The following is a 115,343-nucleotide window of genomic DNA, read 5'->3' as shown; positions in this document are numbered from 1 at the left end:
GAATCCGACGAACACCACGAACCCGCAGAGCAGAATGCTCACCAGCACCGCGGCGAGCAGCCGCGGAGCGACCAGCCTGCGCACCGGATCCACTCCCATCACCCGCATCGCGTCGATCTCCTCGCGGATGGTCCGCGACCCCAGATCGGCGCAGACCGACGAGCCGACCGCGCCGGCGATCATCAGGCAGGTGACCAGTGGAGCTCCCTGGCGGATGATGCCGAGGCCGTTGACCGCGCCGATGAAGGTGGTTGCGCCGACCTGGCTGACCAGTGATCCGATCTGGATCGAGACAATGGCGGCGATCGGGATGGCGACAAGCAGCGTTGGAGTGACTGAGACACCGGCCATAAATGAGGCTTGGCGAAGAAATTCCGTCAGTGGAAAGCGGCGTCGGACTACGGAACGCACTAACTCGGCCATGGCTTGCCACGCCATGGTGACCTGTCGACCCGCCGTCTCCACCGACTGTCGCGGATGATCGCGCCACCAGTCGAGGCAGAAGCTGACTAGGAGTTCGAAATCGGTTTGTGCAGTTATCTTGTTGGCTATCAACGTCATGACGATCACCCCGTGTTCAATGCCGGTCGCCGAGTTGCTCGACCGAACCTGACCTCTGATCTACACGGATGGATACCTCATATCTACGCACCCGTAGTCAGCTGTCTGGGACTGTAGCAAGGAGTTGCGTCGCACGTCGTCGATTGGTGCATGATCGGTCGATAGGTGCGCCAGATGGTCGCAGGTTGGTATTTTGTCGCCTGGTCGGTCCCACCATCTGTCTGGGTCAGTGCTGGGGTCGACCAACATGCTGTACTGCAACGCTCCTGATCGCCACACGTCCGAACCCGGAAGACGTCTTGGTTGCACGTCGCGGCGAAGTGGGCGAACGTCGTCGGCGGCCGATCGGGCACCGGACGACGAGCGGTTCCTGCAATTCCTGCCGACGAGCGAACTGACCGCGAGCCCGTTGAGCCCGGGCACGGCTCCCACCTCTGCCCATCGCCGCCTACGCCACGCTGGCCTCGGGATCACCCCGCTGTTGCTCGCGGGTCCCGGTCCCGTGGCTGCGAGTACTACCGCGACGAAGCAGCCGCCGACACCTCAGATCACGCGCAGCCCGAAGAATTGGCGATAGCCTCGGAGTATGACTGATAACGATCGGCCTGCCGAGAGGCATCGGCGGCCCGCCGGCGTCAACTCTTCGACAGTGGCAGCGGTCGGCAAGCTGTCGGAGGCGTTGGAGACGACCGAACGTGCTCGCGGGCACCTGTACAGCTTCCACCAGCTCACCGGTGGTGCCGATCTCGCTCTCGGTGAGGCGGTCGACATGTTGCGCGCCGCGGGTCATCATCAGCTTGCCGAGAAGCTGGCCGCCGAGCTGGTCGGCCGCAACGTGCTGCCCGACCGGTGGACGTTCCAGATCGTGGAGGAATACGACGAGGGCTACTACGCGCAGTTCCGACAGATCGAGCGCGAGATCCGCGACGAACTCGTCGACGGCCGCACGCATGTGTATGAGGCGGAGATGAAAGAAGCCCGCCGCTCCCATGGTCGTCCTGGGCACGAGGCCGGACCAGGCAGCTAGTCCGGAGTTTCTCCGTGCCAGCGGTACGCGGCCTGGTCGTAACTTTTCCGGTTTGGTATTTGCGCGGGTTTGCGAACCCCGTCGAGTACCACCGCCGTCCTAGAAGAAGGCACCGCACTCGCCCGGTCGCCGAGGCTGCCGCGCCGAGACGTCAATCGTCGAGAACTGTGCGCGCTGTGGTCGCGCCGGTGACCAGTTGATGAGCGATATCGGATAGGCGTGTGCTTCGTCGACGCCCGTAGTTGCGTAGGGCTTGGAATGCCTGGTCCATATCAAGGTTTCCCGCATGTGCGAGTACACCTTTGGCCTGTTCGATGGTGATGCGATTGGTCAGCGCGACTTGTAGTTGCTCGGTCAGTACCTCGCCGCGATGGATCGCTCGTTCTTGCAGGATCCCGATCGTCGCAGTATCGGCAAGTGCTTGAGCTGTCCGAAGGTCTTGTGCGGGCATGGGCCCCGGTTCGCGGCCGAAGAGATTCAGCGCGCCGATGGTCTCGCGGCGCAGTCGCATCGGTAGCGCGTGTACGGCGACGAAACCTTCGTCGAGAGCTCGGGGGACGAACAGCGGCCAGCGGTCTGCTGCGGTGCGGAGATCGGTGACCGAGACCGGTTCGCCGCCGTGTACGCAATCCCAACACGGACCTTCGCTGGTCTGGAGTTGGTACAGCTCGAGCATGCGGGTCTGTTCGGTCGAGGAGGCGAGCACTTGCAGATTTCCCCGTTGGTCGGACAACACGATTCCGGCGGCGGCGGCATCGAGCAGACGAACACAGTGGGAAACGAGCTCGTAGAGCACATCCACGATGTCGTAGTCGTCCACCAGTGTGTCCGCCATTTGGACAAACGCGTCCAGAAGGCTGGCTTCTCGTTCCCTGGTCGACAGCGGCGCCTCGGGCATAGCGTTGTCTCCTTCCTCCAGTGTCAAAGGTAATCCCCGACTCGCGGTTGCGCGGCTGCGGTCATCGACGTGCTTCGGGCTCACGGCTGCTCCAGGTCGGCGGGGGTCAATCGGCGGGCGACCAGATCATCGGCGACTTCGTCGACCAAACGTCCGGTCGTGAAGGAGTAACCACGTAATCGCGCGAGTGCGTGTGCCGCGGAGATACCGAATTCCGCGATGAGCATCCCCGTTGCTTGATGCACCTGGCCGCGACTGGAAGGCAGGTCGGTCCACCACGGTTGATCCATTACGTTCGTCTGCATCTCCAGCACAGCCAACATCACGATATCCACCGTCTGCAGCGCGATCGCGACCTGGGCTGCGGACAGCCAGCCAGGTCGCTCGCGGTAGAGATCCATCGCGCCGAGGCTGATCGCACCACTGATCAAAGGAAACGCGAAGATGGCGCCGACCGGTTCGTTGATCATTTCCGTGGCGAAGATCGGCCAGGCCGTGCCGGCAGCGTGCAGGTCCGCCACCAGTACCGGGCGATGGGTCTGGAAGGCTTCGAAGCACGGACCTTCCCCGAGACTGAACTGCACCGCATCGATCCGGGTAACCACTTCGTCACTGGCGTACAGGGTTTCACGAATATCGGCATCGGCCATCAGCGATATCGAAGCACCGTCGACCGGCAGCAAGTCCACACACATCCTGCCCAGTCGTGCTACCGCGTCCAAGCCGTCGCGGCTGCTGTCCAGCGTGGACAGGAGGGCCGCGCGAGCTTCGAGAACCGAGTCCTGTTCAGTCAACGACCGTCGCCGCCCCAGGCGGCATATCAACGGCACCCACTGCCACGTCCACGATGTGCATCGGTTGCCGCGATTCTCTGAGTAACGCATGGAACTGGTGGCGTACAAGGTACACGTCTCGGACGGAAGCAACGACAGACGGGTTTCACTCGGGTGACGGTTACGGACTACGAGAGCGGTCAGCACAGCACCCGGTTTCGGGGTACCCCCAGGCGTCGCCTTGAACCTACCGTCGCGCCGTCGAAGGCTGTAGAGTTCGAGGTAGATGCACGATGTCGCTCAAAATCGTGCTCAGCAAAGATTTGCTGTCCTTGACCCTGGCAGTCGAACGCAAACACGCGACGACCGAAGGTGTCAGCATGGGCAACAGATGGCTTGCTATCGAGCAACTGGACAGCCACACTTCCGCGGCCGAACCGGTATCGGTAACCGGACAGCAGCTGCCGCCGCAGCGTCACGCCGCCGGCTCGATCGACGAACATCGGCCTCACCCGAGAGCATCGAAACCCGCTGTCGCACCGGCTTCGCGACAACATCGTGGTAGCGACAGCTACGACAACATCGAACCGATACTCGAACAGCTGGCCCATCTCGGAACCCAGGATCCCCGCCGACCGATGTTGCGCGAGAACATCATCGGAAGATGCCTGCCACTGGCCGACCACATCGCCAGGAAGTTCGCCGGTCGTGGGGAAACCTTTGACGACCTCCAACAGATCGCTCGCCTGGGGCTGCTTCGGGCGATCGACCGCTTCGACCCCACTTACGGCGCGGGCTTCGTGGCGTTCGCGGTGCCGACGATCATGGGTGAGGTTCGCCGCCACTTCCGCGACCGCAGCTGGGCGGTACGGGTACCGAGGCGGATGAAGGAGATTCAGCAGCTTCTCGGCCCCGCGACCGACGCCTTGACTCATGAGTTGGGCCGCACACCCAAAGCGCGTGAAATCGCCGAGGAACTCGGTATCGATCTGCTCGAGGTAACGCAGGCGTTGATCGCGCGCAATGCCTACCATACGGCGCCGATCGATGCGCCTACCAAGAACGAAAACGACGGCACATCACATTCATTGCTCGACTTCCTCGGCGCCGAGGACCCCGAATACCGCCACGTCGAGGACTTCTTGGCCGTCCGGCCGTTGATCGCCGCACTGCCCGCGCAAGAACGCCAGGTGTTGCATTTGCGGTTCTTTCGATTCCGATCCCAAGAGCAGATAGCCCAACATCTCGGTGTCTCTCAGATGCAGGTCTCACGCATTCTGTCCAGAACTCTGAACACTTTGCGAGAGAGCGCATTACGCGACTGAAGCTGCCCGATATCGCCTGGGTGCAGGCGTGAGCGCCTGTTCGGAGTAGCCCGCGTCGATCACCCATGCGGTCGTTCCGACTAGCTTTGGGCCCCTTCCCCGACCGCATAGGTGAGGAACGGGTGGATGGTCTTGCCCGCGAGTGCGCCGGTGGCGTCGAGAAACGTCTGGATGCTCATCGGCGCGCGCGTGTTCCACACCGGGCTGTCCTGTCGTAGCCGGAGAGGTCGGGCAGGTCACCGGAGATCTTCGGGTGTGCGCCTTCCTGCTGTTCCAGCTGATTGCCCGCCGACGCGTGATCCGCTGCGTAGGTAGCTGTGTCGGCTCGGGCGCGTTCGCGGTGGGCGATCGGCGGGGGACGCCGTTGCCGCGGTGACCCCCCGGCGGTGACCCGCGGGGATCCCGGATCATCGGGTGATGACGTACCCGTCGTCTGGTCGGTGGTCACGGGAGCGGCGCAAGTCGGCGACGGCGAATGTGCGTTGTACCCAGCGGTCCGTGCCGTCGTAGCGAGGTCGGAAGGCGGTGCGGCCGTGGACAGTGACCCGATTGTCGATAATGGCCAGGTCGCCCGGAGTGAGCACCGTGGTGCGGGCGACAGCATCGCAAGCTCGGCCGAATTCGATCAGCGCCGCCTCGGCGCGCGGCGTCAGCGCGGTGGTCGCGATCGTGGCCATCCTGATGTCGGGATCGTCGACCGCACCCGACAACAATGGTTGCGGTGGGCGCACGGCGTTGTCGGTCGGGAACGACGGCGGCGGCGCGGTGACGAATTCTGGTGCGAACAGCGTTTCCCGGGCCGCTCGGCTGAGCAAGGGCAGCGCTTGACGCAGACAAGCGGTCCGCAGACCTGCGATCCGGTCGTGGTCGCCGCGGAGGCACAGCAGCAGCACGTAGTCGGGTTCGTGCAGGTGGAAGGCGTTCTCGTTGTGGAAGGTCAGCAACACCGAACCGGCGTTTCCAGAGAAGGATTCCCTGCCCCGCACGGGTACGACGTCCTGGACGAGGGCGCCGGCCTTCTCAGCCAGATACGCGGTCGGGTCGCCGAGCCCGCAGGCGATCATGGTGAGGACGGCAGCGGAGACGACTGCCGCACGCTGCACGGAATCCGCTGTCGACGGAGTATCGGGCAGTCTCATCTGGTCGACCGGCAGGCCGTGGATGACCAACGATCCGCGCAGTCCGGAGTGCCGCCGGAACTGCCGAACGCCGCGCCGCAGCGACAGCGGTAGCGCATCCCAGGAGTCCCGGGCGCGCGCGACCCAGGTCGGGTCGTCCACCCGGTCCTGCTCGCCTCCGCACAGTGCCTGAGCGAGGTGGTCGATCTCCGTGGTCTCCGTCGGGGGCAACTCCAGGTCTGCGATATCGACGGTCTCCGCGATTTCATGCATCGACGCTCTCCGTTCAGTACGTCAGTAGCAGGGCAATTGTTCGTCTGCTCAGCCATTCCGCAGGGCTGACACGGCGTTGGCGATGTAGTGATCGCCGAACCGGATCAGCGGTGCGTACTGGGCGGCCCGCCGATGGCGCATCAACCGGAGCTCGCCGACGGCGTTGTCCGGGCCGGTGGGCAACTGCGCGATGGAACGGCGAAGGCGCACCATCGAATAGGCGAGCGTGACGTGACGTTCGCTGTCGACGAGGTCGGCTTCGAGCAGGGCGTCACGGGCGGCGGCGAGCTCGGGATCGCGGGCAGCGAGCGCATCGTAGGAATCCGGAACCACGGTGAGTAGATCCTTCATCGCGCTGCGGAAAGTCTTGTAGCCGCGATGCTGTCGGCCACTCAACGGGGTCGACACCTCCGGGGGCTGCATGCTGGGGCGAACCGCGGCCATGTAGTAGTCCACCGGGATCGTGCTGGCGTGGATCATCGCCGCTGGGAAGCCACGCACATACGTGGTCGCGTGTTCGAGCCGCTCCAGTGCGGCGTCGGCCGCGCCGTGGCGGAGGTGGTGGGCGGCATCGGTCACCGCGACCGCCGCGCAGATATTGAACAGGACGTGGACCTGGTGCCCGACGAGCCACCGCGCCGTCCACTCGCTCTCCGACGAAATATTCTCAGCCACAACGGGAACGGGGGACTGCTCGGTCACCTCGTCGGTCTCCGCGGCGCCGGTCAGGTCTAGCACAGCCTGTCGCATCCCCGCGACTTCCACCGCCAAGTCCGCACCCGACAGCGGGGCCCTGCACAGGTCCGCCACACCGCGATGGATGACCAGAACACCGTGCAGCGCCGCCTGTTGATCGGACAACTCCACCTCACGGACCCGGAAGAACGACTGGCTCACCGACTCCGCGGGCAGGTCCTCACCAACGATCGGCGGGGCCTGCGAGGTCAGAGCCTCGACCAGTTCGCCGACAGCGGCTGCCCCTTGCCGCAACGCTGCGGTGCGCTCGACCGGACCGGAATGGGTCGGTACCTGTGCCAGCACGGCCGCGGCCCGCGTCGCCGCGGACCGGACCACAGCGCTCAGGCACGCGATGGTTCCCCCCTCGGGCACCCTCCGGAACACAGCTACTGGCGGGCGCTGGATGACAACCGGGGTATCCATCTGTCGAGAATATCCGCGGTCTTACCCGTTCGGTCAGCATTCGAAGAACTGAATCATGTTGACTCTAAGTATGTTTCGACTCGCACAGTCGCGACTGGCGGCGATCACCCCGGCTTGATCGCCGCCGACGCCGCGCACCCATTACGCCACGACCCCCGACACCACGACCCCCGACACCACGACCCGCACCTACTCCGAAGCATGGGAGGCTTTCATACCTTTTGCGGCACAGTGAATCTGGCGTCGCTCCCGGCGGACCCGGTCGCCGTCGAGCGGTATATCGCTCTCGGCGCCGTGCGCAAGGACCTCTCGGCGTCGACGTCGGCGGTGCGGATCGCCGCGATCGCTGGTTCACACCTTGTCGGCGCTACCCACCGGCCTCACACCGAATTCCGCAATATCTCACCCGGGACATGATCGACAACTGTTGCGGCGCAATGTTTGAATCATGAGTGCGGGGTAGTCGACATAGTGGTGCAGCGTTGCGCCTCCCTGACGTCGACATCGAAGGAAGACTTCATGAGCACACGCAACACCGCTACGACCCTGCTCGCGCAACTGCGCGTTATCCGCGAGTTGACGGAGACCGAAATCCGAATCGCCGAGACTCGAATCGCACAGGCTCGCACTGAGGCTGTACGCCGCGAACTGGCTGAGAACGCCCACAACGCCCGCGCCCGCGCGGAAGCCATCGAGGCCGCGATCCGTGAGCTGGGTGGCGCGCCGGAGCGGATCGGCCCGTTCATCGGAAGGGCTGCCGCCGCGGTCAAGGCGATCGGCGAACAGGCCCAACCGTTCGACGAAGCTTTGCTCGGAGACCTCGTCCTCGAACATCAGCTGCTCGACCGTGCCCGTTACGTCAAAGCACTCGCGACCACCGTTCAGAACGCCGATGTAGTAGCAGTGGCGCAGCGGTTGATCACCGCCCATACGGCCACCGTCACATGGTTGACGACCGTACTCGCCGAGGACGCGCTCGGCGGACCTGCGGCTTTGCGCCGAACACCGATTCAGGCGGTTACGGGGACCGCGGTGAAGCTGATCAATGTCCCTGTTACGTGGTCTGCTCGCAGCATCGACCGCGCGTTGGACACATTCCGTGCTGCTCCGCCCGCGCTGGGCGAGTTGCTCGCCAGGGGTGCGCACGCGGGCGATGTCGCCGTGAAGACGCTCGCGGCCTCGCGCGATGCTGTTCTCGAAACCACTGAGCAGGTCTCGCGGCGTGAAGGCGCGGATTCCACCGCCGAGGCAATGCATTCACTGCGCACCACCACCGGCCTTCTCGATCCCAGAGAGCTGCCCGTCAGTGGCTATGACGACTTGAATGTCGCCCAGGCGGTGGCAGCGATCAAGGAACTCGCCGATCCCGCCGCAGTCCGGACGATCCTCGCCTACGAGGAGGCGCACAAGGCGCGGCAGGGTGTCGTTTCGGCCGCGCAGAGCCGTATCTCGACGATCGCCCGAGAAGTGAGTGGTCTGAACTGAGAAGTCCCCTGACAGCCACCGTCGGTGCCGACGACAGCTGTGGCGCCGACGGGCGGTTGAGCCGTCGGACTGCCACGGCGGGAGGCATTGGTCCGCAGCGGCCACGTCCTCGGCGGCCCCGACGGCGCGGCGCAGTCCGGCTTTCCGCACCCGGCCGCCGTAGCGGCCGGTGAACCCCTGAGGTGCGGCCCCGGCCCACCGACATCGAGCACCGGCGTGAGCCGAGCATCGGTCGTCCGCCCCGACGCCGATCAGAGGCGGCCTGGTGATTCGCCGGGGCGGCACTCGATGATGTAGCGATCGCTCGAAGACCAGGTCAGCCGGTATTCGCAGCCCGCGCCACGGCAGATTGCTCTATCGGGTTACATCATCATGGGCATCCCCGGGAACATACGGTTCCACCAGTCGCGCACCATGGTCATGATCTGGTCGCAGGTCATCATCGCGCTCATCTCCTTCGACAGCGGTATCCCCGACCTGTAGAGGCAAATACCCCAACAACGGGAAGCGAATCCGGGTTTCCCGCTGAAAACGCCCGGATTCTCGCAGTAAGTACGCAATGCTGAGCTGGTATGGAAACCGGCAGGTGGTTCGAGCCGGGAGGTGTCTCACTTCGACTCTCGACGATATCGGCGAGGTCGAACACCACATCACCAGCTGATAGGAATCCGCCGCCTGCTGCCGGCGCTGGGCTGGGTGGTGCGCGTCGATGGCAGGTGCCGCTACTGTGCGGTCCCATGGCGAATCAAGGCCACCGACACCGGCACCAAGGTTGCACGGCGGCAGGTGATCGCCGCCGCGGTGATCGACGTTCTCGCTGAACAGGGTCTGGCTGACTCAATGCGCGGTGGACGCCGCCGCCGGATTCGGCAGCGGCGCGGTGAACTATCACGCCCCCACCCGGGCGCACCTGGTCCGTTTGGCGCTGGACGAGCTGTTCGCCCGCGACGGGGTCGTCGCCGCCACTCATTTCGCCGACCTGATCAGCACCCCGCAGATTCCCATGGCGACCCAGTGAAGTTCTTCCGGATTCAGTGATCTAGGAATTCGGCATCGCGTAAGGCTGATACGGAACCCTGTCGACAACGGTCACGATGTTGACGATCTTGTTCCTGTCGACCACGAGACGGTCCGCACCTCGACAGCGTAGACGAGCAGGTGATGTGAGGTCGTAAATGAGCACTGCTGTGGTGTCATTCCCGCAGGATGCGACCAGCGTCGCCCCTCGTATCGCGGGCAGGCACTGCGAGATGAACTGCCGGTACGCCCTCGAGCCGCTTACACGCCTGCCTTGTGTGTCGCAGACGATGTCATCAGCGACATAGCTCATGGCTTTGCTGAGGTTGCCGGCGGTCAACGCGGTGAAGTAGTGCAGGGCTGTCTGCACCGCGGCGGTGGACTCGGGCATGACTACTCCTTCAGGCAACGAACGCATCAGGGATCGCGCGGCAATGGCAGCGTGGGGCACCAAAGGCGCGCCCCTCGGCACGTCCCGCCGAGGCTCTTGGGTGCTCCGCACCGGGGGACGGGGCACAGCGGATAGTGGCCGAGTTGCAGACCGTGTTGCATCGTCTCGCTGTATCGGATCGACCATCGGAATCACGTGGTCCTTTCGTTCATCGCTATCTCGGTCGACGAAACGGTTCCACTATCGAACGCGAAGCGCGGAAAGTCCTGTGGCAGAGCGACATCAGTGACAGTGCATCGAACGTGTAGGTGAATGGATCAGGTTGTCGACGAATCGTCGGCCGTGGCCGACAAGCGTCATCGCCTCGCGTGTCGAACGCCTGAGACCTCTCAACATCTGTTGAGGATAGTCGGAGTATTGCTCGCGCAACCTGCCCAAACCGTGTTCGGTGAGATGGCACAAAATTCGGAGGCCGAGTTGGTGTACCCCCAAGTGGCACGCCATCGACAGTTCCAACTCGAGAACGGTTACGCGGTAGCGGCCAAATCCCATGCACAACAGCCGATTACGAATCGGGGACCTGCGATCGGGCATACGCGTGGGGATCTGGGCCGAAAAATCGACACCGAACACGTCGCCGCTCGAACGCCTTTGAGGTGGACGGTCCGATCGGCCGAGTAGATCGACTTGTCTCGCCCGAAGCCGGGGCTGAATCTCCCGAACCGCTTTACAGGACCCTCACTGCGACCTGATGCCGAGCCTGTGTGGCCGATTCCAGCCTCCACGGGAGCGCCGCGCATGCGCAACGCGAGGCCTGTTTCCAGGGGCACTCGTCGAGGTGCTCAACGGACTTAGTTGGCTTGTTCTGGGTCACGCCGATCAACCGTGGATTGACGCGGCTCGGGCGTGCGTCATCGCGGTGTCCTGCTTCTCTGGTAGGCAGTCTCCCGGCGTCGGCAACGGCTAGCAGTGGCGGATCTGGGCCGCGATCTTCGTCGTGGTCAGCTTGAGGCGTAGTGGGCTGACGACAATTCTGTGGCAACGGTGGTCAGGTCCGGGTCTTAGGCCGGACCCGACCTGTTTTGTCGGGTCGATCCCCGCGGCCACCCCCGCCTTTTCGGGGGTGGTCCTACGGGGTTCGTCAACCTGAGCGGGGACCTGGTTGATCGGGTCCTAGGCCCTCGGTGAGGATGGTCCGATGTCGGGTGTGAGGTTCGTGCGGCGCGTCGATGGGTTGTCCTACGAGTTCGTCCGCAACGGGGATGCGCATGGCTTCCCCTCGTATAGGCGGGTCGACCTCGATATTTGGTGTCGCCGACTGCCTGATTTCGGATGGGTAGTGTGCGATGCGGCCGGTCTGGTGTCGAGCCGTCCATTCGACGAGCCAGGGCAAGGCGAGCTCCCTCCCGAGGGCGCGTGGGTGAGCCGCAAGGGCGAACGGTCCTATGTTTATGACCTCGTGCGCGCCGATCCTCGAGCAGCAACCGGTTCAGGGATTCGGTAGGGCTGCTCGGTTTTCAGCATTGCGTAGCGGACGTCGACCGAAACGATCGCGGTGTCATATCTCGCCATCGCTTGAACGCCCGGATGAAGTTCGCCGAATCCGTGTACCCGAGACGATTCGCGATCTGGGCTGTGGTCAGCGGTGAGTTCCGCAGCATTTCCTCGGCCAGCGCTTGGCGCAGCTCATCGACCAGTGCGCGATAGGACGCACCTTCGTCGGAGAGGCGCCGTGCCAGCGTGCGTGGACTCACGTTCAGTACATCGGCCACCTCGGCGAGTGGTGGGATCCGGCCGGGTTCGCGCGTCAGGGCATCGCGCACCGCACCGGCGAAACCGGTTCGGGCACGGCGCTTGCCGAGCAGGTCGCGACACGCGGCCTCATAACCACGCCGGACCAGGTCATTGGCCTGTGGCAGGGGAGTGTCGAGCCAGGACGAGTCGCCGACCATCTCGTTGCGATCGGCATTGAAAGACGGTTCTGTTCCGAACGTGTCGACATAGCGGCTGGTGTCCGATGGCCCAGAGTGCCGGAAGCGCACCGAGGACGCCGGCACGCCGGTATTGGTCAGGTCGCGCAGGATCGACGTGGCCGCCGCCGAAATGCGTTCCACCAGAATCGAAGCGACATCTGGTGGTAGGTCGCTGCTGTCGATGGCAATGCCGACCTCGTCGGTGTCCACATATTCGGTGACGGTGATCGTGGTGAACACCCAGGCGAGTTCGACGAACTCGGCGGTCAGCTCGATGGCGTCTCGCAACGTCCGGCTGGTGAGCAGTGCCATTCCCCACGAGCCGTGCATCCCGGCGTGATAGTTCGTCCCCACCTCGACCCAGAATCCGGGTTCGCCGCACCGCAACTTGTCGAGATTACGCATCACTTCGAATTCTTGACATGCGGTGATCTCAGCGAACGGATCATCGAGCACACCAGGGTCGATGCCCGAACCGGCGAGGCACTCGTCCGCGGACCATCCACGACGAGCGGCGAGTTGGACCATGAGCTGGACACTGACCGCACTGATCGGCAGGTGCTGATGGGACTCGAAACTCGCCACGCGGCGAACATACCCATGGGTGGCAGAAAATGACAACCACGTGGCGGCGATAGCGCTGTCGTCGACGCCCCCGCCTTCGTAACGTGGTGGGCTCGCGCATATCACGGCAGGAGCCTTCCATCACATGAGTTCCGACTACGACGTCGTTGTCATCGGCAGTGGTTTCGGTGGCAGCGTCTCGGCACTGAGGCTGACCGAGAAGGGATACCGGGTCGCGGTAATCGAGGCAGGACGCCGATTTGCCGATGAGGATTTCCCTCGGACATCGTGGGATATCCGCAAATTTCTGTGGGCGCCCAAGTTCGGGTGTAAGGGAATCCAACGTGTTCATGTGCTGCCCGATGTCGTCGTCCTGGCGGGATCCGGTGTCGGTGGTGGTTCGCTCGTCTATGCGAACACCCTCTACGAGCCCAAGTCGAGCAACTTTTACGATGACCTCCAGTGGGCGCACATCACCGACTGGCGCGCGGAGCTCGCCCCCTATTACGACCAGGCCAAGCGCATGCTCGGCGTCCGGCCGAATCCCACGCTCACACCCGCCGACGAGCTGATGCGAGAGGTCGCCGACGACATGGGGGTCGGCGAGACTTTCTCCATGGCGCCGCTCGGCGTGTTCTTCGGTCGCGGTGATGCGAAAGAACCATCGGTGACGGTCGCGGATCCGTATTTCGGCGGCGCCGGACCCGCTCGAACCGGCTGTATCGAATGCGGAGGCTGCCTCACCGGGTGCCGCTACGGCGCCAAGAACACCCTCGTCAAGAACTATCTCTACCTCGCCGAGCAGGCCGGGACCGCCGTGCACGCCGAGCGGACGGTGACCCGGGTAAAGCCCTTGGCCCAGGGCGGCTACGAAGTGACCGCCGTACAAACCGGTGCGTGGTTCCCCAGTCGCACTGCCGTCACCTTCACCGCGGATCAGGTGATCTTCGCCGCGGGCACCTGGGGCACACAACAACTGCTGCACAGACTCAAGGCCGATGGAACGCTGCCGGGCATCTCGGATCGTCTGGGCACTCTGACCCGTACCAATTCCGAAGCGCTCGTCGGTGTGACGACCAAAATGCGCAATCGCAAGAAGTACGACTTCACCCAAGGCGTGACGATCACCTCGTCCATCCACCCGGACGAGCACACCCACATCGAGCCCAATCGCTACGCCAAAGGCTCCAACGCCATGGGATTGATGGCGACGGTGATGACCGACGGAGGGGGCCGATTCCCTCGCTGGGTGACCTGGATCGGACAGGTACTGCGTCACCCCGGCCACCTCGCTTCGCTCTACCTCGGGATCCGCCACATGTCGGAACGTTCGATCATCGCGCTGGTCATGCAGACCCACGACAACTCCCTGACGCTCTACACCAAAAGGCGTTTTGGGCGGACCCGGGTGACGTCGCGACAGGGCCACGGCGAACCGAACCCGACCTGGATTCCGGTCGCCAACGAAGTGATGCGACGCGCGGCCGAAAAGATCGACGGGTTTCCGATGGGCACGGTCGGTGAGATCTTCGACGTTCCGCTCACGGCCCACTTTCTCGGCGGCTGTGTCATCGGCGAGTCTCCCGAAGCCGGCGTTATCGACCCCTACCACCGCGTGTACGGCCATCCCGGTCTGCATGTGGTGGACGGCGCGGCGGTCTCGGCGAACATCGGCGTCAATCCGTCATTGACCATCACCGCACAGGCCGAACGCGCGATGTCGTTGTGGCCCAACAAAGGCGAGACCGACAGCCGCCCGCACCTCGGCTCGCCCTACCAGCGGCTCGCCGCGGTGACCCCCACCGCCGCGACCGTGCCGACGCATTCGTCCGCCGCGCTGCGCCTGCCCATCACCGCGGTCGGCGGCAAATCCCCTTGTCACCAGGAGCAGAACTGATGTCCACGTCCCCCGATGTGAACGCCCGCGCCAAACTGCACACTGTCTACGCCGCGTTCCGCGCCGCCCCAGCACCAAGGCTGTCCGACCTTGTCGGCGATCACGAAGGACAATTCGCCGGACCGTTCTGGTTGCGCGCATGCGGACCGTTGACCGTAGCGGCGACAGGAATGCGAGGCTGGTGCGGCAAGTCGTTCACCGAACCGGACGATTCCGACGCCTACCTGCGCGGCGTAAACCTGCTACGCCGTCGCGGCACCATCGAGCCATCGATCCCGATCACCGCGCAGATCGGGCCCTCACGTGTCGACGGCGAGCCGGCGTTGATCGTCAGCTACCCCGCGACCGCACGGTTTCCCTGGAACCGCGTCACCGACGAACTCCGTCCTATCAGCTCCCGCAGTTTGCTGGGTCTGACATTCGGAATCCCGGGCGGCCCGTCCAGCGGCGCGCCGTTTGTCCTCCACCGTCGCGAATCCGCTGATTCATGACGGTTTCCGTGCAACAGTGCCAGGTGCTCTCGTGATGCTCGTCGAACCTGCCGGGAATCGGCGTCGGGCATCCACTCGGCACGCCCGGCGTCACCTCAATGTGTATCGCGGATCCGGGCAGCGTCGCAGTTCGACTGGAGCGAAAGACATGTTGGACAGGGTTATTCATTTTGAGACCGCGCCGCGATGAGCCAGCACCTGACAGACGACGAAGTCGACGCCTGGAATTCCTTGGCCAGCGTAGTGGAGTTGTTGGCACCTGAGCTCGGAACGCGGCTGCGACGAAAGTGCGGGCTCAACCACATCCAATACCGCGTTCTGGAACTGCTGTACGCCCGACCTGGACGACGCCAGCGCATGATCCTGTTAGCAGAAGCAACCGAGGCGTCGATCTCGCGAATGTCGCACGTCGTCTCCAAACTCGAGCGTGCTGGACTGGTCACCCGCGGCAACGATACCGGCAGGTACGTCGAGCTTACCGACGCCGGTCTCGACGCATTTACCGACGCGGTACCGCATTACATCAGCGTCGTGCGTCAGCTGCTCCTCGATGCCTGGTCGACACCTGAACTCACGCGCCAGTTCGCGGCTATGACCGCTGACCTCGCACGCCACCTCAAATCGCGCAACCCGAGTTGAGGACACCGAGCGGGCGCGGATCGGGCACCTTTTGTGCTTCGAGGGCTCCGATTTCCGGTGATGGCCGAGCCGTGGCGTCGGCGTTGACGGCATCGAAGTCCTGCCACTGGCCGAGACCGGCCAGCTGGTCAGACCTGGATATTTTTGAAATGAGTCGTCCTACATGGTGAACACCGAAGAAGTACGCAATGGTCCGCTGGCAGACCTCGAACGGGTCGGACCGACGCTGACGGTATCTGTTGGAGCGAAGTCGGACCCGACGGAAAATGTGCTCAGCATTGCTGAGCAACGCCTCAAACGATCGGTTCGGAACACTGCTCCATTCGGATCTCTTCCCACTCGTCCACCTAGCGACCCGGTTGAGATTGCCAACATCTGCCGCGAGCTGGTCACGGGCGTGATCGAAGGCGGGGATGCTGCGGAAGTGACGCAGCGAATTCGCAGGTCAGCTTTGGACTGGGCGCGAAAAGGCGTACCGATCGACAATGTCCTGGCCGCTGTGCACGAAGGATTCGAATCCGGCGCGAGCGTAATCATCGGCGGTTGGACGAACGGCGACAGCTCGAACCTGACGAGCGGGGTCGAGTGGATGCTCGAGGTGCTTGCGATGACCACTTCGGCTATCGCCGTAGCATATCTCGATCAAGAGGCTACAGAAGGTATCGAAAATCATTCTGCTGAAAATGCTCTGGCGTCGGCGATGCTGAGCGGGCGCGCGGACTTCAGATCGGCTCGCGAATTCGGGATCGATATCGCCGACGTATATGTAGTGCTCGCTATCGCGCTACCCATCCACCGCGAGGAAATTGGGCAAGGGGTCGAGGTGGCACGTCGGCTGAGTCTGGTTCAAGCTGAACTCGCCCGTCAATGTTGCGACACCGCAATGTCGGTACTGAATGTTGGCGGTGGAACTGTTCTTCTCCCGCAATCGGTGTACGATGATGACCGGCTCGCGAAGGTTGTCGCCGCGCTCTCCGCCGCAGCGAACGTTCCGTTGATCGCGGCCGTAGTGCGATCTGCGAGAGATGAGATTCCTCTCGCGGCTACTCAGGCCCACGAGCTGTTGGAGATGATCGAGAGGCTCGGGCTCGAGTCCGGTTTACACTTTTTCGATTCCCTGGCGCTGGAGTTTCAGATCACCCGTCCTGGTCCAGGCCGTGTGGCGTTAGCGTCATTGCTCGAGCCGCTGGCCGCGCACCCTGAGTTATGGGAAACCCTGTGTTGCTATCTCGGAAACGACCGCAATCGTAAGAAGACAGCTAGCGCACTGGGAGTTCATACGAACACGATCGATTATCGGATAAGGCGCGTTGGGCAGCTGACCGGACTCGATCTAACCCTCCACGCAGGACTATGGTATGTGCGGTCTGCGCTCATTGCCTATGCCTTTGTTTCAGAGAACGTGCAGGTTCCGCCAGGGACCGTCATTCGGTCTAAGATCCCACCCGCCGTATAGGGACTCACACGAACACCTATGCGAGATTACTGAGGGCTTGCGGATCTCGGTTCGTGTCGCGCTGTCGTGCCATGAGTTCGGGGTTGGACGACGGTGGCCACCGACGAGACGGCAGCCCAGGGGTTCGTGCGCTACACCTGCCGTGCCGAAGACATGCAGATCGAGGCTCGCCGCGTCGGGCACCTGCGCAGCGGTATCCGGGTGTTTCAGCACCTGTCCGACTATTTCGCGACCCGGCTCTCGCCCACCGAGTGGCCGCACTGCCTGATGGCCACCGTCAGCGACACGGTCTCGACCGATAGGCCCAGCTTCCTGCTCGTGTTCGGTGCCGATCACTCAGTGATGGACGCGTACTCGATGATGTTGGCCATCAGCGAGATTCAGCGCATCTATCGCAGCGTGCTCACCGGCGCAGGCGCCGAATTGCCCGATGTCGGCAGCTATATCGAGTTCGGCGCCGACGACCGCGCGATGGGCGTGACGATGACGGTGGACCATCCTGCGGTCCAGCACTGGGGTCGATATCTGCGCAGCGGGGGCGGGCGGTTTCCTGCCTTCCCGCTGCCGATCGCACCGCGAGTCACCGAGGTTGCCGGCACATTCCAGGAAAGCGCGCTGCATCAGAGCAGCCTGTCATCCTGGGTACTCACCGCCCCGCAGGCTGAACGGCTGCAGTCACGCAGCCGCGCGGCGGGCCACTCCACACAGTCGGCGGTCTTCGCCGCACTCGCGGCGACCCATCAGGTCCTGGTCGGCGCGCAACCGTTGCGCTGCGCAATGCCGGTCCACACCCGCTACGCGCCCGAACACACGCACGCCATGGGCTGGTATGTCGGGCTGCTACCCCTCGAGATCGACCACACCGAGGCAGACACCTTCAACGAGTTGCTCGCGCGCACCACTGCGGCCATCGATTCGACCAAATCCCTGGCCCGCTACCCGTTTCCACGCATCGCATCGTTGCTCGGCAGCACCGAGATGCCGCGGTTCGTCGTGTCCTACGTCGATGTCCGGTTCGTACCCGATGCCGAGCAATGGCAGCAGTGGGGTGTGCGGCCGTTGCGCAGTAGCGAACTGTCCGACGACGAGGTCTACCTGTGGATCGCGCGCTCGACCGGCGGGATCGCCGTGTCGGCCCGGTTCCCTAGCAACTAGGTCGCCACCGCGAATGTGCACCGCTTCATCAACACGTTCACGATGATGCTGTCTACGGTGACCGCCGACGGCACGCTATTCGATCGTCGCCCCGATGTCGCCCCTGCGGCCGGGTGAGGTATCGATGATCATCAACGCTCTTCGCAATTGGCGGCCCGCGGCAGGCGAGCTGGTGGAATGGCACCCGACCGAGGATGCGATAGCTGCCACTCGCGCCACCGAGCGGGTACCGCGCCGTACGAGCGTGAAATGCTGTTCACCGGCGAGGGTGAAACGGCCAACGCGTCGATGTGGTTCAACCGCGACTCCCACCATCTGTATTTGGGCTGCCAGAGCCCGGCTACACCCTTCGCTCAGCGGCAACTCGCGCGCTACCACTCCCACTTGCGCACCGTGTTCGCCGCCGTCGTCGCGGACGGGGACTATTCGATATCCACCGACCGGGAGGTGGCGCTTGCACGTCACCACAGTTGATCGCTACACACGTAGACTCGCTAGTCGAGGTCGCCTCGGCCAACCCGCGCGGCCCGCGTGACACGCCGGACTCGGTGAGTTCTACCATCAACACCGATGACTGACGGCCAAGTGGACGGGCGCACACTGCGGTATCGGCATCGCCGACCCGAATTGCTGGCCGCGGCCACGGAGTACGTGCTCGATCACGGCATCGACGACGTGTCCTTGCGGCCCGTCGCCGCCGCGCTCGGGGTATCGCACGCGACACTGCTGCGTCACTTCAACTCGAAAAACGAGCTTCTGCTGCACGTGGGGGAGAAGATCCGCAGCGATTTCGTGCGGTCATGGGCGCATGACGAGCACTTCAGCACCGCGACGTCTGCCGCCGAACTGGTGCGCATGGTGTGGACGAGGTTGTGCGAGCCCAGGGAACAACGCCAGTTCATTCTGTTGTTCCAATTGGTCGGTCGCGTGGCGCGCGTTCCTGCGGATGCGGAAGCGCTGGCGCCGTCGATCGTCGACGATTGGCTCACTCCGATCGAGGAACGCCTGTGTGCCGATGGTTGGCCCGAGGGTGAGGCGCGCAGCCTCGCCACTCTCGTCTTGGGGCAGATACGTGGATTGCAGTTGGACTTACTTCTGACCGGAGACCGCGCTCGGGTCGATACGGCGTTCGACGCGGCGATCGCGATGATGCACCGACCTCGAAGGCCCTGACGCACTGGACTCGATCTCACGTCGACGATGGCACGAATGCCGTACCAATCGGTTTGCCAAACCGATTGGTACGGCTATGATCGCGCGGTATGCGGACCGACGAATACCGGAGCTTCGACGCGCTCGGACTAGCTGAACTTGTCAAAGCCGGCGAGGTGACGTCCAGCGAACTACTCGACGTCGCCCGGCGGCAGGCCGAGACGGCGAACGGTCGCCTCAACGCGATCATCCGGTTCATGGACGCCGAGGCGGATCGTCGCGTCACCCAGGAATTGGTCGGCCCCTTCGCCGGTGTTCCGTTTCTGATCAAGGACATCGCGCAGGACTACGCCGGCTTGCCCAGCAGCAGCGGGTCTCGCTCGTTGGCGCGGATCCCAGCCCTCGAGCACTCGACGGTGGTGCAGAGATGGATCGATGCGGGCCTGGTCATCTTCGGAAAAACCAACACTCCCGAATTCGGCGCCAAAGGCGTCAGCGAGCCCGAACTGTTCGGTCCCACCCGCAACCCGTGGAATCTCCATCGAACGCCTGGCGGCTCGTCCGGGGGTTCGGCCGCGGCGGTGGCCGCCGGAATCGTTCCAGTGGCCGGAGCCAACGATGGTGGCGGTTCCATTCGGATCCCGGCGGCCTGTTGCGGACTCGTCGGCCTCAAGCCGGGGCGAGGGCTGCTTCCGTCAGGGCCCGATGTCGGCGAGGCCATGCACGGGGCCGCGGTCCAGGGAGTCGTGTCCCGGTCGGTGCGTGACACGGCCGCGATGCTCGACGTTCTCAAAGGCGGAGAACTCAGCGGCCCGTATCTTCCCGCCGTCCCGGCCGAGACGTTCCTCTCGCAGGTCGGTGCCGACCCGGGGCGACTGCGAATCGGAGTCTGTGTCTCCTCGGCCATCAATTCCTCGCCACATTCCGAGGCTCTAGCGGCGGTCGACGTTACGATCCAGGTGCTCACCGACTTACATCACAGAGTCGAGATCCTGGACAATCCACCGGTCGACGATCGAGGGCTGGCCCAGGATTTTTTGTTGACCTGGTTCACCTACCTGGCGTGGGAAGTCGCCGATGCCAAGCGCCGATCTGGTTGCGGCGAAGAAGGTTTCGAATTCGACACCCGCCTGATGGCTGCGCTGGGGCGGGCCTACAGCAGTGTCGAATACGTCGATGCCGTCATGCGTCGCCATGATCACGCGCGGCAGCTGTCGAGCTACTTCGACAGCTATGACCTGCTGCTGACACCGACACTGGCAGACCTTCCACCCCGAATCGGCTCACTCGACACACAGCGGTCGCTGCGTCTGGCCGGGGAGCTGCTTTTGAAGACGGGGACTGCGGGCTTCCTGCGACACTCCGCGCTGACCGATCGGCTCATTCATAACAACCTGAGTTGGACTCCATACACACAGTTGGCCAACGTGACGGGACGACCAGCCCTGTCGCTGCCACTGCACTGGACCCCCGACAACATTCCGATGGGTGTGCAATTCACCGCGCAACTGGGAGGTGAAGCGATGCTGCTGCGATTGGCAGCGCAACTCGAAGAGGCTATGCCGTGGATCAACCGACGCCCGATAATGTAGCCGGTGACCACATTCGACATCCTGCACGCGCGGGTAAGCGCGCTGGGCCATGTCTCCTGATCGAGTTTCCGTTTCTCCTTCGACTCACAGAGGCAAGTACGGGTGTTGGAGACGGGGGAGCCCGTGCCCCGGCCGCCGAACCCGGTGCGGGTATCTGGCCGTAGCAGGAACGCCGGCGAGACACCTACGCCGACACTGGCGACGCCAGGCTCAGTCGCCCCGCGTCGAACCAGCGGCCCGCCGAAATTGTTGTACAGACCGGGCATGCAGATGCTGTGGGTCCCTAGGCCAGTATCAAGGCAGTGCGTACTCGGTCGGCTGGAGCCGCTTCGCTACTTCGTCAGTCCGAGCAGTGCGGCGGTGAGCCCGTAGTCGGGGCCGAAGTCCTGGACGTTGCCGGTGGTGCGGCAACCATCGGGACGCATCTGGATCCGCTCACAGAACACGCTGACGATCTCGCCCGACAGAGCCGTACCGACCAGCGCCTGATTGCGCATGAAACCCTTTTCCTTGTCCATCGCACCGTCGATGTTCTGCATGAGCAGCGGCACGACGTCGACGATCTCGACCATCGCGCCCGAGTTGGCGCGCAACTGGTTGGTGACGGTGGTCAGACCGGTCAGCGAGGCGGCCAGTTCGTCCTGATGCCCGGCGAAGGTCGTCGAGGTGTTGGACAGGAACGCGTTGAGCTGATCGAGGGTGGCCTGCAGGCCAGGAGCTTGTTCGGCGAGCAGCCCCGACATGGCGGTCACCCGGTCGCTGAAGTCGCGCACCGACTGATCGTTGTCGGCCAGCATCGTCGTGAGCTCGTTGAGCTTGATGATGATGTTGGCGATGGCGTCCTTGTTGTCGACACCGACCTTCAACGCACCCGAGAGCGCGTCGAGGGTTTCCCTGATCTTCTGGCCGTTGCCGTTGAGCACCGGGTAGAGCACCCGGCCCGACAGCGGGCCGAGACCCTCCTGGCCGGGTTCGGGCTTCAGCGCGGCGGCGAACTGGTCGATGGTCTTGATCATCGTGTCCAGCTCGACCGGCGTCCTGGTGCGCGCCTTGGGCAGGTGATCGCCGGACTTCAGCGCCTCACCGCCGGTGAACGGCGGGCTCACCTCGATGTGGCGGTCGGTGACGATCGAGGGCGAGATGATCGCCGCGATCGCGTCTTTCGGGATCTTGACGCCGGCGTCGACGGTCATGTGGACCTCGACGTAGGTGCCCTTGGGCACGATCTTGTCGACCTTGCCCACCGCGAGGCCGAGGACCATGACCTCGTTGCCCTCGTACATGCCCGCGATGTTCTCGAAGTCGGCGGTGATCTCGGTCGAGCGGCCGAGCCCGTCATGGGCGGTAAGCGGGGAACAGCTCAGCGTCATTGTCGCGGCGGCGGCCGCCGCGACAATGCGGAATGGTCTGTTCACGGTGTTGCGCACAAGCCCCACGGTGTGTTCCTTCCGGGCGTTGAAGACACGCACACCTCGACAGCCGCGTCCTCGAATACCAAACTGATGAAATAGTCACAGATGACTATTTCATCAGTCAAGAAGCCGGGGGAATCCTCACAACCGCGAGGGCTTTGGCTTGTGATGTCGGCGAATCCCCACAGGACTGGGACGATTTCGCTGCGGGGAACGCGAGCTAGCGCTGACGCGCCGCTGCCTCGACCACGGCAGTGAAGGCATCGGCCGCCAAGGTGACCGTGCTGTTCAGATCCAGGTCGGAGTCATCGAAATACTCGTCGGCGAGGCGGTCGAGGAAACCTACCCATCCGATGACGGCCGCTCGGGTCAGGGTGGTCATCGGTGTAGGCAGTCCGGCGAGTTGGGCGACCTGTAGCACGCCGTGAGCGCGTGCTTCCCGGACCGCGCGCTCGATCTCGGGGTCTGCGAGCGCGCCCTCGCGCATGACTTTCACATAGGCCGTGCGATAGCGGTCCAGAAACTCGATGTGTCGTCGCACGAAGCCTTCTATTCGCGCCCGGGCTGTCGTTTCCTCTGGTCGCGGACTTTGGAACGTAGCGAGCTTGCCGAGGATGTCCGCGAGCGCGGCGGCGACTAGGCCCTGCTTGTCGGTGAAGTAGTAGAACAACAGCCCGTGGGCCACGCCTGCGCGTTTGGAGATCGACGCGGCGCTGATGTCGGCGTCATCACCCGCTTCGCCGAAGACTTCGATCGCCGCGTCGATGAGCGCCTGCCGACGATCGCGCCGCGGACGAGCACTCGCCCGGCGCGAAGGCTTCGCTCCGGATTCCTCGTTCGTCGGCATGGGAGATGAGAATAGCCGACTCGTGGAATCGCCTCGGTCGACCTTTTGACTACAAGTCAAAATATTGACTGAGAGTCAAACTGCGTTTAGCCTCGACGCACAGCCGCCCGACGAGACGAGGTACGAGCGTGACCGACGAGGCGAATGACGGTGCGTCACATAAGATCTCCCGGGTCGCGCCGGACCGCATCGCGCACTGGGTGGTGAAATCCGCGCGGCGGGACGAGCTGGTTGCCTGGTACGGCCTCGTGTTCGGCGCCGAGATCATGTATCAGGACGAGCAGATCTCATTTCTGACATGGGACGAGGAATCGCACCGCTTGGCGATCGTCGCCGTGCCCGCGCCGGTGAAGTTCCTGTTCCCGCTCGCGAGGTTCCGGCGCAAGGTCTACGGCGTCGACCACATCGCGTTCACGTTCGTCTCGCTCGAACGGCTGCTCGAGAACTACATCCGATTGAAGAGGGTCGGCGTCACACCGGTGTGGAGCATCAACCACGGGCCGACCATCTCCCTGTACTACGAGGATCCGGACGGGACGCGGCTCGAGTTCCAAGTCGAGAACTTCAGCCCCGAGGAAACGTCGGCGTACTTCCGCACCGCCGACTTCGCGGACAACCCCATCGGAGTCGACGTCGATCCCGAGTACCTGCTGAGTCAGCTGCGCAGGGGTGTGTCACATGCGCAGCTGCGCCCTCGGGAAGCCGGTGTGCGGCCCGGGCGGCCGATCGTCGCCAACCGCAAGACCATCAACCTCCGCACCCTCTGATCCGATTCAGGAAGAGAAACAGATGAGCACTACTGTCATCCGCACCACTGAGGGCTGGTGGCGTCTCGACGGCGACCGCGCCGCCCGTATCGACACCCCCGCGGTCACGACAGCGCAGCTTCTCGCCGATCGTTCGGCGATCACCGCGGCCGCCGCGGATACGGACGCGGCGACGCTCACCCCACTGTCACCGGTCACCGCGCCGTGTCGCCTCGTAGCCCAGCTGTTGAACTACCGTTCTCATGCCCGGGACGTCGGAGAAGATCCGAAAACGTTGCAGCCCACGTTCTTTCGCAAGTCATCGGCCTCGATCAGCGGTCCGCACGATCCGATCACCCCGCCCGCCGATGTCGCATTCGTGGACTACGAGATCGAACTCGGTGCCGTGATCGGCGCCGACATACCCCTCGGGACGGTGGTGACCGACGAGAACCTGGGGGAGTTCGTCGCCGGCCTCGTGGTGGTCAACGATATCTCGGCGCGGGAAGTGCAGCTCACGAGAACGCAGGTGTACGAGAGCAAGTCGTATCCGACGTTCACTCCGGTCGGACCGCGGCTGGTCCTGCTCGACCGCGAGGAGCTCACCCGTATACCGCAGCTGCGCATGACGTTGCGTGTCAACAACGAAGTCCGTCAGGACCAGATCATCGGCGACGACCTCATCACCCCGCCGGCGCAGGCGCTGACGCGCCTGGCCAGGTTTCAGAACATGGCCCCTGGCGACCTGTTGCTGACCGGCACACCCATCGGCACCGCGATCTCGGCGCCGCCGAAGATCGTGCAGAAGATCGGGGAACTGCTGCCCCCTGCGTGGAAGTGGAAGATCTTCTTCGCACGGCAGGCCCGCAACAGCAGGTACCTCTCGGTCGACGATGTGGTGACCGCGATGATCGCTACCCCTGACGGGTCGATCGACCTCGGAACGCAGCGCATGGCGGTTCGGTGACGGGGACGCGCGTTGTCATTGTCGGAGCAGGCCCGTCGGGAGCCACCGCCGCATTGTTGCTCGCGGCACGAGGGATTCGGTCAGTGGTGTTGGAGCGCCGCACCGCGCCCCTGATGCATCCGGCGGCGCACGTCATCAGTGCCCGCACGTTGGAGATTTGGCGTGAGTACTCCCCGGATCTGGCTGATCGCATCGCGGCCATGTCGCCGCCGCGCGAAACCGTCAAACTCATCAGTTGGTACGGCAGCCTGACGGACCCGCCGATCGGGTCGCTGGACCTGCTATCCGTTCCGGAATTGCTCGCCGAGGTGGAAAGCTACAGCCCCTACATGGTCTCCCACATCGGCCAGCATCTGCTGATGCCCGTGCTGTGGGAAGCATTGGACGACCAGCCGCTGATCGAGTTCCGGCGAGGCGTCGAGGTCACCGCGCTCACCTCGAATGCGCGCGGCGCCAGGGTCACTGTCGCGTCGGCCGACGCGCCGAACTCGCGCTCGACGGAACGCGGCGAGTACGTTTTGGCCTGCGACGGCGCCAACAGCACGCTGCGCGATAACGCAGGCATCGACCTGCGCGGTCCGGTGCTTGCCAATATGGGCAGCGCGTTCTTCCGTTCCCGTACCCTGTTTCGCGATGCTGCCCGACCCCTGCTGAGCTGGGTCTACACACCCGAACTGTGTGGCGTGCTCATCGCCCATGCGGCCCACCACTACATCTTCATCACCGCCTACCTGCATCCCGCGCAGAAGATCGCGCGCACCAGTCGCGACTACTGGAAGCAAACATTGCCCGGAGTCTTGGGCACCGACGATTTCGAAATCGAATCGACGGGCACCTGGGTGATGACCTCGCAGACCGCCCAGACCTTTCGGGCCGGTCGTCTTCTGCTGCTTGGCGATGCGGCCCATCGGTTCCCACATACCGGTGGGTTCGGACTCAATTCCGGTGTACAGGACGCGCACAACTTGGCATGGAAGCTCGAAGCGATCCTGAGTGACGGGGCTCGCGATGAGCTGCTCGACACCTACGAGGTCGAACGACGGCCCGTGGTGGAACGATTCGCCGACCAGAGCGTCACAAATCACTTCCGCCTCGACAAGGTGACGCGACACGTCGGTGTCACCAACGCGATGCTGCACTCGGCAACTGAAGCGATGCGTCGACGGCCGCTGTCGTTGCTGCCAGGTCGGGTGCTGGCTCCGCTTCTCGATAGCGCGACCCGGCTCCAGACCCGGCGTACCGGTCGGCTGACACCGAATCATCGCAAAGCGAGTGTGCTTCGCGAACGCGTCGCCGCGGAAATACCCGGTCAAATCGAACATTTCGTGTCCATGGGTCTGCAGTTCGGCTATGTGTACAACGGCCCACTCGTCATCAGCGAGGCGAGCGGTCAGACGCCTGTCGACACGGGTGAGCCGACTGCGGAGGTTGTGCTGTACAAACCGACAACGCGTCCCGGCGCGAGGCTGCCACACGCCGATCTGCTCGCCGACGGGCGGGTGAGGCCTGCCCACGACGCGCTGGATCGCACCGGCCTGACGGTGTTCACCTTCGCCGAGGACCAGTGGCGCGCCGCCGTCCCGTCCGGCATCAGCGTGGTCGCGCTCGTTCCGGGCGACGGCGCGCAGCGGGAACGGCTGATAGATCTCTACGAAGTCGGTACCGACGGTGCCGTTGTCGTCCGGCCCGATGGTCACGTGTTCTGGCGGACGACGCGATCCGCGGCCGACGCCGCACCCCATCTCGCTTCGCTGATCGACGCGCGGTGGGGAGCGTACTACGACAGCCGACCGACCGGGCGGTCGGCGGGCTCCGCGGTTCGCTGAGCGCTCGACCCGAGCAGGGCGGGAGTCCCGCTCAGGTCGTGGCTGGATGGGATCTGCCTCGGCAGGGAACGCCTATGGCGCACGTCGGGTTCGCACGGACCCGACGCCGTATGTCTTGGCCATGACGGCCTCGATTGCTCTGCGCGGCAACAATCTGCGGGCCAGGAACACTGCCGATGCCTTGCTGCCGACGGCATAGAGAGGCAACGTCTGCTCGGCTTCGACAGCTTCGAGCACAGTGCGGGCGACCTCGTCCGCCGTAATTCCCTGAGCTTCCTTCGCGTCGAGGACGGCGATCGCCGAGGTGAACTGTTCGACGTAGGGGGAGTCGCTACTGATGTATTTGGTGCGGCGTCCGGACAGTCCGGTCGCGATGGAACCTGGTTCGACGGTGGTGATGTCGATTCCGTACGGCTTCAGTTCATACCGTGCGGCGGTCGCGAAGCCTTTGAGGGCCGCCTTGGTTGCGACATAGGACGATCGGTAGGCGAGGGGGAAGCTCGCGAGCATCGAACCGATGTTGATGATCCTGCCACGACGCTGCTGTCGCATCCCGGGCAATAGCGACTGAGTCAGTTCGATGGCACCGAAAACGTTGAGCTGGAACAACCTCCGCACCGCATCCATCGGTAGCTCTTCGAGTGGTCCGCATTGGCTCTCACCGGCGTTGTTCACCAGGACATCGACAGCTAGGTCGTCAAGCGCGTCGATGAACCGGGCGATCGAGCCACGATCGGTGAGATCCAGGTCGCGGTAGTCGACGCCCGGCACGGGATCGGCCACGGTCGAACTGTCGCGGCTTGTCCCGAGCACGCGGTAGCCGCGAGCGACCAAGGCGGTGGCGACAGCCCGTCCTATTCCGGAGGACGCCCCGGTGACGATCGCTGTCTTCATGCCGACTTCCTGTCTGCTGGGACGAGCTCGAGAGGAAGCTGTTCCAGTCTGCGAATGATGTTGTTGACGGCCCACTTCGGTGTGCCGACCAGCTCGATACGTTCGACACGATCGGCCAGTGCCCGCAGAATCGAAACGGTTTCGAGCCGTGCCAACGTCCGGCCCGCGCAACCGTGCACACCCCAGCCGAAGCCGAGCTGGCGGCTCGCGTCGCGGGTGATGTCGAAGGACTCGGGGTGATCCCATTCGGCCGGGTCCCGGTTGGCGGAAGCGAAGAGCACCAGTACGCGGCTTCCACCCGGGATCTTCACCCCACCGATGTCGGCATCGCGTGCGGCCGTGCGGGAGAACGCGCGCAACGGCGATTCGATCCGCACGACCTCGTTGACGGCATGGTGTATCAGTTCCGGATTCGACCGCAAGGCCTGCCACTGCCTGGGGTGCTGTGAAAACAGGTAGAGCGCACTCGAGATCGCGCCGATGGTGGTGTCCAGCGACGGGGCCAGGTAGTCGATCATGAGCGCCGGGCACGACTTCTTGTCGATCCTGCCCTCGTCGGCGGCGTGGAAGACGTCACTACCCATGCTGTCGTCGAGAACCGATCGATCGCGCGCGACACGGCGGGCGAAGGCCAGCATTTCGGCGGCAGCCTTCGCCGCACGGACGGAGTGCCGGTTGATCGGCCCCATCGAGTCGAACGTCGCACTGGCCCAGCGCAGCAGGTCCGCGCGCCCGTCGTGTGGCCAGCCGATGAGGTCCGGGACCACCGAAAGTGGCAGTGCGGTCGCGAGATCGTCGACCCCGTCGATGCGGGTGTTCGTCAACGCCGTGTCCACGACGCTGTCGGCGAAGCGCTCGACGGTATCTGTCATTTCCCGAAGCGCTCTCGGCGTCAGTCGGTGCGCGAGAACGGACCGTTTGGTGGCGTGCTCTTCTGCGTCGCTGTTGAGCGTGGTACCCCGGCCGAGGCGGTTGGCAACGCGGTTCAGCGACACCCCGTTACCCGAGACAAAAGTCGCGTCGTCGCGGAGCACCGCCTTGCACTCGGCGTATCGGGAGATCGCGAAGACGCGTTGGCACGGTAGCCACACCACTGGGCCGGCCGCGCGTAATGCCGCATAGTGTGGGTAAGGATCGAGGATCGCCTCGGTATCGAAGAGATTCTCGCGATATCGCGGGATGGAAATGTCAACCGCCATGGGATCTCCTGTGCGTGGAATCGGTGGTCAGAGCGGGGCAGCTCGGTACACGGGTGTGTAGGGAGGGGACTGATCGGGAGGTCGCCAGCACGGTTTTGTCGGGTCGCACGATCGCAGCCGTCGCGCGTCCGCGGCGCAGCCATTCGCCGAGTTCGGAAGATGCCGGTACCGCCAGGATCGCGGCGCCGCGCCGGTCGAGTTCGGTCCGCTGTTCGCGGGTGAGCGGGGTGGCCGCGAGGAAGAGAAAGCGTCCGCTGGCGATCTCGTCGACTCGCGTGCCGTCTTCGACAACGCAGTTCGGACACAGCGAGCCGGCCAGGTCGAACGGCCGAAAAGCCTGTCGCGCAACGAACATCGACCGGGAAAGGCGCGGTGTGGCGCTGTCGGTCACCTTGGATCTGACGACCGGAACGTGGCCGAGGAGCGGCCACACCCGCTTGCGGATCACCTCACCCGCCGCCGCGGCACTTGTCATCGCCCATCCGACAGCGACGGCCAGACAGATCATCGATGTGACGTGCGGTGTACGTTCGGATTGATAGGTGTCGAGTGCGTCGTCCGGCAGTTCCGCGCTCATGAGGGCGACCAGTTTCCAGATCAGGTTCTGGGCGTCACGAAGACCGGCGCCCATGCCCTGCCCGATGAACGGCGGGGTGAGGTGGGCGGCGTCACCGAGTAAAAAGATCCTGCGGTCCCGCCATCGGTCGACCACCTGGGCACGAAAGGTGTACGCGGTGGACCGGATCAGCGTCAGTTCGGGACTTCTTACCTCGCGCAGCCAGGGGGACAGGAGCGGCTCGATGGTGTCGAGCGTGGCGAACTGGTCCGCGGCTTCGTCGTCGCGGAGGCGGAACTCCCAGCGGTAGCGTGATGCGCCGATGCGCATGTACGTCGCGGCGCGTTCGGCATCGCACACCTGGTGCACGCCCTCCCACTGCCCGAGATCGGCGTCGGTGGCGATGTCGACCACCAGCCACCGCTGTTCGAAACCCAGGTCGCGCATTCGCGAACCGATCGACGCGCGCACGACACTGTTGGCGCCATCGCAGCCGAGGACGAAATCCGCTGTGACAGCGCGTCGTTCACCTGTCACGGCATCTCGGTAGGTCACGCGAGCGCGATCACGCAGGTTCGCCACATCGAGCACTTCGCACCCACCGCGTATCCGCACGCCCTGCGCCGACGCCAGCCTGGACCGCAGCACGCGCTCGAGATCCGGCTGGTCGAACATGTTGGCCAGCGGGAACCCGTGCGGCATCCGGTCGGGGTCGCGGTCGAACTCCGCGAGCGTGGCGATCGCGGAGTCGACCAGCCGAAGGCCGCGGCCTGGCCGGGAGATTCCCGCGAACTCGTCGCTGAGTCCGAGATCGGCCAGAATGCGGTACACCTCGTCGTCGAGATGCACCGCTCGCGGCTGCGGGTACACCTCGTCCCAGCGATCGACGATCAGGCACTCGATGCCGTACCGTGCCAACAGCAACGCCGCGGTCATACCGGTCGGGCCCGCCCCGACGATCACGACCGGGTAGTGCTCGACCCGGCCTCTCTCAGCGCCCATACCGCACCGTCGTGCGCTGAATGCCGAGGTCGAGTGCGCCGTCGGGTGTCGAGGCGGTCAGCTCCACCACATCGCCGTCTTGTAGATAGCGCGGGTTCGACGCCTGCTTGTTGAAGAAGATCTTCCACTTGAGCGCGGGCGGTATCAGCGACCCGAGGATCTCGATGGGTTTGGCGGGAGCCTTCAAGGCCGTTCCGCCAGGAGTGCCCGTCAGTAGTAGGTCGCCCGCGTCCATGCGCTGGAATCCGGTGAGAGCGCGCAGGGTTTCGAGTGGGCCGTAGATCATGTCCGCCACCGTGCTGTTCTGGCGCACTTCGCCGTTGACACGCAGTGTCAGGCAGAGGTCGTGGAATCTGTCGAGCTCGCCCGTCTCCAGCAGCAGCAACAACGGGCCGACCGGTGTAAATGTCGGATACGACTTGCCCTCGTAGAACTGGGTTTTGGGCAGTTGGATGTCGCGGGCGGACACATCGTCGGTGATGGTCAGTCCGGCGATGAAGTCGCCGATGTTCGACTCGTCGAGTTCGGTGCCAACGGGCAGCGTCGCACCGAAGACGAGCCCGATCTCGATCTCGTAGTCCAGCAATCGCACGTGCGCCGGTTTGACGATGTCGTCCTCGGGACCGCTGATGGACCCGGAAGACTTGCGAAAAAACGTCAGCGGCACAGTCGCCGGGTTCATCCCCGAATCCTGCACGTGCGACACATAATTGGTCATCTGCGCGACAACCCGACACGGCGCTGTCACCGGGGAGACGAGCGCCAAGGTCTCCACGGGCGTGGTGTCGCTGCCGCCGCGCGCCGCGTCGATCGCGGCTCGGTCGGCCAGGAGTTCGCCCGTGGTCGTGGCGGCGGTGTCGATTCGGACAGCGCCGTCCGGGGTCAGGACCCACCACGCGTCGGCGGTTCGCAGCACGGAAATGCTCATGAGTTGGCTACTTTCAGCAGGCCCCGCAAGCGCTGGGCGTCGAATTCGTTGTCTCGGTGCAGTGAAGAGAAGATGGACCCGAGTTCCCGCAGCGATCGGCGGCCCGGTGCTGTGCCGAGGAAGTCCTTGGTCGCCGGTGGGCCCCACTGCGCCAGGCCCGAGGCCGTCATCGGCGCCCAGCCCGGTTCCAGGGAGCTGTCGAACAGGTCGCCGTCGCTGAAGTGCTCGACGAGGAAACCGTCGGGATCGCGCCAGTAGTCGAAGATCTGACTGCCCTGGATGTGTCGTCCGATGCCCCAGGACCGGCGATAGCCGCGTTCGGCCAGGAACTCGCCGCCGGCTGCGAGCGCGTCCAGGTCGCACACCTGATACGCCGAGTGCACGTACCGGTCCGAGGGGCCGAGTGTCATGGCGAGGGTGTGATGGTCGGTGGGTGTGTTTCCGCGATCGCAGCGGATGAAGGCCATCACCGGCCCGCGTTCGCGCTGCCCGTCGTAATACAGGAAGTCGCTGACGATGAGTCCGAGATGCTCGAGATACCAGTTCAGGTTCTCCAGGTAGCGGGTACGAGAGAGCACCACATGGCCGAGCCGCTCGACCCCGGCAGGCACACGCGGTGGCCGCTGCGTCGCATTGATCCGGGCGGCGGACTCGCCGATGTTGAACGTATGCGCGCGCTGGCCCGGCAGCTGCGGCAGCGGGCGCGCGCCGGCCACCACGCGCACGGTCTTGCTGCCCGGATCGTTCAAGGTGACGCCGATGCCGCCGATACTTTCGGGCAGGCGCTCCACGCGATGACCCGTCACCTCGGCGAGCCTGAATACGTCGGACTCGTCGGCGGCCAGGAAGGCGGCGCCGACGAACCGGGTGCGATCTCCCTTGCGGATGATCACGCACGCCGTGCCCGTCTGTGTGCCACGCAGGTGGATCTCCTCCGAGGTGCGGTAGGCGACAGAGAACCCGAAGGCCAGCGCGAAAGCCTCGGCCTTCAACAGATCGGGCTTGCGGAACTCGAGCCAGGCGAGGTCGGCGACCTTGATGATCGGGTTGCTGAAACGGCCGGGGTGCTCGCCCGGCAGGGCACCCTGATCGACGTGCAGGTCGCGATGTGCGTCGCTGCGGACCTCCGACATCTCTCGACTCCTCTTTCGTGCGCGGCAACTGTCTGACGATATCGTCACCTATGACTGTATAGTCAGTCAAGGGTTCTGAGGGAGTCGTCAGATTTGAAGGCGATTAAGATCGCGGCAGCTGAAACCACTGTCAGAAGGTGACTAACGAAAATGTCCGCTACAGCGAACAGGCTCGAACGCCGCAAAGCTCGCACCCGCTCGGCTCTGATCGCCGCTGGGCAACGCTTCATCGCCGAGGGCAGGCTCAACGCGCCCATCCTCGAGATAACGCAGGCCGCGGACGTGGGAATGGGCTCGTTCTACAACCACTTCGACAGCAAGGAAGAACTGTTCGTCGCGGCGGTCGACAGCGCGTTGGAGTCGCTGGGCGACTACCTCGACTCGCTCACGACCGACCTCGCCGATCCGGCGGAGATCTTCGCCACGTCCTTCCGGATCGTCGGCCGACTGTTTCGGCTACAGCCTGATCTCAGCCGGGTCCTGGTCAACTCCGGCGCCTCGCTGATCGAATCCGAGCACGGCCTCGCGCCTCGCGCCGCACGAGACATCGCCGCCGCGACACGCGCGGGACGCTTCACCGTCGAAGACACCGATCTGGCGATGGCGCTGGTGGCCGGATCGCTGCTCGGCCTCGGACGCCTGCTGCTGCAGCAACCCGACCGCGATTGTGCTGTGACCGTGGACGAGATGACCGTCGGAATACTTGTCGCACTTGGTCTCTCGCGCGACGATGCCCAAGAATTATGCAGTAGACCAGTGTCATTGGATGGCGAGACCGCGGCCGACGTTCCGAGCTGATACTGCGACACGGCAATGACATCGAAGGCCGGGCGCGGCCGACGGTGACCTCTGACAGGGCCTCGGCGGGGTCAGGCTAGAACGCGGTGGCCTCGCGCAGATTCCTGCTTCAGGACCGGGACAGGCGGGGGTGACCCGAGGTCAACAGCAGCGGCGCGGGCACCCTCGTTGTGAACATGATATTGGGTTGCGGGCGAAATACCGTCGACCGCGCAGGCCGAATGACGGTCAGACTCCGCAGGTGGGCTGGCGTGGAGTCGACCGGTATCGGTGGCTTTGATGCGACCGGTCCGGCGGATGCGCTGCTGCGATCTGGACGTGGTCGGGGCACTGCGCTTGCTGTGTCGCCGCTGCCCGGTGGCGGGCTTGTGCGACTAAGAGTTCGTTGAGGATGGACGACAGTTCCACGGACGGCTCTACGCCCTCGCTGATCAGTTCCGCGATGGCTTCGACCCGCAGCAGCCGCGCTCGCGTACAAGCGGAAAGCAGTGGTTTCGGTTGTCCACACCCAGTAGGTCGTTGGCGAGCCGGCCGGTCCGGTCGCCGAGCAACCTGCTCGATCCAGCACGTCTCGAGGTTTCGTGAGCGACTAGGTCACCGATCGACGGCCGGACAGGTCAGTAGCGCCGCCGGCCTGAGTTCCGCCGCGTGACGATCACGTTCTGCTCAGCACGACCACGATGCTCCCGGTGGTAGCGGGACAAGCCGACTATGCGAGCAGGCGTATTTGGGGCCGCTCGTCCGTTCACCAGATGAGGAAGTCTGTGGTGGCGCCTTGGGCGGGTCATCTACGTCGATCTGTTCGATGACGATCTGGACCTTTCGCCACAAGGCGAGTGCGCTACCTCTGAGCTAAGGGGGTGTCAGCCCGACATTTTGTCGAGGACCGTGCGGGAACTAGATCAAGGCCAGGTGCAGGCGTGGTCGCGATTGAACGAGCCGGCGCTTCCGGTGCCGGTGGGGAGGTTGCGGGTGGCGTCTGCGTATGCCTCCCCTGGGGTCGCCCCTTTACCGAAGCCTACGATCGGGAACCCTGCGACGATCGCGAGCGGACTCGTCACGACTGCACCGCAGCCGTTCGCGAATGTCACTATCATCCGGCAGTCGATGATGCCTTGACCCTTGCATGCTCGGTCGGCGGCTTGAATGGCGTCGGCTTCTGTCGGGTGGTTGACCGAAAACGCGTAGACATTGCCCCACACGCTGAGGGAAGCGGCGCCCCAGGTGACCGGGTCGGCGGCTGCGGGCGGTGCCGCGAGGACGGCAGCGGCGCTCACCGAGAGCGCGGCGACCGCAATGGACTTGTTGAACATGTGGTGTGTGCTTCCTCTGCGCGCCGACCAGGTGCGGCGATCGCATGGAAGATACCGCAGCGCATGGACGCGAGGTCGCCCCAAAAGTCTTGGGGTCACGGCAAAGACCGTCACGAATCACGGCGTTCGTGACGGATCTGCCGAAACCGATCGATCAGTCCTTGTTCCTCGGGGAGCATGGCCTTTCTGCCCGGTCGACCTGCCAATGGCAGGAAGTGGAGAGGATGGGTTGTTGCCTGCCGCCGCGCAGCGATCTGTCCCGGGAGAGAGTGCGATGCTCGGGGTCGGCGAGCTCAGGTGATGGTGACGCCGCCGTCGACAGCGATGGTCTGCCCCGTGACGTAGCCGCCGGCGGCAGAGGCGAGCCATACCGCGGTTGCCGCGATTTCCTCGCCGTGGCCGTACCGCCCGAGAACGACCCGGGGCATCAGGGACGCGGCATAGCCCTCGTCGTAGGTGTCGGTCATCTCGCTACGGAAGAACCCGGGGGCCAGCGCGTTGACGCGAATTCCCTTGCGGGATCCCCATTGCTGGGCCAGATCCCGTGTCAGTCCGATGATGGCGGCCTTGCTGGCGCTGTAGGCGGCCTGTGGCAAGCCCGCGGTGGTGAGTCCGAGAATGCTCGAGATATTGATGATCGAGCCGCCGGCCGGCATGACGCGGCCGCAGGCTTGCGCCATCCAGTAGGAGCCGTGGAGGTTGACATCGATGACCGCGCGGAACTGGTCGGGGGTCTCCCGGGTCGCCGGGTGGGCGGAGGCGACGCCGGCGTTGTTGATCAGGACATCGACGCGACCGAACTCCGAGATGGCCGCGTCGACGACAGCCTGGCACTGTTCGGGTGCCGAGACGTCGGCGGGAACGACGACAGCTCGTCGACCGGCTGCACGCACGGATTCCGCTGTCTCGGTGAGCTTGTCGGCACGGCGGGCCGCGAGAACGAGGTCGGCGCCTGCCTCGGCGAACCCCTGAGCGAACGACACTCCGAGTCCGGACGATGCGCCCGTGACGATGACGACCTTGCCGGTCATGTCGAACATTTCGAGTAGGGACATCGAGTTCTCCTGCGATGTAGTCGAGGTGGTGCGGTGAACGAGGCTCACAGCCAGGTCGGGTCGGTATCGAGGGTGGTTCGGTCGAGCTGCGCCAGCAGTGTCAGCTGCGCGGCGACCTTGGGCAGTTCATACCGGAAGAAGTACTGCGTCGCGACGCGTTTGCCGTCGTAGAAGGCCCCGTCCAGGTCGCCGACAGCGAGCAGCTGGTCGAGCCATATCCAGGCGATCACGATGTGCCCGGCGGCTTCGAGGTAGATGCTCGCGTTGGCCAGCGAGGCGGCACGGTCGTCGACAGACCAGATCCGTGCGGTGACCGCGACCAATTGATTCAGCGCCTTGCCCAGATCATCGGCATAGGTGGACAGCGCCGGCGCGGTGGAGGCGCGGTCGATGGTGTCGCTGATGGTGTCGGCGAGCAGGGCCAGGCCCGCACCGTTGTGCATCGTGACCTTGCGGCCCAGCAGATCCAAGCCCTGGATACCGTGCGTCCCTTCGTGAATGGGATTCAGCCGGTTGTCGCGGTAGTACTGCTCGACATCGAACTCTGTGGTGTAGCCATAACCGCCGTGGACCTGGATCGCGAGACTGTTCGCTTCCAGACACCACTGTGACGGCCAGCTCTTCGCGATGGGAGTGAGGACATCGAGGAGAAGGTTCGCTCGATCGCGCTCGGGCCCGGTCGTTGTAGCGGCTTCGTCGACGAGTTTGCTGCAGTAGAGCCCGAGCGCCAGGGCGCCTTCGACGTAGGACTTCTGGGCCAAGAGCATCCGTTTGACGTCGGCGTGTTCGATGATGGCGACGGGCTTGCTGTCCGCGGCCGAGGCAGCGTCATCGATCACTCGGCCCTGGATGCGAGTGCGCGCGTACTCCAGGGAGGCGAGGTAGCCGGCGTACCCCAGCGCGGTGGCCAGTAGGCCCACACCGATGCGGGCTTCGTTCATCATGTGGAACATGTAGGACAGCCCGCGGTGCTCGGTGCCGACGAGGTAGCCGACCGCGCCGGATTCCGGAGTGGGGTTGAAGGTTCCGTCTCCGAAGTTGAGCAGTGCGTTCGTGGTGGCGCGGTTGCCCATCTTGTGGTTGAGGCCGACCAGTGCGACGTCGTTGCGCGTCCCATCGGCGAGATACTTGGGCACGATGAACAGCGAAATGCCCTTCACCCCTGTTCCGCCACCGGGGACTTTGGCCAGCACCAGGTGAACGATGTTGTCGGTCAGCTCGTGATCACCCCCGGAGATCCACATCTTGGTGCCGGTGATCCGGTAGGTGCCGTCCGGCACCGCGACGGCTTTGGTGGTGATGTCGGCCAGTGACGATCCGGCCTGGGGCTCGGACAGGCACATCGTGCCGGTGAAACGACCGTCGAGCATCGGCCGGACCCAGGAATCGATTTGCTCGGCGGTGCCGTACTCCGCCAACAGACTTGCATTGGCGGCAGTGAGGAAATAGTAGGAGGACATCGCCGCGTTGGCGGCTTGGAACCAGGTCATCGACGCGCGGTTGACGACAGTCGGCAACTGCATGCCACCCAAAGCTTCGTCGAACGACCCGGCAATGAGCCCTGCGCTGCGGAACTGGTCGAGGCCGTCGCTGATCTCGCTCGGCAGTACCACCTGGCCCGCTGCACCGATGTACGGCGCGTTCCTGTCGCCCTTTTTGTTGACCGGCGCGAAGCACTTCTGGGCGATGTTCGCGCTCAAATCCAGTACCGCGTCGAACGTCTCGCGTGAGTGGTCTGCGAAGCGTTCGCGAGTAGTCAGTGAGTCGACCTCGAGCCACTCGTAGAGCAGGAACTCCAGATCGCGGCGGGACATCGGTGTGGACATGACATTTCCTCAGGGTGTGTGCCGGACGGGACAGGGTGAGGTCACTTGGTCGCGGTGCTGTGCGATGAAGCAAACGAATGGCTATGCGATTGCATAGTTTCTATACGATCGCATATCCTGCGTGGAGGAGGGCGACATGTCAACCCCATGGACCGAGAGGCGGAGTCCTGTGGACGTATCACGATCAGCGGTGCGCGATGAACTAGGTACCTCCAAGGCGGCCGCGCGGATACGCGCCGCGGCCATCGAGGTCTTCGCTGCCAAGGGATACGGTGCGGCCGGTACGCGCGAGATCGCCGCCAGTATCGGCTTGAGTCCCGGAGCCGTGTACCCGCACTACAAGACCAAAGAAGCGCTTCTCTACGCCATCAGTCTGGAAGGGCACAGTTCTGTTCTGGACGTGGTCACCGCCGCCGCACACGCCGGGGCTTCGGCAACTGAGCGGCTGATATCGACGGTGAACGCTTACGTCATGTGGCACGCCGACAACCACACCGGCGCGCGCGTTGCACAATACGAACTACGCTCGCTGTCGCCCGAGCACTTCGCCGTCATCGCTGAAATCCGCCGGTCGACGTCTCGCATATTCTCCGAGATCATCGAAACCGGCGCTGCGGCAGGTGAGTTCGATCCCGTCGATGTTGGGGTTGCAACTCTGGCAATCACCTCACTCGGAGTCGATGTCAGCCGATGGTTTCCTTCCAAGACCTACTCCGACGCGGATGTCATCGCTGCGGGATATGTCGAACTCGCCCTCCGCATGGTCGGAGCGCGGAGGTCTTGACTCCGCTCCAGGAGTTTGCCCGAGCGGGTCCATCCCGGTAGCGGTCCGGGAGATGCCGGATGCCAGGGCGCTCGTTGAAGTAGGTTTGGATCGTCTCGCGCCGCGGGTCAGCACCTCGCGCGCGTAGCAGGCGAATCGCCCCTAATGGGTCGCCGCTGGTGGCCGTAGCTGCCCAGTAGATCGCTGGCATCCCTTTCTCGGTCACCGCGTCGATGTCGGCTCCGACGTCGAGCAGACGCTCGATCGTCGCGGACCTCGCTACGACCCCTTCTATCCCTCGCGCGGCCGTACTCGCTTGGCGCGAAATCCGCAGGTCCGCTGGTGAACCGGGACCAGTAAATTCGCTGGTGGGGGGCGTTAGCCTTGTCGGTATGGCACGGGATGAGCGCGGAGTTACCGCCCAGAGCGAAGATTTCTCCAACTGGTACAACGACGTTGTCTTGAAGGCTGCCCTTGTCGACCGCGGACCGGCCAAAGGCACCATGGTCATTCGACCGTACGGGTACAGGATCTGGGAACTGCTACAGGCCGAGCTCGATCGGCGTATCAAACAGACCGGTCACGAGAACGCCTACTTTCCGCTCTTGATTCCCCAGTCCTACCTCGAACGTGAAGCCGACCACGTCGAGGGATTCTCACCTGAACTCGCGGTGGTCACGCACGCGGGCGGTAAGGAGCTCGAAGAACCACTTGTCGTACGACCTACTAGCGAGACGATCATCGGCGAGATGATGGCGAAGTGGATCAGTTCCCATCGCGATCTGCCGTTGTTGCTCAATCAGTGGGCCAATGTTGTTCGATGGGAGATGCGCCCGCGAATGTTTCTGCGCACGACGGAATTCCTGTGGCAGGAAGGCCATACCGCGCACGCTGACGAGGCGCAGGCTCGTGTCGAGATGGAGTTGGCGCTCGGGATCTACGAGACCGTTGCCCGGGAGCTGGCGGCGATGCCGGTCGTGCCGGGTGAGAAGACCCCCGGTGAACGCTTCGCGGGCGCTGTCGAGACGATCACGATCGAGTCGATGATGCGGGACGGCAAGGCGTTGCAGGCCGGGACCTCGCACTACATGGGCACCAACTTCGCGCAAGCATTCGGAATCCGGTACGCCGCCTCCGATGGGCGAGACACATTCTGCCACACGACATCCTGGGGAATGAGCACCCGGATGCTCGGCGGCGTCGTGATGACCCACGGCGATGACCGCGGCCTGGTGCTGCCGCCGCGCCTGGCGCCGCACCAGGTCGTCATCGTGCCGATCATGCGCGGTGATACCGCGGCCGCTGTCGTCGCGGCCGCCGATGAACTGGCAGGCAAGCTTCGGTCCGCTGGGGTCCGCGTGTACGTCGATGATCGGGACCAGACGCCGGGCTGGAAGTTCAACGAGTGGGAGATGCGCGGTGTCCCTGTACGCGTCGAGCTCGGCCCGCGCGATCTCGCTGCCGGGACAGCGGTGATGGTTCGGCGCTTGGGGGAGGAGGGAAAGCAGTCGGTCGACTTGGCGACCCTGCCCGACCTCATGCCTGGGATCCTCGACGATTTCCAGGCGTATCTACTCGCTCGCGCGACCGCGTTCCGCGAGGAAAACACCATCGCTGTCGACGATTGGGCGGCGTTCGAGGCGGCCGTCGCGACGGGTTGGGCGTTGGCCCTGCACTGCGGTAAACCACAGTGTGAGATTGACATCAAGGCCCTCACGGCGGCGACGCCGCGGTGTGTGCCGCTGGCCGGAGACGCCGAAAGCGGCCAGTGCGTTCGTTGTGACGCACCGGCGTCCTACGGCAAACGGGTGATCTTCTCCCGGGCCTACTGAACCCACTAGGGCGGCCACCCCCGCCTTACGCGGCCAGCGCGTGTGACGAGAGCGGTTCGGTATTCGGCTGCTCAGCGATCGTGGGTTCGAGGTGTTTCGGCTGCCCGCTCGGGGATGACGCCGGCCGGTTCCGCTGTCGAGGCGCACCGGGCGACCCCGCGCACCGGCGGTGGGGTCTGTGTAGGTGAGGTTGTCACCGGCAGGAGCGTCCGGTGCAGGTGGTCAGTTCACCGAGGCGGTGGTCGAGGTCGGTGATGATGTCGGCGTGGGCCGCGCCGCCTTGGGGGGTTTTGATGAGGTTGGTGAGTTGGGGGGGTCGGCCTGCAGGTTCACGCGCAGAGGCTCGCAGGTCAAGAGTTGCTCGGCAACTGAGCGAAGCTGAGGCTATTTGGCGCCCTCGAGGTGTGAGCGGCGCGGGATCGGGTCCACTTAGGACAGCCTCCTCGACCAGAGTCCCAGGGTGCCGTCGTGACCTCGCTCCGGGTCGTCTTAGTCCCGACTCTCGCGGGTCTTGACTTTCCTTATAGGAAAGTGGGACTCTTGCTTTCCAGGTAGGAAAGAGGGTTGACCATGGAAAACGTTGCTCCGGACCAGGCGCGAGCCGCGTTGGAAGCGGTTGAACGGGCGCGCAGCCGAGTGGCCGAGGAGGTCGGGCTGCCACGCGCGTACTGGTGGGGGATGGCTGTCGGCTGGGTCGTGTTGGGCCTGATCGGTGACCTCGGTCCGCAATGGCTGATCATCGCTGCGACGGTGACCTTCGGTGCCGGGCACGCGTTCGTCGCCTCACGGTTGCTCAGCGGGCGTCGCCGCACCGATCAGGTGCACGTCAGCGCAGCCGTGGCCGGGCGCCGTATCCCGATCGTGGTGGTGGGCATGCTGTTCGCGCTCGTCGCCCTCACCATCGCTGTGGCGATGGTCCTGCACTCCGGCGGTGCCGGAAATCCCGGAATCTGGGCGGCTGTGCTGGTCGCGGCGATCATCGGGTTCGGCGGCCCGGACATCCTTCGTGTCCTGCGGCGTTGGTTCGGCGCGTGACGCAAGCCCGCTTCGACGAACTCATCCACCCCAGCACCCGGCTCTCGCTGGTCGCGACGCTCGCAGCTGCTGACTGGGCGGAGTTCGCCTTCCTCAAAGACCGGCTGGGGCTGTCGGATTCGGCCCTGTCCAAGCAGCTCGCGACCCTGGAGACGGCTGGCTATGTCACCACCGAACGTCGTTTGGAGGGCAGTCGGCGCAAGGTCCGCGCTCACCTGACCGAGCGTGGACGGCAGGCCTTCACCGGCCATGTCGCCGCCCTGCAGGAAATCGTCGCTGCCGCGACATCGGTGAGCCCGGCAGCACCGTCCTGATTCGAAAACCTTCGGCGAGTCCGAGTTTCGCCGATCGCCTCGTATCGCCCTACTGAACAGGAGTCCGACATGGGAATCTTCGGTAAGACCAAGCGTGACCCCGAGCCGCAGCCAGCCGCTGGGCAGCCTGGGCCAGATCCGGAGGTCAAGCGCCGTCGGCGCCGTCGTCTCCTGGGTGGCGCGTATACCAGTGGCGGCAGCGGAAGCTGACTACCACGCTGCCCTCGATGTGCTGACCAGCCTTTTGCTCTATGCAGAAGCGGTCTCATTGGCTGCGATAACATCGGCCGAGATCCGTCCGCGAGTCGACACGGTGTGGCCGTTCTTGCTGGCCCATGCACGAATATCAGTGAGATCTTTGCGTCGAATCGGTTCGGGCGCAGGAGATTTCGAGGCGAGCCGACACGTCGATGCCGACCAAGCGGGCGCGCCCGCGTAGCAGTCCCACTGCGCGGGACTTCGAAGCTGCGTGGCTCGGTCCGCTGTTAGCGTGCGAGCGATGAAACGTGTTACTGCATCGCTCGTGGTCGGGGTCGCGGCCGCGCTCCTAGCGCCAATGCCCGCCGCGGACGCCGACACCGGTTCGTCGTCTTTGTCCGGCGGCGGTTCGTCCTCGTTGTCAGGCAATCAGTCCGAATTGCCGCCGTACGCGCAGTGGATCGGCGAGATCACCCCCGTCGTGGCCGAGGCAAAGACCTACCTTGCCGGTCGGCTGCCCGGCGCGACACGGCCCGCGATTGTCTTCGACATCGACAACACGACGCTGGAAACCTCCTACAACACCGGCCTGATCATCCCGGCGATCCAGCCGGTGCTCGGTCTGGCGACCTGGGCGAAACAGAACGGCGCCGCGATCATCTTCGTCACCGGCAGGCCTGCCCTGGTCAACGCTTACTCGCAGGCGAACCTGTCGTCGGTCGGCTACCCGGTCGACGCGCTGTACGGCAGCGCGCCGACCACACTGTCTGCGGGCAATTCCGGCTTGGCCGAGTACAAGACCGCGAGCCGGGCCGACATCGAGAGCAAGGGCTACACGATCGTCGCCAATTTCGGCAACAGCCCCTCGGACCTGTCCGGCGGGTATGCCGAGCGCACCTTCAAGTTCCCGGACTACAACGGCGCACTGAACTGATCCGCCTGGGTAGTCGCAAAAACCAGAAGTGGTGCGCTCGAGGGGCCGTCAGGTGCGATCCCAAATGTCGATGACCGGCACGCCGACCGCGGACCAAGTCCAGAACGGACACGCCGCCACGCAGATGTTCACACATCAACGTCGGCACGGCGCGCTGTCGTCCACGACCAGCGCCGCTACGTGGGCTGCGTCAGCACACGCTGAATCGAGCGGTGCAGCATCGATCCCGGAAATCGTGGACGTGTCCCTACCTGCGGTGGGAAGCTCGAAGGAGCCGGATCCCGACCCGAGGGAGCATGCGACATGGTGGACCGGACAAACGCGGCGCAGCGACCGGAGAGCATCCGGAACGTGGCGTTGGTCGGCAGCGGTGGTGCGGGCAAGACGACGCTGGTGGAGGCGCTGGCGTTGGCGACCGGGACGGTGAACCGCGCAGGCCGCGTGGAGGACGGAACATCACTGTCGGACTACGACGAGGTCGAACGGCGACAGCACAGATCTGTGCAGGTGTCGGTGGTCCCGGTGACGTGGGGCGAGGTGAAGATCAATCTGATCGATACTCCGGGATGCCCGGATTTTGTCGGCGAACTGCGGGCCGGGTTGCGGGCGGCGGACGCGGCCCTCTTCCTGGTGTCGGCGGCCGACGGAGTGGAGGGTGTGGCGGGGCCTACGCGGGAACTGTGGGCCGAATGCGCGCGGGTGGGGATGCCGCGGGCGATCGTGATGACACATCTGGACACGGCGCGGGCGGAGTACGCGGAACTGGTGCAGACCTGTCAGGCACTGCTGACCGGAGGAGCGAGCGACGCAGTCCTTCCCCTGCACCTGCCGGTCTACGGGCAGAAGACTCCCGATGGGCACCGGCCCGCGATCGGACTGCTGGAACTGCTCGAGCGACGTGTTGCCGACTATCGCAGCGGGAAACGGGTGCGCACCGAACCTTCCGCGGAACAGCTCGCGGTGATCGACCCGGCCCGCGATCGGTTGATCGAGGCGATCATCGCCGAGAGCGAAGACGAAACGCTGATGGACCGCTACCTCGACGGCGATCCCGTCGAAGTCGACACCCTGGTTGACGACCTGGAGCGCGCCGTGGCGCGCGGAAGCTTCCATCCGGTGCTGTTCGCGGCACCGGCAGCTGAGGAAGCGGAGCAGGGCTTGGGCGCGCTCGAACTGCTGGAACTGATCACGGCAGGGTTCCCGACACCGATCGAACACCCGCTGTCGGCTACGCCGCGCGGTGACGGCACCGCGCCCATCGCACTGGGCTGCGATCCGGCGGCCGAACTCGCCGCGGAGGTCATCCGGACCTCGTCTGACCCGTACGTGGGACGGGTATCGCTGGTGCGGGTGTTTTCCGGCACGCTGCACAGCGAGGACACCGTCCGCGTCTGCGGACCCGAGCACGAAGCCGACGACCGGGTCGGCGGGGTCACCGCGCCGTTAGGGAAACAACAGCAGACACTGACCGAGGCCGTCGCCGGCGATATCGCGTTCGTGAGCAAACTCGGCCACGCCGAAACCGGCGACACCCTCTCCGGCACCGGGAAACCCCTGCTGATCGAGCCGTGGCAGCTGCCGGAACCGTTACTGCCTGTGGCTGTTCGGGCGCAGGGCAGGGCCGATGAGGACAAGCTCTCGCAGGGTCTGACCCGGCTCGTTGCCGAGGATCCGACCCTGCGGCTGGAAAACAACGAACACACCCATCAGCTGGTGCTGTGGTGTCTGGGGGAATCCCACCGGGACGTCGCTCTGGAACGGTTGCGCGGGCGGTTCGGGGTGCGAGTGGAAGTGGAACCGTATCGGGTGGCGTTACGGGAGACGCTCGCCGCGGAAGCCGAGGGGCACGGCAAATTGGTCAAGCAGTCCGGCGGGCACGGGCAGTATGCGGTGTGCCGCATCCAGGTGGAACCGCTGCCTGCGGGGGCGGGATTCGAGTTCGTCGACCGGGTGGTCGGTGGGGTAGTGCCGCGGCAGTTCATCGCGTCGGTGGAGAAAGGGGCACGGGCGCAGGCCGCGCGCGGGGTCACTCCCGGATATCCGCTGGTGGATGTGCGAGTGACACTGGTGGACGGGAAAGCGCACTCGGTGGACTCCTCCGACGCCGCCTTCCAGACCTCGGGTGCGCTCGCCCTTCGTGACGCGGCGGACGCGTCCGGGACCCTGCTGCTCGAACCGGTTGCCGCGGTGCGGGTCACGGTCCCCGACGACCAGCTGGGCGCCGTCCTCGGCGACCTGTCCACCCGGCGCGGACGCATTCTCGGCACCGAGCAGGCCGATACCGGCTTCACCCATATCCGGGCCGAGGTACCCGAACTCGAACTGAGCCGGTATGTCATCGACCTGCGATCGCTCACCCACGGGGCGGGGTCGTTCGCCCGCGGGTATTTGCGGCACGAGCCGATGCCGGCCGGGGTCGCCGAAAGGGCACGCAAGGAAATCGCCGAGGCGTCGGCCTGAATCGCCGGGGCGATCGTGCAGAGCAGGTCTCCTCGACGGGCGCCGCCGATCGAGGCCGACTGAGTGGTGCTCGCCCTTGCCGACGTCGATGCCGCAGAACACGGCGTATACCTGCGTCACTTGATGTTTCCTCATCAGGTTCGAAAACGCTGGTGGAAACGGTCGGCCGATCTAAGCGTCGACGCCCCGCACCCACGTGACGAACAGACCTCGATTGCGGCCCTGTCCCCATTAGCGGTCCGTCGACGCCACCAGTGCCCGGCGACACCACTCCCAAAATCCGCATTCATCCGTCGCAACCCCCCGAAATCAGGGGGCTTCGATCCATGTCTAAATACCCGTGTTTCACACTAGGCTCGCTCGCATGCTCGTGAAACGCTTTGCTGCCCTTGCCATCGCGGTCGCCGCGTTCGGCGCCCCCTCCACCGGACTCGCTATCGCCGTGCCCGAAACGCCGACGCAGCCCACCATCAGCCACACCGCCGCAGCCGAACCGGTCGTCCTACAGACCGGCTCGGCCGTCATCGATCTACTCGCGTACATCGCTGCGGGCTGCATCGGCAGCTGGAGCCCGGCCCCGCCCGCACACTGCGTCTGACATCGACCAAGCGGGCCCGTCGGACGATCCGCGGGCCCGCTCCACTGAACGCGCGCTCATGCCGATTATGTAATGTCGGGTAGGGCCTGCTCGAGCTGAGTCCTATGGTCTGGGGATGGCCCTCGATGCTCGGTACCAGGCAGTTCCTTACGAACCGCTGCTCGAACGCGCGATGCGTGATCGTGAGGCCGCCGAGAACGCGATCCAGTTTTTCAGCAGCTTGGCTACCAGCGATGGTGCCGATTCGCAGTACCGGAATGACCCGATCTGGGCGGAGCTGGCCCCGGTCGCTCGTCAGATCGTGAGGCAGCGGCCCGACATTCTTAACCGGACTTTCTCCACGCGAGCGTGGGACGCGGCGTACTGGTTGCTTGCGCCCAACCGCCGGAAGCAGGAAGAACGCAATCCAGTCGGGTTTGCCGAGATCGCAGTATTCGGGGCGGAGCCCCTCGCTTCGGGTGCGACTGCGGGGCAAGGGAATCCGCTTCGGTTTGTGCGCCCGATTACTGCGCGAACGATAGCTGACTTTGTGGAGAACAATCTGGAGACTGCTTCACATCTGTTCGACGCTGTAGCGATGGAAGTATCCGGTGTCTATAAAGGACCGTGGGATCGCGACTACCTTCTCGATCAGCTGGCCCAGTATGCCGAGTTGTACCGACTTGCCGCCGACCTGGACGAATGCGTACTGGTAACACTCGACTGAACCAGCAGCTCGGTCAAGCGATGAGTGTGCCGCGATCGACTCACGACCGGATGCCTCCTGATGCCTAGACCCGCGCGGCCTGAGGTCGTGACGAAAGGTGGCGCTGGGCGGGCTGCGGCAAGATCGACGAATGAAGAAGACCCACGGGGCTGCACATGACCCATCAGTGAAGGACCTAGCCGACCAGACCGATCGTGAGTTCTTCACCTTGTTCGCCAAGAGAACTGGGATGTACATCGGCTATACCGACCTGCGTGGAGTCCTCGCCTACATCGAGGGCTACGACATGGCGTCCCGCCGCTGTGGTCGGCCATGTCTCGAGGGGTGGCGCGAATGGCTGATGAAGCACCACCAAGTTGGGTCGAACCTGGTCTGGCGGGCACAGGTAGAGCAGATCGCCCTGCCTGATTGGGACTTCACAACACCGTTGACCACCGAGCAGGAGACACACGTCCTCGCAGTGCTTTTCGAACTGCTCGACACCTTCCTCGCCGAACGTGAGTCCGCACAGCCACCAGGCTGACCAACACACACAGTCGGGTGGCATCGTTGTGCACCAACCCGCAGAACAAGACGAAACTGCCCGCGATGATCAACAGGTCCACCAGCATGTGCCGAACACCGAAGTAGGAGAGCGATTTTCCTACCGCGATCGCGACAATTCCGGGCAGCATCAGGTGCGCCGCTGAGTTGAGGAAGCGGCCGATCCTGGACTCGTCGTTGTTGAATGCGTTGTCGACAAACGCCATTTCAAGTTGCCCTTCTCGGATTCAGTCCAGTGGCGGGTGTCTGCGAGCAGTGCTGCTGCGACGGACTGTGCTGTGTCTGGATCGTAGAAGGGGGCACCGACACCGTTGACCTTCATGGCGCTCTCCTCTCCCTCATGCGGGCCTTCCGTTGTTCGTCGGTCGGCACCGCCCATCGATGCCACCCCGGGGTTACCGCCCGCCGCTGGCAATGGCCCTGTTGGTCAACACCACGCCAACGGCACGCGTTCGGTACGGCCGGACTCCTCATGCACCACTGTCGTCGGCGTCCTCGAGGCCGAGCAGTACGTGCTGGCGCGCACGGAAGCTATGCCACAGATCCCGCAGGGGCCGATGAGGGTTCGGGTTCACACACCTATGGGAGTCGTCGAGGTGCTCTGGCGTGGTGACCCGCAAGAACGCGACGGCGATCACCACATCGAGTGGACTGTCGATGAAGAGATCTGCTGGGGCCACAACACTGAGTTGTCTACGGTTCCCGAGCCCGGACTCCGACAGGAGGGTAACCGAGTGATCATGCGCGGGCAGCTTCATGTGGACGAGGTTGGCGGTGTGGACCTTCGGGTGGGTGACTCGTCGATTCTGTTCGACCTTGCCTCACCGATCCCTGCGGGCGCGGATGGCGGCTGGGTAGAGATCAACGTCGAAGCGGAGACCGTCTTTCTGTACCCGTATCAGCTCTGAGGGTGGTCGCACTCGCGCGGATACTCACTTGCTCTACCCAACCGAGCACTGCCGCTGCCGCCGAAATGCTTCGAAGAGTCGCCCACGCTAACCGCTGGTCCGGCTACGGACTAGGGGCAGAACATCCGTAAATGCCGCGACCTGCGCGATCCAGATGGCTGCGGCACCACCCGACGAACGCACTCAACTGCCGATTTCAGTTCGGACTGCGGCGTGCGTGCCAGACGGATCGTGACGCTTCGAACAATGATCTTTCAGGGAAGTTGTTCACCAGAACTGCCAAGTGATCGGAGAGGGCACCCTCGATTCTGCCGTGATCCGCGCATCATCAACCGAACGGTGCGGCCCGGAATCAGGCCAGAATGACCCATCGTCGCGGAGGGCTTTGAACGACACGTAATAGGAATGCCCGGCCGAATCGAGGATCGTCTCCTCGCCCTCCGCGAGTGTGCCCTCTTCTCGGGCTACCTCGTACCAGAAATCGTAGTCGAGACGGACGACGAACACCGGCATGAGAACGACGTCGGCATACAGCCACGAACCCGTAGCTACGATCTCCTGGCCGTTCATGATGACCAGATGCTACGCAGAGTTGAGAGATACTCGCTTCGGTGCCTGGTCAACGCCCTATATTGCCGCGACCCGCGCAATCCCGAGGGCCGCGGCACCAGCCGTCCAACGCACTCTTCTGCCGATGCACGGCCTTTCGAATCTGTATCGGTGATCCCGGCCGGGGCGTCCGCTGCGGCCGAAGCAGGGGTTCAGCCGTATAGCTCAATGGCCATGCGGCGCGCGAGAATGATGCCGCCGTGCGGGCTTTCGGCCGAGGACAGTGTCCTGTCCGCCTCAATCGCGCTCGTCAATCCCTCACCGTCTTCTCGGACATCCCGGCATTTCCTGAGGTCGCCAGCAGGACACTGACCGCAGCCAGACAATCATGACGACAGGATCCGACGTCAAAATTTGCCGACACGAACACCTTTGGGCCGACGACAATGCCAGAATCCACCGATTGGTGGCGTCACCGACGGTCAGTAGAACCAGCAGGTTCTGCCGGTAGGTTGTCTGGTATGGGTAGCGACAAGCTTCCGGCAGAGGTCGGTCGGAGTGTGAAACTCTTCCTGAATGCCATCGACGAGCTGGCACCGGGTCTGGTGACCGGCTTCTACCTCGTCGGATCGGTTGCCTTGGGCGATTTCCGTCCCCGCGGCGCCGGGCGGGGCCGGCTCACGACGGCCAGCGATATCGATTTCGTCGTGGTGACCAAGCAGCGTCTCGCGGGGGAATCCCCAGAGATGAAGGCGTTGTCCGAGGCGCACGCGCGGACTGTGGCCGCCTTCCCGCGGCCGAATTTCGATGGCGTGGTGCTTACTTGGGCCGACCTCGCGGCCGGACCCAGCCGGTGCCCCGACGTCCCCTGCGCCCAGGAGAACCGGTTCACACCTGCTGGACGCTCCGGTGTCAATCCAGTCACGTTCTGTGAGTTGGCCTGGCACGGGATTACGATACGCGGCCCTCAGCCAACCGAATTTGACCTGTGGGCAGACCGAAATACGCTGCACGAGTTCACTATCGAGAATCTGCGCGCCTACTGGCGGCCGTGGTGGCATCAGAATCAGCAGCGGCGGCCGCTGCCTCTCATCATCGGCCTCAGTGCATGGTTTCCAGTCTGGGCTGTTCTGGGTGTGAGTCGGCTGCACCATCTGCTTGCCACCGGAACGATGACCTCCAAATCCGGTGCCGGTCGATACGCCCAGGAGGTGTTCGATCCGCGCTGGCAACCCATCATCGCCGAAAGCCTGTACCTGCGCACCAACGGCACCGAGGGGCATCGCAGCTACCGCAGCCCGCTGGCTCGGCGCCACGACACCCTCGCCTTCGTGGATAGCACCATCGATTCTGCGTTGGCAAGGCCGACCTAGCTGGTGATGTATTCACAGCCGTCGCCTTCGTAGTGAATCTTGTCGTCGAAGACCATGGCCTGCCCCTCCGGCCGCGAGCGTCAACCCATCGTTCCACGAAGAACTGGCATCGATCACGCAGCGTGGTCGAATCCACGTCGCTTCTCCAAGAAGGTGCTCGCGGAACTTGGCAGATGGGGACGTTCGTGACCGCGCGCTCAGCGGCAGAAGAGTGCGTTGGGAAGTCACGAATAAATAAGCCCAGCTACGCCGCGTCCGGGCGACTTCGCCGCTGTCGAAGCTAGCCGGATGCCGACCTCTACCCAATCCAGCACCTCAGGGTCGAGCGCCAGCCGTTGTTCGGCGGTCGTGGCCTCCCATTGCTCGACTGCTGTGACGCACTGCGCGTGTGTCCACTCCCCATAGATGCGCGCGTACTCGATTCCGCCAGGGAAGGTGAGTACCTTGCCGCCCTCGAACTCGGTGAACCCGATGGCGTTGATGTTCAGTTCACTCAATCCGCTGTCGATCGCTAGCAGGCGATCGTAGGGTCGCAACCTAGATGCTGCTCACCGGTCCCAGTCGGCAACCGTGGAATCTTGACACTGCTATCGGCAGATGCGGACGTTCGTGACTGCGCGCCCAGCGGCAAAATAGTGCGCCTCTCGAGCTGCTTTGCGGCCTCTCGATTGGGCGTATCACCAGAAGCAGACTATGTCCTTCTTGGCCTCCCGGGATGCGAGCATGCACTCCACCAACAAGTAGGGGACTTCATCGTCTTCGTAGTCGTATTCATCGAAATCCTCAGCGCTGAAGTGGAAGTCGACATCGAGGACGAGCTCGCCTCTCGCCGCTGCGCGATCTGCCGGCGACGACTCAGCAGTCGAACCTGATAGGAGCTCTGAGCACGCATCTTCTCCAGAAGTGAACTCGCCGAGTATTGCACGGCCCTTCGGCACAGTTCCGGATCGATCCCCCGCCGACGGCGAGGCGATCGACGGGTCCTAGAACCCTCGATAGACACCGTTCGGGTCGGATGCGGAAGCGAAGTCCTCGAAATCCATGTTTGAGATGGACAGGTTGTTCTCGACGGACCACATCTGTGCCGGCATCACCCTGAACGTTCGGCCTCGTTCGTGGCCGGTGTTTTCCGGGCCGGTGTCCACCGCCAGGATGGGATGTTCTGGGTTGGTGATGGTTTCGGTGTCGGCGATGAAGACATAGTACGGGGGTGCGTCACCGATTCTGTCGAGCAGTGCGGTGATCGACAGGCCATCGTTGTCTGGATTGTCGATGCAGGTCAGGCAGGCCACGAAATCGGAATCCTTGCCCTCGCCTGGGGCCATCGCCGCCGCTGCGGTCGCGCGCCATGCAGCATCGTCGCTGAAGTCGGTTCGGATGAGCAGGGAGACGTCGCCGTTTCCGCCGAGGAATTCGTCGAGCTGGCGCCCGATTCCGAGGGCCGCGTGAAGCTCGGCATCGGCTTGTTCGGCAGCGTCGCGGTCGAGGATCGCACAGATTTGCGCAGGTGTGGCATCGGGTGGCTCGGGTGCGACGATCGAGGCGATGATCCGGGTGCAGTCTTCGGCATCGAGTGGCGGGTAGGCGCGAATCTCGTATGTCCATGGACCGACCGACTCGCGGTGCAACGCCTGCAGGTACTGGTTCTCATCGAGTTCGGGTTCGCCGAGTTCGGTGAGCCACTGCCGCAGCGTCACGGTGGGGTACTGGGCGATGACGTGCAGGGCCAGGGTTCCGGTTCGGGGGTCGCCGTCGACGGGACGGGCATCGATCGAGCCAGGTAGCCAGGTGACTTGTGGTCGCGGGATCTGGGCGATGGCCTGCATTTTCGCGTCGTACTCGCGTCGCGCCGACGTCTCCAACCGGTCTTCCTCGCGGGCCGGGCCGTGCCATTCGAACGCTGCCGGATCGAAGTGCTCGTCGAAGACTGGGTTCGACAGTTCGATCGAGTGTCCGTCCACGGTGCGCGACAACGCGATTCCGAGCTCGGCGTCGATCACGTAGGTCACCTCGCCGCCACTGTTGCTGTCGGTGAACCGCACCTGCCAGCCGGTGCGGCCGTGCACCTCTACCGGGCTCACCTCACCGTGCTGGCGCAATTGTGACCATGGGTCGTTGTCGAGCTGCCACAGCGAGTAGGCCCGGACCAGCAGGACGGGAGTATCGCCGGCCCACGCGACGCCCGTGTTCGGAGACTTGACGGTATGGATCATCACCTCGTCGGACCTGCGGTATTCGTGGGCGTCGTTCTCGATGTAGGTGGGGGCGCCGGAAGCGTCCTCGATCCGCCAGGACGTGGGTGGCTGATGCTGGACTCGTCCGGCATACCGGCCGCCGGACCAGAATTCGGCCTGCACGGATCGTCCCATCGTGCTGAAATTCAAGCCCCGAACTTGCGGCCACGTCATCGACATCTCACCAACCTAAAGGGTGACCCAAAGTTGAATCAGCTTCTTGGCGATGATGCCAGGCGACTGCAGGACGGCCTGACCACGGATCTTCGCTTTTCCCGATGTGCGGTTGGATCTCGACGATGAGCGACCGTCGGGCCTGCGGGGGCGATCTGGCCATATCGAGGCATGTACTCAAACCTCGGTCGGTGAGTTGGATTGCGACCAAGTCGGTTGCCCGTGGTCTGGTGCTGGACTCGGTCCGCGGCGAGGACGTCTACCAACTCGGGGCCGGCTGAATTGATAGGCGTGCGGTTGCACCGCTTCCGACAGTCGCGAGTGCTCCACCAGGACCGACGTACCGCTACTAGGCCGCATGTCCGGCACGGCGTTCCCTTGAAGCCCACGGGTAGTGCGGACGGGACACGCGAGGCCGCCGTGCGGATGAACCTGCGTCGTGATACAACGTATTCGCTGAACATGTTGTGAGCTAACACAATTGATGTCGCGCGGCCCACAAGTTGAGTGAGAGCTGCTTAGGCTTCGTAGTGGGCAAGGTCGCCTTCGGCCGTTTGTGAGATGAGGTCTGTGGACCTGGGTTCCGATATCGCACAGCTCGTTTATCGAACCCAGGAAGACCAGTGAAATCGTGTCAGAAGCTGATCATTCGCAAGGGCCGAGTACTACAGGACCGCACCGGGGTGTCCCACAGCTCCTCTCTGTCGACCCCTTCATGCGGTGCCCCGCCGATATCGCCGCCTACGCACCGGGCTCGCTGATCCGGAGCAGGCGAGTCGAGCTGTCACTGTTCGGTTCGGTCCGGCAGCAGGTCCAAGCCTGGCAATTGGCCTACCGCAGCAATGACCTGTTCGGCCGGGCGGAGATCGCGATAACAACCGTCGTGCTCCCCGCGGGGGCTGTCCCGGACCAGGACCGCCCGCTGTTGTTGTTCCAGTCCGCGATCGACTCGGTGACCGAGCGTTGCGCGCCGTCCTACGTGTTGCGCCACCATACGCGGGCGCCGGGGTCGATCACCCGGCTCGAATGGCCCCTGATCGCGAATGCGCTCCGTCGTGGTTGGGCGGTCAGTATCGCCGATCACGGTGGTCTGAAGGGAAGTTTCGGCGCGCCGCGGGAGCCTGGTTATCGCAGCTTGGATGGAGCACGGGCCGCACTGTCGTTCACGCCGCTCGGCCTGCATCCGCGAACGTCGATCGCGTTGTGGGGGTACTCGGGTGGTGGCATGGCCAGCGCGTGGGCCGCCGAGATGGCTCCGAGTTACGCACCCGAGTTGAACCTGGTCGGTGCGGTGCTCGGAGCACCGGTAGGTGATCCGGGTGAGGTGTTCCTTCGTCTGCACGGCAGCCGATTCTCCGGTTTTCCGCTGATGGTCGTGGCGGCATTGCGTCGGCTCTATCCGGACCTCGACGCGGCCCTCGACGCTGATATTTTGCCCGCGGGGCAGGCGTTGCTGGCAGCCGTCGAGAAGCTACCGCCGATTGTCGCGCTGCTGCGGATGTCGGGGCAGAGTTTTGACGACCATCTACGACGCCCGCTGGATGAGATTCTCGCCGAGCCGAAGGTTCGTGCGGTGCTCGATGATCTGCGGTTGGGGTTGTCTGCCCCGGCGTGCCCGTTGCTGGTGCTGCAGCCGGTCAATGATCAGGTGATTCATTGCGGCAGTGTGGACGAGCAGGTCGAACGGTACCGGGGCGCGGGCACACACGTCACTTACGTGCGCGACCGCTTGAGCGACCACTTCACGTTGCTTCCGCTGTCGACCCCGATGAGTCTGGGCTGGTTGTCCGACCGCATCGCTGCCGAGCCCTTGGCGCCACCGAGCACGCGAACCGTGCTGTCATCGAGCATTTCGGCGCCGAGTCGGCGCGGACTGATCGGGGTTGTCGGTACCGCGCTGGCGGTGGCAACCGGGCGGCCGCTGATCGGTGCGCCGATCGCTTCGCTCGGACGTCACCTGGCGGAGAAGGCGGCCTAGGCGCTGCCGACACTTCGCAGCACTGTCGCCAGCGTGCGCGACCTCGTGCAGGCAGGACGAAGCCGTCTTGCGTGGACGTCGTGGTCGCGCTGGCTCAGTGGGCAACCGATCATGACGACAAGATCGAAACCGTACGCCGCGAACTCGACGCTGCCACGTCACCGCGTAGATGACCGTGAGCTCCTGTCCGCGTGTTTCGGACAGAACTTCGGGCCGTTTCGGACATCGTGCGGTGAAGACGTGCGCGCCGCCCGAAAAATGACAGACGGTCAGTCGGGTGGTTCTTGTGCGTCGTCTGGCTCGCTCAACTCTGGGGCTACTTCACGTGTTGCCATTCCACCCTGGCGACCCTGGTCGGTAGGGCCGGGTCTTCCACCTTTCGGCTCGTCGGCTTCGTCATCGGTGTCGCTAGTTCTCGGCATGAGAATCCTCCTTTGTCGTAGTTTCGCCATATCCGTTTCGGTCTGCCTCGACCACACCGTTTCGGCGGGCCCGGATCGCGTTCACGAGGGCGAGCACGGCTCCGAAAGCGACGAGCACGAGTCCGCGCACCCACACCTCACTGTCGATCCGGGTGAACAAGAACAGGCACGAGGCCAAGCCCAGCCACGGAAAGACGGCCGGAATTCGGAAGTGATCGGGCTCGCCGTTGTCTCGGCGCAAGACCAGCACTGCCGCATTGACGCTTGCGAAGACGAACAGCAGCAACAGCACCAATGTGGCTGCCAGGGAGTCGACTTCGCCGGTCAACGCCAGGATCAGTGACACGGCCGACGTCGCGAGAATCGCCACCCACGGTGTGTGCCTGCTCGCCAGGATCCGGCCAAGAACCGACGGAAGCAGCCCGTCGTTGGCCATCCCGTAGGCCAACCGTGACGACATGATGCCGGTGAGCAGCGCGCCGTTGGCGACGGCGACCAGCGCGATCACGCTGAACAGCCAGTCGGGGATGTCACCGGCGGCGCGAACGACCTCGAGCAGCGGCCCGCTGGACTGTGCCAACTGATCGGTGGGTACGCAAGCACTGGCGACCACACCGACCAGCAGGTACACCACCCCCGCGGTGAGCAATGCCCCGAACAGTGCCGTGGGATAGGACCGCCGCGGATCTTTGACCTCCTCGGCCAGATTCACGGAGGTCTCGAACCCGACGAACGAGTAGAACGCCAGCACCGAACCCGCCAACACCGCCCCGATGGCGTTGTGATCGGCGGTGCCCACCTGGGTGAGCCGATCCAGATCCGCGTCGCCGCGCAGCATCAGCCACGCGCCCAGGGCGATGATCAGCAGCAGCCCGCCGACTTCCACCGAAGTAGCCACCACATTCGCACTGAGGGACTGCTTGATCCCACGGATATTGAGTGCGGCGAGCAGTGCCAGGAAGACGACTACGACCACGAGAGTCGGCAACGAGATCAACGATTGCAAGTAGTCTCCGGCGAACGCCCTGGCCAGCGCGCCCACCGAGACGATGCCGGCAGCGAGCATGCAGAAACCGACGAACGAACCAGCCGCGGGACCGAACGCGATGGTGACGTAGTGGGCAGATCCACCTGCTCGCGGATACTTGGTGGCCAGTTCGGCGTAGGAGCCTGCGGTGAGCGCGGCCAGCACGAGTGCTGTCAGCAGCGGCAGCCAGACCGCGCCACCGGACTCACGGGCGACGGATCCGACCAACACGTATACGCCTGCGCCGAGAACGTCACCGAGGATGAAGAAGTACAGCAGCGGGGTGGTGACTGCCCGCTTCAGCGATTCAGGCATGGGAGGGCCATACCCAGTTGTTCCCGACCCAAGCACGCGGGTGCGGCCGTTGCGCGCCGACCGTCGGTCGAAGCCGAAATACAGCCGTGCTCGAACAGCCCGCTCGCGAGATCAGAAACCGACGAGCCCCGACGCCAGATCCACGGTGTTGATGATCTGGGTGACTTGCTCGCGTGCAGTGGGGCACTGGTCGCGTGTGACCGCGTCGATCGCGTCGCGATGACGAGCGACGGCGATATCAACGAACTCGCCGCCGCGATGAACCGACGCTGAAGGCGGGGCCTCATGGGCGGCGCGGCTTTCTTCTCGGTCACTGATCCACGCTCGGCCTGAGATCCGACTCATCCACCAGGCACGAGCGTGAGTCGGGCATGTATTCCGGCCGCGACCCGGTACCGGTTGGGAATGGGCTAGCTTCTCCCGTCGACCGCCTCGAGATACGCGCAGTTGAAGCACAGCGCGCGGTCGCTACTGCCAGGGCAGTAGATGAATCCCTCGGCCTTGCGAACACCGTCGTAGCAGTCGATACAAAGCGCCGAAGTGGTTCAGTTGCATTCGGTACGGCGAGCTGGCGTCGTAGGTCTCCGACCGCAGTGATCTGCGATCATCGCCTCGGACAATCGCGCCGCGGCTCTCTACAGCGGCAATGTTCGAACGCGATGACAATATTTGTTCGCGTTGTCTATCTCGGTAGGATCCCGATGAGTACCCAGTGAAAGGTCTTGCAGTGGCTGAGGATCGTCGGACCCGTCGTACGCGTGGCCTGCTGAGGGGAGCTTTCGTCTCTCTGGTGCTCCAACGAGGCTTCTCCGGGGTGACCGTGGAGGACATCACCGAGGCCGCCGACCTGGGTCGGGCGACGTTCTACACCCACTACGCCGACAAAGACGCGCTCCTCGATCACCTCGTCACCGAGTTGATCGAGGAGATGCAGCGCAGGCTGCAGCCGCTGGTCGCCGATTCGGTGAGGGGATTCACCGGTAAGCCGGTTTTGGAGTTGTTCCGGTATGCGGCCGAGGAGCGCGATGCTTTCCGGGTGGTGCTGCGCGGGGCGGGCGATGGGCGGGCCTTGCGTCGTTTCTTCGACGATCGCAGTGGCGCCGCGGTGGAGATCTTTTCCGCCCGTGCGGCCGCTCAGGGGGTCGAGTTGCGGATCGATGCCGAGGTGCTGGCGCGTGCCTGGGTGGGAGAATTGGTCGCCACGCTGTCGTGGTGGCTCGAATCGGAGAGCACGCTCAGCGCCGAGGAAATCACCGATCAGCTCCTGAATCTGTCGCTGCGCGGCCGGTATTGGGCGTCGGGCTTCGATGACGAACCGCCGCCACGTCCTTGACCGCGAGTCGCGGGGATGCAGACCCTTGCTGCTGCGGCCGGGTCCGCATCCTGGCAGTGGCGACTCAGCGGGCTTCTGGGGTCGTCGGAGGCATCGGGGAATTGATGGTGGTGAAGTACTGCAGGGCTGAGGCCAGCGCGACGGGTGCGGCGACGAACAGCGTCCCGCCCAATGCGCCGACCGGTGCCATCACGAGCGCTCCCGCGACGCAGCCGGCGAGCGGCCCGAAGATCGCGGTCAGGACCGCGCTGGGGGCTGCGACGACACCGCCGACAACACATCCGACGCCACCGGCGAGAACGCCGCCGAGGATGGCGCCGACCATGACACCGAAGCGGATCTGACCGTCCATCTTGGTGAAAGCCTCGCGGTCGCGCTCCTCTCGGGTGCGTGCGGCGACATCCTCGAGGGAGGCGATCGGGGTCGCGGTGACCGCGCGCACCGGGTCGGTGACCGGCGTCAGGGTGGCGGTGCGCCCCTCGACGGTTGCCTCGATGGGCAGGATCTTGTCGTCGAGGTGGAACGACAGTGGCACGCTCGCCAGAAGTTGCCCCTGCGGGTCTTTGACCTGCAACTGGTCCTGGTCGACGAGCAGCGAGCCGGCGTCGACGGTGACAACGGCCGACTTACCGGACTGAGTCGCGGTGTAGTTCACCTCGGAGGTCGGGATGGTTTCAGCGTGGGCGATTCCGCTTGCCGCGGCGACCGCGCCGGCAGTCAGTAGGGCGGCGGCTGCGGCAGTCCTGAAGTGCATGATGTTCGAATTCCGTTCTCTGCGAGGGCAACTGAAGTGCGCCCGGCGAGCATCGCCGTCGACCACTCTTGAGCAGAGTGTCGTTAATAGACGTGACGTCAAGTATTGGGCAACAAGCGCAAGATGCTAGCCGTGAGTCATGTCACTCGTCAACCTCGAGTGTGGTGCGGATCACCAATGAATGAAATTCGCGAAATTGCTCGACATCACGTCCAATCATGGGCACTATGTCCAACAACTGTTGTGTAGTTGTGAGCGAGGACGTGTGAACGTGGCGAGTGAGAACACAGGCCGAAACGGGTCGCCGAAGGGCGGCGCGATCGAGCAGTTGGACTACCGATTCAGCCTGGCCAACGAGCGGACGTTTCTGGCGTGGATCCGTACCGCACTCGGTCTGTTGGCAGGCGGAGTGGCGGTGCAGACCCTGGCAGAGCAGTTCTCGACAGCAGGGTTTCGCCGTACCCTCGCCGTTGCCTGCGCAGGCTTGGCGGTGGTGATCGCGGCGGTAGCCCATCGGCAGTGGCGACGCGTCGAGACCGCGATGCAGCGCGGCGACGACCTGCCCGGATCCGCGTTGGTCCCGGTGCTGGCAGTCGGAGTCACCGGTGTCGCGCTCGCGGCGGGCACCGCGGTTCTGGTGTCGTGACCGTCTCGAGGGAGTGGGCGCCCGACCCGGGTCTGGCTGTCGAGCGGACGATGTTGGCGTGGCGACGCACCGCGCTCTCGGCGGCTGTCGCGTTCGCGATCGTCACCCACGCCGCCCTGACCAGCCCTATCGCTTGGCCGATTGCCGCAGCAGCGGCACTGGTGCTGGTCGTCGCCTCGATCGCCTGCCATCTGCGCGGACGTGCGCTTCGCACACGCAGCCCTCGCCGGATCGGCGTGGTGGTCGCGACCACCGCTGCCGCGGTTGCATTCTCCGCGGCAGCCACCACGATCGGACTGAACCTGTGAACTGCTGCGCGCCTAGGTCTGACCGGGACTACAACGTTATCCAACCCGCGAGTCCGAGTAGTTCGTCGGCTGCGGCGCTTGCGCGTACCGGACTCGGCGGTTTCGAGAGATTGTCACATCTGGTCGCGTTGGCCGGTGCGCAGTTCACCATGGGTAGTGTGGCGCCGGAGTGCTACCGCGCCGACGGCGAGGGACCTGTGCGCCCGGTGCGGGTGCATGGCTTCCAGATCGCCGCGCACACGGTGACAAACGGCCAATTCGCTGCGTTCGTCTCCGAGACCGGTCATTTCAGTGATGCCGAGCGCTTCGGCTGGTCCTACGTTTTCGCCGGGTTCCTGCCCGCGCCGCTCCGGCGCGCCGCTCGTCGCCCGGAGGCCACGCCATGGTGGTGTGCCGTGCCCGGCGCGAGCTGGTGGGCGCCGGAAGGCCCTGGCAGCGATATCTTCACGCGCGCCGATCACCCGGTCGTCCATGTGTCCTGGCGAGATGCGCAGGCCTACTGCCGATGGGCCGGGGTCCGGTTGCCGACCGAAGCCGAGTGGGAATACGCCGCCCGCGGGGGTCTGGACCAGGCGCGCTATCCATGGGGTGACGAACTGGCCCCGGACGGATCCCACCGCTGCAACATCTTCCGCGGACGTTTCCCGGCACATAACACCGCCGCCGACGGGTACCGCGGAACCGCGCCTGTGGATGCCTTCGCCCCCAACGGTTTCGGGCTGCACAACATGGTCGGCAACGTGTGGGAGTGGTGCGCCGATCACTGGGGCACCGACCACCCCCGCGACCTCGTTGTCGACCCGCGAGGCCCTGTCGACGGCACGACGAAGGTGCTGCGTGGCGGGTCGTACCTGTGTCACGACAGCTACTGCAACCGCTACCGCGTCGCGGCCCGCATCCACAACGAACCTGACTCCACCAGCGGGAACACCGGATTTCGCGTGGCCCGCTGATCGAGTTCCACCATGCTCGGGCTGCTCGGCCCGGGCACACACCAGAAAGGGGACCTCACCGGTGTCCGAACAACCGATGAACGTGCTCGTCGTCATGTCCGACCAGCACAACCCGAAGATTCTCGGCGCGGACGGCAACGCGCTCATCCGCACCCCGAATATGGACGCTCTCGCAGCCCGCGGAACACGGTTCGATTCCGCCTACTGCGCCAGCCCGATCTGCGTCCCCTCGCGTGCCGCATTCGCCACCGGTCTGTATCCCCATCAGACCGGGCACTGGGACAACGCCATGGGCTACGACGGAGTCGTGCCGAGCTGGGGGCATCAACTCCAGCAGGCAGGGCGACGGGTGGAATCGATCGGGAAGCTGCACTACCGCAACAGCTCCGATCCGACCGGATTCGATGCCCAGCATCTGCCGATGCACCTCAAGGACGGCATCGGCCAGGTATGGGGCTCGGTCCGGGACCCGTTGCCGCGCCGCGACAACGCCCCGCTGATGGTCAGCATCTCCGGCGGCGCCGACTCCGACTACACCCGCTACGACGCCGCGGTCACCGACCGCACCTGCGAGTGGCTCGGCGACGCCGACAATCACCGCGAACCCTGGGTGCTCTACACCGGGCTACTGGCGCCGCACTTTCCGTACCTGGCGCCGCCGCGGTTCTTCGAAATGTATGACCCGGCGCAGATGCCGATGCCGACGATGCGGCCCGACCAGGGACACCCCCGCCATCCGTGGGTGCAGACCTTCGCCGAAGTGCTGCCCGGACTAGACGCCGCCAATACCGAAGAAGAGCGCCGCCGGGCAGCGGCCGCCTATTACGGTCTGGTCAGCTACCTCGACCACAATCTCGGTCGTATCCTCAGCGCGCTCGATGCCAGCGGCCGAGCCGACAACACGCTGGTCATCTATACCAGCGACCATGGTGACATGGTCGGCAGCCGTGGGCTGTGGGGCAAGTCGCTGATGTACACCGAGTCCTCGGGTGTCCCACTCATCATGGCCGGTCCGGGGGTCGCGGCGGGATCGGTCTGCCGAACTCCGGCCAGCCTGATCGATGTGTATCCCACGATCCTGCAGGCGGCGGGTGTCGAGGGCTCGACCGGAACACGGCCGCGGCCGGGCCGCTCCCTGCTGGACCTGGCCGCCTTGCCCACCGATCACGATCGAGCGGTGTTCAGCGAGTACCACGCGATGGGCGCACCCAGCGCGGCGTACCTGATCCGCAAGGGCGACTTCGCATTGCACCACTACGTCGACTTCGATCCCGAGTTGTACAACGTGCGCGCCGATCCCGATCAGCGTGTCGACCTGGCCGCCGATCCTGATCACCGCACCGTGCTCGCCGAGCTGACCAGCGAACTGGTCGCGGTCCTCCATCCCGAAACCACCGAAACCGTCGACAAGCGCGCCAAGGCCGATCAGGCCGTGCTGGTCGAACGATTCGGCGGACCCACCGCGGCTGCCGCAATCGGTACGCCCGGAGAAACCCCACCTCCCGCACTGACCGACTGACTCCGTGTTCTATTCCGGCTCACCGAAGGCGTTGATCCCGTGACACATCCATCCGAATCCGATTCTCGATCACACACCGGTACCTCCGGTGGCGCCGCGATGCTCGCCAAGATCCGCGACATGGGCGGCGCCCGGCACCTGGTCGACGGCGCTGCACCGATCCTCGGCTATCTCGTGGGACTTCAACTCCACGGCATCATCGTCGGAGTCATGGTCGCGATCGTCGCCGCGTTGATCATCGCCGGGCTTCGAATCCGCCACGGTGATCGCCCCAAGGTTGTAGGTGCCTCGACCGCACTGGTCCTGGTGTTCTCCGCGATGGCCGCCGCCACCGGTGAAGGGCGTGACTTCTTTCTCCCGCCATTGATCCTCTACACCGCGTTGACCGTGGCCTTCGCGTCGAGCCTGCTCACCTCCACACCGCTGACCCTGCCGATCTGCCGCCGGACCCGACTCGAACCCGCCGACCGGCCCGATCCGCAAGCGCGGGTCCGGCTGCACCGCCGCGTCACCGCAGCGTGGGCAGTCTTCTGCTTCGCCCATGTACTGATCATGGGCCCGGTGTATCTGGCCGGAAATGTCGTGCTGCTGGGCACACTCGCGCTGGTTCTCAACAAGCCCATGCTCATTGCGGCGTTCGCGGCTACCTGGGTGTGGTTGCGCCGACCCGCACATCTCGACGACCCGGTCACCGACCACTGATCACACCATCTTGCACCGAAACACTCGACCGAAGGAACCTGCATGTCGACCCACACCACTTCCCTCACACAGGCATGGTTCGATCAGGGCGCACACGTCACTGTCGACGGGAAGCGCGTGTTCGTCTCTACCCGTGGACACCGCGATCGACCCACCCTCTTGTTCATCCACGGGTTCCCGACGTCCAGTTTCGACTGGCGCGACACCATGGAGCTCCTCGATGACGAGTTCTATTGCGTGGCGGTGGATCTTCCCGGCTTCGGGCTCTCGGACAAGCCGCTGGCCTACAGCTATTCACTGTTCCAGCAGGCCGATGTCGTCGAAGCTGTCGTCGTCGAACTCGGTCTCACCGCCGCTCATGTCGTCTCTCACGATATGGGCACCAGCCTGCACACCGAACTCTTGGCCCGAAAGCGCTCGGGGACACTGAAATTCGCAATCGTAGGCTCGACCTTCCTCAACGGCAGCATCCTGAAGACCCACGCCCAGCTCACCGACTTCCAGCGCATGCTCGAGACCCCCTCGCGATTGCCGGAAGCGTTGAAAGTGTGCGCCGAGATGCTCCCTGACTACGTGCCCGGACTGCAGAAACTCATGTCCCGGCCGAGTCGGATCACCGAACAGGACGCTCAGATGATGACCGAACTGCTGGCCTACCAAGACGGCGACCAACGGTTACCGCACGTCTACGCCTACGTGCGGGAACGCTACCTGCACCAGGAACGCTGGCTCGGCGCGCTGGTCGCCGAAACACATTCCACGCCGGTCCAGTTCGTGTGGGCCGACGCCGACCCGGTAGCGGTCATCGGGATGGGACGTGCCTTGGCAGAACTCGCGCCGCTGGCCCGGTTCACCGAGATTGCCGACGTCGGACACTTTCTGCCGATCGAGGCGCCGGACGCGGTGGCCGCAGCTGTCCGAGCGATGTCGTCCAACTGAGCGAGGTGTCGCATACACATGAAGTGGCTGACCATACCCGCCGCTGTGATCGCTCTTGCGTCACCGCTGACGACACCCCCGCCCGGAGGGTGGCCGATCATCGCCTGGGCACACGGCACCATAGGGTTGGCAGACCAATGCGCGTACTCGGTCGCCGGACCGGGGTCGCCGCAGCGCGATTGGGAGTACCTGGGCACCTGGATGCGCCAGGGCTACGCGGTGGTGGCAACCGACTATGCAGGGCTCGGAACTCCCGGGCAGCAGCCCTATCTCAACGGCGCAGTCGAGGCCGCCAACGTCGTCGACGGGGTCACAGCTGTCACCCGCCACTTCCAGGCGGTTTCCAATAAATGGATGGTGGTCGGTCAGTCTCAGGGCGGGCAAGCCGCGATGTTCACCGCCCGGCTGGCCACCGAGCTCGGCGGGGAGGAGCTGGACTACCGCGGGGCCGTCGGCACCAGTGTGCCCGCCTACAACGAGGAATTGATCGCCATGGTGGGTCCCGGATTTCCGCCGATGAAGATCAGCACTTACAACACCCAGGCCGTTCTCTACATCCTCAATGGACTGCGGACCAGTCACCCCGATCTGGACATCGACTCCTACCTCACCGCCGGCGGCCACCACTGGTTCGTGCGTGCCCAGCAAACGTGCCAACGCCAATTCCATCAGGAGCTCGCTGGAGCGGATGTCGTCATCGGGGATCTACTTGCCTGGCCCCTTCGCGACCTACCGGAGGGCATCCTCCGCAACTACCTCGCGCTGCCCGAAACCGGCTTCGACAAACCGGTATTCATCGGTCAGGGGCTTTTCGACACGAATATCATCACCCCGAACACGCTGCGTTACTCCGCGGTGCTGACCGCAGCGGGGCAACCGGTGAGTGTGCATACCTATCCGACCGACCACTCCGCGACTGTCAATGCCTCCCTGGTCGACTCGGTCCCGTTCGTCGCTGCCGCGTTCGCCTGATCTATCGGCGTCGATGACAGTGGCGCCATCCGAGTGCGATGGCCGCTGATCGGCGGGCCGTGGTTTCGACCGCGGCCCGCCGATTTTCAGTTGTCCGCGGCGTCCCGGCCCGCAGCGCGCCCGGAGAAGATGCACCCGCCGAGGAATGTGCCCTCCAACGCGTTGTAGCCGTGGAGTCCGCCGCCGCCGAACCCGGCGGCCTCACCGGCCGCGTAAAGGCCCGGGATCGGGGTGCCGTCGGCGCCGAGCGCCCGGGACTCGAGGTCGGTCTGGATGCCGCCGAGAGACTTACGTGTCAGGATATGGAGCCTCACTCCGATGAGCGGGCCGGCGGCTGGATCGAGGATGCGGTGTGGCGCGGTGGTCCGGGTGATGCGGTCGCCCAGGTAGCGGCGGGAATTGTGGATGCCCTGGAGCTGGGCGTCTTTTGTGAAAGCGTTGTCAACCTGCAGGTCTCGAGCCACGATCTGCTCACGGAGGCCGTGAGTGGTGAGCAGCGGCTCGTCGGTGAGGGCGTTCATCTTCGCGACGAGATCGTCGAGGTTGTCGGCGACCACCCAATCCGCGCCGTGCGCCATGAAGGCCGCCACCGGCGCGGGGGCACCTTTACCGAAGACCCGCTCCCGGATCATGCCGACCCTGTTCTTCGCGGTGATGTCAGGATTCTGCTCGGAGCCGGAGAGGGCGAACTCCTTGGCGACAATGCGCTGAGTGGTGACGAACCAGGAGTGGTCGTGCGGAGCGAGTTCGGGGGTAGTTCGCAGGTAGCGCAAGGTGCCCAGGGTGTCGTAGCCAGGAAGGTACGGCGCGGGTACGCGCCGACCCAGGGCGTCGAACCACATCGAGGAGGGGCCAGGCAGAATGCGAATGGCGTGGCTGGGCCAGATCGGCGCCCAGTTCTGGATGCCCTCGGTGTAGTGCCACATGCGGTCGCGGTTGACCAGTCGAACACCCGCGTCCGCGGCGATATCGAGCATGCGGCCGTCGACGTAGGCGGGGACACCGGTGATCATGGTCGCCGGGGGTGTGCCCATTCGTTCGGGCCAATGACGACGCACGATGTCGTGGTTGCCGCCGATCCCGCCCGTGGCGAGAACTACTGCGCCGGCGGATAATTCGAATTCGCCGACTTCGTCGCGGTTGGAGGGTGCGCCTCGTTCGGCGCCGTCGGCGGCCAGGATCGCCCCGCGTACGCCGGTGACGGCGCCGTCGGTGAAGACCAGGTCGTCGACCCGATGCCGATGACGGAAGATCACCTGACCTGCGTCGGCGGCTCGCAACGCCGACTCGGTGAACGGCGCGACGACGCCGGTGCCGGTGCCCCACGCCACGTGGAATCGGGGCACCGAGTTTCCGTGACCGTCGGCACGCAGATCGCCGCGTTCGGCCCAGCCGACTGTGGGGACGAAGCTTATGCCGAGTTCGGTGAGGTAGGAACGCTTCTCACCCGCGGCGAACTCGACATAGGCGCTAGCCCACTTCTGTGCCCAACTGTCCTGATCGGACAGGCGGTCGAACCCGGCGCTGCCCGACCAGTCGTTCCAGGCCAGATCGAGTGAGTCGTGGATGCCCGATCGGCGTTGTTCCGGGCTGTCGACCAGGAAGATCCCGCCGAAGGACCAGAACGCTTGCCCACCGAGGTTGGCGGCGTTCTCCTGATCGACGACGATGACGCGCTTGCCCCGGCGGGTCAGCTCGTGCGTCGCGACCAGACCGGCCAAGCCTGCGCCGACAACGATGACATCGGCGTCCATGCCGATCACCTCAACTTTCACTCGCCAGCATGATGGATACATGCGTGTATCCGATACATTAGCGAATCAAATACGCATGTGTACTGTGTTGGAGTGTGAACGCGTCAGCAGCAATGGCCACGCCTTCGTCGTCCGGCTCCACGCCCGGCACGGCCAAAGCGCCCCGGGTCACCCGCCGTCGAGCCGAAACCCGGGCTCGCCTGCTGGATGCAGCATTCGCTGTATTCGCGGAGAAGGGGTTCGGTCTGGTCCGTATAGAAGACGTCTGCGGTGCCGCCGGCTATACGCGCGGTGCGTTCTACTCGCAGTTCGACAGCCTGGAAGAGCTGTTCTTCGTTCTCTACGACCAGCGCGCGGGTCTGATCGCAGAGCAGGTGCGCGCAGCGCTCGCTGCGATCGACAATCCGTCGGACCTTTCGGCCTTCGCCGACAGGCTCTCGGTCACACTGCTTCTCGACCGTGACTGGTTGCTGGTGAAAACCGACTTTCTCACACACGCTGCCCGCCGGCCCGAGATCGCGGCGAAACTACTGGCCCACCGCGCTCAGTTGCGCAGCCAGATCGAGGCCAAGTTGGCGAACAGTCAGTTCAGCCTGCCGCGGGAAATGAGGTCGGTCGGTGAGGCTGCCCACGCAGTCGTCGCTGCATACGACGGCGTCACCGTGCAGCTTCTACTCGACAACGACCACGTTGCCGCACGCGAATGGCTGGCCAGACTGATCGGCCAGCTCGGGTTGACCACGCCCAGGCCCTGACGTTGGCGTATCGAGTCGCGCCAGGTCCACCAGCTGAGTCGAACGCGGGTCGCGCCGCCCTTTCAAGGCTGTGGTGAGGTCGCGGGAGGGGGCGCGGGGTTGAGTGTGTCGTTCTCCAGGTAGGGAACGCGACGCGATTGCCGAGCAGCATCTCATCGACGCTCGAGCCCAGCAGGTCGTGCGGGCGCGAGAGCATCGTCAGCGTCACCGTGCGCTGGTCGGGGTGGCCCTGGTCGATTCGGCCGACGATCAGCTCGCGGATGAACTGCGCCGGGCAGGCCGAGCCTGGGGGAGTGCCGACCGATCGCCGGTCGAGACGGGTCGCACGACCCACCAGACGATCGCGATCCATAGTGAGGACAGCAGGATCGAGCCGATGATGTCGGTGGGGTGGTGGGCTCCGGCATAGAGTCGCTGCGCCGCTACCAGCGCCGGAATCAGGAGTGCCGCGGCGGCGAAGACCCGGTACTGCCATCGGCGTGTGGTGGCCCACACCAGCGCGGCGGTGCCGGCGTAGAGCGTCAGTGCGGCGGCGACGTGCCCGGAAGGGAAACTGGCCGTGGGGGGAAGGTCGGGATTGAGGTGTGCGACCCGGGGCCGGTCCCGGTCGACGATCGCAGCGGTGGTGAGGAATAGCGTGATCTCGCCCAGCAGCGCCATGCCGAGGAACAGCGCCGGTCGCCAGCTGCGCGCGATGCCCACCGCGAGTGCTGCGACGATCAGAGCGACCGTGATGATCGCGATGGTATTTCCGATCTCGCCGAACACATCGAGGATCGACGTGAGCGTGGAATTACGGTGCTCGGCGAGAATCTCCACGACGCGGTGATCCCACCCCAGGGCAGCGGTGTCGGTGTCCAAGGTGCGCACCAGCATGCCGATTCCCACCAGCCCACCGACAAGCAGGACCCACGCGACCGCGAGCTCGCCGATCCCTTGCCATGGGTGCGGCAGCGTGGGCGGATGCTGAACCGGGACCGGTCGCAAGTCGTCTTCCTCGGCCGGGGCGACGTCGCCGGGTAGGGGGCCGGTGCTGTCGATCCGGGCGTCGCGACGCCATCGGTGAAAGGCGACCGTTGCCAGTACGAGCCACAATGTGCCGAGCAACCAGCCGCCGAGGACATCGGTGAGGTAGTGCGCGCCGAGCGCTATCCGGCTCACCCCGATGGCGATCACGATCCCCGCTGCGAACACGGTCGCCGCGCGGCGTGCGCCCGCCCGCCAGGTGGGCGTGAAGACCAGCAGCACAACGCCGTAACACACCAGTGAACTCATCGCGTGTCCGCTGGGAAAGCTCCAACCGTCGGTGGTGTAGACGGGCTCGTCCACCACCGGACGTAACCGTGCGACAAGCTCTTTGACGACCGGGTTGAGGATCAGGCCGCCCGCTGCGGTGAGCACCACGTAGACGGCAAGTCGGGGGAGACGGCGCAGCAGCAGCCAGATGGTGGCGACGGTCAGCACCACAACCAGCGTGCTGGTCGCTCCGAGTTCGGTGATGCCGGTGACTATGCTTTGCAGGGCCTTGCTATCCGCCACCACGGCGACCAGGTGGTCGGTGACCGTTTGATCTGCGGTCTGCATCGGTTCCCACCGCGTCCGGACCAGTGCGGTGAGCACCCCGAACCCGATACCGATGCCCATAGCGCCGAGTAACGCCGCGGCACTGCGGACAGCGAATCGTTCGGCGGCCTCGGCCTCGCTGTGATGCGCGACGACGGAGCTGTCAGCGCCTGTAGCGACATCCCCGTCGCGTTGGTCGACAGACAATGCAACACCTCCTGCGATCATGCGGCATCGCCGACCAGCGAGAACCGCGACAGGCCACCAGTGAACTCCGGTTGCCGGATACCGTTGTTGTCCAAGGTTTCCCGTTACAGGCGGTCGCAATCAATCGAGAAATCACTAGCGCGATCCCCGCGGTCGTGGGCAAGATCTGGCCTGCGGAGCTGATCGCATCGGTGATCAGCGATTTCTTCGTGCCAGGGCTGGCAGGGTGGGAGCGGGGATCGCGGGGCACGCTCATTCTCTGCCCCTCGGGCCGAATTTCTGATAACAGCCGGATCGCCGAGCCCGCGACCGGATCGGCAGTCGGATTCGTGGTGTGCTGGGGGATGGCGATGCCCGTGAAGGGATCTTCGCATACGTTGATATGCGCACCGTCGACTACATGCCGGGGCGATCCTGAGACCGAGCGCAAGATGGGAGAACGTATGACTGTCGAGTTCCCGCATCTCGACCTGTCCGCTGACGAGGTACTGACCACGACCCGGTCGGTGCGCAAACGTCTCGACCTGGATCGGCCGGTGCCGCTGGAGGTGGTCACCGACGCATTGGAGGTGGCGCTCCAGGCGCCGTCGGGCAGTAACCTGCAAGGCTGGCATTGGATCGTGCTGACCGATCCCGAGCCCAAGAAGATCGTGGCGGAGTACTACCGCAAGTCCTACACCGCCTACGCTGCGGCGGGTGCGGCCGTGCGGCAGGCGAAGCCGCCGAAGGACGCCGATACCGCGGAGAAGGTGGCTTCGAGTGCGACCTATCTGGCGGAGGTGATGGAGCAGGTACCGGTGCTGGTGATCGGTGCGATCCATGTTCCGGGTGGGCAGATGCCGGAGGGGAACCAGGCCGGTCTGTGGGGTTCGCTGCTCCCCGCCGCCTGGAGCTTCGCGCTCGCACTGCGTGAGCGCGGCCTCGGGTCTGCGTGGACCTCACTGCATCTGGAGTACGAACGAGAGGTCGCCGAGGCGCTGGGAGTTCCCCCGAGTATTCGGCAGGGCGTGCTCTTGCCTGTTGCCTACACGAAGGGCACCGACTTCAAGCTCGCCAAACGCGCCCCGCTCGACACAGTACTGCACGTCAACAAATGGTAGTGCTGAGCCGATTCGCCCGCAGCTTCATCTACGCCGGCGGTCGAGAAGCTCCACCTGGCAGCGGCGGGTAGATAGGTCTGTCTTTCTGGACTGCGCAACACGTTCACTCTTGCGGTCTCGGTCCGCTGATCTGACGCTGTTCGGCTGTGTGCTCGATGGTGTTGCCGAACCCTTCGAATCGATCTCCGCCGAGAGCATGCCTTCAGGTTGATCGCAGAGTCCGGTGACCGAAGCCGACGCTGAGGATTGGAGAGAGGTCGTCACCGTACCGGGCCGCAGTCAGCTACTTCGGCGGCGTTGACCTCGACGCTGTTGACTTCGACGACCCTGGTTGGTTCGAAAGAGTCGGGGTATGCCGGAAACGACAGTTCATCCTTGCGACGAGAGGTCAAACTATGCCCGAGCACGGTAACGGAGTTCGCGAAGGCGTCGAAGGCGTCGTCGAAGACGTCAAAGGCAAGGCCAAAGAAGCCGCCGGTGCGCTTACCGGCGACGACAACCTCAAAGACGAGGGTCGGGCCCAGCAGGACAAGGCCGAGTCCCAGCGCGAGGCTGCTAGCAAGGAAGCCGCTGCGGAGAAAGCACGCGCTGAAGCCGACATCGATGAGGCGCGCCAAGCAGCGCATCAGCGCGACCGCTGATTTGGGCTGCTGACACGGTGGGAGGGGCTCGGACGAATTCGTCCGAGCCCCTCCCAACTCTTCCATGCGTGTCCTGCCGAGAGTAGTGACGGGGCCCTTCATCCTCCCGAATGGTCTACGCTAGCAGCCTCATTCGGGGTCAGAATGTCAGAGCTGCGCCGGTCATGGGTGTGGCGAGTCTGGGGGTCGGTGCCTGAAGTCGTGGCTGCGGCGGTCGCGGTAGGCGCAGTGGCGGGGTTTCCGATATCGCTGGTCAAGCGGTGGCCGATGCCTACCGGAAACCGAAGGATCTGGTTTCGAGCCATGTTGGTCCATCGAGTATGGAATCTACAGAGCGCCAACTCAATTCGTTCGCCCGTGTGCTGTGCTACTCGAGGATTTACAGCACGTAGGCGCCGAGAGTGATCAGAGGTTGCTGGCTGCTGCACAGACGTCGTCGATTCCGAAGGTGACGGTCTCGTCGGCCTAGGAGGTGCCGTCGAAGTCATCAGCAAGGCTGACAATGACTTTGTGCGCCATAGGGATCCATTTTCGTTCGAGTACAGAGGTTCTACCGATCGTCGTAGCCAGCGCGGACCATCCCAATCGGGGCATACTGGACTCCCATCCCCAAGCGACGGCTCGGGGGCAACGCAGTTAGCGGCGCCCGCGAGTACGATGACCGTCCCTCGTTCGGAGTCGGTCACATACACATTCTGAGTGCGTGGATCTACGGCAATGCCTTGCGGCTTGCCGCCGACATCAACCGTTGCGACGACCGTGTTCGACGTGGTGTCGATCATCGAGATGGTGTGGTCTTCGCGATTGGCGACGTATGCCGTGTTCGACGCGGTATCGAGAGCCAGGTGTGCCGCGTCGCGACCGACCTTCACCGTGGCCCTCAGTGTCCGGGAACGGATGTCGATCGCGTGGACGCTACCGGTCTCGCGGCTGGCCACGTAGGCAATGTGTCGGTGGGTGCCGATGACGATTCCGTGCGGTCGGGTCAGTGCGTCACGGCGTCGGCGGAGCGGTCACCGAAGGGATGTCGCCAGGTGCGGCGTGCGCTCGCACTACGCGGTGTCTTCGCGAGCACGGTCCCCTTCTCCTTCGGTTCGGCCGAAGGACGGAAGGCCCGCTTGCTCGTGCCGGTGCGACGGGCGAGCCGAAGATCGGCCTTGGTCTGACGCAGGCGCTGCGACGAACGGTGCGCGCCGGCGGTGAGCAGGACCAGGCCGAGCATGCCGAGGGCTCCGAGCACGACTGCCCACAGGAACAACGTGCCCGACGTTGCGGTGATGTGGTAGCCGAGCAGGCTGAAGTCGTCGCTGAGCGTGTGGGCGGGTCCGCTGTTGCTCAGCACGCCCGCCGTGCCGATCACCACCGCGGCGATGAGCAGGACCAGGCCGAGGAAAACAATCATGACAGTCTCCGAATCCGGTTACACCGGTATACGTGTGGCGCCGCCCGCCCGCCCGCCGGTCGCGTGCGAGTCGAGCCGATGAGCGGACCGACGATCGTGATGCCACGGTGCACAGCGACCCGGCGTCACCGCCCTTCACTCCGTGGAATACCCCGATCCGAGCGGGCGACGCAGCTGCCGGGGCGCGATCGTCGAGATGTCACCGCTGGCGACCGGAAGGCCGGATACCGAAAGCCTCACCGCGGGTCCGCGATTCGGGGTGGTACCGGCAGGGTGGGGTCGGCGAACCGCCGCAGCACGAGTACCGCGAAGTGCCCGTTCAGCTCGAGCCCCTCGCAGCTGATGCTCAGCTTCGCCGCGCGGCACGGCGACGACCTGCGCACGTTGCTGCTCATAGCACCGGGCCGAGTGAAGACCGATCTGGGCGGCCCCAGCGCACGCCTGAACATCGACGAGTCCATGCCACGCTATGGGTGCGGGCTCGGAAAACGCCTTACAGAAACCTCACACTTTTGACCGGAATCAACGCGAATCCATGGGAATCGTTGATAACGGTCGTTTCGGGAGAAAGTCTGGTGCTGAGCATTATTGGGCACTGATGGCTAGGTTCTGGACAATTGGAACCCGCGCCAGGTGGTCGCAGGTTCAAATCCTGTCAAGCCTGAAGGGGCAGCCCATCTGAGATGGGTCAGCGCTGTTGTCGACCATCATGCTGAAATGCGGGCGCTCCTGATCGTCCCGGCCGAAGCTGCGTAGTCGCTCGGGTTGTTCGTTTCGTCGCGGCTGGGCGTGAAGGCCGTATGAGGTCGTCCTCGGTCTACGCCGTGGGATCGACATCTGTTTCGCGAGGTTCGGCTATAGCGGCCTGTTGGCGAGGTTGGTGAGGAGATGCAGCAATGCGCGAGCCGCGGCAGGTGTGAGGTCGGGCGGATTCGCCGGGACGATGACTTCGAGCTCTCGCGGTTTCGTGCTGGCGTCCCGGAGGGTGGTGTTCGTCGGTGGAGAGTCCTGGGGCAGGTCCGGCTTCTGCATTGGGTCCACCTTCAGAAGTGGTGACCAAGCAAGGGTTGCCGGAGGTGTGCTTGATCGGTTGGTGTCTTCCGGGGCCGATACGCTGTGAACGCCAACCATTAGCTTGTATCAAGCCTGTGCGCGGCCGATTACCCAATCGCGAACGCCCTGCATTCGTTACGAGCGCGGGGCGTTCGGCGTTCCGATAATTGAGGTCAGTGGTTGGCGTACTCTACGGTCGTGCCGCATCGAAGAACCAAGAACTATTGTGGTCGTGAGCCCTGCGTTCAAAGCCGACTTCGTCACAGCGGTTGAGGACATCGTGGCGAAGTATCCGGTCCTCGGCAAGACGCTGGGCACTCAGGTCCGCTGATGTGGTCCGTGTCAATCCCGATGTCTCGAAATCCAATTGCCGTGGAACCCATTGGGCACTCGAACCGGAAGCCGGACCTCAGCGACCGGCCCGCTGCTCAGGGTCGGCGGCATCGATGGTCGCCAGATGGCTGGTGTCGCCGAGGGTCCAACCGGTGTGTGCTATTTGGATTCCAGCCGTCCCAGCGGGTGGGGTGCGCCCAGCAGGGTCTGAGCTGTGGTCCAGTCGCTGTGGTCGATGCCGGTGATGTGGCGCAGGTAGGCGAGGGTGACCTGTTGGACGAGCGTGACGCGGTCGGGGCTCTCGTCGGTGGTCTCGGTGACCTTCTCGCCGGAGATGCCGCCGAGGAAGTGTTGGCCGCCGAAGACGGTGAGCAGGCTTTTGTTGCCTCGGCTCAGTGTGTAGGGGTCGGTTGTCCAGGCAGGTCCTCGGGTGGACAGGGGGAGGTCGTCGTCGTCGCCGGCGACCACGAGGCCGGGGGCGGTGATGTGGGAGAAGTCCTGTGCTCGGAGCCAGGGGAGATGTTCGTGAGCGAAGGGTGTGAGTTCGGCACCGCCGTGTCCTGCGGTGGCCAGCTGGATACTGGCCGCGATTCGCGGGTCGGAAAGGTCCTCGGCGCGGCCGGTCTGCGGATCGGTGACGCGCAACCCCACCAGGATTCCCGCGGTCTGGCCACCGAAGGAATGTCCGACGGCGACGATCCGGTCGCGGTCGACCCGCCCCCGCAACCCGGGCACTGCTGCTTCCAGCGCACCGAGGTCGTCGAGAATTCGTTTCATGTCCTGCACGCGGTAACGCCACAGTTGTGGCTTGCGTGGGTCGTTCGTAGCGAGGGTGATCCGTGTCGAGTCCAGGTGTGTAGCTTGGACCACGACGAAGCCATGGGAGCTCCAGTGATCAACGAGCGGCGCGTAGCCGTCGAGGCTCGAGCCGAATCCGTGAGCGAACAATACGATCGGCAGATCTGAGCCGGTCACTGGTGCGGAGACTCGTACCTGCAGGTTCACCCCGCGGTCGGGTGTGAGCAGTATTAGCGGCTTGACTGTGACGACCGGTGTCGGGGTGGGATCGGTGAGGCCGGTGGCGGGGTGAGGGATCATGTGGGAGTCACCTTTCGGCCGGGATGCTGCATGCACCCGTAGCCCGTGGTTTGTGTGCGCGGTCGTCCTACTGTGAGGACGTGCCTGGATGAGGGGCGCATCGACTACGCTAAAACCTGACGTAGGTGTCAGGGTCAAGTAGTTGCGGCACGGATCACTCGAAGGTTCGAATGCGTATTGGAGAACTCGCTCGCCGGACCGGCGTCTCTGCCCGCGCCCTGCGGTATTACGAACAGCAGAATCTGCTCCGGGCCCAACGGAGCCCCGGCGGCCAGCGTCACTTCCCTGAAACTGCCGTTGACCAGGTTCTTCTGATCCAGCAATTGTATGCGGCGGGATTGTCCAGTCGAACGATCGGCGAGCTCACACCACACGTTGTGGACGGCCGAGCCACCCCAGCGCTCCTCGACCGCCTAGGTGTGGAGCGCGATCAGCTGCGCCAGACCATTGAACGACTGGCCCGCACTCAACTACGCCTGGATTCGGTGATTGACGCTGTTGCGGCGAATGTGAACACCGGTGAGGTGTGCAGCCGGGACACCAGCGCGTAGCCGTGGGCATGGCCGGATGGCGTCGTTGGTCAGCTCGACCGGTTGGTCCGCGTGAACCGGCGCTCCCGGCGAGATGTGGTCTCTGGCACCACCTACTGCTGCGTTCGCCCGCGGTCATCGAGTACCTGCAACCTTTGACCGGAATCAATACGAATTTCTGGGAATCGTTGAGAACTGTCGGTTTGCGAATTTACTGGCGCTGAGCAGTATTGGCCACTGATGGTACGGTCCGGACAACTGGAACGCGCGCCAAGTGGTCGCAGGTTCAAATCCTGTCAGCCCGACAGTGAAAACCCTCTCTGACCTGGGTCGGAGGGGGGTTTTGCTTTTTCGGAGATTTGACGTTTTTCGGCCAGATCCCACAGAAACCCCACGTTTTTGAACTCCACGACCTGCGGAAAGCGTGGGAGTGGCCAGCGTCGCAGCGCCCGTCGGCGTGTTCAGCAGCATTCGTTTCACCCTTGCGCGGATGGGTTCATTGGTCTGGAGGCGAACCGCGCGCCATGCACGCCCCAGAGCTTCAGTAAACCGAGGTCGATGTCGGCAAAGAGTGTCCGGACCCCGGCCGCGGATCCGAACCGTCCAGACACTGAACTACGTCCAGGCACCAGCGCCGCGCTCCACGAGAGTCGTCGGCGGCTAGAGATCAGCGGTTCGGCGGCTGGGTTCCGTTCGAATCAGGCCGGACCGCAGTGGAAGCTGTCGGTGGCGGCTGTGTCCCCTTGGCCGGTATATCGGGAAATCAGTGGGTAGCGGCACAGTTCACGGACGAGGGGCTGGCCTGTCGCATTCGTTAACGTGGCGGTCAGGGTGTCCGGCGCCTTGCCGTTTTCGACCCAGGCCACCAGCGCCGCGAGGTCATCGGCCTTGCCGCCGCTGAGGCCGCAGTGTGTGGTGCCGGGGGCGAGGAACAGGCGGTAGAAGTCGTCGACCTTGTCGGCGCCGCCCATCTTGTCCTCGACGCGCTTGCGGTAGTCGACCGTGCCCGGTGTGGGGATCAACTGATCGGCGTCACCGTGCACGGTGAGGAGTTTGCCGCCTGCGTCGCGGAACGCGGACAGGTCTTCTTCGCGAGAGCCGATGACCGTGTCGTACTCCGCTCGTGCGCGCTGGAAGATGTCTTCGAACTGTCGTGTGGTGAGCTTGGAAGTGTCGAAGGTCGGCTGCTTCTCGACAAACGTCGATACCCACGCGGCGGGAACAGGGAACGGCGCCCCATGCGTACCGCTGGCGTCGGTAGTGACCGCGGCGAGGTAGTCGAAGGCCGCGCCGATCGGGAGCCCGTACCAGAGCTGTTCACCTGAGGAACTTCGAGGACCCTCCCAGATCTTGCGCACTACATCGGCTTCGGCGGCCGTGATGGTCGATTCTTTGCCATCGCAGACGATCTTGGTTCCGATCAGAGCGTGGGGGTCGTACTCGCAGCGCTGCAAGGCGCTGACCAGGCCGTCAGCGACGCCGTCGAGAATGTCGCACGCCGCGACAGCGGCACGGGTGAAGGCACCGAACGTGCAGGGCGTCGGGTAGGTATGCGCCTCGTTCATCACCACCTGCGGCCACAAGGTGGCGACCTCGAACTGGTTCCAATTGATGGCGGGCGCGTTCGCGAGGATGCCGTCGAAGTCGTCGGGGTGGCGCTGAGCTTCCACGTAGCCTTGGCGGCCACCGGTCGAGCAGCCGTTCCAGTACGAGTACGGCGCAGCGGTGCCGTAAACCTCTGCAGTGACCTGCTTTCCGATGATCGCCAACTCGTGCTGGGAGCGTTCGGCGAAGTTCGTCAGTAGTGCGGTGTCGACCTGGCCCGAGCTGTTGAGAGCCCAACTGGTATCCAAGGCCTCGCCCACGCCCGCGTTGGTGGTGGCGGCCGCATATCCCTGCTTGATCGCGGTGGCCAAGCCCGCACCATTGTCGCCGGCGGCATAGGCGCTGCCGCCGAGTGCTTGGAAGCGGCCGTTCCAGCCGGCCTCGGGTAACCAGACTTCCACCTTCGCGTGGTCGCCGTCGCCGGGATGGGTCAGCGTGACCGTCACCCGACAGTGTGCCGGCACGTCGGGGACCGGGAAGTTGCCCAGTGGTGGTTGTCCGGGCACCGAGAACGTGCCAGCCGACTGACTGACCGCCGTCACCGATTCGATCTCGGCGCCCGTAGGCGCCGGGACGTCAACGCCCTGACATTCGGCGGTCGCGGATCCGGCAGCAGTCTGCTCGCCCGCACCGTCCCACAAGCTGATCGGTACATACACCGCGGCCGCGGCGACCAGCGGGACACCGACCACTGCGGCAACGACGAGTCGTCGTTTCATGATTCTCCTCGGGTGAAGCGGAATGACCGCTCAACCCTCGCGTCCACGCCACCGGTCACACATCCGTCATCTGACGCTCTGCCCGACGTTCGAGGTTCTCCGACAGCGAAATCCCTCGTCGGCCGGACTGGGCAACTGTGGTGCGGCCGCCGAGCCCGGAGGCAGGGTGACATCGGCGAGATCGTGGCGGCCGTCGGTGTCCTCCGGCGCGGTGAGAACGGTCATCTGCAGATGCTTGCCCAGAACGCACCGGCGGTCCGGTGCGGCAGCGGGCGGGCGAGGGAAAACAGTCACGAGTCCTTTCGAAGGATGCGGTGCTCGGCGTGAGCTGACCGAAGTCTGTCTTCGTGCGGGATCGGCAGCATCCGTTAGCTGACGCTGTCGTCGGCTTACGTCGAAACCAGCGTCAGGTGACGGATGTGGCACCGGTACATGGCAGGCGACAGTGGGATCGCACACCTTGTATCCACCTGCATGGAGGGTGAAAGCCTATGTTCAACAACGGATATAGCCTTCGGCGACGAGCTGCCCGGGTCGGCACGGCGCTCGCGGCCGGCACCGCGGGCGCCTGCCTCGTCGTTGCCTGCACCGCTGACACCGTCACCCGCGCCGATCCCATCGCCGACGCGCCGAGACCGACGATCGTCCTCGAGCGCTGCGCCTTTGTCGGCTGGTCGAGCGGCGGGACCGATCTCTCCATCCAACAGGGCAAGTTCCACGCGGTTTCTGCCACGCGCTGAACCGAAACCCAACCACCACAGGAGAACACGATCATGGATATGAAACTCGAAGTCGTCGTACTGCCCGTCGCGGACGTCGACCGCGCCAAGGCGTTCTATACCGAACAACTCGGATTCCGCCTCGACGCGGACTTCACTGTCGACGATGGCTACCGCGTCGTCCAGGTGACCCCGCCCGGCTCCGAATGCTCGCTCATCTTCGGCATCGGTGTCGCCGTCGGCGCACCAGGGACCCTGCACGGCCTGCACCTCATCGTCACCGACATCGACAAGGCCGTCGCTGAACTCACCGATCGCGGCCTCACCGTCGACGGTCCGTTCCGGGACGCGACCGGCGTCTTCCACCACGCCGGAACCACCGACCGCGTCGCGGGCGCCCACCCGGAGCGCCGCAGTTACGGTTCCTTCGCCGCGTTTCACGATCCGGATGGCAACAGTTGGTTCCTGCAAGAAATCACCCAGCGGGCACCTGGTCGCTGACCACCGGCCGACGGAAACACATCATGTCTGACAACAGCATCCAGCACTACGACGTCATCGTCCTCGGCGCCGGGCCGGTGGGGGAGAACGTCGCCGGCCGCACCAGCGCCGCCGGTCTCAGCACCGTCATCATCGAGTCCGAACTGGTCGGTGGCGAATGTTCGTATTGGGCGTGCGAACCCAGCAAGGCACTGCTGAGACCCGCGTTGCTCCACGCCGAGGCCGCGCTATTTCCTGGTGTGCGGGCCGCGATGACCGGGTCGCTCGATGTCAACGAGGTCTTGAAACACCGTGACCGCATGGCAGCGGACTGGAACGACCAGAGTCAGGTCGAATGGCTCGAATCCGCCGGTATCACGCTTCTTCGCGGTCACGGGGAACTCGATGGAGTCCGGCGGGTGACGGTCAGGACACCCAGCGGTGACACGGTCCGATTGCGTGCCCGGCACGCGGTCGCGGTCTGCACCGGTAGCCGCGCGGCCATGCCCGCGCTGCTGGGGCTGGACGCGGTGCGGCCGTGGACCAGCCGCGAGGCCACCAGTGCGCGAGAGGTGCCGCGTCGGCTCGCCGTTCTCGGCGCCGGGGTCGTCGCCGTCGAAATGGCCACGGCCTGGCGGGCTCTCGGCTCCGAGGTCACGGTGATCGCCCGGGAGCAACGCCTCCTCAGCAGAGTCGAATCGTTCGCCGCGGACCTGGTGGCCGACAAGCTTCGAGCAGCAGGCGTGGACCTGCGATTCGGCACAGGCATCGTGACCGCCGAACGAGCGGGCTGCCCCGACGACTGTGTTCACCTCGGCCTGGCCGACGGCACCCGGATCGTCGTCGACGAGCTGCTGCTCGCGACCGGGCGCGCACCCCGCACCGACGACATCGGGCTGGAGACAGTCGGTCTGAACTCGGGGGAGTGGCTCAACACCGATGACACTTTTACCGTCACCGCGGTCGACGACGAATGGCTCTACGCCGTCGGCGATGTCAACCACCGGGCGTTGCTCACCCATCAGGGTAAGTACCAGGCGCGGATCGCCGGCGCGGTCATCGCCGATCGCGCAGCAGGCCACGACCTCGACACCTCGCCATGGGGGCCGCACACCGGGACCGCTGATCTCGTCGCCGTCCCGCAGGTCGTTTTCACCGATCCGGAGATCGCGGCCGTCGGCCTCACCACCGAGGATGCCGCCATGCAAGGCCGTACGGTCGACGTCATCGACTACGAAATCGGCCGGGTCGCGGGAGCTCTTCAACACGATCCGGACTATCGTGGCCGGGCCCGGATCCTGATCGATCCTGCGCGCGAGACGATTGTCGGGGCCACCTTCGTCGGTGCGGGGGTGGCCGAGCTGTTGCATTCGGCCACCATCGCCATCACCGCGGAGGTGACCCTGGACCGGCTCTGGCACGCGGTGCCGGCGTTCCCCACGATCAGCGAGGTGTGGCTGCGGCTACTCGAGACCTATCGGGACCAGCCCTGGCCCCGGACGGGGCTCCTACCGAGGTCAGAGGCGTAGCAGCACAGACGAATCCGCCGGCCACGAGAGTTCGTGGCCGGCGGGTTCTTGGTTGTGGATTCTCCGATGACAGGCAGGACCCGTGGTGCTAGCCGATGAACTGGTGCTACCCGATGAACTCCCGCGGCGACGGTCCACGACCGTGCCGCACGGCCATCTCCGACCAGATCAGCATCGCAATCGGGCCGACCACGAAAAGCCCTGCAATAGGCGGCCTTTCGTGCGGACGCGCCACGGTTGACTTGTCGGAGTTTCGCAGGTTCATCGCATTCTCCGTTCAGCAGCACCGGTCGTCGACCGCGCGGGATGTGGTGCGAGGGTGAAATCCCGGATCGCGGCGGCGAAACGCTCAGGCTCCTCCAGATGACCCAGGTGGCCGCTGTGTTCCAGGACCACCAGTCGCGAGTCGGGGATGAGGTCGTGCAACTCCTGCGCCCAGCGCGGTCCGCAGATGACGTCGAAGCGGCCCACCATCACCAGCGCGGGCACGGCGACTCGCGGTAGGTCGGCGCGGTCGTCGACCAGGTCGTGGGAACCATCGGCGTCCAGACCCGAGATGTAGCTCGCGCGCAACGCTTCCCACACCTCGGCCCAGCGCGGTTCGTCGCCCCAATAGTCGGCGAAATACGCGGGCAGCACACCGCGGGCGACGGCCAGCGTCTGCACGTCGTTCGAAATGGCTTGCATCGCACCGAATGCCGCGAGAATGTCACCCAATTCGGGACGATCGGCGTGTGCGGCGGTGAACTCCTGAAGCCGCCGGGCTGCCTCCGCGCCGTGCTCGGGACCGGTCACCGGGGCGCCCTCGTAGAGGATGATCCCCGCGAGCTCATCCGGGTGGTGGATCGCATGGTAGGCGGCCACGAACGCTCCGTGCGAGTGGCCGAGCAGATAAACCTTCGACCCGCCCAGACGCTCGATGATCCGTCGCAGCGCAACGCTGTAGCGCTCCCGGGTGTAGCCGTGCGGATGTGTGGTCAGCCGACCGGATGCACCGGTGCCGAGCGCTTCGACGTACACCATGGTCAGGTGCTCTTCCAGCTCGGGCACTCGCAGGTACTCCCAGTGGATGCCCGGCCCGCCGGGATGCGCCAGGCAGACCGGTCCACTGCCGTACACGTGATACCGCTGGGTCGCACCGTCGGAGTCGAAGGTGTGCGCGCCGGGCGCGAGCACGGCAGCTCTCTTCAGTGGCAGGGACATCACGCCGCCCGTAGTGGTGCGGCGAAGGATTTACGCAGCGAGGACGGCCCCACCAGCGGCAGTAGCGCCGCCAGGATCTTGCCCTTGAATGCTTGCGGGCTCCGGGTCAGCTCGACATCGACGCGGGTACCGGACACGTCGGGCGTGGCGCGGAAGACCCAGCCGCCGCCCGCGCCGAAGAGCTTGGAATTTAGCGTGGTGATGGTGACGGTATCCCCGGCCGGGTCCCATTCGTAGCGGGCGTGCTCCCACGCGGCGGCGGTGCCCTCGGTGACCTCGGCCCAGGTCTCGCCGCGCTCGTGCACGACGAAATGCTCGGCGTCGATAGTCGGCCACACGTCGGCACGGGTAGGCCCGAAGTCGGTGAGTACGTGCACGACCTCGGCGGGAGACAGGGTGGACATCAGGTGAAAACGGACAGTAGCCATGAGAACTACGATCGCCGTGTCGGGTATCGCGGCGAATCGGTCAGATGACGCTGAGCGTGACGTAATCGCGTTCGATAAGGTCAGCTGGGGCTCGCAGAGCGACGCGACACCTGGAGAAGGAGTAGTGCGGCCGTGCCGATCTTCGGACGAGACACCGAGCTCGAGAACTTGCGTGCCCTGGTGGAAAGTCCCGGCCGGCAGAGCGGGTTTCTGATCGAAGGCGAGCCCGGTATCGGCAAGTCCACGCTGGTCGAAGAGATGGCCGCCGCCGCGGCCGTCGTGGACGTACGGGTCCTGCGCACCGCCGGTGCCGAAGCCGAGCAGAACCTCCCTTACGCGGGACTGCACCGGCTGCTTTATCCGCTGCGCCGCGGGTTCGAAGCCCTCCCGACGCGCCAGTTCGACGCACTGGCAACAGCTTTGGGGATATCCGACGATCCCGGCGAACCGAGCCCCTACCTGGTGGGGCTCGCGGCGTTGACACTGCTCGCCGATGCCGCGCTCCCCGCCGACGGGGCGAGTGGCGACGTCGCCGCCGACCAGCCGTTGCTGATCATCGCCGAGGACGTGCACTGGCTCGACGCGGCCAGCGCCGAAGTGCTCGCCTTTCTCGCGCGCCGCATCGCCACCGAACCCATCGCGATGATCGTCACCACGCGCTCGGCCACCACATCGCCACTTGGCGCCGCAGGGCTGGACGCCATGCGGCTCCAGCCGCTGTCGGGCAACGACGCAGCGGCGCTGCTCGACACCGCCGCACCACAACTACCGGCGCCGATCCGCAGCAGAGTGCTTGCCGAGGCCAAGGGCAACCCACTTGCCCTGGTCGAATTGCCGACAGCGGTCACCGACCTGACCGATTCCGCACCGATGTTGCCGATGACCCAACGACTCGAACACGCTTTCGCTGCCCGAGGAGCGGCGCTGCCGGAACGCACCAGATCGGCCCTGCTCGTCGCGGCGCGCAACGACAGTGACTCGATCGCCGAAGTGCTCGCTGCCACCGGCATTCTGCTGGGCAGCGCGGTCGAGCCGGAGATTCTCACGCCCGCGGTGGAGGCCGAGCTCATCGACATCGGTTCCGACACAGTGATATTCCGGCACCCGCTGATCCGGTCGGCCCTGGCCGCGACGGGGGCGGCCGACCGGCAACGGCGCGCGCACCTGGCACTCGCCGAGATTCTCGACGCGCAACCGGATCGACAGGTGTGGCATCGCGCGGCGGGCGCCGTCGGCCCCGACGAAGAGGTAGCCGCCGCGCTGGACGACACCGCCGCCCGGGCGCGCCACGTCGGCGGTGCGATCGCCGCGCTGGAGCGCGCCGCGACGCTGAGCGACACCCCGCGCCGCCGCGTGGACCGCCTGTTGCGGGCCGCCGAACTGGCTGTCGACTCCGGTCGCCGCGATACCGTGGGACGGCTGGTGGATGCGGTACGCGCGCTGCCGCTCACGGCTGGTCAGGAGGCCACCGCGGACTGGCTGCTCAGTGAGTTCGAGGACGGAATGCGCGAAAATCCCCTGCGCATAGGGGAACTGGCCGCCCTCTCGGCCGAGCTCGCCGCCGAAGGGTATGTGGATCCCGCGCTGCGGATCCTGTGGGGTGTGGCCACACGGTGCTATTGGGCCGAACCGGGACCAGATACTCGGCGCACGGTGCTGGCGGTCGCCGACACCTTCGGCATTCCCGATGGCGATCCGCGCAAGCTCGCGATCGATTCGATCGTGGCACCGTTCGAGCGCGGCGAAGAGGTCCTCGGCCATCTGCGTGTGCTGGCCTCGACCGCGGGGCGCGATCCGGAGGTCGACCACTTTCTCAGCAGCGCGGCGTATCAGGTCGGCGCGTTCGATCTCGCGGCGCACTTCGCCGGCGCGGCCGCACCCGGATTCCGTTCCGCCGGGCGGTTGGGCCTGCTCACCCGCGCACTCGCCATTCAGGCGCGGAGTCTGACCCGGGTCGGAGACCTCGCCGCCGCCATGCCCCTTGCCACCGAGGCAGCGGCCTTCGCTGTGGAGACCGGGCAGCCCTTCATGCATGCGGTGATCACCGCAGTCCAGGCCGAAATCGCCGCTCTGCGTGGGGAGTACGCACAGGCCGCCGGGCTTGCGGCGGAAGCTGAACGGACCGGACTGGCCGCAGGCGCGCGCCCCGTCCTGGCCACCGCGCAACTCGCCAGGGGGCTCATCGCCCTCGGAGAAGGCCGCGCAGAGGACGCGTTCGACGATCTGTACCGCCTCCAGGACCCCCGTGAGGCGTCCCATTCCTATTCTGTGCGTGCCTACGTCCTCGCCGAACTGGCCGAGGCTGCCATCCGTGCCGGGCGCACCGATGCCCTACGGGAAGTGCTGAACGGTTTGGCGACAGTGGCCGAGTCCACATCCTCACCTGCCCTGCACATCGGAATGCGTTATGCCCGAGCGGTGCTCGCGACCGACGACGCCGCCGACCTGTTCGCCGAGGCCATCGCCGCGGACCTGACCGGATGGCCGGCTGAACGGGGCCGCCTGCATCTGGCCTACGGCGAATGGCTTCGGCGTCAGCGCCGGGTCGTCGAATCCCGGACCCATTTGCGCGCGGCCAGAGAGGTTTTCGACGCGCTCGGGTTCGCCTCGTGGAGTGAGCGAGCGCGACTGGAACTGCGCAGTGCCGGTGAATCGAGCCCCAATCGCGACCCGGACGCACGCGATCAGCTCACCCCCCACGAGCTGAGCATCGCGCAATTGGCGGCACAGGGCCTGACCAATCGGGAGATCGGGCAGCGGCTGTACCTGTCGCACCGGACGGTCAGCACCCACCTACACCGCATCTTCCCGAAGCTGGGCATCAGTTCTCGCAGCGACCTGGCCGCCTTGCTGCCCGCCCCGGCCGACGCAACTGCCTGATCAGCAGGCGGCCCCGGCCGACACTCACTACGTCATCTGACGGTCGCCCAAGGGCTCGCGCGCTACTTAGCGTCAGCAGGGCAAATGGTGTGGGACCCCCACCACATCGGCCCACGGACGACAGCAGGAGTGCAGATGGATCTCAGCAGACGACTTTTCGGTGGCGCGCTGGCGGCTGGTGCGGCGGGTCTGGCCGCAACCACGTTGAGCGGCTGCTCCACGGACTCCTCCGATGCGCCGGTGACCCCGGTGCCAGGTGCGGATCACCGGGCGGGCGCGGGCGCCAACGCCACGCTGGGCCCCATCAAGCACATCGATGCCGGTGTCCTCAACGTCGGCTACGCCGAATTCGGGCCGAGCACAGGACAACCCGTGATTCTAGTGCACGGCTGGCCCTACGACCCCTACGCCTTCGCCGATGTCGGTCCGATACTCGCGGCGGCCGGATACCGGGTGCTCGTCCCATTCCTGCGCGGTTACGGTTCGACCACCTTTCTGTCCGCGCACACCGTCCGCAACGGCCAGCAGTCGGCCATTGCCCGCGACATCGTCGATTTCATGGACGCGCTGCATATCGACAAGGCCATCCTCGGCGGGTTCGACTGGGGCGCAAGAACAGTCGACATCGTCGCCGCGCTCTGGCCGCAGCGGTGCAAGGCGATAGTCGCGGTGAGCGGATACCTGATCACCCAGCTGGCAATGCAGCAGCAGCCACTCACCCCGCAAGCCGAACTCGGCTGGTGGTATCAGTACTACTTCGCCACCGAGCGCGGGCGCCTCGGCTACAGCAACAATCGCAACGACTTCAACAAGCTGATCTGGCAGCTGGCCTCCCCGCAGTGGGAATTCGACGACGCCACCTACGCCCGCAGCGCCCTCACCTGGGACAACCCCGACCACGTCGACATCGTCGTCCACAACTACCGGTGGCGGCTGAGCCTTGCACCGGGCGAACCGCACTACGACGTCTATGAACAGCAACTCGCCACCGGCCCCGCCATCACCGTGCCCGCCATCACGATCAGCAGTGATTTCGATGGCGCGGCGAAGGACGGCAAAGCCTACCGAGCCAAGTTCACCGGCGAATACGAACACCGCGTCCTGGACGGCATCGGGCACAACGTCCCGCAGGAGGCCCCACGTCCCTTCGCGCAGGCCATCATCGACGCAGATCACCTGTGAAACTCGTCGGGGCAGGCTTTCCGCCTGCCCCGGCAACTCACGCCTCTCCTGTCATCTCCAGGGATCCGCGGGGCTGGATGTGGCCGTTGGAATCGAGCTCGACCACGGTGTCGATGCCGATCCTGCGCAGGAACGGATAGTCGTGACTGACGACCAGGATCGCGCCGCGGTACTCGGTCAGTGCTTCGACGAGTTGGTCGACGCTGGCGATATCGAGGTTGTTGGTCGGCTCGTCGAAGATCAGTAGCTGGGCCGGCGGATCGGCGAGCAACAAGCGGGCCAGACCGACCCGGAAGCGTTCACCGCCGGACAGTGTCGAAACGGGTCGATTGACACTGTTTCCGCGCAGGAGTAGCCGGGCCAGCTGATTGCGGATGGTTCCGGGCGGGGTGGAGCCGGCGACCGCACCGACGTTCTCGAGTGCGTCGGCCTGATCGTTCAACCCGTCCAGCCGTTGCGGGAGATAGCCCACCCGGTCGGTGTGCAAGGTGGCGCGCCGCGGATCGCGACCGTGGAGCAGGTTCTCGATCAGGGTTGTCTTCCCCGCGCCGTTGGGACCGACTATCGCGACCCGTTCCGGGCCCTGTATGAGGATCGTGCGCTCTCCGTCGCGCAGTTCCGCGATCCGCCGACCGCGCGGCACATCGGGATCGGGCAGGTCGAGATGGATGTGTTCCTCGCGGCGGACCTGGGTGGTTGCCGCATCCAGAATAACTTGGGCTGCAAGTACTTTGGCGTCGAGAGTGGTGCGCATGGCGCCAGCTGAGCCCTGCGCCTTGCTGGCACGATTGCCCGCCATGATCCGCGGAATACCGCCGTTGTGTTGGGTCGCCTTGCCGGTGCGCTCACGCCTGGCCAGCTTGGTCTCGGCCTCGATGCGTTGACGTTTCTCGACCTTCAACGTTTGTTCGGCGGACCGAGCGGCTTGCTGAGCTGCTGCCTGTTCCTGCTCGATGTACTGCTTCCACGCGCTGTAGGGCCCGCCGAATCTTTCCAGCGTCGCGCCGTGCAGTTCCGAGGTAGCGTCCATGTGCTCGAGCAGTTCGAGATCGTGGCTCACCACCACGAGTGTGCCCGGCCACGAATCGACGAATCCGGTGAGCGCGGCGCGGGTTTCGCGGTCGAGATTGTTCGTCGGCTCGTCGAGCAGGGTGATCGGCGTGCGCTGGATCCGCAGCCCGGTGATCGCGATGAGGACTGCCTGGCCGCCGGACATCTCACCTACCTTGCGATCGAGATCGGCTGCGCTGAAACCGATTTCGTGTAGTGCCTCGTCAGCGCGAGATTCGATGTCCCAATCGTCGCCGATGGTGTCGAAATGCCGCTCGTCGACCTCGCCTGCCTCGACTGCGCGCAGTGCGGCGAGTGTGTCCGCGATGCCGAGCAGTCGCGCGATGGTGGTGTCATGCCCGAGAGTGAGCGTCTGCGGGAGATAGCCCACTTCGCCGAGGGTGTCGATGCGCCCGGAGGTCGGTGTGAGAATTCCGGCTACCAGGCGCAGCAGCGTCGACTTGCCTGCGCCGTTGCGGCCGACCAGACCGGTGCGGCCACTAGTGAAGACGCCGTTGACGCCGTGCAGCGCGACGGTGCCGTCGGGCCATTCAAAGGTCAGGTTCTGCAGGGTGATTGCTGATTGGGTGGATGAAGACATGAGGCGGTAGCTCTTCCTGCTCGCGATACGAGCGGCTGCGAGATGGGGGGACAGGTCTCGAGCAGCAGGCGAAGGCAGGCGGGCACGACAGAGCCGACCGGATAAGGGCGCAGATGGGAGCGCATGCGTCAATGACCGCGCTCGAAGGAGCGCGTGGAATCGGGACGCCGCCTTCGACTGGGCGGCTAGAGTCTGTCGACCTCGATGAGCACGCGACCACGTTACCACCGGGCTCCCAGGACTCGCCGCGATGTGTCGGCCGGTGCATTACGTCGGGATCAGCGTCAGTTGACCGATGCTGCGGGCGCCCGAACCGATCAGACTTCGAACATGACCACATTCCCGTGGCCGCCCGCCGTCGCAAAGGATCGCCTCATGTCACCCCGACTTCACGGCAAGAAGACTCTGATCACCGGCTCCACCAGCAATATCGGTCGCGCCATCGCGTTCGCCTTCGCCGCGGAAGGTGCACACGTCATTGTGTCGGGACGCGACCGGGCACGGGGTGAAGCGGTCGTCGCGCAGATCCTCGAGGCGGGCGGACGCGCGGACTACGTCGACGCCGATCTCGACGGCACCGCTGCCGCGAGCCGCGCACTCGCCGCCGCGGCATCCGAGCGGCTGGGTGGGCACATCGACATCCTGGTCAACAACGCGGGGATCTACCCGCCGGGCACCACGCTGACCATCGACGACGAGAGCTTCGACCGCGTCTATGCCGTGAATGTCAAAGCGCCATTCTTCCTCACCCAGGCGGTTGTTCCCGGAATGGTCGATGCGAGCGGTGGCGTGATCATCAATCTCGGGTCCTGGGTCGCCCGCCTAGGTGTCCCGGTCGGTGCGCTCTACAGTTCGACGAAGGGTGCGATGGAAACCCTCACGCGCGCATGGGCTTCCGAATTCGGGAAGCAAGGCGTTCGGGTCAACGCCATTTCGCCCGGCGTCATCCTGACACCCGATTGGGATCCCGCGATCGAGTACCCCGGCGAGACGATGATGCACGGCACGCCGGCAGGCCGAGCAGGCCACCCCGATGCCGTCGCGGCCGCTGCGGTCTACCTCGCTTCCGATGACGCGGCGTTCACCCACGGAACCGTTCTCGATGTCGACGGCGGCAGAACCGGCGTCGCGGTGATCGCCGATCGCGGGATCATGTGATGCGTGGCATCAGTCGAGTCGCGCGGCTGATGCGGAGTTCGGTCGAGTGCTGGGGGAGCCGCGTAGTCGGACGGGTCGGCGACAAGTTGTTCGGGGTCACGCTTGGCTCTCGCTGGTGGACGGCCACCACGCGAACTGCGATCGCCCAGGCCTCGGTGATACCTCCACCTCATCCGGAGAATCAGCTCGTGCTGTATTTGCGAGGGGAACAGGCACTTCGGGGCATGGCGGATCGGCTCACCGGGCGTGGTCACCGGCCGGTCGCGCCCGCTAACCCGTATTGGGCACGGAGCGGAGCAGTGTTGTTCGCGGATCCCGACGGCTGGCTTGTAGTGCTGACGCCGAGGGTTTTCGGCGAGCCGCCGTCGGCTGAGTAGGACGCGTCTTTTCATGGTCGGCTAGCTCGGGGACATACGGGCACATGGACAACGCGAACGCACTCGCATGCCGCGACCCGCGCGATCCCGACGGCCGCGGTCCCAGCTGACGAACGCACTCTTCTGCCGATTTCCGTAAGTCGCACTGAAGGTATGACGCATGAAGGCGTGCGGGCGGTAGACGATGATCGGCATCGCTTCGTCTATCCGTCGAGATGGTCATCGACGTCCCCGTTTTCGGCCTTATTGCGACCTGGCGTGCTAGCGACCCGGACTCATTCCTGATTGGAACGCCACGGCCAGAGTTTCGGGGAGATCAGTATATCTGCCTAGGGTGGTGTCGAGGAATACGTGGAGGTAGCCGCGTTGCAGGTCAACGGACTTGACAGCGTCGACTGTGCCGATCATCTGGGGTGTGAGGGGAGCGGGAATAAGGCCGCCGCTGGTGAGCGATGCGGCAATGACTTGGTTGTCGCAGAACGAATTGTGTTGTGCACCATCAAGTGTGAAGTGGAATTTTGGACCGCCCGGGGTCGACCAGAATTGTCTCCAACCGGGAACATCGTCTCGGTTGTGGCCTTCGCCGCTGATCAGAAGGAAGGGACGAGCCAGTCCATCAGTAACGACGGAGTGAACCGTCACGGGTTGAAGACCGGCTTCAGGAGTTGACCAGCGCCGGTCGGCGTGGCGGGTTTTGAGCGTTTGACCAGCGCCGGTCGGCGTGGCGGGTTTTGAGCGTAGTAGGCAGTCTCGTACTCGGCCGGGGTGAGGTAGTCGAGCCGGGAATGCAGGCGAGCGTTGTTGTACCAGTCGACCCACTCCATCAACGCGAATTCGACATCGGCAACGGTCTTGAACGGGCCGTGCCGACGGATGACTTCGGTCTTGAACAGGCCGATGATCGACTCGGCGAGTGCATTGTCGTAGGCATCGCCAACGCTGCCGATCGAGGCTGACAGTCCTTGCAAAGCAAGGGATTCGGTGAACATGACCGAGGTGTATTGACTGCCGGCGTCGGAGTGATGGATCAGTCCGGGCTCGATCGGATGTCCGTAGTGATCGCGTCGCCAGATCGCCATGTTAAGGCCCTTGGACACCAACGCGGCCGTCTTCGTCGATGACACGGTCCATCCCACGATCGATCTCGAGAACACATCGAAGACGAACGCCACATACGCCCATCCCGTCCAGGTCGAGACGTAGGTGAAGTCGGCAACCCACACCAGATTCGGCGCCTGCGCACCGAAGTCGCGGTTGAGTCGGTCACCGGCACGGATCCCGTCCTTGCTGGGGATCGTGGTGCGGTGGCGGCGACCTCTGACCACGCCGTTCATACCCAAATCCCGCATGAGCCGGTCGACGGTGCAAAACGCTGCCGAGTGTCCGCGCCGACGCAGATAGCGAGTCATCTTCCGCCGCCCATACATCTGCTCCGGGCTACCGACCAGCCCACGCAGTGCATGTTCGAGGTTGGCATCAGTAACATCGCGGGCCGACGGCGGCCGGAATCTAGCTTTTCGGTAGGTCCGGGGCGCGATCTGGATGCCGTGCTCGGTGAGCACGCGGCAGATCGACTCGACGCCGTGGACCTGGCGGTATTGATCGATGAATCCGACGATCAACGGTGTCGCGGGTCGAGTTCCCGCGCGAAAAAAGCCGACGCCAACTTCAGTATCTCGTTGGCCTGCTTCAGTTCCCGGTTCTCTCGACGCAGCTGCTCGAGCTCGAGCTGCTCGGCGGTCTTCGCCGCGGCAACGGGCTTACCCGGACTCGCTTGGGCTTTCAGGATCCACTGACGCAGGCTTTCGGGATGCACGTCGACCATCGGACCGATCGCTTGCGCCGCGGCATATGCGGACGGGTACTCGTCGAGGTGGTCCAGGGCCAACCTCAGAGCCTTCTCGCGAACCTCGGGCGGGTAACGCTTGGACATGATGACCATCTTCCTCAAAGAAGGAAGCGGTCTTCAACCCGTGACGGTTCACAGCGAACATCTCACCCCTTCGAGTTGTGCCTGTTCGCACTGCGTCACGCCGCGGTCTCCGATCACGCCCTCCCCAGGCCGACTACCGGCTGGCCGGCGTATATGGGCACCGGGCCATGCGCCTCTGGGGGGGTAGCGCCTTGAACGAGCGCCGAACGCGTCCCATCTGAGAGGACGGGATTGCTACCCAACGAACATCCGATAATGCCGAAGAGCGCGCATTCAGGACTTCTGTCCGTAGGCCACGGACCCGTTTCACATCATCTCGTCGCCCGCTGGGCCGATGACCACGATTCCTGCGATCGACTCGTCCATCCAGCGCTGTGGCAGGTCTCCCGCGAGAAGTTCCTCAAGATAGTGCGGGGGCTCTCGTCGTAGGCCCCGAAGTACATGTGCCACATATGGCACGTCGAAGTGCCCGGTGTCCATGGGAAGCTGATCGAATACCAGGTCAGGCGAGTACGCCGTATCGGCACGCTGCGCGACCGACATCTGCCCGATTCGCATGGCGGACAAGGACTCCAGCATGATCTTGGCGATCTGCCTGGCGCCGGTCTGAGGTTCGAGCACGAATGCCTTGATATCGGGATGCACACGACCGAGCAGACGTAACCGGCGCTGGTCTCGTGCGGGATCGACGAAATCTTCCAGTGGAAGCGACCAATGAAAGGCCTGCGCCGCCAAGTCGGCGGGGCAAAATGGCTTGAGATACTTGGGGATGATACTGGGCACGACCGAGACCCCGGCGCGTGCGCGGCTGTGGCAACCCCGGTCGTTCTCGTGCCGCAAAGAACAGTTCAGCGACTTTCGGTAGGTCTGATTCCCGCAATAGAGCACGTGGGCAGCGGGCACATCGAACAGATCCGCTGTCATGAGCAGGGTCGTGAGCTGGCTCTGTGTCGCGCCTTCTGGGGTGTAGTCGAAATCGATGTGCCAGCGCCGCGCACTTGGTCGTTTGAGGTTCTTGGCCTGGACCAGCATGCCGAAGCTTTCGCCGGTGGAGTCCACCCACCACCATAGCCAATCCGCACCGACATGCCGTTCCTGCCGGCGGGTGAACTTGCGGAATCTGGCATGTGGCCACACCTCTCCGAGCAACAGATCTGTGGCAGTTTCCTCGGCCCACATGTGTTCAGCAGCAGCCATTTTGGACGCATGTCGGTCTACGGCGATCCGTGCTCTGCGAACCGCGCGGTAGAGGTCCGATCGGTCGGTCAGCGAAGTCATCGTGCAAGCTTGCCTGGTCGGTGGTCATCAGACCCCAGGATCGAGTACCGCGACAACCTGCCCACGACAACCGTTTCCAGAGGAAGCGTGCTCCGGGATAAGCAACCCGCGCCACTCGGCGGTGCGAACGCACGCTCATGCCGCTGATCGCGTTGACCCAACCGACAGCGCCTTGGATAAGCTATGGGAGTGTGGCCCTTCGTCGACGAACATGCCTTCTGGGTCTGGGCGGCTGACGCCGACGCGGAGTTGATCGAACAGGACGAAGACGTGATGCTGCACGACCCAGCAGGGCTGACGCTCCTGTTGGGTGCTGCCGAGGATTCCGGCTGCCCCAAGCAGCGCTACTGTGCCGCAGTCCTGCACGACTTCTCCCGCCGGATTGTGGGCTGGCAACTCTCGGATGCTTATTCAGCGCTGCAAGCTGCCGCCGCGCGAGCGTCGACGAGCCATGATGCTTGGGTGCGCCGATGGGCGGACTATGTGACCCGGTTGTTCTCGTACCTCAGCGATGCCGGACCAGTGAACCGTGCCGACGCCGAGCAGATGGCGAAGGATCTGCTAACCGGCCCGGCCGAAAGGCTGAAGGTACAGGTCGCCCCCGGCGAAAAGCACTGGCAATGCTCTGAACCCGACAGCTACCCGACATACCTCTACATCGACCGCAGGACTGGTGCATATCGGATGACACGGCCACGTCCACTGTCCGGACAAGAACTCAGCACGTTGCGCCGCGATCGTGTGCGAAACCGATTGGTGCCGTAACAATCAGATCGTGTGTACCGACCCGATCGTGTCAGGTGAACGCGCTCTCGTGCCGCATATCGCGCGGTCACGAACGTCCGCTTCTGCCGATTACCGGACGTCGGGTACCTGCTGCTACCGGCGCGTTCGATTGGGCTCACGTTCGAATTGATATTCAGCTGCACTTTTCGCCTCAAATCGCCCAATATCTGTGCACCAAGCCGGACAAGGCAGCTGGAGGCCGGAGCTCACCTTGAGGGGCACGGTGGCCGGCTGAAGCCGATGCAGGTCAGGTCCGCGGTGCGAGGGTTCATAAGCGGTTGTTCGTGCGTCGGCGGTGGTGCAGGATTCGAGATCGACAGGGAGGCAGGAGAAGTCGTTTATGGACGAGCAACTCGTAGTTGGCGATACTCCGTTCGGGGCGCTGCTCCGGTTGCTGGTACTTGCTCTGCAATGCCCAATTGGTGATGGGCCTGCCGTGCTCGTTGAGGAAAGTCCAGGGACAGACCGCCGCTCGCCGGACTGGGGACCTGGCACGTTCTACACCGCAGGCGAGGATCTCCCAACGATGCTGTCAGCACTGTTGGAAACACATCCCAGCGTCCTATGGATTCCTCGGTGGGAGCGCGCCGCTAGGTCGCGTCGGCCACACTACGACCAGCAGTTGCAGGAGCTTCGGCCGCATTCGCGTGATTCGGGTCTGGTTGTACTCCTGCCTGCGGGGGAACTTGGCTCGCGGTCGGCGGTGCCGATGCGGCAGCACATATATGCACACTGGGACGTAGCTGCGGTAATCGAGGCAAGAGGCGTTTACCCTCTTGCGGAGAACCGCTTTCGAGTCGCAGCGATCGTGCTCCGGGCTAAGGCTGACCCCGCGCCTCCTGTCAGGATGTTCCGTGTCCCGGCGGACGTCGACGCGACCGATGTTAGATCCGACTTCGCGCGCCTGTTCAAACAGGGCGGAGGCCGCAGCGAGTTCGGATACGTTTTGCGCGCGAGACCAGACGCCGATATCGGGCTCAACTTCGATACACACGACCCTGCTATCGAGCAGCAGCGCGCAAGCCTGTCGGGGTTCGGCGGTGTGGTTCGCCTGGGCGACCTGTACGAGTTCCCGCCTGCGATCCACTCGCCGCAGTGGATGGAAATGGCATGTGCGTCTGATTCTGTGGGCGCGGTGCGGATGCTGCGGGGCCGCGACGTCAGTCGTGATGGGTTCCTGGCTACGCCGAGCGAGCACACGCGGTGGGCCCGCGTACCCGAGCAGTTCCATCTCGCGGTAGGTGACGTGCTGGTGCGGAATTTCCACCATCTCAACGATTCCGGCGGTTTGGTGCTTGCCACCGTTCGCCCGGAAGACCTTCCGGCCGCGGTTGCGGACCACCTGCCGGTGATGAGACCGCGTGACCAGCAGGCGACGCGAGACAGGGATTTCGCCCTGAGGTTCCTCCGAACTCCTGTTGCTCTGACGCTGCTCAACGCCACGCTGAGCAGCGTTGGGGAGTTAGTGCGTGTTCGGGCGGCGGCGTTGGCGGAAATGGTTGTTCCCCGCCCGGATCAGGATTTGGCCGACGCGTTGGATGGTTTGGATGCAGCGAAGGAGCGCCTTCAACGATGGCAGGCGCAAGCCGATGAGATTCTCACCTCGGTGTTCCGCGGCGACACTCCGTCGGGAGCCCGGCGACGCGTCATAGAGTCAGGCCGTACCCTGAGGTTACGTGTCGAGGCTGCCTCGTTGTTGGACGACCTCGGCCACACCGTGCGGACGCGTTTCCCGTACCCGGTCGCCGCACGCTGGCGCACTGCAGAGGTACTGCAGAGCGCGGCACCAACCAAGGAAGCCTACGGAGCAATTCTGGACGCGACCGAGATCCTTCTGTGCTACGGCGCGCTGGTGACGTTGGCGTTGACCCGCCAGGAGGGTATCGAGCTCGGCTCCGCCGGCGAGCTCCGGGCGAAACTTCGCACCGGCCGCACGGGGCCAGGTCTCGGTGAATGGACCGCAGTCCTGACCGAAGCCGCCACCAGTAAACGACTTCGATCCATAACACCGTCGCATCCGCTCGGTGATCTGCGTGGAATGCTCTCCAACACCACAGTTAACGGTGCACGACAACGGCTCGCCGACCGCCGCAACGACCAAGCACACATGCGACACATCGACGCAACCGATTTGCCGGACGCGGTGCGAGATGCCGCTGAAGACTTGAGAATCCTCCTCGACGCCGCCCGATTCCTGACCGACTGGCCACTCGTTCAGGTAGCAGCGGTGAGGCGCGATTCGCTGACTCGGCGTTCTCATATCGAGTACCGCGAGCTGATGGGGGACCACCCAGTGGTACCGGTCATCTCGGCCGAACATACGGACAACGAGTTGGAAGTCGGCAGTCTCTACCTGCGCGGCCCCGAACAACGGCTCCACCTTCTCCGGCCGTACCTGATCGGCAGAGATTGTCCGGTGTGCCGGAACTGGTCGACGTTCCATATCGACAGGGCTCCCCAGGGTGCGGCGGTTCTCAAGAGCCTTGAGCATGGTCATACGACGTCAGATCCAACGCTCGGCGACGTTCTCCTGATCGTCGGCCTGCTTTAGTCGCCGCCGTCCCGGCGCGAGAGTCCCGCTACAGGCTGGTGGACTCTCTTGCCGGAGTGCATGGGGCCGGGCCCTGTAATGCCGTATATCGTGCCCGGCTGGCGTACCCAATCGAGCAACACGGCCCGGCGGGTAAATACCCCGCCGGGCCGCTTACTTGGATGTCTCAGGTGCTCCAATGCCTTTCAGATGGTCAAGTGGTCGAGTTCGGACGCTGCTACGGGGTGTCCGACACCACGCGCAAGCGGGTGCGGCTCGTCGGTGAGTACCGCGAGCGCGGCAGCGACTTCGTGCAAGTACGACTTGACGTAGGTGTCGGTAGTGCCGGAACTCTTACCCCGATGTCCGGCGAAAGCCCGGGCCACGGCATAGCTGAAGGTCCGTTCGACCCAGGTCAACGTGGTGTGACGCAGCCAGTGGGCTGTGACACCTTGCGTGGCTACCCAAGGCAGTGACTCGCTGATTCGTCCCCAGATGTAGTCGTATCGGCGTGTGGTGATCGGTCGGCCGTGGCGGTAGCGCAGCAATTGGCCGGTGAAGGGCGCCCCGCGATCGGTGGCATGGTCGTCCAGGTGCCGCATCAATGTTGGTGACACCGGCTGCCAGCGATCCGAGCCACCCTTCTCCCGTAGGAACACCAAACACTGGTCGCGATCGAGATCCTGTGGTCGCAACGCCAGCGCACCGCCGCGACGGCATGCGGTCTCGAGGTGGAACCGCAGGATCAGGGAGTCGAGTTCGGGATCGTCGCCGGAAGTGGCGGCAACCTGGCAGATCTCGGCGACCTGACCCGACGGGATCGCATACCGATGCGATGACCGACGGGAAGGGATCGGCAACCGCCGTGCCGGATTGTCCTGTGGCCGAACCCATCCGGCCTCTTCGGCGTAGCGGTAGAGGCAGCGCACCGCGGACACGAAGTGCTCGACCGCGCTGGTCCCACCCCGAGACGCTCGATTGGTGCGGGCGGTTATCTGCACCGTGTACGCGAGTTCTTCGAGTTCGTGGCGGGTGGGCTCGGTCAAAGATCGGTCCGGCCAACGCGATTCGAGCAGATCGAAATGGGTTCCGTAGGTGCGCGCGGTACCCGCCGACAGACGTGCCCGCACGCGCGGGATCACCTCGGCGAACGTCGGGGCTGCTGGTGCGGTGTCGACGAGGTCGGCGGCGGTGATGCCCATCTGGGCCAACAGCAACCGGGCCGCAGCCAAGGTATCTGCGGTGGCCGCAGTCTGAGCAGCGCTTTGGATAGTCACAGCGATTCCTCCAGGATTCGTCGGCTCTGACTCGTCAGCCCGTCGAGCACGGCCGGGGGATGGATCAGAAGGCGCTTCTTCCCGAAGTGCGCCACCAACAGCACCCGGTCACCTTCGAGCAGACCGACCCGGCGACGTTTGCGGACCGGAACGCGAAAGAACCCGGCACGAGTCACCTGGACAGAGCCATCGGTCGCCTCGCACACGAGAATCAGTCGGTCCTCCGGACACGACACCGTCAGCCGGGTGCCCGGTAGCCAGCCCAGCGCCGTGAGCACCGCGCGGTCGGCGACACGGCCCGCATCACCCACGACAGCGAAGCCGTAGATGATCTCCGGATCGGTTGTGCGGGGGATGAAACGCACCGGCAGCGGGCCGTGGATGCGTTCCTGAAGAGGGGTCTGCGGCGGGATGACGGGCTCGATCACCGGCGTTCACCGCACCCAGCACCGAGGGCGCCGAACAGGCTGAAAAGTGGCATATCTGCCACCTGTGCATTGCGTACATGCAGGTCAGGGACGTGCAAGGTGGTTCTCCTTCGTGTGCGAGTGCACTCGAACACGCTGGAGCCCCGAAAGTGGCACATATGCCACAAATCTGTGCGCGAGAGGGGACTTCAACCGTCGCCACCTGGGGTTTTGTGGGCATTTCTGACCATCGCGTCACTCCATCCCGCCACTAGAGATGTCGCTGGGTGCCCGTGTACTGCACTGGCCGCGCCGAAAATATCCGACACCTACCTACCGTCTGTTTCGAAGTGGCGGGTTCTCCAAGTGCCCATTCGCCAAACCTTCGCGGTTGTCAGGATGTTCTCGGAATGGTTGATGTAATGCGTTGGGTATCGCATGGGCGTTGCCGAGCTGGCGGGCCGCGGGTTCGGAACCTTCGTAGGTGATGTCGACGGTGGTGGACCCCTTGCGGTTGCTCAGCGTAGGTCCGAAAGGCAAAAGTCACCGCCCAGAGTGGCATGTAGACTCGATCTTGGAAGAGCCGCGGACCAGGGCATCACTGACAAGGTGCCTGATGTTCCACAAACGCAAACATACTCCTGCGCTGTCGCACAGCTCTGACGAAGCCGTCCCGGATATCGTCCCTCCTGCTCGAAACGCTCTGTCCGTCAGCGGCTTGCGTAACCATGGCCGGTTGAGCGGGAGTATCACCGCGCGTTGGCTAGCCAGGTTGCCGCAGGGAAAGATCTTGCGACAGAGTTCTTTTGCAGTCCATAATCGCGATGGCGAGCGATAGCCGACCTGAGGGGTCGGCAAGCGGCGAACCCCTCAGAATTGAAGTCGATTGCCCCGCTGAACCACCGCCGCTCTCTGGACGTGCAGCACGAGCTCTACTTCGCCTGCTGCGGGATGCCGCCCGGGGCAAGGAAAAGCCAATCAAACCCAACGCTGAGGAATGCTGATGTCTGCCATAGAAAATGAGTGGGCCGTGCTCGACGATCTCCTGGGATTGGAGACTGAGCGAGTGGACGTGGCTGAAATCGATCTGTGCTTCTACGGGCGCTGCTCCACCGAGGATAATCAAGATCCCGAGACTTCCTATCGGTGGCAGCTTGGAAATGCCGAGAAGTTCATCAGCGGGAAGATCGTCAAGAGCTATTTCGATGTCGGGCAATCACGTTCGGTGCCCTGGCATCGACGTACCCACGCCGCTCAACTCCTGGAAGACCTCCGAGATCCTCAGCGAGGCTGGACCGGGATCGTTGCCGGAGAAGGCACCCGATGCTGGTTCGGCAACCAGTTCAGCCTTGTTGCACCACGCATCCATGCCTACGGGGTCGAGATCTGGGTGCCCGAGTTGGGTGGCCGGTTCGATCCGAACAACGTCACGCACTCGATGATGATGAGCATGCTCGGCGGGCTCAGTGAATCCGAACGCCAGCATGTTCAGCAGCGAACTCGGGCCAGCATGGATGCCCAGGTCCTCAACGAGGGCCGCCATCAAGGCGGCAGGCCGCCTTACGGCTATCTCGTCGTGGACGGACCGCCGCATCCCAACCCGAACCGCGCGGCGGACAACCTGAAACTTCGGATCCTGTCGATCGACGCTGCGACCGCTCCGGTCGTTCAGCAGATCTTTCGTTCCTATCTCGCCGGCTACGGCGACCGGGCCATCGCTACAGAACTGAACCGGTTGATGATTCCGTGCCCGTCCGCGCATCGTCCCGAGCAAAACAAGCATCGTGCCGGTGACGGCTGGCAGGGCTCTACGGTTGCAGCGATTCTGCAGAACCCGCGCTACACGGGCTATGCGATCTTCGGGCGTTGGAGCAAACGCGAAGAGTTGTTGGATCCCGACGACGTCGCCGCAGGGCATGTCGTCCGGTTCAGGCGTTCGCCCTCCGAACGCATCGTCAGGTCCCGTCGACCCGCTCATCCGGCGATCGTCTCGGTCGAGACCTTCACTGAGGCAACGCTTCTGCGCCGCAAGCGGGCCGGGATGAGTAACCGTGCCCGAAGCCAGCTCGAGCGGACCAGGCCAATTCGCTCCGGTGGTATCTACCTGTTGCGCGGGCGGGTCTACTGCAGTGCCTGCGGCCGCAAGATGCAGGGCGAAGTGCTGCGGGGAGCCGTCTACTATCGTTGCCGCGCACGGAGTTTAGCTCCTGGCAGTGCGACTCAGCACGAGCATCCCCGGACGGTGAATCTGCGTGAGTCGCATCTCATCGGACCTGTCGACGGCTGGCTCGCGACCCTGTTCGATCGGAAGAATCTGGACAGCACCGTTGCGGCATTCGTGGATGCCCAGAACGACGACGGCATCGATTCTCGCCGTCAGGCGTTGCGCCAACGTATAGGACAGGCGCAGATGAAGATCGGGCGTCATCTAGCGGCGATCGAAGCGGGGGTCGATCCTCAGGCTGTCGTTGAGGCGCTGAATTCGGCTCAGGCGGAAAAGGCGGCTGCGGAGGTTGAGTTGAACAACCTTCCGAAGGTTGAGAGGCTGACTGACACTGAACTCCGCAAACTGATCGAGTCCTTGGGCGATGTCCGCGCGATCCTCGCTGCGGGTGCACCAGATCACAAGATAGAGCTCTATAACGCGTTTGAGCTCCAGGTGCGCTTTGCGCACCTGGAGCATCGTGCAACTGTTAGTGCATCCCTGTGTGGGGATAGCACTGGTGTCCGGAGGGCGAATCGACCACTACGCACACCACCTAGCCCAGCAGACGTCGTTGGTGGTGGGTTGACGCATGCGGTGGGGGGAGGTCTGACACGGTCGGTTCCACGACAGTGGCCGTGTCGATTCGCTGTGAACGCCAACCATTAGCTTGCTTCAAGCCTGTGCGCGGCCGATACCCAGTCACGAACGCCCTGTACTCGTTACGAGCGCGGGGCGTTTGGCGTTCTGATAGTTGAGGTCAGTGGTTGAGCGTCTCTACGGTCGTGCCCCATCGAAGAACCATGAATTGTTGTGGTCGTGAGCCCTGCGTTCAAAGCCGACTTCGTCACAGCGGTTGAGGACATCGTGGCGAAGTATCCGGTCCTCGGCAAGACGCTGGGCACGTCAGGTCCGCCGATGTGGTCCGTGTCAATCCCGATGTCTCGGAATCCAATTGCCGTGGAACCCATTGGGCACTCGAACCGGAAGCCGGACCTCAGCGATCGGCCCGCTGCTCAGGTCGGCGGCATCGATGATCGCCAGATGGCTGGTGTCGCGGGCACGGTCGTGGACGAAGGTCATCAGATATCCGTCGTCGTCGCCTGCGCTGTCGGCGCGCGGGACGAATACTGCCTCCCCGCAGGTGTTTCCGGCGGGCAACGCCAGTACCTGCCGCGAACCGCCGCGGGTGAAGTCGTATTTGTAGATCCGGGAGTGCGACGGTCGCGGGTCCAGCGAGAAGCTGGTGACGTACCCGAAACGGTGGGCAAGACCGACGTCGGCGTCGGCGACCCTGGGGTACTCGATATCGGCATCGTCGAGCGGTTCTTCGGTGACCGTGCCCGAATCGAGGTGCAACGTCCAGCGATGTAACCGTGGCAGACCGCCGGTGAGGTCGGCGGGTCCGTCGCGCCACAGGGTCGGCATGCGGCCCCCGATGACCACGATCGTGTTTCCCGCGTCGAAGGCGTTCATCGTGTGCCACATGTAGCAGGGCTCGACCTCGAACCAGCGCACGTCCCCGCCGTGTCGGTGCATGACCCCGAAGCGGGCGCCGTGCGCGTCGTCCCACCGCCACGGCAACCCCGCGGCCGCGGCGACCGGATCGAAGACGACCGGTAGATCCAGAAAGACCACCGACGTGGCGGTGATCGCGAAGTCGTGCATCATCGTGGCCCGCGGGACGGCTATCTCTTTGGCCTGTAACAATTCTCCGGTTTCCGCTGCCCGGTAGTAGGTCAGGAACGGGGGACGTTGCCGGGAACCGAAGAACACCAACTCCCCGGTTGTCGGGCAGATCTTCGGATGTGCCGTCATCGGTGTGCGTAGCGCGTCGCAGAAGGTGAACGCTCCTACCGTTTCGAGCTCGGGGGTGATCTCGTAGGGAAAACCGCCCTCCTCGAGCGCTAGTATCCGGCCTGCATGGGCCACCACGTGGGTGTTCGCCGTGGTGACGCCGAAATCTACTGTGCCGCTGACCGGGTCGAAGGCCAGCTCGAACCGGGACTTGCCAGGATTGGCCGCCAGCGGGGTCCGCACATATCGGTTGCGGTACCAGCCGGCGCGGCCGTCGGCGAGTGCCACCGCGTGCACCATGCCGTCGCCGGCGAAGTAGTGCGTGGAGGTTCCCGTGCGCGGATTCGGTCCGTTGCGCACGAACACGCCATCGAGGTCGCGGGGAATCTCGCCGATCACCTCAGACGGTGCCACGGTTATCTCCTCGGTCACCGGCGCGTTGTTCCCCGTCAGATGCAAGGGATCCTCGGTAGGGCTCGTTGCTGTCATCGCTGCACTCCTGTTCCTCGGTCAGGACGCCAGGATGCAGCGACAATTGGCGCAGAAACAGTCTTGTTCTTCTCGATCCGGTCAGCCGGTCGCAGCAGCCGCAGGTCACAGCTGTGCAGAAATCTTGGCTGCTGGAACCGGTCGGACCGGAATCAGCGCGCGATCGCGCCGTTGCGGCGCGCTCGCTGTTCGAGGCGGCGCTGTTCTCGTCCGAGTAGTGCGCTCAATTCGCGCAGGGTCAGTATCTGTTCGTCCACATGCCTGCGCTTGGCCGCGATCAGAACCGCACCGTCAGCACAGTCGATATCGCGAGCGCGCACGCCCTCCATGACCTGACCGATCTCGCCCAGCGAGAACCCCAGCGTCTGCATTCCTCGCAACAACCGGACGTGTTCGACAACCTCGTCGGGGTAGTCGCGGTAGTTGCCTGCGGTGCGGTCGATGCGGCCGAGCAGGCCTCGGCGCTCGTAGTAGCGCAACGCGTGCCGGCCGACGCCGGTCAGGGTTTCCAATTCACCGATGAGCATGGATCTCTCGCTTGACTGTAGAGCTGGGTCTACACCTTAGTCTCGGTCAGCCGACCCTGAAGGAGCCCGGATGTACCTGCTGGCCGATACCGAAACAACCCTGCCGTGTTCGATCACGGACGCGTTCGATTACGTCGCCGACCTCGAGAATTTTGCGCGATGGTTCCCCGGCGTCGAGTCGATCACCGCCACCGACGAGCTAGCTGTCGGAGTAGTCGGCAAGAGCTATCTCGAAACGGTCATTCTGCCGATAGGTGCGACACTGACGATCCCAGTGCACGTGTGCGAGGCCTGTGCGCCGGTGCGGTTGGCCACGGAAGGAAATCTCGCGTTGCTTCGGCCCCGCATGGAAATCGACCTCAGCCCCGTCGATGCCGAACACTGCGTGATCCGGTGGCGGATGTACAGCCGCGTCGGCACGCGGCTGCTGCAGTGGACCCTGCTGCCTGTCATTGCCATCATCATGCAACGACGGGCGAAGATCGGCCTGCGCAACCTCGCACAGCTGCTCGGCGCCGACCGAGGCAGGCCTCAGCTCGGTTGCTCGCTGTGAGACGACCGATCCGCCGCGCCCGAACGTCGCCGACCAGGCCTTCTCGGTCGTGTCGCTGCGGTCGCGCTCATCGGGGGCGTACGCGAGATCTCGTCGTGCACCCACCCACGGCTGCAGTTGATCGTCGACCCGTTACCTCAACCGGGCGACCGCGGCCGCGGCGATCTTGTGATCGGTGATCGAGGAGGACGTCCCGGATACGCCGAAGGTGCCGGAGATCGTGCCTCCGATCCGGATGATCACCCCTCCGCCGTTGCGTACCAGCGAGTGCGCACCCGACTGCTTCGGGCCGCCCAGCAGCGATTGCCCTTGTTGAGCGGCTCCGGAGAAGTGCACGGTGTCGAATCCCAGGGCACGGGCAGCGTCGGCCTTGCGGTTGGCAGCATCGATCGACGACGTGGGTGCGCCGTCCATGCGAGCGAACCCCACCAACCTGCCCTCGGTGTCCACGACCGCCATCGAGACAGGTTGGCCCAGCTGTGCTGCGGTATCACGGGCCGCCGCGATTACAGCGTCGGCCTGATCCAGCGAGATACTCATGCCTTCCATCTTCCCCGCGTTTTCGGTGCGGAGATCGAATACTTTTTTGCCGCAGGCCTGTTTGGGGTCGCCGGGGCAGTGGGCAGGAAAAGACAAGACTGTTTGTTGCCTGGTCGGGTACGAGCGCGAAAGTCGCGCTGACCATTGGCAATGACACGTCCCTGCGACATCCTCGCCGTAGTGGTGATCGATTCGTGCGAGTCCACCCAATCGTTCGGCGTCGGTCAGTTGGGGTCGGCCGGAGCGGGGAGAGCGGACGGTGGGTGGAGTGCCCGCGCCGGCACCGTTGGCCGCGACATGGCGACCGATACGTACTCCTAGTCGGCGGTGAGCCCGAGGTGGGCGAGGGCTCACCCGGGACCGGTGCGGTTACCGGTGCTGTAGTCGCTCGATCAGGCCATCCATTCTCGCGGCAGTGGCGAGCGGGACTTCGTCATCGAAGCGGACAACGTTGTGGGTATCGACTAGCTGCGATTCGATTCCGGCAGTGAGGAAGGGGAGTCCCGCTGTCGCCGGTTCTTGCCGGATAGCTCGGGGCGCGGCACGTTCGACGTACCCTCGCCGGAGGCAACCTACGGCGATCGCGAGATCCTCGGGGCTTTCAGTTGCCGGGCGGATCGTACCTAGCAGCACGACACCCGTCCGCTTCGCGTGGTGCCGTGCAACCCGCAAGTCGCGGCGCTGCAGGTGCTGTTGTGTATCTGTTGTCTCAATACGAGTCGAACGCTCGACGGGCGGGGATCTGTCGACGGCCGCCTGCCGAGTCGTGGATCGATGGCTGGAGTGCGCTGACCTGCACGGAAGGTCCCGCTAGCGGGTGCTCAACCTTCAAGGCCGCATCGTCTCACTTTGATACACCGCATCAGTGTCCCGGATCACAATCATCTGTTTTCGACGGATGTGACGCGGTGAAAAGGGAGACCTCATGACCACACCTACTTCAGATGAAAATCTCGACGTCTTGGTCGTCGGAGCCGGCTATGCGGGCCTGTATCAGCTGGACAAGTTGCGCCGGCTCGGGCACAAGGTCACGGCGTTCGAGTCCGCGCCCCGGCTGGGCGGTGTCTGGTACTGGAACTGCTATCCGGGTGCCCGGACGGATTCACCCGGACCGATGTACCAGTTCGGTGACGAAGAGCTCTGGAGTGATTGGACATTCAGTGAGCTGTACCCGTCTTGGTCGGAGGTGCGTGACTATTTCGCCTTCGTCGACAAGAAGCTGGACCTGTCGAAGGACATCGAGTTCAACACCGAGGTGCAGGCAGCCCGTTTCGACGAGGACGCCCGGTTGTGGCGGGTCGAAGTCCACGACAAGAGCGCGGATCTGCGGCGGACGGTGTCGGCCCGATACATGGTGGTGTGCACAGGTTTCGGCTCCAAGCCCTACATTCCGGCACTGCCGGGCCTCGGCAGTTTCGAGGGCGAGGCGTACCACACGGCGCGTTGGCCGCAGGACCGCGAAGTCGCTCTCGCGGGTCGTCGCGTCGGGGTGATCGGTAACGGCGCTTCAGGCGTCCAGGTGATGCAAGAGGCCGCCGGGTTCGCCAGCGACGTGACGCTGTTCCAGCGAACCCCGAACTTGGCCCTGCCGATGCGCCAGCGACCCTCGACTCCCGAGGACGCGCAATTGGCCGAGGCGATGGCTTCGCGCAACAACCATTTCGCCGGTGTCGACTACGACTTCCTCGAGCAGGCGACTCCCGATGTGTCCGACGAGGAGCGCGAAGCGACCTACGAAAAGCTCTGGGAGATGGGTGGATTCCGGCCCTGGCTCGGGAACTTCAACGACTTGTTCTTCGATCTCGACAGCAACCGGCTGTTCTACAATTTCTGGCGCGACAAGACACGCGCGCGGATCAAGAACCCGGATCTATGGGAAATCCTCGCCCCGACCGAGCCGCCCCATCCTTTCGGCGTCAAACGCCCGTCTCTGGAACAGCGATACTACGAGATCTTCAACCAGGACAACGTGCATGTCGTCGACCTGCAGGCGAACCCGATCGTCGAGGTGACGCCGAAGGGTTTGCGCACCGCCGACGGCACCGAACACGAACTCGACCTGCTCGTACTCGCGACCGGCTTCGACGCCGTCACCGGAGGCATCACCGCCATCGACATCCGCAATGCCGCAGGGGAGTCGATCGCCGATTCCTTCGCCGACGGCGCGCATACAGCGCTGGGGTCGGCGACAGCCGGCTTCCCGAATCTCCTGTTCGTGTACGGCCCACAGAGTCCGTCGGCATTCTGCAACGGGCCGACCGCGGCCGAGGCGCAGGGGGAGTGGATCGTCGAGTTCCTCGATTACCTGCATCGAAACAACATCACCCGCATCGAAGCCACTGTCGAGGCCGAACAGCGTTGGGGCACGACGATCGACGAAATCTCGGCGGCCGCACTGTTTTCCCACGCGAAGTCGTGGTACATGGGCGCCAATATCCCGGGAAAGAAGGTGCAGATGCTGATGTACCCGGGTGGCCTGCCGGGCTTCTTGGCCGAGGTGAACGCGTCCGCGGCTCAGGGCTATCCGGAATTCGTCACCGCGTGAACGAATTCCGACCGAGTGCAGCTGTGCGAGGAGAGAGAAGATGGGCACAAGTCTCAATTTTGTGACCGATGTAGTCGCGGGACCGTTATCACCGGTCGCACGGGATAAACCGGCCATCGCCTGCGGTAACGAACCGGCACTGACATGGGGAGGATTTCGGGACACGGAACTGCGCTACGCGCAGGCTCTGCACGCCGCGGGTATCGTCAAGGGCGATCGTGTCGCGCTGCTGCTGCGGAACTCGACCGACTACGTGTGCGTCTTCTTCGCGTGCGCACGGATCGGAGCGATCGCGGTCCGCGTGAACTGGCGTCTGACGGCGCCGGAGATCCAGTTCACCCTCACCGACTCCGGCACCACGACCCTCGTGTTCGACGCCGAATTCGCTCCCACCGTCGACCGAATCCGCCCCGACGTCACGGTCGAGCGCTACGTCGTGCGCGACGACGGCGATCCGGGACCGAATTGGGCGGTTCCCCTGGCCGAATTCGCAGATGTGGCAGCGGAATCGGCAGGACTACCCATGGTCGCCCCCGACGATCCGGTGACGATCATGTACACCTCCGGCACGACCGGGCCGCCGAAGGGCGTCGTGCTGACCCACGCCAACTTGCTGTGGATCGCTGCCATTCAGGCGCAGCGATGGAAGCTGGACACCAGGACGGTCGCGCACACCGCTGGACCGTTGTTCCATATCGGTGGCTTCGAGGCATTGATCCTGCCCGCACTGACCAGCCACGGTACGGCTGTCACAACCCCCTCCGGCGGGTTCTCCATCGACGGCTTCATGGCCGCGGCACGGACACACCGAGCGACGAACATCCTGTTGTACCCGGGAATGGTCGCCGATCTGCTGACCGCGACCGACCCGAGGGCGATCGTGCCGACGACAGTCGAGCAGATCCTCACCGGCGGAGATGTGGTCTCGCCGTGGCTCTACGACCGGCTCGCCGAGGTGCTGCCGAACGTGCGACTCGATCAGACCTATGGACTCACCGAGGGCGGGGGGTTGAACACGACGCTCGATCATGCCGACGCACACGGTCACGAAAACAGCATCGGGCGTGCGCAATCGATGTCCGAGGTGAAGGTCGTCCGACCGGACGGCACACCGACAGCGGTCGACGAGGTGGGCGAGATCTGTGTTCGCAGCGGTGCCATGAGCATCGGGTACTGGCGACGCCCCGACGCGAACGCGGCCACCTTCGTCGACGGCTGGTGCCGTACCGGCGATCTCGGCCGGGTCAGCGACGACGGGTTTCTCTCCATCGCGGGCCGGGCGAAGGACATGATTCGCAGCGGTGGCGAGAATGTCTTTCCCGCCGAGGTGGAGATGGCCTTGACAAGCCATCCGGACGTGACCGACGCGGCCGTTGTCGGTGTACCGGACGAAAAGTTCGTCGAGGTCGGTATGGCGGTCATCGTGGCCCGTAGTGGCACCACGATCGATATCGGGCAGTTGCGGTCGTATCTGTGCGAGCGTCTCGCGAAATTCAAGGTGCCGCGCTATTTCGAGATCGTCGACGAACTGCCCCGAAACCAGAGCGGGAAAATCCAGAAGGCGGTCTTGCGCGAGCAGTACCGGGAAATCGGCCGGAAATCGAACACCGGCGAAATCACCTCATCCACTTGATATTTCAGCAAGGAGAAAGATCGTGAAATATCACGACATGACGGAATTCAGTTCCGGCCACCAATTCCTGGAAGCGCCCCGCTGGCACGACGGCAAGCTCTGGCTGAGCGACTTCTTCGCCCAGCGCGTCATCACCGTCGACGGCGATGGCACGGTCGACGAGATCGTGGCGATCGACGACTCGCCGTCGGGACTCGGCTTCCTCCCGGACGGTTCGGTGCTGGTGGTCACGATGCACGGGAAGAAGGTGCTGCGGATAACTCCCGATCGCGCGGTCAGCGAATACGCCGACATCTCGGCATTCACCGGCGGCGCGGCCAACGACATGCTCGTGACCGACTCCGGCAACGCCTACATCGGCAACTTCGGCTTCGACGTACTCGGTGGCGAGGAACCGGCACCGACCCGTCTCGTGCGGATCGCGCCCGACGGCGCGGTCGATGCCGTTCCCGGTGATGTGTTGTGTCCCAATGGGCTTGGGCTCACTCCCGACGGATCGACCCTCGTTGTCGCCGAGACGTTCGCCCGCCGCATCACCGCCTACGACGTGCACGACGACGGCACGCTCAGCGGTGCGCGGATCTGGGCCGAACTTCCCGAAGGATTCAGCCCGGACGGGCTCGCGGTCGACGCCGACGGCGGTGTGTGGGTGGCGAACGTCTTCGTCGGCGCGCCCGAGAGCGGGTTCTACCGCGTCGAGGAGGGCGGCACCATCACCGACGCGATTCTTGTCCCGGATGCCTGGGCGGTGGCCTGTGCCTTCGGTGGACCGGATCTCGACGTGCTGTACCTCGTCTGCAACGCCACCTCACTGGCCGAGTTCGCCGAGGGTCGTTCCCGCGGCTTCGTCCGCACCGCCCGCGTCGGCCGGCACGGCGCCTCCAGCGTGCAGACGCGTACGAATTCGCTTGCATCAGAAGGGAAACAAGAACATGTATGAAGGTCGTATCGCCCGCTTCGACGGTCCAGGTAAGCCGTTCACGATCGAGAAGGTGAGCTTGGCCGATATCGGGCCGGGAGAGATTCTCATCAAGGTCACTCGCGCCAACATCTGTGGTTCGGATCTGCACGCTTGGCACGGCACGTTCGAGACCCGCGGACTCGGGGGCGAGCTGCCGACCGTTCTCGGACACGAGATGGTCGGCACGGTCGCCGCACTCGGTGACGGCGTCACCGAGGATTCCAATGGCAAGCCGCTGGCGGAGGGCACCCGAGTGGCCTTCCCCTATTACACGGTGTGCCACAAGTGCCGCGCCTGTCTGTCGGGTCGCCGCGTCGCGTGCCCGCACCTCACGATGGCGATGTTGAAGCGAGCCGACAAGCCGCCGTACTTCGTGGGTGGGTACGGCGACTACTACGTGCTGCCCGCGGGGGCGGTGGTGTACACCATCCCCGACGCGGTCTCGGACGAACTGGCCTCAGGTGCGAATTGCGCACTCTCACAAGTCATGCACGGGCTGGAGCGCGTGAACCAGGGATTCGGTGAGACCGTGGTGGTCCAAGGCGCGGGCGCACTCGGGCTCTACGCGGTGGCGGTCGCGAAGGCGCGCGGTGCGCGAACCGTCATCGCTGTCGACGGCGTCCGCGACCGGCTCGATCTCGCCGCGGAGTTCGGTGCCGATCACCTGGTCGACATCTCGGAGATCACCGAGCCCAGAGACCGGGTGAAGCGAGTACGTGCCTTGACCGAGGGGCTCGGCGCCGACGTTGTCGTCGAAGTGGTCGGGCATCCTTCCGCCATCGACGAGGGCTTGAAGATGCTCGGTCAGTTCGGGCGCTATGTCGAGATCGGCAACATCAATATCGGAAAGACGGTGGAATTCGACCCGTCCCGGTTCGTGTTCTCGAACAAGACGATGGTCGGCGTCTCGATGTACGAACCCGCAGTGCTGTCGCGGGCACTCGTCTTCCTCGAGATGTACCACGACAAGCTGCCGCTCGAGAAGCTCGGCGCCGCCACCTACGCGCTCGAGGACATCAACGAAGCCTTCACCGCCGCGGAGAACCGGCGTGACATCCGCGCGAGCATCGTCCCCTGAAAGGCCTGGTACGACATGCACAACTATGACCGCAAGAACCTCTACATCGACGGCAAGTGGGTCTCGCCGACGGGTGCCGGTGTCATCGACGTGATCGACCCGGCCACCGAGCAAGTCATCGGTTCGGTGCCCAGCAGCGCTCCCGAGGATGTCGACGCCGCGGTGGCCGCAGCGCGGCGTGCCTTCGACCCGCTGGTGACGGTCGCCGAGCGCCGCGACCGGCTCGCCAAGATCATCGAGGCGATGGAAAAGGCGTTGCCCGACATCACCGAAACCATCGGCCGCGAGATGGGCGCGCCTCTGCGGATCGCCCAGACCGCGCACACTCAGCTCGCTCTCACCGCCGCGCGCGGCATTCTGTCGACCCTCGACAACTACCAGTTCGAAGAGCGGGTCGGTAATTCGCTGCTGGTGCGGGAGCCCTACGGTGTCGTCGGCGCCATCACGCCGTGGAACTACCCGCTGTATCAGGTTGTCGTGAAGGTGCTTCCCGCGATCGCGGCCGGTTGCACGGTGGTACTGAAGCCGGCCAACGAAGCACCGCTGTCGCTGTTCGAGCTGGTCGATGCGATCCATGAGGCGGGACTGCCGCCGGGGGTGCTGAACCTGGTTTCCGGTCCCGGTGCGGTGATCGGTGAGCAGATCGCCGGACACCCCGAGGTCGACCTGGTGTCCTTCACCGGCTCTACGACGGTCGGCGCACGAGTCGCGGCGATCGCCGCGCAGACGGTCAAGAAGGTGACGCTCGAGCTCGGCGGTAAGTCGGCCAATGTCATCCTCGACGACGCGGATCTCACCGCCGCCGTCAAGGTCGGTGTCGGAAACTGCTTCCTCAACGGTGGCCAGACCTGCGTCGCCTGGACCAGAATGCTGGTGCCTCGCTCGCGCTACGACGACGCGCTCGAGTTGATCCGCGGCACGGTGACTCGGTACAGCGTCGGTGACCCGTTCGATCCCGCCACCCGCATCGGTCCCGTCGCATCCGAGCGACAGATGGAAACCGTGCGAGGCTTCATCGATCGCGCCGAACGCGATGGCGCGCGCCTGATCGCCGGCGGAGCGGACAAGATCGGCGACGTCGGGTTCTATGTCGCGCCCACGGTGTTCGCCGACGTCGACCCGGACTCCGAGCTGGGGCAGGAAGAGGTGTTCGGTCCCGTACTCGCGGTGATTCCGTACGAGGACGAGCAGGACGCGCTCCGGATCGCGAACGGAACACGGTACGGACTGTCGGGTGCGGTGTGGTCCGGCGATGTCGACCGCGCCACCACGTTCGCGCGCCGCGTGCAGACCGGTCAGCTCGACATCAACGGCGGCCGCCACAATCCGCTCGCGCCGTTCGGCGGCTACAAGCAGTCCGGTGTCGGACGCGAACTCGGCCGCGCCGGACTCGAGGAATACCTGCAGCTCAAATCTCTGCAGCTGCCGGAGTGAGCGCGATGACAACCAACGATCCACTGCTGATCGACGAGCTCGGTTCGATCCAGATCTGGACGATCAATCTGCCGCACGAGGGTAACGCGGTCAGCGGTGCCGCCCTGATCGCGGCGTTCGAGTCCGCCGTCGATGCCGTCAACGCCGACGACGGTGTCGGCGCGGTGATCATCACCGGCACGGGCAAGATCTTCTCCGCGGGCGGCAACGTGGCCGAGATGGCGGACAGGCGCGGCATTTTCGGGCTGGACGGTTCAGCGCAGCGTCGAGCTTATGTCGATGGCATTCAACGAATTCCCCGTGCGATCGGACGTTTGGAGGTTCCGTTGATCGGTGCGATCAACGGCCCCGCCGTTGGCGCGGGCTGTGATCTGGCGATGATGTGCGATTTGCGAGTCGCCTCCGAGCGAGCGTCGTTCGCTGAGAGTTTCGTGCAAGTCGGTTTGATCCCCGCAGACGGAGGCGCCTGGTTCCTTCCCCGCGCGGTGGGCTGGGAGCGGGCGGCCGAAATGACATTCACCGGCGATCACGTCGACGCCGCAACGGCTTTGGCGTGGGGGATGGTCGGCAGTGTCGTCGCGCACGAAGAATTGCTCAGCGCGGCCCGTGGGCTCGCCGAACGGATCGTGAAGAACCCATCCCATGCGCTGCGGATGGCGAAGCGTCTGCTGCACGAGTCACGAAACGGAACACTGGAATCTGTGCTCGGTATGGCGGCCGCGATGCAACCACTGGCCCAGGGTGACCCCGAGCATGCTCGTCGGGTCGCGAAATGGAGGACCACCTGATGGGATTACCGAGGCTGGTGCCGCCCGCGACAGCGGAGTCGGACGAGACACGAGATTTGCGTACGCAGGTACGGGCGTTCCTTGTCGAGCAGCGGGCTGCTGGAACATTCACGCCGCTTGTCGACTGTTGGATTCTCGGCTGGGACGAAGGCTTCACCGCCGATCTGGCTCGACGCGGATGGGTGGGAATGACCATTCCGGTCGAGTACGGCGGACATGGCCGTTCGTTTGTCGAGCGCTATGTCGTGACGGAGGAACTGCTCGCCGCCGGTGCTCCGGTCGCCGCTCACTGGGTAGCCGACCGGCAGATCGGACCCTCGCTGCTGAAGTACGGGACCGAACTGCAGAAGACTGAGTACCTTTCCCGGATCGCGCGTGGGGAGTGCTTCTTCGCGGTCGGAATGAGCGAACCCGATTCCGGCTCGGACCTGGCCAGTGTCCGCACTCGCGCCATCCGCGTCGACGGCGGGTGGGAACTGACAGGCACGAAGGTTTGGACGTCGGGCGCGCACCATTGCGAGGCGTTCATCGTGCTCGCGCGCACCGCCCCGGTGGATCCGGAGAACCGGCACGCGGGACTGAGTCAGTTCATCGTCGATCTCCGTGGCAGTGGCGTCGAGGTGCGACCCATCATCTCGATGAGTGGCCGACATCATTTCAACGAGGTGATTCTCGACAGCGCGTTCGTCTCCGACGACATGGTGTTCGGTGAAATCGGCACCGGTTGGCAGCAGGTCACTTCGGAGCTGAGTTTCGAGCGCAGTGGCCCCGAACGCATCCTCTCGACGTTCCAGGTGCTTGCCGGCTGCGCTGAACGGATGGCGTCCGAGCGCTTTCCTGCAGACAGCGAGTTGGGTCGTTACGTGGCACGAATCGCCGGTCTGCGGAATATGTCCGGCGCGGTGGCCGGTGCACTCCAGCGGCATGAGTCGGCCGACGTCGCCGCCGCGGTGGTGAAGGTTCTCGGCACCGCGACCGAGGGCGATATCCCCGAGTTCGCCGATGTGATCACCGGTGCTTCCGCCGACTCCGACCAGGAGTTCACGAACCTGATCGCCGCCGCACTCGATCAGCGGCCCGGATTCACGATCCGAGGCGGTACCAACGAGATTCTGCGCGGTGTGATCGCGCGGGGATTGGGATTGCGATGACCACGGCCGACATCGACCGCGATCTGGTCGACATGATGGACGCCGTCTTCGCCGGTCATCGGCAGACGGCCATCGAGGTGAGCGAGGTCGAACTCGACCGCGAATTCTGGCAGCAGCTGGGCGAATTGGGATTGACCCGGCTGACCGGCACCGAGGAATCGGGTGGCAGCGGTGCCGGGTGGTACGAGGCCTGCCAGCTGCTGACGGCCGCGGCCCGGCACGGAGTGCGAATTCCCCTGGCGGAGCACGACCTTCTGGCCTGCTGGACGCTGCACGAGGCGGGGCTACCGGTCGACGGCGCGGTGCGCACGGTCTGCGTCCTCGACGACGATGGAACAGCTCGAGGCGTGCCGTGGGCTGCCTGCGTCGATCGCATCGTGGCGATCTACCAGTGCGATAGCGGCTATCGGGTAGTCGATCTCGACGCGGCGGCGGCGACAATTTCCCGCGGTACGAACAATATCGGCGAACCGCGCGACGCCGTATCCGTCGACATCTCCGCGCTCGACGGAGTGACGATCCGGGTCGGCCTCGTCTCCACGTTGCGGATGAAGTCCGCGCTCGTCCGGGCTGTCCAGACCTGCGCGGTACTGGACCGGATCCTGGAAATGTCGGTCGAGCACGTCAACGCGCGAATCCAATTCGGGCGTCCGCTGGCCCGGATTCAGGCCGTGCAGCACCTGATCGCCGACATCGCCGCCGAGGCCGGTCTTGCCCGTGCGGCGACGGAAGCCGCGCTCGACGCCGCCGTCGCCAGCTCCTGGCAGGCGCCGGACCTTCACTTCTCGGTAGCCGTGGCCCGCTCGTGTGTGGGCCACGCGGCATCGGTCGTCGTCCGCAACGCACATCAGGTGCACGGCGCGATCGGTACCACTCGTGAACACGCCCTGCACGAATACACGCGCGCCGCACTGGCGTGGCGATCGGAGTTCGGATCGGTTCGGCACTGGGATGACGAGGTGACGCGCGCCGCGCTGGCGTCGGGCGGAACCGGACTGTGGGCTCTGATCGCGGGGTGATCCCGCGCCGAACCATGACTGAGGCGGTGACGCGCTGCGTGTCACCGCCTCAGTGCTGTGCGGAACCGTGATCCCGCTACAGCTCGCCGTCAGCGAACGAGTTCACTGTCGGTGGCGATGCCGAGAGTGCGGAGCCGACGGTACAGCGTCGCCCGCCCGATTCCGAGGATGCGGGCCGCTTCGGTCCTGTTGTTCGAGACGCTGGCCAGTGTCGAGATGATCAACTCGCGTTCGGCCTGTTCCATCGGGCTGAATCGCCGCAGATGCGCCCGCTTGAGAATCCACGGCGGCAGGTGGGACAGGCCGATCTCACCGGACTGTGCTTTGACAAGTGCCGAGGTGAGGACATCGCGCAGTTCCGTGGTGTTGCCCGGCCACGGATAGCGCATCAGCGCCTGAACAGCCGGCGACGCGCATCGCGCCTGGCGCCCCGGCGCCAGGTCGGCGAGCAACGCCGGGACGAGGTCGGCGATGTCGTCGCTACGTTGCCGTAACGGCGGTAGCCAAACATATTGGGCGCACGCCGCCAGGGTTCGTTCAGCAGCCTCTGAAGCGGCATCGTCACAGGTCACAACCAGTCGGCCGGGTGCGTTCGGTTGCCGTGCCAGGTCACCGAGGCGGCCCAATGTCGCTGTGGGCAGCAGATCGATCCGTCGGATGATCACCGTGTCGCCGTTTCCGAGGGTGTCATGGCATCTGTCGATGATTCCTGTGCCGAGGTCGTTGCTCTCGGCAGCCGCGTCGAAGATCCTGACGCCGCTTCCACGAGACGACGATCGGTGCAGGTGCTTCGCGAGATGTACCTTGCCGGTACCGGGCTCGCCGGTGATAGCCACCGGATCAGCTGAGTTGGCGAGCGCGTCGAGCTGTTCTCGGACGCGCTTCCATTGCGGGCTGCGGCCCGGCAGCGTAGGAGCCGACGGCCGGGCAACCCGCACCATGGAACGCGCTTTGGGAGGGGGTGGACCTTCGTGGGCGAGGCGGCAGACGAAGCCGGGCGCCTCGCGGCCGCCGGTGTCGACGGTCGTCAGTCGGAGCTGGAATCTGCCACTGGCCAGATCGACGAAGCCGTTGTCTCGGCCCATCGACGCGAGCGTAGTGGCGGCGTCCCACAGGACCGCCTGATCGGCGGAACCGAGGTGGTCGCTGGCGGGTGTATTCGTCAGGAAGATGTCCGGCCGCAGGGCGACGACAGGTCCGCGGTGGGTCCGACAGGTCCGTACGAAGGTTTCGAGCAGGGCGACCTGGGCTGCTGAAGCATCCTGCGACAGTCTTGTTTCGATGTGCTTGGCGACCTCGATCAACAGAGGCCGGATCAGCGGGTTGTAGTCCTTCGCGAAACAGGTGAAGTCGACTATTCCCTCGGTGGTGCCGAGGATCGGATGCCGGATGGGGACACCGACACACGCGAATTCGTGGAGGTACTGCGAAAAGTGTTCGGTTCCGAGGACGACGACCACGGATGCCTCTTCCAGCGCGGTGCCGACGCCGTTCGTGCCTGCCAGCTCCTCCGGGAACTCGAAACCGGGTGCGATGTAGGCCTTGTCGAGGGTATGGACGAGCGATTTCGTCCCGACCATCCGGTCGATGATCCGCGCATCCCGGTCGGCCAGGAAGATGCTGTGGTGGGTATCCGACATCGTCTCCACCAACCGCTCGAGCACTGGTTGCGCGGCACGGAGCAGGCGGCTGTCGGCGTCGTAATTTCCCTGATACGGCAGCTCGACGGGCGCGTCCTGGCGTAGCCCGCAGGCCGACGAGCGCTTCCACGAACGGACGATCAGCGGCGACATCAGCGAGGCGGTCGTTGCCTCCGGCGGCGCTGCCGGGGCTTCAGGTTTCACACCGCACCTCCTCGATTGTGTGATCCAGGTCTCTATTGGTCACACTATGGGCGTCGTCGAATGCTGTCGAGTGTCTCGATCTGAGACAGCGGCCGGACCACGGGATTGGGAGAGATCGTTCCTGTGCACTGTTCTGACCTCTTCGTCCGCCGAAACGGCCGTAGATTTCTGTTGTAGCCAGTGAATAGCTACAGAACGGGAGAGAAGGTCATGGCAGACAACATCACAACGGTGCCGGTCAAGGGTTGGGCCTGGGACATCGCG

At 64.6% G+C, this 115,343-nt stretch carries 102 protein-coding genes, 1 pseudogene and 1 other annotated feature (1 of these 104 running past the window's edge); of the genes and pseudogenes, 59 read left to right on the top strand and 44 right to left on the bottom strand.

Going from position 1 to position 115,343, the window contains the following annotated elements; translation table 11 throughout:
- On the bottom strand, positions 1-561 hold the 5' portion of the coding sequence (locus tag ACFULV_RS07760; protein ID WP_378654304.1) for an MlaE family ABC transporter permease. The gene continues 297 nt to the left of window position 1, outside the view; only the first 561 of its 858 coding nucleotides appear in the window; its start codon is at positions 559-561; the stop codon falls past the left edge of the window.
- A gap of 586 nt (positions 562-1,147) precedes the next feature.
- Between ACFULV_RS07760 and ACFULV_RS07755 the strand changes: the two genes are divergently transcribed.
- Entirely contained in the window at positions 1,148-1,588 is a 441-nt protein-coding gene (locus ACFULV_RS07755; protein WP_378654301.1) for a hypothetical protein, read from the top strand.
- A 151-nt stretch (positions 1,589-1,739) separates the two neighbouring features.
- Here ACFULV_RS07755 and ACFULV_RS07750 read toward each other — a convergent pair whose 3' ends face one another.
- Together ACFULV_RS07750 and ACFULV_RS07745 are read right to left on the bottom strand one after the other, a co-directional pair.
- The gene (locus ACFULV_RS07750; protein ID WP_378654298.1) at positions 1,740-2,570 is read right to left on the bottom strand and encodes a GAF domain-containing protein; all 831 of its coding nucleotides are present in this window, start codon (positions 2,568-2,570) and stop codon (positions 1,740-1,742) included.
- Positions 2,567-3,175, bottom strand: a complete 609-nt coding sequence (locus ACFULV_RS07745; RefSeq protein ID WP_378654295.1) for a GAF and ANTAR domain-containing protein — start codon at positions 3,173-3,175, stop codon at positions 2,567-2,569. The genes ACFULV_RS07750 and ACFULV_RS07745 overlap by 4 nt, the downstream gene beginning before the upstream one ends.
- 377 nt (positions 3,176-3,552) lie before the next feature.
- Here ACFULV_RS07745 and ACFULV_RS07740 point away from each other — a divergent pair, with 377 nt between their 5' ends.
- The gene (locus tag ACFULV_RS07740; protein WP_378654292.1) at positions 3,553-4,584 is read left to right on the top strand and encodes an RNA polymerase sigma factor SigF; all 1,032 of its coding nucleotides are present in this window, start codon (positions 3,553-3,555) and stop codon (positions 4,582-4,584) included.
- 407 nt (positions 4,585-4,991) lie between these two features.
- Here ACFULV_RS07740 and ACFULV_RS07735 read toward each other — a convergent pair whose 3' ends face one another.
- On the bottom strand, positions 4,992-5,975 hold the full coding sequence (locus ACFULV_RS07735) for a TauD/TfdA family dioxygenase (protein ID WP_378654289.1): 984 nt from the start codon (positions 5,973-5,975) through the stop codon (positions 4,992-4,994).
- Positions 5,976-6,023: 48 nt separating this feature from the next.
- Positions 6,024-7,136 carry a hypothetical protein gene (locus ACFULV_RS07730; RefSeq protein WP_378654287.1) on the bottom strand — a complete coding sequence of 371 codons (1,113 nt, stop codon included), beginning with the start codon at positions 7,134-7,136 and terminating at the stop codon, positions 6,024-6,026.
- 519 nt (positions 7,137-7,655) lie between these two features.
- On the opposite strand from ACFULV_RS07730, the gene ACFULV_RS07725 reads away from it, so the two are divergent.
- Both ACFULV_RS07725 and ACFULV_RS07720 read left to right on the top strand, forming a co-directional pair.
- On the top strand, positions 7,656-8,621 hold the full coding sequence (locus ACFULV_RS07725) for a ferritin-like domain-containing protein (RefSeq protein ID WP_378654284.1): 966 nt from the start codon (positions 7,656-7,658) through the stop codon (positions 8,619-8,621).
- Positions 8,622-9,468: 847 nt separating this feature from the next.
- A complete protein-coding gene (locus tag ACFULV_RS07720; RefSeq protein ID WP_378654281.1) occupies positions 9,469-9,639 on the top strand; it encodes a hypothetical protein in 171 nt (56 codons plus the stop codon).
- A 21-nt stretch (positions 9,640-9,660) separates the two neighbouring features.
- Here the strand turns inward: ACFULV_RS07720 and ACFULV_RS07715 are convergent, their stop codons facing one another.
- Together ACFULV_RS07715 and ACFULV_RS07710 are read right to left on the bottom strand one after the other, a co-directional pair.
- Positions 9,661-10,029: a nuclear transport factor 2 family protein gene (locus tag ACFULV_RS07715; protein WP_378654278.1), complete on the bottom strand. Its 369-nt coding sequence runs from the start codon at positions 10,027-10,029 to the stop codon at positions 9,661-9,663.
- 1,517 nt (positions 10,030-11,546) lie between these two features.
- Positions 11,547-12,587, bottom strand: coding sequence for an AraC family transcriptional regulator (locus ACFULV_RS07710; RefSeq protein ID WP_378654275.1), 1,041 nt, complete (start codon positions 12,585-12,587; stop codon positions 11,547-11,549).
- Between the two features lie 124 nt (positions 12,588-12,711).
- Here ACFULV_RS07710 and ACFULV_RS07705 point away from each other — a divergent pair, with 124 nt between their 5' ends.
- From ACFULV_RS07705 to ACFULV_RS07670, 8 genes are all read left to right on the top strand, one after another.
- Positions 12,712-14,463, top strand: a complete 1,752-nt coding sequence (locus tag ACFULV_RS07705) for a GMC oxidoreductase (RefSeq protein WP_378654273.1) — start codon at positions 12,712-12,714, stop codon at positions 14,461-14,463.
- Positions 14,463-14,954: a hypothetical protein gene (locus ACFULV_RS07700; RefSeq protein ID WP_378654270.1), complete on the top strand. Its 492-nt coding sequence runs from the start codon at positions 14,463-14,465 to the stop codon at positions 14,952-14,954. Before ACFULV_RS07705 ends, ACFULV_RS07700 begins: the two co-directional genes overlap by 1 nt.
- Positions 14,955-15,140: 186 nt before the next feature.
- Complete coding sequence (locus ACFULV_RS07695; RefSeq protein ID WP_378654268.1) at positions 15,141-15,593, top strand: MarR family winged helix-turn-helix transcriptional regulator; 453 nt, start codon at positions 15,141-15,143, stop codon at positions 15,591-15,593.
- A 163-nt stretch (positions 15,594-15,756) separates the two neighbouring features.
- A complete protein-coding gene (locus ACFULV_RS07690) occupies positions 15,757-17,049 on the top strand; it encodes a PucR family transcriptional regulator (RefSeq protein ID WP_378654265.1) in 1,293 nt (430 codons plus the stop codon).
- A gap of 93 nt (positions 17,050-17,142) precedes the next feature.
- Positions 17,143-18,204: a condensation domain-containing protein gene (locus tag ACFULV_RS07685; protein ID WP_378654263.1), complete on the top strand. Its 1,062-nt coding sequence runs from the start codon at positions 17,143-17,145 to the stop codon at positions 18,202-18,204.
- A 249-nt stretch (positions 18,205-18,453) separates the two neighbouring features.
- The gene (locus tag ACFULV_RS07680; protein WP_378654261.1) at positions 18,454-18,678 is read left to right on the top strand and encodes a hypothetical protein; all 225 of its coding nucleotides are present in this window, start codon (positions 18,454-18,456) and stop codon (positions 18,676-18,678) included.
- 96 nt (positions 18,679-18,774) lie between these two features.
- The gene (locus tag ACFULV_RS07675) at positions 18,775-19,377 is read left to right on the top strand and encodes a TetR/AcrR family transcriptional regulator (protein ID WP_378654259.1); all 603 of its coding nucleotides are present in this window, start codon (positions 18,775-18,777) and stop codon (positions 19,375-19,377) included.
- Positions 19,378-19,466: 89 nt separating this feature from the next.
- Entirely contained in the window at positions 19,467-20,948 is a 1,482-nt protein-coding gene (locus ACFULV_RS07670) for an amidase (RefSeq protein ID WP_378654256.1), read from the top strand.
- Between the two features lie 332 nt (positions 20,949-21,280).
- Here ACFULV_RS07670 and ACFULV_RS07665 read toward each other — a convergent pair whose 3' ends face one another.
- Together ACFULV_RS07665 and ACFULV_RS07660 are read right to left on the bottom strand one after the other, a co-directional pair.
- Positions 21,281-22,363, bottom strand: coding sequence for an MCE family protein (locus ACFULV_RS07665; RefSeq protein ID WP_378654254.1), 1,083 nt, complete (start codon positions 22,361-22,363; stop codon positions 21,281-21,283).
- Between the two features lie 217 nt (positions 22,364-22,580).
- Positions 22,581-23,207: a TetR/AcrR family transcriptional regulator gene (locus tag ACFULV_RS07660; protein ID WP_378654251.1), complete on the bottom strand. Its 627-nt coding sequence runs from the start codon at positions 23,205-23,207 to the stop codon at positions 22,581-22,583.
- A gap of 128 nt (positions 23,208-23,335) precedes the next feature.
- Here ACFULV_RS07660 and ACFULV_RS07655 point away from each other — a divergent pair, with 128 nt between their 5' ends.
- The 3 genes from ACFULV_RS07655 to ACFULV_RS07645 are packed head-to-tail and all read left to right on the top strand — an operon-like array spanning position 23,336 to position 26,746.
- Positions 23,336-23,974 (top strand): VOC family protein, encoded by a 639-nt coding sequence (locus tag ACFULV_RS07655; RefSeq protein ID WP_378654248.1) that lies wholly within the window; start codon positions 23,336-23,338, stop codon positions 23,972-23,974.
- 22 nt (positions 23,975-23,996) lie between these two features.
- Positions 23,997-24,920 carry a fumarylacetoacetate hydrolase family protein gene (locus ACFULV_RS07650; RefSeq protein WP_378654245.1) on the top strand — a complete coding sequence of 308 codons (924 nt, stop codon included), beginning with the start codon at positions 23,997-23,999 and terminating at the stop codon, positions 24,918-24,920.
- Positions 24,917-26,746, top strand: a complete 1,830-nt coding sequence (locus tag ACFULV_RS07645) for an FAD-dependent monooxygenase (RefSeq protein WP_378654242.1) — start codon at positions 24,917-24,919, stop codon at positions 26,744-26,746. The genes ACFULV_RS07650 and ACFULV_RS07645 overlap by 4 nt, the downstream gene beginning before the upstream one ends.
- A 72-nt stretch (positions 26,747-26,818) precedes the next feature.
- Here the strand turns inward: ACFULV_RS07645 and ACFULV_RS07640 are convergent, their stop codons facing one another.
- Genes ACFULV_RS07640 through ACFULV_RS07620 form a run of 5 tightly spaced genes read right to left on the bottom strand, consistent with a single transcriptional unit; the run spans position 26,819 to position 32,458 of the window.
- Complete coding sequence (locus tag ACFULV_RS07640) at positions 26,819-27,640, bottom strand: SDR family oxidoreductase (protein ID WP_378654239.1); 822 nt, start codon at positions 27,638-27,640, stop codon at positions 26,819-26,821.
- Positions 27,637-28,839 (bottom strand): cytochrome P450, encoded by a 1,203-nt coding sequence (locus ACFULV_RS07635; RefSeq protein ID WP_378654236.1) that lies wholly within the window; start codon positions 28,837-28,839, stop codon positions 27,637-27,639. The genes ACFULV_RS07640 and ACFULV_RS07635 overlap by 4 nt, the downstream gene beginning before the upstream one ends.
- Positions 28,829-30,397, bottom strand: coding sequence for a bifunctional 3-(3-hydroxy-phenyl)propionate/3-hydroxycinnamic acid hydroxylase (locus ACFULV_RS07630; protein ID WP_378654233.1), 1,569 nt, complete (start codon positions 30,395-30,397; stop codon positions 28,829-28,831). Before ACFULV_RS07630 ends, ACFULV_RS07635 begins: the two co-directional genes overlap by 11 nt.
- On the bottom strand, positions 30,387-31,325 hold the full coding sequence (locus ACFULV_RS07625; protein WP_378654230.1) for a fumarylacetoacetate hydrolase family protein: 939 nt from the start codon (positions 31,323-31,325) through the stop codon (positions 30,387-30,389). The genes ACFULV_RS07630 and ACFULV_RS07625 overlap by 11 nt, the downstream gene beginning before the upstream one ends.
- On the bottom strand, positions 31,322-32,458 hold the full coding sequence (locus ACFULV_RS07620) for a VOC family protein (protein ID WP_378654227.1): 1,137 nt from the start codon (positions 32,456-32,458) through the stop codon (positions 31,322-31,324). Before ACFULV_RS07620 ends, ACFULV_RS07625 begins: the two co-directional genes overlap by 4 nt.
- A 150-nt stretch (positions 32,459-32,608) precedes the next feature.
- Here ACFULV_RS07620 and ACFULV_RS07615 point away from each other — a divergent pair, with 150 nt between their 5' ends.
- The gene (locus ACFULV_RS07615; RefSeq protein WP_378654224.1) at positions 32,609-33,256 is read left to right on the top strand and encodes a TetR/AcrR family transcriptional regulator; all 648 of its coding nucleotides are present in this window, start codon (positions 32,609-32,611) and stop codon (positions 33,254-33,256) included.
- Between the two features lie 902 nt (positions 33,257-34,158).
- Here the strand turns inward: ACFULV_RS07615 and ACFULV_RS07610 are convergent.
- The 3 genes from ACFULV_RS07610 to ACFULV_RS07600 form a co-directional block, all read right to left on the bottom strand.
- On the bottom strand, positions 34,159-34,569 hold the full coding sequence (locus ACFULV_RS07610) for a DUF4189 domain-containing protein (RefSeq protein WP_378654221.1): 411 nt from the start codon (positions 34,567-34,569) through the stop codon (positions 34,159-34,161).
- 293 nt (positions 34,570-34,862) lie between these two features.
- Positions 34,863-35,624, bottom strand: a complete 762-nt coding sequence (locus tag ACFULV_RS07605) for an SDR family NAD(P)-dependent oxidoreductase (protein WP_378627990.1) — start codon at positions 35,622-35,624, stop codon at positions 34,863-34,865.
- Between the two features lie 44 nt (positions 35,625-35,668).
- A complete protein-coding gene (locus ACFULV_RS07600; RefSeq protein WP_378654218.1) occupies positions 35,669-37,450 on the bottom strand; it encodes an acyl-CoA dehydrogenase in 1,782 nt (593 codons plus the stop codon).
- A 169-nt stretch (positions 37,451-37,619) separates the two neighbouring features.
- Here ACFULV_RS07600 and ACFULV_RS07595 point away from each other — a divergent pair, with 169 nt between their 5' ends.
- From ACFULV_RS07595 to ACFULV_RS07580, 4 genes are all read left to right on the top strand, one after another.
- On the top strand, positions 37,620-38,234 hold the full coding sequence (locus ACFULV_RS07595; RefSeq protein WP_378654216.1) for a TetR/AcrR family transcriptional regulator: 615 nt from the start codon (positions 37,620-37,622) through the stop codon (positions 38,232-38,234).
- A 371-nt stretch (positions 38,235-38,605) separates the two neighbouring features.
- On the top strand, positions 38,606-40,045 hold the full coding sequence (proS, locus tag ACFULV_RS07590) for a proline--tRNA ligase (protein WP_378654213.1): 1,440 nt from the start codon (positions 38,606-38,608) through the stop codon (positions 40,043-40,045).
- Positions 40,046-40,615: 570 nt separating this feature from the next.
- Positions 40,616-41,080 carry a hypothetical protein gene (locus ACFULV_RS07585; protein WP_378654211.1) on the top strand — a complete coding sequence of 155 codons (465 nt, stop codon included), beginning with the start codon at positions 40,616-40,618 and terminating at the stop codon, positions 41,078-41,080.
- Positions 41,077-41,394 carry a transcriptional regulator gene (locus ACFULV_RS07580; protein ID WP_378654208.1) on the top strand — a complete coding sequence of 106 codons (318 nt, stop codon included), beginning with the start codon at positions 41,077-41,079 and terminating at the stop codon, positions 41,392-41,394. Before ACFULV_RS07585 ends, ACFULV_RS07580 begins: the two co-directional genes overlap by 4 nt.
- A 249-nt stretch (positions 41,395-41,643) precedes the next feature.
- Here ACFULV_RS07580 and ACFULV_RS07575 read toward each other — a convergent pair whose 3' ends face one another.
- Positions 41,644-41,973 carry a histone-like nucleoid-structuring protein Lsr2 gene (locus ACFULV_RS07575; RefSeq protein WP_378654205.1) on the bottom strand — a complete coding sequence of 110 codons (330 nt, stop codon included), beginning with the start codon at positions 41,971-41,973 and terminating at the stop codon, positions 41,644-41,646.
- On the opposite strand from ACFULV_RS07575, the gene ACFULV_RS07570 reads away from it, so the two are divergent.
- The 6 genes from ACFULV_RS07570 (at position 41,894) to ACFULV_RS07545 (ending at position 47,741) form a co-directional block, all read left to right on the top strand.
- Positions 41,894-42,526 carry an HAD family acid phosphatase gene (locus ACFULV_RS07570; protein WP_378654203.1) on the top strand — a complete coding sequence of 211 codons (633 nt, stop codon included), beginning with the start codon at positions 41,894-41,896 and terminating at the stop codon, positions 42,524-42,526. The two genes, ACFULV_RS07575 and ACFULV_RS07570, sit on opposite strands and share 80 nt — an antisense overlap.
- A 303-nt stretch (positions 42,527-42,829) precedes the next feature.
- Entirely contained in the window at positions 42,830-44,986 is a 2,157-nt protein-coding gene (locus ACFULV_RS07565) for an elongation factor G-like protein EF-G2 (RefSeq protein WP_378654200.1), read from the top strand.
- Between the two features lie 364 nt (positions 44,987-45,350).
- Positions 45,351-45,584, top strand: a complete 234-nt coding sequence (locus ACFULV_RS07560; protein ID WP_378654197.1) for a hypothetical protein — start codon at positions 45,351-45,353, stop codon at positions 45,582-45,584.
- A gap of 115 nt (positions 45,585-45,699) precedes the next feature.
- Entirely contained in the window at positions 45,700-46,290 is a 591-nt protein-coding gene (locus tag ACFULV_RS07555) for a DUF1877 family protein (protein ID WP_378654195.1), read from the top strand.
- 130 nt (positions 46,291-46,420) lie between these two features.
- Positions 46,421-46,813, top strand: a complete 393-nt coding sequence (locus tag ACFULV_RS07550; RefSeq protein ID WP_378654194.1) for a hypothetical protein — start codon at positions 46,421-46,423, stop codon at positions 46,811-46,813.
- 601 nt (positions 46,814-47,414) lie between these two features.
- Complete coding sequence (locus ACFULV_RS07545; RefSeq protein ID WP_378654192.1) at positions 47,415-47,741, top strand: hypothetical protein; 327 nt, start codon at positions 47,415-47,417, stop codon at positions 47,739-47,741.
- Between the two features lie 267 nt (positions 47,742-48,008).
- Here the strand turns inward: ACFULV_RS07545 and ACFULV_RS07540 are convergent, their stop codons facing one another.
- A complete protein-coding gene (locus ACFULV_RS07540) occupies positions 48,009-48,311 on the bottom strand; it encodes a hypothetical protein (RefSeq protein ID WP_378654189.1) in 303 nt (100 codons plus the stop codon).
- A 500-nt stretch (positions 48,312-48,811) separates the two neighbouring features.
- Here ACFULV_RS07540 and ACFULV_RS07535 point away from each other — a divergent pair, with 500 nt between their 5' ends.
- The gene (locus tag ACFULV_RS07535; protein WP_378654186.1) at positions 48,812-49,663 is read left to right on the top strand and encodes a hypothetical protein; all 852 of its coding nucleotides are present in this window, start codon (positions 48,812-48,814) and stop codon (positions 49,661-49,663) included.
- Positions 49,664-49,887: 224 nt separating this feature from the next.
- Here the strand turns inward: ACFULV_RS07535 and ACFULV_RS07530 are convergent, their stop codons facing one another.
- From ACFULV_RS07530 to ACFULV_RS07520, 3 genes are all read right to left on the bottom strand, one after another.
- Positions 49,888-50,160: a hypothetical protein gene (locus ACFULV_RS07530; RefSeq protein WP_378654184.1), complete on the bottom strand. Its 273-nt coding sequence runs from the start codon at positions 50,158-50,160 to the stop codon at positions 49,888-49,890.
- A gap of 180 nt (positions 50,161-50,340) precedes the next feature.
- Positions 50,341-50,601, bottom strand: coding sequence for a hypothetical protein (locus ACFULV_RS07525; protein WP_378654181.1), 261 nt, complete (start codon positions 50,599-50,601; stop codon positions 50,341-50,343).
- A gap of 45 nt (positions 50,602-50,646) precedes the next feature.
- A complete protein-coding gene (locus ACFULV_RS07520) occupies positions 50,647-52,032 on the bottom strand; it encodes a DUF6924 domain-containing protein (protein WP_378654178.1) in 1,386 nt (461 codons plus the stop codon).
- A 754-nt stretch (positions 52,033-52,786) separates the two neighbouring features.
- On the opposite strand from ACFULV_RS07520, the gene ACFULV_RS07515 reads away from it, so the two are divergent.
- On the top strand, positions 52,787-54,049 hold the full coding sequence (locus ACFULV_RS07515) for a lipase family protein (protein ID WP_378654176.1): 1,263 nt from the start codon (positions 52,787-52,789) through the stop codon (positions 54,047-54,049).
- Between the two features lie 408 nt (positions 54,050-54,457).
- On the opposite strand, the gene ACFULV_RS07510 is transcribed toward ACFULV_RS07515, so the two are convergent.
- Positions 54,458-55,813, bottom strand: coding sequence for an APC family permease (locus tag ACFULV_RS07510; RefSeq protein WP_378654173.1), 1,356 nt, complete (start codon positions 55,811-55,813; stop codon positions 54,458-54,460).
- Between the two features lie 727 nt (positions 55,814-56,540).
- Here ACFULV_RS07510 and ACFULV_RS07505 point away from each other — a divergent pair.
- Entirely contained in the window at positions 56,541-57,146 is a 606-nt protein-coding gene (locus tag ACFULV_RS07505; RefSeq protein WP_378654170.1) for a TetR/AcrR family transcriptional regulator, read from the top strand.
- Positions 57,147-57,210: 64 nt separating this feature from the next.
- On the opposite strand, the gene ACFULV_RS07500 is transcribed toward ACFULV_RS07505, so the two are convergent.
- Positions 57,211-57,900, bottom strand: a complete 690-nt coding sequence (locus ACFULV_RS07500) for a hypothetical protein (RefSeq protein ID WP_378654168.1) — start codon at positions 57,898-57,900, stop codon at positions 57,211-57,213.
- 271 nt (positions 57,901-58,171) lie between these two features.
- On the opposite strand from ACFULV_RS07500, the gene ACFULV_RS07495 reads away from it, so the two are divergent.
- The 7 genes from ACFULV_RS07495 to ACFULV_RS07465 all read left to right on the top strand — a co-directional run bounded on the left by ACFULV_RS07495 (position 58,172) and on the right by ACFULV_RS07465 (position 63,939).
- Positions 58,172-58,546, top strand: coding sequence for a YidH family protein (locus ACFULV_RS07495; RefSeq protein ID WP_378654166.1), 375 nt, complete (start codon positions 58,172-58,174; stop codon positions 58,544-58,546).
- Entirely contained in the window at positions 58,543-58,854 is a 312-nt protein-coding gene (locus tag ACFULV_RS07490) for a DUF202 domain-containing protein (RefSeq protein ID WP_378654163.1), read from the top strand. The genes ACFULV_RS07495 and ACFULV_RS07490 overlap by 4 nt, the downstream gene beginning before the upstream one ends.
- Positions 58,855-58,964: 110 nt before the next feature.
- Positions 58,965-59,807, top strand: coding sequence for a formylglycine-generating enzyme family protein (locus tag ACFULV_RS07485; RefSeq protein WP_378654160.1), 843 nt, complete (start codon positions 58,965-58,967; stop codon positions 59,805-59,807).
- Positions 59,808-59,868: 61 nt separating this feature from the next.
- Positions 59,869-61,326 carry a sulfatase-like hydrolase/transferase gene (locus ACFULV_RS07480; protein ID WP_378654157.1) on the top strand — a complete coding sequence of 486 codons (1,458 nt, stop codon included), beginning with the start codon at positions 59,869-59,871 and terminating at the stop codon, positions 61,324-61,326.
- 39 nt (positions 61,327-61,365) lie between these two features.
- The gene (locus ACFULV_RS07475) at positions 61,366-62,028 is read left to right on the top strand and encodes a DUF3159 domain-containing protein (protein WP_378654154.1); all 663 of its coding nucleotides are present in this window, start codon (positions 61,366-61,368) and stop codon (positions 62,026-62,028) included.
- 42 nt (positions 62,029-62,070) lie between these two features.
- The gene (locus ACFULV_RS07470) at positions 62,071-62,967 is read left to right on the top strand and encodes an alpha/beta fold hydrolase (RefSeq protein ID WP_378654151.1); all 897 of its coding nucleotides are present in this window, start codon (positions 62,071-62,073) and stop codon (positions 62,965-62,967) included.
- An 18-nt stretch (positions 62,968-62,985) separates the two neighbouring features.
- Positions 62,986-63,939 (top strand): lipase family protein, encoded by a 954-nt coding sequence (locus ACFULV_RS07465; RefSeq protein WP_378654148.1) that lies wholly within the window; start codon positions 62,986-62,988, stop codon positions 63,937-63,939.
- 86 nt (positions 63,940-64,025) lie between these two features.
- Here the strand turns inward: ACFULV_RS07465 and ACFULV_RS07460 are convergent, their stop codons facing one another.
- Complete coding sequence (locus ACFULV_RS07460) at positions 64,026-65,693, bottom strand: FAD-binding dehydrogenase (protein ID WP_378654892.1); 1,668 nt, start codon at positions 65,691-65,693, stop codon at positions 64,026-64,028.
- Positions 65,694-65,788: 95 nt separating this feature from the next.
- Between ACFULV_RS07460 and ACFULV_RS07455 the strand changes: the two genes are divergently transcribed.
- Positions 65,789-66,448, top strand: a complete 660-nt coding sequence (locus ACFULV_RS07455) for a TetR/AcrR family transcriptional regulator (RefSeq protein WP_378654145.1) — start codon at positions 65,789-65,791, stop codon at positions 66,446-66,448.
- A 249-nt stretch (positions 66,449-66,697) separates the two neighbouring features.
- Here ACFULV_RS07455 and ACFULV_RS07450 read toward each other — a convergent pair whose 3' ends face one another.
- Positions 66,698-68,218: a phosphatase PAP2 family protein gene (locus ACFULV_RS07450; protein ID WP_378654142.1), complete on the bottom strand. Its 1,521-nt coding sequence runs from the start codon at positions 68,216-68,218 to the stop codon at positions 66,698-66,700.
- A gap of 443 nt (positions 68,219-68,661) precedes the next feature.
- On the opposite strand from ACFULV_RS07450, the gene ACFULV_RS07445 reads away from it, so the two are divergent.
- Positions 68,662-69,318 carry a nitroreductase family protein gene (locus ACFULV_RS07445; RefSeq protein ID WP_056817616.1) on the top strand — a complete coding sequence of 219 codons (657 nt, stop codon included), beginning with the start codon at positions 68,662-68,664 and terminating at the stop codon, positions 69,316-69,318.
- 395 nt (positions 69,319-69,713) lie between these two features.
- Positions 69,714-69,959, top strand: a complete 246-nt coding sequence (locus ACFULV_RS07440; protein WP_378654138.1) for a CsbD family protein — start codon at positions 69,714-69,716, stop codon at positions 69,957-69,959.
- 98 nt (positions 69,960-70,057) lie between these two features.
- Here the strand turns inward: ACFULV_RS07440 and ACFULV_RS07435 are convergent, their stop codons facing one another.
- The 5 genes from ACFULV_RS07435 to ACFULV_RS07415 all read right to left on the bottom strand — a co-directional run bounded on the left by ACFULV_RS07435 (position 70,058) and on the right by ACFULV_RS07415 (position 73,845).
- Positions 70,058-70,831, bottom strand: coding sequence for a YncE family protein (locus ACFULV_RS07435; protein ID WP_378654889.1), 774 nt, complete (start codon positions 70,829-70,831; stop codon positions 70,058-70,060).
- A gap of 113 nt (positions 70,832-70,944) precedes the next feature.
- Complete coding sequence (locus ACFULV_RS07430) at positions 70,945-71,361, bottom strand: hypothetical protein (protein WP_378654135.1); 417 nt, start codon at positions 71,359-71,361, stop codon at positions 70,945-70,947.
- 236 nt (positions 71,362-71,597) lie between these two features.
- Positions 71,598-71,756: a hypothetical protein gene (locus ACFULV_RS07425; protein WP_378654132.1), complete on the bottom strand. Its 159-nt coding sequence runs from the start codon at positions 71,754-71,756 to the stop codon at positions 71,598-71,600.
- Positions 71,757-72,216: 460 nt separating this feature from the next.
- Positions 72,217-72,393, bottom strand: a complete 177-nt coding sequence (locus ACFULV_RS07420) for a hypothetical protein (protein ID WP_378654129.1) — start codon at positions 72,391-72,393, stop codon at positions 72,217-72,219.
- 513 nt (positions 72,394-72,906) lie between these two features.
- Positions 72,907-73,845 carry an alpha/beta hydrolase family protein gene (locus ACFULV_RS07415; protein ID WP_378654126.1) on the bottom strand — a complete coding sequence of 313 codons (939 nt, stop codon included), beginning with the start codon at positions 73,843-73,845 and terminating at the stop codon, positions 72,907-72,909.
- A 170-nt stretch (positions 73,846-74,015) separates the two neighbouring features.
- Here ACFULV_RS07415 and ACFULV_RS07410 point away from each other — a divergent pair, with 170 nt between their 5' ends.
- On the top strand, positions 74,016-74,396 hold the full coding sequence (locus ACFULV_RS07410) for a MerR family transcriptional regulator (RefSeq protein ID WP_378654123.1): 381 nt from the start codon (positions 74,016-74,018) through the stop codon (positions 74,394-74,396).
- Between the two features lie 677 nt (positions 74,397-75,073).
- Here the strand turns inward: ACFULV_RS07410 and ACFULV_RS07405 are convergent.
- Both ACFULV_RS07405 and ACFULV_RS07400 read right to left on the bottom strand, forming a co-directional pair.
- Complete coding sequence (locus ACFULV_RS07405) at positions 75,074-76,699, bottom strand: tannase/feruloyl esterase family alpha/beta hydrolase (protein ID WP_378654120.1); 1,626 nt, start codon at positions 76,697-76,699, stop codon at positions 75,074-75,076.
- 66 nt (positions 76,700-76,765) lie between these two features.
- Positions 76,766-76,993: a hypothetical protein gene (locus ACFULV_RS07400; protein ID WP_378654117.1), complete on the bottom strand. Its 228-nt coding sequence runs from the start codon at positions 76,991-76,993 to the stop codon at positions 76,766-76,768.
- A gap of 197 nt (positions 76,994-77,190) precedes the next feature.
- Here ACFULV_RS07400 and ACFULV_RS07395 point away from each other — a divergent pair, with 197 nt between their 5' ends.
- From ACFULV_RS07395 to ACFULV_RS07385, 3 genes are read left to right on the top strand one after another with little or no spacing between them, the layout of a single operon-like run.
- The gene (locus ACFULV_RS07395) at positions 77,191-77,439 is read left to right on the top strand and encodes a hypothetical protein (RefSeq protein WP_378654115.1); all 249 of its coding nucleotides are present in this window, start codon (positions 77,191-77,193) and stop codon (positions 77,437-77,439) included.
- Between the two features lie 39 nt (positions 77,440-77,478).
- The gene (locus ACFULV_RS07390) at positions 77,479-77,919 is read left to right on the top strand and encodes a VOC family protein (protein WP_378654113.1); all 441 of its coding nucleotides are present in this window, start codon (positions 77,479-77,481) and stop codon (positions 77,917-77,919) included.
- A 23-nt stretch (positions 77,920-77,942) separates the two neighbouring features.
- Positions 77,943-79,427, top strand: coding sequence for a dihydrolipoyl dehydrogenase family protein (locus ACFULV_RS07385; RefSeq protein ID WP_378654110.1), 1,485 nt, complete (start codon positions 77,943-77,945; stop codon positions 79,425-79,427).
- Between the two features lie 261 nt (positions 79,428-79,688).
- Here ACFULV_RS07385 and ACFULV_RS07380 read toward each other — a convergent pair whose 3' ends face one another.
- Together ACFULV_RS07380 and ACFULV_RS07375 are read right to left on the bottom strand one after the other, a co-directional pair.
- Complete coding sequence (locus ACFULV_RS07380; RefSeq protein WP_378654107.1) at positions 79,689-80,630, bottom strand: alpha/beta fold hydrolase; 942 nt, start codon at positions 80,628-80,630, stop codon at positions 79,689-79,691.
- Entirely contained in the window at positions 80,630-81,058 is a 429-nt protein-coding gene (locus tag ACFULV_RS07375) for a hypothetical protein (protein ID WP_378654104.1), read from the bottom strand. The genes ACFULV_RS07380 and ACFULV_RS07375 overlap by 1 nt, the downstream gene beginning before the upstream one ends.
- A gap of 132 nt (positions 81,059-81,190) precedes the next feature.
- On the opposite strand from ACFULV_RS07375, the gene ACFULV_RS07370 reads away from it, so the two are divergent.
- Both ACFULV_RS07370 and ACFULV_RS07365 read left to right on the top strand, forming a co-directional pair.
- Complete coding sequence (locus ACFULV_RS07370; protein WP_378654101.1) at positions 81,191-83,938, top strand: AAA family ATPase; 2,748 nt, start codon at positions 81,191-81,193, stop codon at positions 83,936-83,938.
- 135 nt (positions 83,939-84,073) lie between these two features.
- A complete protein-coding gene (locus tag ACFULV_RS07365) occupies positions 84,074-85,120 on the top strand; it encodes an alpha/beta fold hydrolase (RefSeq protein ID WP_378654099.1) in 1,047 nt (348 codons plus the stop codon).
- 37 nt (positions 85,121-85,157) lie between these two features.
- Here ACFULV_RS07365 and ACFULV_RS07360 read toward each other — a convergent pair whose 3' ends face one another.
- On the bottom strand, positions 85,158-86,771 hold the full coding sequence (locus tag ACFULV_RS07360) for an ABC-F family ATP-binding cassette domain-containing protein (protein WP_378654096.1): 1,614 nt from the start codon (positions 86,769-86,771) through the stop codon (positions 85,158-85,160).
- A gap of 375 nt (positions 86,772-87,146) precedes the next feature.
- Between ACFULV_RS07360 and ACFULV_RS07355 the strand changes: the two genes are divergently transcribed.
- Positions 87,147-87,929 (top strand): SDR family NAD(P)-dependent oxidoreductase, encoded by a 783-nt coding sequence (locus ACFULV_RS07355; protein WP_378654093.1) that lies wholly within the window; start codon positions 87,147-87,149, stop codon positions 87,927-87,929.
- The gene (locus ACFULV_RS07350; protein WP_378654091.1) at positions 87,929-88,306 is read left to right on the top strand and encodes a hypothetical protein; all 378 of its coding nucleotides are present in this window, start codon (positions 87,929-87,931) and stop codon (positions 88,304-88,306) included. The genes ACFULV_RS07355 and ACFULV_RS07350 overlap by 1 nt, the downstream gene beginning before the upstream one ends.
- Positions 88,307-89,016: 710 nt before the next feature.
- On the opposite strand, the pseudogene ACFULV_RS07345 reads toward ACFULV_RS07350, so the two are convergent.
- Positions 89,017-90,239: pseudogene (locus ACFULV_RS07345) on the bottom strand (IS3 family transposase); the annotation flags it as partial.
- Positions 89,836-89,964 (bottom strand) — a sequence feature (AL1L pseudoknot). It overlaps the preceding pseudogene by 129 nt.
- Before the next feature lie 306 nt (positions 90,240-90,545).
- Positions 90,546-91,517 carry a hypothetical protein gene (locus ACFULV_RS07340; RefSeq protein WP_378654089.1) on the bottom strand — a complete coding sequence of 324 codons (972 nt, stop codon included), beginning with the start codon at positions 91,515-91,517 and terminating at the stop codon, positions 90,546-90,548.
- A 183-nt stretch (positions 91,518-91,700) separates the two neighbouring features.
- On the opposite strand from ACFULV_RS07340, the gene ACFULV_RS07335 reads away from it, so the two are divergent.
- Together ACFULV_RS07335 and ACFULV_RS07330 are read left to right on the top strand one after the other, a co-directional pair.
- Positions 91,701-92,282 (top strand): hypothetical protein, encoded by a 582-nt coding sequence (locus ACFULV_RS07335; RefSeq protein WP_378654086.1) that lies wholly within the window; start codon positions 91,701-91,703, stop codon positions 92,280-92,282.
- A gap of 868 nt (positions 92,283-93,150) precedes the next feature.
- Positions 93,151-94,854 (top strand): hypothetical protein, encoded by a 1,704-nt coding sequence (locus ACFULV_RS07330; protein ID WP_378654083.1) that lies wholly within the window; start codon positions 93,151-93,153, stop codon positions 94,852-94,854.
- A 185-nt stretch (positions 94,855-95,039) separates the two neighbouring features.
- On the opposite strand, the gene ACFULV_RS07325 is transcribed toward ACFULV_RS07330, so the two are convergent.
- On the bottom strand, positions 95,040-96,110 hold the full coding sequence (locus ACFULV_RS07325; protein ID WP_378654080.1) for a tyrosine-type recombinase/integrase: 1,071 nt from the start codon (positions 96,108-96,110) through the stop codon (positions 95,040-95,042).
- On the bottom strand, positions 96,107-96,538 hold the full coding sequence (locus ACFULV_RS07320; protein ID WP_378654078.1) for a hypothetical protein: 432 nt from the start codon (positions 96,536-96,538) through the stop codon (positions 96,107-96,109). The genes ACFULV_RS07325 and ACFULV_RS07320 overlap by 4 nt, the downstream gene beginning before the upstream one ends.
- A 982-nt stretch (positions 96,539-97,520) precedes the next feature.
- On the opposite strand from ACFULV_RS07320, the gene ACFULV_RS07315 reads away from it, so the two are divergent.
- The gene (locus ACFULV_RS07315; protein WP_378654076.1) at positions 97,521-99,389 is read left to right on the top strand and encodes a recombinase family protein; all 1,869 of its coding nucleotides are present in this window, start codon (positions 97,521-97,523) and stop codon (positions 99,387-99,389) included.
- Between the two features lie 261 nt (positions 99,390-99,650).
- Here ACFULV_RS07315 and ACFULV_RS07310 read toward each other — a convergent pair whose 3' ends face one another.
- Together ACFULV_RS07310 and ACFULV_RS07305 are read right to left on the bottom strand one after the other, a co-directional pair.
- Positions 99,651-101,006 (bottom strand): carotenoid oxygenase family protein, encoded by a 1,356-nt coding sequence (locus ACFULV_RS07310; protein WP_378654073.1) that lies wholly within the window; start codon positions 101,004-101,006, stop codon positions 99,651-99,653.
- 152 nt (positions 101,007-101,158) lie between these two features.
- Entirely contained in the window at positions 101,159-101,533 is a 375-nt protein-coding gene (locus tag ACFULV_RS07305; RefSeq protein ID WP_378654071.1) for a MerR family transcriptional regulator, read from the bottom strand.
- A 70-nt stretch (positions 101,534-101,603) separates the two neighbouring features.
- Between ACFULV_RS07305 and ACFULV_RS07300 the strand changes: the two genes are divergently transcribed.
- A complete protein-coding gene (locus ACFULV_RS07300; RefSeq protein ID WP_378654069.1) occupies positions 101,604-102,086 on the top strand; it encodes an SRPBCC family protein in 483 nt (160 codons plus the stop codon).
- Positions 102,087-102,218: 132 nt separating this feature from the next.
- Here the strand turns inward: ACFULV_RS07300 and ACFULV_RS07295 are convergent, their stop codons facing one another.
- Positions 102,219-102,626 carry a heme-binding protein gene (locus ACFULV_RS07295; RefSeq protein ID WP_378654066.1) on the bottom strand — a complete coding sequence of 136 codons (408 nt, stop codon included), beginning with the start codon at positions 102,624-102,626 and terminating at the stop codon, positions 102,219-102,221.
- Positions 102,627-103,551: 925 nt separating this feature from the next.
- Here ACFULV_RS07295 and ACFULV_RS07290 point away from each other — a divergent pair.
- From ACFULV_RS07290 to ACFULV_RS07255, 8 genes are all read left to right on the top strand, one after another.
- Positions 103,552-105,171 (top strand): flavin-containing monooxygenase, encoded by a 1,620-nt coding sequence (locus ACFULV_RS07290; protein ID WP_378654063.1) that lies wholly within the window; start codon positions 103,552-103,554, stop codon positions 105,169-105,171.
- A gap of 61 nt (positions 105,172-105,232) precedes the next feature.
- Positions 105,233-106,804, top strand: coding sequence for a class I adenylate-forming enzyme family protein (locus tag ACFULV_RS07285; RefSeq protein WP_378654062.1), 1,572 nt, complete (start codon positions 105,233-105,235; stop codon positions 106,802-106,804).
- 22 nt (positions 106,805-106,826) lie between these two features.
- Complete coding sequence (locus ACFULV_RS07280; RefSeq protein ID WP_378654059.1) at positions 106,827-107,744, top strand: SMP-30/gluconolactonase/LRE family protein; 918 nt, start codon at positions 106,827-106,829, stop codon at positions 107,742-107,744.
- The gene (locus tag ACFULV_RS07275; RefSeq protein WP_378654057.1) at positions 107,737-108,843 is read left to right on the top strand and encodes a zinc-binding dehydrogenase; all 1,107 of its coding nucleotides are present in this window, start codon (positions 107,737-107,739) and stop codon (positions 108,841-108,843) included. Before ACFULV_RS07280 ends, ACFULV_RS07275 begins: the two co-directional genes overlap by 8 nt.
- 15 nt (positions 108,844-108,858) lie before the next feature.
- A complete protein-coding gene (locus tag ACFULV_RS07270; protein ID WP_378654054.1) occupies positions 108,859-110,277 on the top strand; it encodes an aldehyde dehydrogenase family protein in 1,419 nt (472 codons plus the stop codon).
- Positions 110,278-110,282: 5 nt separating this feature from the next.
- Complete coding sequence (locus ACFULV_RS07265) at positions 110,283-111,065, top strand: enoyl-CoA hydratase-related protein (RefSeq protein WP_378654051.1); 783 nt, start codon at positions 110,283-110,285, stop codon at positions 111,063-111,065.
- Positions 111,065-112,216 (top strand): acyl-CoA dehydrogenase family protein, encoded by a 1,152-nt coding sequence (locus ACFULV_RS07260; protein WP_378654049.1) that lies wholly within the window; start codon positions 111,065-111,067, stop codon positions 112,214-112,216. Before ACFULV_RS07265 ends, ACFULV_RS07260 begins: the two co-directional genes overlap by 1 nt.
- Positions 112,213-113,235, top strand: a complete 1,023-nt coding sequence (locus ACFULV_RS07255; RefSeq protein ID WP_378654046.1) for an acyl-CoA dehydrogenase family protein — start codon at positions 112,213-112,215, stop codon at positions 113,233-113,235. The genes ACFULV_RS07260 and ACFULV_RS07255 overlap by 4 nt, the downstream gene beginning before the upstream one ends.
- Positions 113,236-113,324: 89 nt before the next feature.
- Here ACFULV_RS07255 and ACFULV_RS07250 read toward each other — a convergent pair whose 3' ends face one another.
- On the bottom strand, positions 113,325-115,079 hold the full coding sequence (locus ACFULV_RS07250; RefSeq protein ID WP_378654043.1) for a sigma-54-dependent Fis family transcriptional regulator: 1,755 nt from the start codon (positions 115,077-115,079) through the stop codon (positions 113,325-113,327).
- Positions 115,080-115,343: the final 264 nt, after the last annotated feature.

Source organism: Nocardia sp. NPDC057272, assembly GCF_042668615.1.
Classification (GTDB): domain Bacteria; phylum Actinomycetota; class Actinomycetes; order Mycobacteriales; family Mycobacteriaceae; genus Nocardia.
This window is presented reverse-complemented; position numbering and strand designations above follow the sequence as displayed.

What these genes read in the sequence shown, in the direction of transcription:
- ACFULV_RS07615 (WP_378654224.1), top strand. Translation starts at nt 32,609, where the DNA reads ATGTCCGCTACAGCGAACAGGCTCGAACGCCGCAAAGCTCGCACCCGC.
- ACFULV_RS07625 (WP_378654230.1), bottom strand. Translation starts at nt 31,325, where the DNA reads ATGAGCATTTCCGTGCTGCGAACCGCCGACGCGTGGTGGGTCCTGACC.
- ACFULV_RS07300 (WP_378654069.1), top strand. Translation starts at nt 101,604, where the DNA reads ATGTACCTGCTGGCCGATACCGAAACAACCCTGCCGTGTTCGATCACG.
- ACFULV_RS07440 (WP_378654138.1), top strand. Translation starts at nt 69,714, where the DNA reads ATGCCCGAGCACGGTAACGGAGTTCGCGAAGGCGTCGAAGGCGTCGTC.
- ACFULV_RS07430 (WP_378654135.1), bottom strand. Translation starts at nt 71,361, where the DNA reads ATGATTGTTTTCCTCGGCCTGGTCCTGCTCATCGCCGCGGTGGTGATC.
- ACFULV_RS07385 (WP_378654110.1), top strand. Translation starts at nt 77,943, where the DNA reads ATGTCTGACAACAGCATCCAGCACTACGACGTCATCGTCCTCGGCGCC.
- ACFULV_RS07500 (WP_378654168.1), bottom strand. Translation starts at nt 57,900, where the DNA reads ATGCACTTCAGGACTGCCGCAGCCGCCGCCCTACTGACTGCCGGCGCG.
- ACFULV_RS07620 (WP_378654227.1), bottom strand. Translation starts at nt 32,458, where the DNA reads ATGTCGGAGGTCCGCAGCGACGCACATCGCGACCTGCACGTCGATCAG.
- ACFULV_RS07470 (WP_378654151.1), top strand. Translation starts at nt 62,071, where the DNA reads ATGTCGACCCACACCACTTCCCTCACACAGGCATGGTTCGATCAGGGC.
- ACFULV_RS07405 (WP_378654120.1), bottom strand. Translation starts at nt 76,699, where the DNA reads ATGAAACGACGACTCGTCGTTGCCGCAGTGGTCGGTGTCCCGCTGGTC.
- ACFULV_RS07270 (WP_378654054.1), top strand. Translation starts at nt 108,859, where the DNA reads ATGCACAACTATGACCGCAAGAACCTCTACATCGACGGCAAGTGGGTC.
- ACFULV_RS07465 (WP_378654148.1), top strand. Translation starts at nt 62,986, where the DNA reads ATGAAGTGGCTGACCATACCCGCCGCTGTGATCGCTCTTGCGTCACCG.
- ACFULV_RS07265 (WP_378654051.1), top strand. Translation starts at nt 110,283, where the DNA reads ATGACAACCAACGATCCACTGCTGATCGACGAGCTCGGTTCGATCCAG.
- ACFULV_RS07680 (WP_378654261.1), top strand. Translation starts at nt 18,454, where the DNA reads ATGCTGTTCACCGGCGAGGGTGAAACGGCCAACGCGTCGATGTGGTTC.
- ACFULV_RS07690 (WP_378654265.1), top strand. Translation starts at nt 15,757, where the DNA reads ATGGTGAACACCGAAGAAGTACGCAATGGTCCGCTGGCAGACCTCGAA.
- ACFULV_RS07630 (WP_378654233.1), bottom strand. Translation starts at nt 30,397, where the DNA reads ATGGGCGCTGAGAGAGGCCGGGTCGAGCACTACCCGGTCGTGATCGTC.
- ACFULV_RS07390 (WP_378654113.1), top strand. Translation starts at nt 77,479, where the DNA reads ATGAAACTCGAAGTCGTCGTACTGCCCGTCGCGGACGTCGACCGCGCC.
- ACFULV_RS07605 (WP_378627990.1), bottom strand. Translation starts at nt 35,624, where the DNA reads ATGTCCCTACTCGAAATGTTCGACATGACCGGCAAGGTCGTCATCGTC.
- ACFULV_RS07600 (WP_378654218.1), bottom strand. Translation starts at nt 37,450, where the DNA reads ATGTCCACACCGATGTCCCGCCGCGATCTGGAGTTCCTGCTCTACGAG.
- ACFULV_RS07550 (WP_378654194.1), top strand. Translation starts at nt 46,421, where the DNA reads ATGAAGAAGACCCACGGGGCTGCACATGACCCATCAGTGAAGGACCTA.
- ACFULV_RS07420 (WP_378654129.1), bottom strand. Translation starts at nt 72,393, where the DNA reads ATGCAGAAGCCGGACCTGCCCCAGGACTCTCCACCGACGAACACCACC.
- ACFULV_RS07560 (WP_378654197.1), top strand. Translation starts at nt 45,351, where the DNA reads ATGCTCGTGAAACGCTTTGCTGCCCTTGCCATCGCGGTCGCCGCGTTC.
- ACFULV_RS07255 (WP_378654046.1), top strand. Translation starts at nt 112,213, where the DNA reads ATGACCACGGCCGACATCGACCGCGATCTGGTCGACATGATGGACGCC.
- ACFULV_RS07610 (WP_378654221.1), bottom strand. Translation starts at nt 34,569, where the DNA reads ATGTTCAACAAGTCCATTGCGGTCGCCGCGCTCTCGGTGAGCGCCGCT.
- ACFULV_RS07290 (WP_378654063.1), top strand. Translation starts at nt 103,552, where the DNA reads ATGACCACACCTACTTCAGATGAAAATCTCGACGTCTTGGTCGTCGGA.
- ACFULV_RS07330 (WP_378654083.1), top strand. Translation starts at nt 93,151, where the DNA reads ATGTTCCGTGTCCCGGCGGACGTCGACGCGACCGATGTTAGATCCGAC.
- ACFULV_RS07675 (WP_378654259.1), top strand. Translation starts at nt 18,775, where the DNA reads ATGACTGACGGCCAAGTGGACGGGCGCACACTGCGGTATCGGCATCGC.
- ACFULV_RS07640 (WP_378654239.1), bottom strand. Translation starts at nt 27,640, where the DNA reads ATGAAGACAGCGATCGTCACCGGGGCGTCCTCCGGAATAGGACGGGCT.
- ACFULV_RS07395 (WP_378654115.1), top strand. Translation starts at nt 77,191, where the DNA reads ATGTTCAACAACGGATATAGCCTTCGGCGACGAGCTGCCCGGGTCGGC.
- ACFULV_RS07715 (WP_378654278.1), bottom strand. Translation starts at nt 10,029, where the DNA reads ATGCCCGAGTCCACCGCCGCGGTGCAGACAGCCCTGCACTACTTCACC.
- ACFULV_RS07700 (WP_378654270.1), top strand. Translation starts at nt 14,463, where the DNA reads ATGTCCACGTCCCCCGATGTGAACGCCCGCGCCAAACTGCACACTGTC.
- ACFULV_RS07315 (WP_378654076.1), top strand. Translation starts at nt 97,521, where the DNA reads ATGTCTGCCATAGAAAATGAGTGGGCCGTGCTCGACGATCTCCTGGGA.
- ACFULV_RS07445 (WP_056817616.1), top strand. Translation starts at nt 68,662, where the DNA reads ATGACTGTCGAGTTCCCGCATCTCGACCTGTCCGCTGACGAGGTACTG.
- ACFULV_RS07545 (WP_378654192.1), top strand. Translation starts at nt 47,415, where the DNA reads ATGGGAGTCGTCGAGGTGCTCTGGCGTGGTGACCCGCAAGAACGCGAC.
- ACFULV_RS07275 (WP_378654057.1), top strand. Translation starts at nt 107,737, where the DNA reads ATGTATGAAGGTCGTATCGCCCGCTTCGACGGTCCAGGTAAGCCGTTC.
- ACFULV_RS07695 (WP_378654268.1), top strand. Translation starts at nt 15,141, where the DNA reads ATGAGCCAGCACCTGACAGACGACGAAGTCGACGCCTGGAATTCCTTG.
- ACFULV_RS07260 (WP_378654049.1), top strand. Translation starts at nt 111,065, where the DNA reads ATGGGATTACCGAGGCTGGTGCCGCCCGCGACAGCGGAGTCGGACGAG.
- ACFULV_RS07460 (WP_378654892.1), bottom strand. Translation starts at nt 65,693, where the DNA reads ATGGACGCCGATGTCATCGTTGTCGGCGCAGGCTTGGCCGGTCTGGTC.
- ACFULV_RS07515 (WP_378654176.1), top strand. Translation starts at nt 52,787, where the DNA reads ATGCGGTGCCCCGCCGATATCGCCGCCTACGCACCGGGCTCGCTGATC.
- ACFULV_RS07310 (WP_378654073.1), bottom strand. Translation starts at nt 101,006, where the DNA reads ATGACAGCAACGAGCCCTACCGAGGATCCCTTGCATCTGACGGGGAAC.
- ACFULV_RS07740 (WP_378654292.1), top strand. Translation starts at nt 3,553, where the DNA reads ATGTCGCTCAAAATCGTGCTCAGCAAAGATTTGCTGTCCTTGACCCTG.
- ACFULV_RS07425 (WP_378654132.1), bottom strand. Translation starts at nt 71,756, where the DNA reads ATGAGCAGCAACGTGCGCAGGTCGTCGCCGTGCCGCGCGGCGAAGCTG.
- ACFULV_RS07540 (WP_378654189.1), bottom strand. Translation starts at nt 48,311, where the DNA reads ATGAACGGCCAGGAGATCGTAGCTACGGGTTCGTGGCTGTATGCCGAC.
- ACFULV_RS07305 (WP_378654071.1), bottom strand. Translation starts at nt 101,533, where the DNA reads ATGCTCATCGGTGAATTGGAAACCCTGACCGGCGTCGGCCGGCACGCG.
- ACFULV_RS07380 (WP_378654107.1), bottom strand. Translation starts at nt 80,630, where the DNA reads ATGTCCCTGCCACTGAAGAGAGCTGCCGTGCTCGCGCCCGGCGCGCAC.
- ACFULV_RS07355 (WP_378654093.1), top strand. Translation starts at nt 87,147, where the DNA reads ATGTCACCCCGACTTCACGGCAAGAAGACTCTGATCACCGGCTCCACC.
- ACFULV_RS07410 (WP_378654123.1), top strand. Translation starts at nt 74,016, where the DNA reads ATGCGTATTGGAGAACTCGCTCGCCGGACCGGCGTCTCTGCCCGCGCC.
- ACFULV_RS07570 (WP_378654203.1), top strand. Translation starts at nt 41,894, where the DNA reads ATGAAACGTGTTACTGCATCGCTCGTGGTCGGGGTCGCGGCCGCGCTC.
- ACFULV_RS07755 (WP_378654301.1), top strand. Translation starts at nt 1,148, where the DNA reads ATGACTGATAACGATCGGCCTGCCGAGAGGCATCGGCGGCCCGCCGGC.
- ACFULV_RS07510 (WP_378654173.1), bottom strand. Translation starts at nt 55,813, where the DNA reads ATGCCTGAATCGCTGAAGCGGGCAGTCACCACCCCGCTGCTGTACTTC.
- ACFULV_RS07350 (WP_378654091.1), top strand. Translation starts at nt 87,929, where the DNA reads ATGCGTGGCATCAGTCGAGTCGCGCGGCTGATGCGGAGTTCGGTCGAG.
- ACFULV_RS07360 (WP_378654096.1), bottom strand. Translation starts at nt 86,771, where the DNA reads ATGTCTTCATCCACCCAATCAGCAATCACCCTGCAGAACCTGACCTTT.
- ACFULV_RS07730 (WP_378654287.1), bottom strand. Translation starts at nt 7,136, where the DNA reads ATGGATACCCCGGTTGTCATCCAGCGCCCGCCAGTAGCTGTGTTCCGG.
- ACFULV_RS07705 (WP_378654273.1), top strand. Translation starts at nt 12,712, where the DNA reads ATGAGTTCCGACTACGACGTCGTTGTCATCGGCAGTGGTTTCGGTGGC.
- ACFULV_RS07375 (WP_378654104.1), bottom strand. Translation starts at nt 81,058, where the DNA reads ATGGCTACTGTCCGTTTTCACCTGATGTCCACCCTGTCTCCCGCCGAG.
- ACFULV_RS07555 (WP_378654195.1), top strand. Translation starts at nt 45,700, where the DNA reads ATGGCCCTCGATGCTCGGTACCAGGCAGTTCCTTACGAACCGCTGCTC.
- ACFULV_RS07650 (WP_378654245.1), top strand. Translation starts at nt 23,997, where the DNA reads ATGAGCACTACTGTCATCCGCACCACTGAGGGCTGGTGGCGTCTCGAC.
- ACFULV_RS07725 (WP_378654284.1), top strand. Translation starts at nt 7,656, where the DNA reads ATGAGCACACGCAACACCGCTACGACCCTGCTCGCGCAACTGCGCGTT.
- ACFULV_RS07340 (WP_378654089.1), bottom strand. Translation starts at nt 91,517, where the DNA reads ATGACTTCGCTGACCGACCGATCGGACCTCTACCGCGCGGTTCGCAGA.
- ACFULV_RS07585 (WP_378654211.1), top strand. Translation starts at nt 40,616, where the DNA reads ATGGAAAACGTTGCTCCGGACCAGGCGCGAGCCGCGTTGGAAGCGGTT.
- ACFULV_RS07520 (WP_378654178.1), bottom strand. Translation starts at nt 52,032, where the DNA reads ATGGGACGATCCGTGCAGGCCGAATTCTGGTCCGGCGGCCGGTATGCC.
- ACFULV_RS07735 (WP_378654289.1), bottom strand. Translation starts at nt 5,975, where the DNA reads ATGCATGAAATCGCGGAGACCGTCGATATCGCAGACCTGGAGTTGCCC.
- ACFULV_RS07635 (WP_378654236.1), bottom strand. Translation starts at nt 28,839, where the DNA reads ATGGCGGTTGACATTTCCATCCCGCGATATCGCGAGAATCTCTTCGAT.
- ACFULV_RS07670 (WP_378654256.1), top strand. Translation starts at nt 19,467, where the DNA reads ATGCGGACCGACGAATACCGGAGCTTCGACGCGCTCGGACTAGCTGAA.
- ACFULV_RS07415 (WP_378654126.1), bottom strand. Translation starts at nt 73,845, where the DNA reads ATGATCCCTCACCCCGCCACCGGCCTCACCGATCCCACCCCGACACCG.
- proS (WP_378654213.1), top strand. Translation starts at nt 38,606, where the DNA reads ATGGCACGGGATGAGCGCGGAGTTACCGCCCAGAGCGAAGATTTCTCC.
- ACFULV_RS07365 (WP_378654099.1), top strand. Translation starts at nt 84,074, where the DNA reads ATGGATCTCAGCAGACGACTTTTCGGTGGCGCGCTGGCGGCTGGTGCG.
- ACFULV_RS07535 (WP_378654186.1), top strand. Translation starts at nt 48,812, where the DNA reads ATGGGTAGCGACAAGCTTCCGGCAGAGGTCGGTCGGAGTGTGAAACTC.
- ACFULV_RS07660 (WP_378654251.1), bottom strand. Translation starts at nt 23,207, where the DNA reads ATGCCGACGAACGAGGAATCCGGAGCGAAGCCTTCGCGCCGGGCGAGT.
- ACFULV_RS07565 (WP_378654200.1), top strand. Translation starts at nt 42,830, where the DNA reads ATGGTGGACCGGACAAACGCGGCGCAGCGACCGGAGAGCATCCGGAAC.
- ACFULV_RS07295 (WP_378654066.1), bottom strand. Translation starts at nt 102,626, where the DNA reads ATGAGTATCTCGCTGGATCAGGCCGACGCTGTAATCGCGGCGGCCCGT.
- ACFULV_RS07335 (WP_378654086.1), top strand. Translation starts at nt 91,701, where the DNA reads ATGGGAGTGTGGCCCTTCGTCGACGAACATGCCTTCTGGGTCTGGGCG.